Source organism: Rhizobium sp. 862_C5_N1_2, from assembly GCF_051811205.1.
Classification (GTDB): Bacteria; Pseudomonadota; Alphaproteobacteria; order Rhizobiales; family Rhizobiaceae; genus Rhizobium; species Rhizobium leguminosarum.
In genome coordinates this window covers 4,478,652-4,593,657 of the sequence record NZ_JBPWPT010000001.1, presented here as the reverse complement: position 1 = coordinate 4,593,657, position 115,006 = coordinate 4,478,652, and the positions used below count along the sequence as shown (strand labels likewise).

General features: G+C 60.5%; 104 protein-coding genes and 1 pseudogene (2 of these 105 only partly in view). 57 read left to right on the top strand and 48 right to left on the bottom strand.

Features of this window, described 5'->3' with window-relative positions:
* The 3 genes and pseudogenes from hslU to hslV all read right to left on the bottom strand — a co-directional run.
* Nucleotides 1-563 carry the start of an ATP-dependent protease ATPase subunit HslU gene (gene hslU, locus ACD590_RS22580; protein WP_011649875.1) on the bottom strand. 745 nt of this gene lie to the left of the window's left edge, so 563 of the gene's 1,308 nt are visible here — the first part of the coding sequence; its start codon is at nt 561-563; its stop codon lies beyond the left edge, outside the window.
* Nucleotides 560-652 (bottom strand): annotated as a pseudogene (locus tag ACD590_RS22575) (GNAT family N-acetyltransferase); the annotation flags it as partial. The gene hslU and the pseudogene ACD590_RS22575, both read right to left, overlap by 4 nt.
* A gap of 30 nt (nt 653-682) precedes the next feature.
* A complete protein-coding gene (gene hslV / locus ACD590_RS22570) occupies nt 683-1,210 on the bottom strand; it encodes an ATP-dependent protease subunit HslV (RefSeq protein ID WP_018244195.1) in 528 nt (175 codons plus the stop codon).
* A gap of 290 nt (nt 1,211-1,500) precedes the next feature.
* Between hslV and hisB the strand changes: the two genes are divergently transcribed.
* From hisB to coaA, 9 genes are all read left to right on the top strand, one after another.
* Nucleotides 1,501-2,109: an imidazoleglycerol-phosphate dehydratase HisB gene (gene hisB, locus ACD590_RS22565; RefSeq protein WP_003544176.1), complete on the top strand. Its 609-nt coding sequence runs from the start codon at nt 1,501-1,503 to the stop codon at nt 2,107-2,109.
* A 22-nt stretch (nt 2,110-2,131) separates the two neighbouring features.
* Nucleotides 2,132-2,617 carry a DUF2628 domain-containing protein gene (locus ACD590_RS22560; RefSeq protein WP_018244194.1) on the top strand — a complete coding sequence of 162 codons (486 nt, stop codon included), beginning with the start codon at nt 2,132-2,134 and terminating at the stop codon, nt 2,615-2,617.
* 2 nt (nt 2,618-2,619) lie between these two features.
* Nucleotides 2,620-3,270 (top strand): imidazole glycerol phosphate synthase subunit HisH, encoded by a 651-nt coding sequence (hisH, locus tag ACD590_RS22555; protein WP_018244193.1) that lies wholly within the window; start codon nt 2,620-2,622, stop codon nt 3,268-3,270.
* Nucleotides 3,271-3,390: 120 nt separating this feature from the next.
* Nucleotides 3,391-3,573, top strand: a complete 183-nt coding sequence (locus ACD590_RS22550) for a hypothetical protein (RefSeq protein ID WP_018244192.1) — start codon at nt 3,391-3,393, stop codon at nt 3,571-3,573.
* Nucleotides 3,570-4,127 carry a hypothetical protein gene (locus ACD590_RS22545; RefSeq protein WP_018244191.1) on the top strand — a complete coding sequence of 186 codons (558 nt, stop codon included), beginning with the start codon at nt 3,570-3,572 and terminating at the stop codon, nt 4,125-4,127. The genes ACD590_RS22550 and ACD590_RS22545 overlap by 4 nt, the downstream gene beginning before the upstream one ends.
* 6 nt (nt 4,128-4,133) lie before the next feature.
* On the top strand, nt 4,134-4,880 hold the full coding sequence (gene hisA / locus ACD590_RS22540; protein WP_439003389.1) for a 1-(5-phosphoribosyl)-5-[(5-phosphoribosylamino)methylideneamino]imidazole-4-carboxamide isomerase: 747 nt from the start codon (nt 4,134-4,136) through the stop codon (nt 4,878-4,880).
* On the top strand, nt 4,880-5,668 hold the full coding sequence (hisF, locus tag ACD590_RS22535; protein WP_011649867.1) for an imidazole glycerol phosphate synthase subunit HisF: 789 nt from the start codon (nt 4,880-4,882) through the stop codon (nt 5,666-5,668). Before hisA ends, hisF begins: the two co-directional genes overlap by 1 nt.
* 17 nt (nt 5,669-5,685) lie before the next feature.
* The gene (locus ACD590_RS22530) at nt 5,686-6,009 is read left to right on the top strand and encodes a phosphoribosyl-ATP diphosphatase (RefSeq protein WP_017995608.1); all 324 of its coding nucleotides are present in this window, start codon (nt 5,686-5,688) and stop codon (nt 6,007-6,009) included.
* Nucleotides 6,006-7,001: a type I pantothenate kinase gene (gene coaA / locus ACD590_RS22525; RefSeq protein ID WP_018244189.1), complete on the top strand. Its 996-nt coding sequence runs from the start codon at nt 6,006-6,008 to the stop codon at nt 6,999-7,001. Before ACD590_RS22530 ends, coaA begins: the two co-directional genes overlap by 4 nt.
* Before the next feature lie 13 nt (nt 7,002-7,014).
* Here coaA and ACD590_RS22520 read toward each other — a convergent pair whose 3' ends face one another.
* The 3 genes from ACD590_RS22520 to ACD590_RS22510 form a co-directional block, all read right to left on the bottom strand.
* A complete protein-coding gene (locus tag ACD590_RS22520) occupies nt 7,015-7,626 on the bottom strand; it encodes an alpha-ketoglutarate-dependent dioxygenase AlkB (RefSeq protein ID WP_439003388.1) in 612 nt (203 codons plus the stop codon).
* A gap of 1 nt (nt 7,627) precedes the next feature.
* Nucleotides 7,628-8,065, bottom strand: coding sequence for an alternative ribosome rescue aminoacyl-tRNA hydrolase ArfB (arfB, locus tag ACD590_RS22515; protein ID WP_018244187.1), 438 nt, complete (start codon nt 8,063-8,065; stop codon nt 7,628-7,630).
* 207 nt (nt 8,066-8,272) lie between these two features.
* Nucleotides 8,273-9,883, bottom strand: coding sequence for a phosphoenolpyruvate carboxykinase (locus ACD590_RS22510; protein WP_439003387.1), 1,611 nt, complete (start codon nt 9,881-9,883; stop codon nt 8,273-8,275).
* A 340-nt stretch (nt 9,884-10,223) separates the two neighbouring features.
* Between ACD590_RS22510 and ACD590_RS22505 the strand changes: the two genes are divergently transcribed.
* From ACD590_RS22505 to trxA, 12 genes are all read left to right on the top strand, one after another.
* Nucleotides 10,224-10,958 carry a response regulator transcription factor gene (locus ACD590_RS22505; RefSeq protein ID WP_003544146.1) on the top strand — a complete coding sequence of 245 codons (735 nt, stop codon included), beginning with the start codon at nt 10,224-10,226 and terminating at the stop codon, nt 10,956-10,958.
* Between the two features lie 130 nt (nt 10,959-11,088).
* The gene (locus ACD590_RS22500; protein ID WP_018244185.1) at nt 11,089-12,879 is read left to right on the top strand and encodes a sensor histidine kinase; all 1,791 of its coding nucleotides are present in this window, start codon (nt 11,089-11,091) and stop codon (nt 12,877-12,879) included.
* A complete protein-coding gene (locus ACD590_RS22495; protein WP_439003386.1) occupies nt 12,876-13,328 on the top strand; it encodes an HPr kinase/phosphorylase in 453 nt (150 codons plus the stop codon). Before ACD590_RS22500 ends, ACD590_RS22495 begins: the two co-directional genes overlap by 4 nt.
* A gap of 150 nt (nt 13,329-13,478) precedes the next feature.
* Nucleotides 13,479-13,880 (top strand): PTS sugar transporter subunit IIA, encoded by a 402-nt coding sequence (locus tag ACD590_RS22490; RefSeq protein ID WP_003544139.1) that lies wholly within the window; start codon nt 13,479-13,481, stop codon nt 13,878-13,880.
* A gap of 9 nt (nt 13,881-13,889) precedes the next feature.
* The gene (locus ACD590_RS22485; protein WP_003544133.1) at nt 13,890-14,165 is read left to right on the top strand and encodes an HPr family phosphocarrier protein; all 276 of its coding nucleotides are present in this window, start codon (nt 13,890-13,892) and stop codon (nt 14,163-14,165) included.
* Between the two features lie 155 nt (nt 14,166-14,320).
* Complete coding sequence (gene ahcY, locus ACD590_RS22480; protein ID WP_011649859.1) at nt 14,321-15,721, top strand: adenosylhomocysteinase; 1,401 nt, start codon at nt 14,321-14,323, stop codon at nt 15,719-15,721.
* A gap of 203 nt (nt 15,722-15,924) precedes the next feature.
* On the top strand, nt 15,925-18,510 hold the full coding sequence (locus ACD590_RS22475; protein WP_439003385.1) for an ATP-binding protein: 2,586 nt from the start codon (nt 15,925-15,927) through the stop codon (nt 18,508-18,510).
* Nucleotides 18,507-20,024: a tRNA (adenosine(37)-N6)-threonylcarbamoyltransferase complex ATPase subunit type 1 TsaE gene (gene tsaE, locus ACD590_RS22470; protein WP_439003384.1), complete on the top strand. Its 1,518-nt coding sequence runs from the start codon at nt 18,507-18,509 to the stop codon at nt 20,022-20,024. The genes ACD590_RS22475 and tsaE overlap by 4 nt, the downstream gene beginning before the upstream one ends.
* A gap of 13 nt (nt 20,025-20,037) precedes the next feature.
* Nucleotides 20,038-20,769, top strand: a complete 732-nt coding sequence (locus tag ACD590_RS22465) for a nucleotidyltransferase family protein (RefSeq protein WP_018448424.1) — start codon at nt 20,038-20,040, stop codon at nt 20,767-20,769.
* 3 nt (nt 20,770-20,772) lie between these two features.
* Nucleotides 20,773-23,964 (top strand): double-strand break repair protein AddB, encoded by a 3,192-nt coding sequence (gene addB / locus ACD590_RS22460; RefSeq protein ID WP_439003383.1) that lies wholly within the window; start codon nt 20,773-20,775, stop codon nt 23,962-23,964.
* Entirely contained in the window at nt 23,957-27,508 is a 3,552-nt protein-coding gene (gene addA, locus ACD590_RS22455) for a double-strand break repair helicase AddA (RefSeq protein WP_439003382.1), read from the top strand. The genes addB and addA overlap by 8 nt, the downstream gene beginning before the upstream one ends.
* 75 nt (nt 27,509-27,583) lie before the next feature.
* Nucleotides 27,584-27,904 carry a thioredoxin gene (trxA, locus tag ACD590_RS22450; protein ID WP_008528748.1) on the top strand — a complete coding sequence of 107 codons (321 nt, stop codon included), beginning with the start codon at nt 27,584-27,586 and terminating at the stop codon, nt 27,902-27,904.
* Between the two features lie 72 nt (nt 27,905-27,976).
* Here trxA and ACD590_RS22445 read toward each other — a convergent pair whose 3' ends face one another.
* The 10 genes from ACD590_RS22445 to ACD590_RS22400 form a co-directional block, all read right to left on the bottom strand.
* Nucleotides 27,977-29,329: a bifunctional folylpolyglutamate synthase/dihydrofolate synthase gene (locus ACD590_RS22445; RefSeq protein ID WP_439003381.1), complete on the bottom strand. Its 1,353-nt coding sequence runs from the start codon at nt 29,327-29,329 to the stop codon at nt 27,977-27,979.
* A 27-nt stretch (nt 29,330-29,356) separates the two neighbouring features.
* Nucleotides 29,357-30,262, bottom strand: coding sequence for an acetyl-CoA carboxylase, carboxyltransferase subunit beta (accD, locus tag ACD590_RS22440; protein ID WP_439020956.1), 906 nt, complete (start codon nt 30,260-30,262; stop codon nt 29,357-29,359).
* A gap of 144 nt (nt 30,263-30,406) precedes the next feature.
* Nucleotides 30,407-31,246 carry a tryptophan synthase subunit alpha gene (trpA, locus tag ACD590_RS22435; RefSeq protein WP_439003379.1) on the bottom strand — a complete coding sequence of 280 codons (840 nt, stop codon included), beginning with the start codon at nt 31,244-31,246 and terminating at the stop codon, nt 30,407-30,409.
* Between the two features lie 3 nt (nt 31,247-31,249).
* Nucleotides 31,250-32,470, bottom strand: a complete 1,221-nt coding sequence (gene trpB / locus ACD590_RS22430) for a tryptophan synthase subunit beta (RefSeq protein ID WP_018244176.1) — start codon at nt 32,468-32,470, stop codon at nt 31,250-31,252.
* Between the two features lie 2 nt (nt 32,471-32,472).
* Entirely contained in the window at nt 32,473-33,141 is a 669-nt protein-coding gene (locus ACD590_RS22425; RefSeq protein WP_027689457.1) for a phosphoribosylanthranilate isomerase, read from the bottom strand.
* Between the two features lie 177 nt (nt 33,142-33,318).
* Nucleotides 33,319-34,077: a M48 family metallopeptidase gene (locus ACD590_RS22420; RefSeq protein WP_131605754.1), complete on the bottom strand. Its 759-nt coding sequence runs from the start codon at nt 34,075-34,077 to the stop codon at nt 33,319-33,321.
* A gap of 107 nt (nt 34,078-34,184) precedes the next feature.
* On the bottom strand, nt 34,185-34,619 hold the full coding sequence (locus tag ACD590_RS22415) for a DUF2852 domain-containing protein (RefSeq protein WP_017962639.1): 435 nt from the start codon (nt 34,617-34,619) through the stop codon (nt 34,185-34,187).
* A gap of 145 nt (nt 34,620-34,764) precedes the next feature.
* Nucleotides 34,765-36,042 carry a polyhydroxyalkanoate depolymerase gene (locus tag ACD590_RS22410; protein ID WP_018244173.1) on the bottom strand — a complete coding sequence of 426 codons (1,278 nt, stop codon included), beginning with the start codon at nt 36,040-36,042 and terminating at the stop codon, nt 34,765-34,767.
* 204 nt (nt 36,043-36,246) lie between these two features.
* Nucleotides 36,247-37,089, bottom strand: a complete 843-nt coding sequence (locus ACD590_RS22405; protein ID WP_018448418.1) for a fumarylacetoacetate hydrolase family protein — start codon at nt 37,087-37,089, stop codon at nt 36,247-36,249.
* A gap of 143 nt (nt 37,090-37,232) precedes the next feature.
* On the bottom strand, nt 37,233-38,192 hold the full coding sequence (locus tag ACD590_RS22400; protein WP_112905596.1) for a glutathione S-transferase family protein: 960 nt from the start codon (nt 38,190-38,192) through the stop codon (nt 37,233-37,235).
* Nucleotides 38,193-38,467: 275 nt separating this feature from the next.
* Between ACD590_RS22400 and ACD590_RS22395 the strand changes: the two genes are divergently transcribed.
* Both ACD590_RS22395 and ACD590_RS22390 read left to right on the top strand, forming a co-directional pair.
* Nucleotides 38,468-38,752, top strand: coding sequence for a DUF2218 domain-containing protein (locus ACD590_RS22395; RefSeq protein ID WP_018448416.1), 285 nt, complete (start codon nt 38,468-38,470; stop codon nt 38,750-38,752).
* Nucleotides 38,753-38,798: 46 nt separating this feature from the next.
* Nucleotides 38,799-39,398 (top strand): nitroreductase family protein, encoded by a 600-nt coding sequence (locus ACD590_RS22390; RefSeq protein ID WP_112905595.1) that lies wholly within the window; start codon nt 38,799-38,801, stop codon nt 39,396-39,398.
* A gap of 63 nt (nt 39,399-39,461) precedes the next feature.
* Here the strand turns inward: ACD590_RS22390 and gyrB are convergent, their stop codons facing one another.
* The 5 genes from gyrB to ACD590_RS22365 all read right to left on the bottom strand — a co-directional run bounded on the left by gyrB (nt 39,462) and on the right by ACD590_RS22365 (nt 44,788).
* A complete protein-coding gene (gyrB, locus tag ACD590_RS22385) occupies nt 39,462-41,897 on the bottom strand; it encodes a DNA topoisomerase (ATP-hydrolyzing) subunit B (protein WP_439003378.1) in 2,436 nt (811 codons plus the stop codon).
* Between the two features lie 135 nt (nt 41,898-42,032).
* On the bottom strand, nt 42,033-42,410 hold the full coding sequence (locus tag ACD590_RS22380; RefSeq protein WP_018244167.1) for a helix-turn-helix domain-containing protein: 378 nt from the start codon (nt 42,408-42,410) through the stop codon (nt 42,033-42,035).
* Nucleotides 42,407-42,973: a Smr/MutS family protein gene (locus tag ACD590_RS22375; protein WP_047622455.1), complete on the bottom strand. Its 567-nt coding sequence runs from the start codon at nt 42,971-42,973 to the stop codon at nt 42,407-42,409. The genes ACD590_RS22380 and ACD590_RS22375 overlap by 4 nt, the downstream gene beginning before the upstream one ends.
* A complete protein-coding gene (gene mltA, locus ACD590_RS22370) occupies nt 42,973-44,091 on the bottom strand; it encodes a murein transglycosylase A (protein WP_439003377.1) in 1,119 nt (372 codons plus the stop codon). Before mltA ends, ACD590_RS22375 begins: the two co-directional genes overlap by 1 nt.
* Nucleotides 44,084-44,788 carry a Tim44/TimA family putative adaptor protein gene (locus ACD590_RS22365; protein WP_018068923.1) on the bottom strand — a complete coding sequence of 235 codons (705 nt, stop codon included), beginning with the start codon at nt 44,786-44,788 and terminating at the stop codon, nt 44,084-44,086. The genes mltA and ACD590_RS22365 overlap by 8 nt, the downstream gene beginning before the upstream one ends.
* 131 nt (nt 44,789-44,919) lie before the next feature.
* On the opposite strand from ACD590_RS22365, the gene ACD590_RS22360 reads away from it, so the two are divergent.
* Together ACD590_RS22360 and secB are read left to right on the top strand one after the other, a co-directional pair.
* Nucleotides 44,920-45,426 carry an FxsA family protein gene (locus ACD590_RS22360; protein WP_439003566.1) on the top strand — a complete coding sequence of 169 codons (507 nt, stop codon included), beginning with the start codon at nt 44,920-44,922 and terminating at the stop codon, nt 45,424-45,426.
* A gap of 101 nt (nt 45,427-45,527) precedes the next feature.
* Nucleotides 45,528-46,010, top strand: coding sequence for a protein-export chaperone SecB (secB, locus tag ACD590_RS22355; RefSeq protein WP_017995590.1), 483 nt, complete (start codon nt 45,528-45,530; stop codon nt 46,008-46,010).
* Between the two features lie 67 nt (nt 46,011-46,077).
* Here the strand turns inward: secB and dnaQ are convergent, their stop codons facing one another.
* Genes dnaQ through ACD590_RS22330 form a run of 5 tightly spaced genes read right to left on the bottom strand, consistent with a single transcriptional unit; the run spans nt 46,078 to nt 49,708 of the window.
* Nucleotides 46,078-46,800 carry a DNA polymerase III subunit epsilon gene (dnaQ, locus tag ACD590_RS22350; protein ID WP_018244163.1) on the bottom strand — a complete coding sequence of 241 codons (723 nt, stop codon included), beginning with the start codon at nt 46,798-46,800 and terminating at the stop codon, nt 46,078-46,080.
* Nucleotides 46,793-47,404, bottom strand: coding sequence for a dephospho-CoA kinase (gene coaE / locus ACD590_RS22345; RefSeq protein WP_018448410.1), 612 nt, complete (start codon nt 47,402-47,404; stop codon nt 46,793-46,795). The genes dnaQ and coaE overlap by 8 nt, the downstream gene beginning before the upstream one ends.
* On the bottom strand, nt 47,404-48,261 hold the full coding sequence (locus ACD590_RS22340; protein WP_130653335.1) for a shikimate dehydrogenase: 858 nt from the start codon (nt 48,259-48,261) through the stop codon (nt 47,404-47,406). Before ACD590_RS22340 ends, coaE begins: the two co-directional genes overlap by 1 nt.
* Nucleotides 48,254-48,853, bottom strand: coding sequence for a Maf-like protein (locus tag ACD590_RS22335; RefSeq protein WP_131605747.1), 600 nt, complete (start codon nt 48,851-48,853; stop codon nt 48,254-48,256). Before ACD590_RS22335 ends, ACD590_RS22340 begins: the two co-directional genes overlap by 8 nt.
* Nucleotides 48,854-48,886: 33 nt before the next feature.
* A complete protein-coding gene (locus ACD590_RS22330) occupies nt 48,887-49,708 on the bottom strand; it encodes a pyruvate, water dikinase regulatory protein (RefSeq protein WP_011649834.1) in 822 nt (273 codons plus the stop codon).
* Between the two features lie 401 nt (nt 49,709-50,109).
* Here ACD590_RS22330 and hemE point away from each other — a divergent pair, with 401 nt between their 5' ends.
* From hemE to ACD590_RS22290, 8 genes are all read left to right on the top strand, one after another.
* Nucleotides 50,110-51,156: a uroporphyrinogen decarboxylase gene (gene hemE / locus ACD590_RS22325; RefSeq protein WP_183619391.1), complete on the top strand. Its 1,047-nt coding sequence runs from the start codon at nt 50,110-50,112 to the stop codon at nt 51,154-51,156.
* A gap of 2 nt (nt 51,157-51,158) precedes the next feature.
* Entirely contained in the window at nt 51,159-51,695 is a 537-nt protein-coding gene (hemJ, locus tag ACD590_RS22320) for a protoporphyrinogen oxidase HemJ (RefSeq protein ID WP_032980616.1), read from the top strand.
* A 198-nt stretch (nt 51,696-51,893) separates the two neighbouring features.
* Nucleotides 51,894-53,159: a transcription termination factor Rho gene (gene rho / locus ACD590_RS22315; RefSeq protein ID WP_011654069.1), complete on the top strand. Its 1,266-nt coding sequence runs from the start codon at nt 51,894-51,896 to the stop codon at nt 53,157-53,159.
* A 106-nt stretch (nt 53,160-53,265) separates the two neighbouring features.
* Entirely contained in the window at nt 53,266-54,585 is a 1,320-nt protein-coding gene (gene mnmE, locus ACD590_RS22310; RefSeq protein WP_183619393.1) for a tRNA uridine-5-carboxymethylaminomethyl(34) synthesis GTPase MnmE, read from the top strand.
* Between the two features lie 70 nt (nt 54,586-54,655).
* Entirely contained in the window at nt 54,656-56,533 is a 1,878-nt protein-coding gene (gene mnmG / locus ACD590_RS22305; RefSeq protein WP_183619396.1) for a tRNA uridine-5-carboxymethylaminomethyl(34) synthesis enzyme MnmG, read from the top strand.
* Between the two features lie 25 nt (nt 56,534-56,558).
* Nucleotides 56,559-57,176, top strand: a complete 618-nt coding sequence (gene rsmG / locus ACD590_RS22300) for a 16S rRNA (guanine(527)-N(7))-methyltransferase RsmG (protein WP_112905587.1) — start codon at nt 56,559-56,561, stop codon at nt 57,174-57,176.
* A 19-nt stretch (nt 57,177-57,195) separates the two neighbouring features.
* Nucleotides 57,196-57,990 carry a ParA family protein gene (locus ACD590_RS22295; RefSeq protein WP_018244154.1) on the top strand — a complete coding sequence of 265 codons (795 nt, stop codon included), beginning with the start codon at nt 57,196-57,198 and terminating at the stop codon, nt 57,988-57,990.
* Between the two features lie 32 nt (nt 57,991-58,022).
* A complete protein-coding gene (locus ACD590_RS22290) occupies nt 58,023-58,904 on the top strand; it encodes a ParB/RepB/Spo0J family partition protein (RefSeq protein WP_018244153.1) in 882 nt (293 codons plus the stop codon).
* A gap of 104 nt (nt 58,905-59,008) precedes the next feature.
* On the opposite strand, the gene holA is transcribed toward ACD590_RS22290, so the two are convergent.
* From holA to leuS, 3 genes are read right to left on the bottom strand one after another with little or no spacing between them, the layout of a single operon-like run.
* Nucleotides 59,009-60,049: a DNA polymerase III subunit delta gene (gene holA, locus ACD590_RS22285; RefSeq protein ID WP_222285700.1), complete on the bottom strand. Its 1,041-nt coding sequence runs from the start codon at nt 60,047-60,049 to the stop codon at nt 59,009-59,011.
* Nucleotides 60,050-60,059: 10 nt separating this feature from the next.
* Nucleotides 60,060-60,581 (bottom strand): LPS assembly lipoprotein LptE, encoded by a 522-nt coding sequence (gene lptE / locus ACD590_RS22280; protein ID WP_018244151.1) that lies wholly within the window; start codon nt 60,579-60,581, stop codon nt 60,060-60,062.
* Nucleotides 60,571-63,201 (bottom strand): leucine--tRNA ligase, encoded by a 2,631-nt coding sequence (gene leuS, locus ACD590_RS22275; RefSeq protein ID WP_130653329.1) that lies wholly within the window; start codon nt 63,199-63,201, stop codon nt 60,571-60,573. The genes lptE and leuS overlap by 11 nt, the downstream gene beginning before the upstream one ends.
* Before the next feature lie 201 nt (nt 63,202-63,402).
* Between leuS and ACD590_RS22270 the strand changes: the two genes are divergently transcribed.
* The 3 genes from ACD590_RS22270 to ACD590_RS22260 all read left to right on the top strand — a co-directional run bounded on the left by ACD590_RS22270 (nt 63,403) and on the right by ACD590_RS22260 (nt 67,146).
* The gene (locus ACD590_RS22270; RefSeq protein WP_018448397.1) at nt 63,403-64,062 is read left to right on the top strand and encodes a YggS family pyridoxal phosphate-dependent enzyme; all 660 of its coding nucleotides are present in this window, start codon (nt 63,403-63,405) and stop codon (nt 64,060-64,062) included.
* An 82-nt stretch (nt 64,063-64,144) separates the two neighbouring features.
* Complete coding sequence (locus ACD590_RS22265) at nt 64,145-66,055, top strand: propionyl-CoA synthetase (RefSeq protein WP_439003376.1); 1,911 nt, start codon at nt 64,145-64,147, stop codon at nt 66,053-66,055.
* A gap of 155 nt (nt 66,056-66,210) precedes the next feature.
* Nucleotides 66,211-67,146: a flagellin N-terminal helical domain-containing protein gene (locus ACD590_RS22260; RefSeq protein ID WP_018244147.1), complete on the top strand. Its 936-nt coding sequence runs from the start codon at nt 66,211-66,213 to the stop codon at nt 67,144-67,146.
* Between the two features lie 79 nt (nt 67,147-67,225).
* On the opposite strand, the gene ACD590_RS22255 is transcribed toward ACD590_RS22260, so the two are convergent.
* Complete coding sequence (locus ACD590_RS22255; RefSeq protein ID WP_007632151.1) at nt 67,226-67,930, bottom strand: DUF1013 domain-containing protein; 705 nt, start codon at nt 67,928-67,930, stop codon at nt 67,226-67,228.
* 232 nt (nt 67,931-68,162) lie between these two features.
* Here ACD590_RS22255 and acs point away from each other — a divergent pair, with 232 nt between their 5' ends.
* Nucleotides 68,163-70,118, top strand: coding sequence for an acetate--CoA ligase (gene acs, locus ACD590_RS22250; RefSeq protein ID WP_018244146.1), 1,956 nt, complete (start codon nt 68,163-68,165; stop codon nt 70,116-70,118).
* A gap of 96 nt (nt 70,119-70,214) precedes the next feature.
* Here acs and ACD590_RS22245 read toward each other — a convergent pair whose 3' ends face one another.
* The gene (locus ACD590_RS22245; protein WP_130718382.1) at nt 70,215-70,439 is read right to left on the bottom strand and encodes a DUF1674 domain-containing protein; all 225 of its coding nucleotides are present in this window, start codon (nt 70,437-70,439) and stop codon (nt 70,215-70,217) included.
* A 110-nt stretch (nt 70,440-70,549) separates the two neighbouring features.
* Here ACD590_RS22245 and htpX point away from each other — a divergent pair, with 110 nt between their 5' ends.
* The 4 genes from htpX to purH all read left to right on the top strand — a co-directional run bounded on the left by htpX (nt 70,550) and on the right by purH (nt 76,598).
* On the top strand, nt 70,550-71,512 hold the full coding sequence (htpX, locus tag ACD590_RS22240; protein ID WP_018244144.1) for a zinc metalloprotease HtpX: 963 nt from the start codon (nt 70,550-70,552) through the stop codon (nt 71,510-71,512).
* A complete protein-coding gene (locus tag ACD590_RS22235; protein ID WP_439003375.1) occupies nt 71,503-72,891 on the top strand; it encodes an RsmB/NOP family class I SAM-dependent RNA methyltransferase in 1,389 nt (462 codons plus the stop codon). The genes htpX and ACD590_RS22235 overlap by 10 nt, the downstream gene beginning before the upstream one ends.
* A 216-nt stretch (nt 72,892-73,107) precedes the next feature.
* On the top strand, nt 73,108-74,781 hold the full coding sequence (locus tag ACD590_RS22230) for a heparinase II/III family protein (RefSeq protein ID WP_018244142.1): 1,674 nt from the start codon (nt 73,108-73,110) through the stop codon (nt 74,779-74,781).
* A gap of 200 nt (nt 74,782-74,981) precedes the next feature.
* The gene (gene purH, locus ACD590_RS22225; protein WP_427149482.1) at nt 74,982-76,598 is read left to right on the top strand and encodes a bifunctional phosphoribosylaminoimidazolecarboxamide formyltransferase/IMP cyclohydrolase; all 1,617 of its coding nucleotides are present in this window, start codon (nt 74,982-74,984) and stop codon (nt 76,596-76,598) included.
* Between the two features lie 141 nt (nt 76,599-76,739).
* On the opposite strand, the gene ACD590_RS22220 is transcribed toward purH, so the two are convergent.
* Both ACD590_RS22220 and ACD590_RS22215 read right to left on the bottom strand, forming a co-directional pair.
* The gene (locus ACD590_RS22220) at nt 76,740-78,128 is read right to left on the bottom strand and encodes an MFS transporter (protein WP_439003374.1); all 1,389 of its coding nucleotides are present in this window, start codon (nt 78,126-78,128) and stop codon (nt 76,740-76,742) included.
* A 27-nt stretch (nt 78,129-78,155) separates the two neighbouring features.
* A complete protein-coding gene (locus ACD590_RS22215; protein WP_439003373.1) occupies nt 78,156-82,931 on the bottom strand; it encodes an NAD-glutamate dehydrogenase in 4,776 nt (1,591 codons plus the stop codon).
* A gap of 276 nt (nt 82,932-83,207) precedes the next feature.
* Here ACD590_RS22215 and pdxY point away from each other — a divergent pair, with 276 nt between their 5' ends.
* The 3 genes from pdxY (at nt 83,208) to ACD590_RS22200 (ending at nt 86,512) form a co-directional block, all read left to right on the top strand.
* A complete protein-coding gene (gene pdxY / locus ACD590_RS22210; protein ID WP_439003372.1) occupies nt 83,208-84,083 on the top strand; it encodes a pyridoxal kinase PdxY in 876 nt (291 codons plus the stop codon).
* A 71-nt stretch (nt 84,084-84,154) separates the two neighbouring features.
* On the top strand, nt 84,155-84,796 hold the full coding sequence (locus ACD590_RS22205; protein WP_247264227.1) for a carbonic anhydrase: 642 nt from the start codon (nt 84,155-84,157) through the stop codon (nt 84,794-84,796).
* A 96-nt stretch (nt 84,797-84,892) separates the two neighbouring features.
* Nucleotides 84,893-86,512: a GGDEF domain-containing protein gene (locus ACD590_RS22200; protein WP_247264228.1), complete on the top strand. Its 1,620-nt coding sequence runs from the start codon at nt 84,893-84,895 to the stop codon at nt 86,510-86,512.
* Between the two features lie 68 nt (nt 86,513-86,580).
* On the opposite strand, the gene ACD590_RS22195 is transcribed toward ACD590_RS22200, so the two are convergent.
* The 3 genes from ACD590_RS22195 to ACD590_RS22185 all read right to left on the bottom strand — a co-directional run bounded on the left by ACD590_RS22195 (nt 86,581) and on the right by ACD590_RS22185 (nt 89,035).
* On the bottom strand, nt 86,581-87,402 hold the full coding sequence (locus tag ACD590_RS22195; RefSeq protein ID WP_247264240.1) for a lytic murein transglycosylase: 822 nt from the start codon (nt 87,400-87,402) through the stop codon (nt 86,581-86,583).
* 274 nt (nt 87,403-87,676) lie between these two features.
* Complete coding sequence (locus tag ACD590_RS22190) at nt 87,677-88,711, bottom strand: aspartate-semialdehyde dehydrogenase (RefSeq protein ID WP_012759513.1); 1,035 nt, start codon at nt 88,709-88,711, stop codon at nt 87,677-87,679.
* A 111-nt stretch (nt 88,712-88,822) separates the two neighbouring features.
* On the bottom strand, nt 88,823-89,035 hold the full coding sequence (locus ACD590_RS22185) for a hypothetical protein (protein ID WP_018244134.1): 213 nt from the start codon (nt 89,033-89,035) through the stop codon (nt 88,823-88,825).
* An 87-nt stretch (nt 89,036-89,122) separates the two neighbouring features.
* Between ACD590_RS22185 and ACD590_RS22180 the strand changes: the two genes are divergently transcribed.
* The 5 genes from ACD590_RS22180 to ACD590_RS22160 all read left to right on the top strand — a co-directional run bounded on the left by ACD590_RS22180 (nt 89,123) and on the right by ACD590_RS22160 (nt 95,685).
* Nucleotides 89,123-90,877 (top strand): alkaline phosphatase, encoded by a 1,755-nt coding sequence (locus tag ACD590_RS22180; RefSeq protein ID WP_247264229.1) that lies wholly within the window; start codon nt 89,123-89,125, stop codon nt 90,875-90,877.
* A 211-nt stretch (nt 90,878-91,088) separates the two neighbouring features.
* The gene (locus ACD590_RS22175) at nt 91,089-91,556 is read left to right on the top strand and encodes a hypothetical protein (protein WP_131605737.1); all 468 of its coding nucleotides are present in this window, start codon (nt 91,089-91,091) and stop codon (nt 91,554-91,556) included.
* Nucleotides 91,557-91,562: 6 nt separating this feature from the next.
* Nucleotides 91,563-92,255, top strand: coding sequence for an ABC transporter ATP-binding protein (locus tag ACD590_RS22170; RefSeq protein ID WP_439003370.1), 693 nt, complete (start codon nt 91,563-91,565; stop codon nt 92,253-92,255).
* Nucleotides 92,252-93,559 carry an ABC transporter permease gene (locus ACD590_RS22165; RefSeq protein ID WP_283185778.1) on the top strand — a complete coding sequence of 436 codons (1,308 nt, stop codon included), beginning with the start codon at nt 92,252-92,254 and terminating at the stop codon, nt 93,557-93,559. The genes ACD590_RS22170 and ACD590_RS22165 overlap by 4 nt, the downstream gene beginning before the upstream one ends.
* A 239-nt stretch (nt 93,560-93,798) precedes the next feature.
* On the top strand, nt 93,799-95,685 hold the full coding sequence (locus tag ACD590_RS22160) for an MFS transporter (RefSeq protein ID WP_439003369.1): 1,887 nt from the start codon (nt 93,799-93,801) through the stop codon (nt 95,683-95,685).
* A 166-nt stretch (nt 95,686-95,851) separates the two neighbouring features.
* On the opposite strand, the gene lpxE is transcribed toward ACD590_RS22160, so the two are convergent.
* Nucleotides 95,852-96,586, bottom strand: a complete 735-nt coding sequence (lpxE, locus tag ACD590_RS22155; protein ID WP_439003368.1) for a lipid A 1-phosphatase LpxE — start codon at nt 96,584-96,586, stop codon at nt 95,852-95,854.
* A gap of 263 nt (nt 96,587-96,849) precedes the next feature.
* The gene (gene leuB / locus ACD590_RS22150) at nt 96,850-97,962 is read right to left on the bottom strand and encodes a 3-isopropylmalate dehydrogenase (protein WP_439003367.1); all 1,113 of its coding nucleotides are present in this window, start codon (nt 97,960-97,962) and stop codon (nt 96,850-96,852) included.
* Nucleotides 97,963-98,132: 170 nt separating this feature from the next.
* Between leuB and ACD590_RS22145 the strand changes: the two genes are divergently transcribed.
* A complete protein-coding gene (locus tag ACD590_RS22145) occupies nt 98,133-99,065 on the top strand; it encodes a pyridoxal-phosphate dependent enzyme (protein WP_439003366.1) in 933 nt (310 codons plus the stop codon).
* 61 nt (nt 99,066-99,126) lie between these two features.
* Here ACD590_RS22145 and leuD read toward each other — a convergent pair whose 3' ends face one another.
* From leuD to ACD590_RS22130, 3 genes are all read right to left on the bottom strand, one after another.
* Nucleotides 99,127-99,735, bottom strand: a complete 609-nt coding sequence (leuD, locus tag ACD590_RS22140; protein WP_003543984.1) for a 3-isopropylmalate dehydratase small subunit — start codon at nt 99,733-99,735, stop codon at nt 99,127-99,129.
* A gap of 134 nt (nt 99,736-99,869) precedes the next feature.
* On the bottom strand, nt 99,870-100,292 hold the full coding sequence (locus ACD590_RS22135; protein WP_018244125.1) for a VOC family protein: 423 nt from the start codon (nt 100,290-100,292) through the stop codon (nt 99,870-99,872).
* A gap of 113 nt (nt 100,293-100,405) precedes the next feature.
* On the bottom strand, nt 100,406-100,639 hold the full coding sequence (locus tag ACD590_RS22130) for a hypothetical protein (protein ID WP_018448376.1): 234 nt from the start codon (nt 100,637-100,639) through the stop codon (nt 100,406-100,408).
* Nucleotides 100,640-100,777: 138 nt separating this feature from the next.
* Here ACD590_RS22130 and ACD590_RS22125 point away from each other — a divergent pair, with 138 nt between their 5' ends.
* Both ACD590_RS22125 and ACD590_RS22120 read left to right on the top strand, forming a co-directional pair.
* Complete coding sequence (locus tag ACD590_RS22125; protein WP_130718347.1) at nt 100,778-101,698, top strand: HpcH/HpaI aldolase/citrate lyase family protein; 921 nt, start codon at nt 100,778-100,780, stop codon at nt 101,696-101,698.
* Nucleotides 101,698-101,904: a DUF1737 domain-containing protein gene (locus ACD590_RS22120; protein ID WP_018244122.1), complete on the top strand. Its 207-nt coding sequence runs from the start codon at nt 101,698-101,700 to the stop codon at nt 101,902-101,904. The genes ACD590_RS22125 and ACD590_RS22120 overlap by 1 nt, the downstream gene beginning before the upstream one ends.
* Nucleotides 101,905-102,008: 104 nt before the next feature.
* Here ACD590_RS22120 and ACD590_RS22115 read toward each other — a convergent pair whose 3' ends face one another.
* On the bottom strand, nt 102,009-102,446 hold the full coding sequence (locus tag ACD590_RS22115) for a metallopeptidase family protein (RefSeq protein ID WP_003589582.1): 438 nt from the start codon (nt 102,444-102,446) through the stop codon (nt 102,009-102,011).
* A gap of 161 nt (nt 102,447-102,607) precedes the next feature.
* On the opposite strand from ACD590_RS22115, the gene ACD590_RS22110 reads away from it, so the two are divergent.
* The 5 genes from ACD590_RS22110 (at nt 102,608) to bfr (ending at nt 109,440) form a co-directional block, all read left to right on the top strand.
* Nucleotides 102,608-103,552 carry an ImuA family protein gene (locus tag ACD590_RS22110; protein ID WP_018244121.1) on the top strand — a complete coding sequence of 315 codons (945 nt, stop codon included), beginning with the start codon at nt 102,608-102,610 and terminating at the stop codon, nt 103,550-103,552.
* Complete coding sequence (locus ACD590_RS22105) at nt 103,464-105,008, top strand: Y-family DNA polymerase (RefSeq protein WP_439003565.1); 1,545 nt, start codon at nt 103,464-103,466, stop codon at nt 105,006-105,008. The genes ACD590_RS22110 and ACD590_RS22105 overlap by 89 nt, the downstream gene beginning before the upstream one ends.
* Nucleotides 105,005-108,469, top strand: coding sequence for an error-prone DNA polymerase (locus ACD590_RS22100; RefSeq protein ID WP_439003365.1), 3,465 nt, complete (start codon nt 105,005-105,007; stop codon nt 108,467-108,469). The genes ACD590_RS22105 and ACD590_RS22100 overlap by 4 nt, the downstream gene beginning before the upstream one ends.
* Before the next feature lie 121 nt (nt 108,470-108,590).
* A complete protein-coding gene (locus ACD590_RS22095) occupies nt 108,591-108,989 on the top strand; it encodes a (2Fe-2S)-binding protein (protein ID WP_018244118.1) in 399 nt (132 codons plus the stop codon).
* A complete protein-coding gene (gene bfr, locus ACD590_RS22090; RefSeq protein WP_017966050.1) occupies nt 108,955-109,440 on the top strand; it encodes a bacterioferritin in 486 nt (161 codons plus the stop codon). The genes ACD590_RS22095 and bfr overlap by 35 nt, the downstream gene beginning before the upstream one ends.
* A gap of 86 nt (nt 109,441-109,526) precedes the next feature.
* Here bfr and ACD590_RS22085 read toward each other — a convergent pair whose 3' ends face one another.
* From ACD590_RS22085 to rsfS, 6 genes are all read right to left on the bottom strand, one after another.
* Nucleotides 109,527-110,060, bottom strand: a complete 534-nt coding sequence (locus tag ACD590_RS22085; RefSeq protein ID WP_439003364.1) for an RNA pyrophosphohydrolase — start codon at nt 110,058-110,060, stop codon at nt 109,527-109,529.
* 37 nt (nt 110,061-110,097) lie between these two features.
* Nucleotides 110,098-111,294 (bottom strand): divergent polysaccharide deacetylase family protein, encoded by a 1,197-nt coding sequence (locus tag ACD590_RS22080; protein WP_439003363.1) that lies wholly within the window; start codon nt 111,292-111,294, stop codon nt 110,098-110,100.
* A 77-nt stretch (nt 111,295-111,371) separates the two neighbouring features.
* A complete protein-coding gene (locus tag ACD590_RS22075) occupies nt 111,372-112,694 on the bottom strand; it encodes a S41 family peptidase (RefSeq protein ID WP_017995549.1) in 1,323 nt (440 codons plus the stop codon).
* A complete protein-coding gene (locus tag ACD590_RS22070; protein ID WP_439003362.1) occupies nt 112,684-114,084 on the bottom strand; it encodes a murein hydrolase activator EnvC family protein in 1,401 nt (466 codons plus the stop codon). The genes ACD590_RS22075 and ACD590_RS22070 overlap by 11 nt, the downstream gene beginning before the upstream one ends.
* A gap of 187 nt (nt 114,085-114,271) precedes the next feature.
* Entirely contained in the window at nt 114,272-114,754 is a 483-nt protein-coding gene (rlmH, locus tag ACD590_RS22065) for a 23S rRNA (pseudouridine(1915)-N(3))-methyltransferase RlmH (RefSeq protein ID WP_018244114.1), read from the bottom strand.
* Nucleotides 114,755-114,872: 118 nt separating this feature from the next.
* Nucleotides 114,873-115,006: the 3' portion of a ribosome silencing factor gene (gene rsfS / locus ACD590_RS22060; RefSeq protein ID WP_018244113.1), read on the bottom strand. It continues 316 nt past the right edge of the window; the window shows 134 of its 450 coding nt (coding positions 317-450); its start codon lies off the right edge, out of view — the gene reads right to left on this strand; it ends in the stop codon at nt 114,873-114,875.

The window sequence follows — 115,006 nt, the reverse complement described above, 5'->3', positions numbered from 1 at the left end:
ACGCCGATATTGGCGCCCGGCATGCCAGGAATTTCGAAGCCTCCCATGCCGGAACCGGCATCGGCCACCTCGATATCGATTTCCTTGTCGTCGAGTTCGCCATCCCTCAGCTTCTTGCGGAAGTTTTCGCGGGTAGCGGGCGATGCTGTCGTACCGACCAGCGCATCGAGAACACGCTCCTCGGCGCTCACATGCGCCTTGGCCTGCACCTCGGCCCGCTTCTTCTCGCGCACCAGACCGATGCCGACCTCGACCAGATCGCGGATGATCTGCTCAACATCGCGGCCGACATAGCCGACTTCGGTGAACTTGGTGGCTTCCACCTTGATGAAGGGTGCTCCGGCGAGTTTTGCCAGGCGGCGGGAGATCTCGGTCTTGCCGACACCGGTCGGGCCGATCATCAGGATGTTCTTCGGCATGACTTCATCGCGCAGGCTCGGGTCGAGCTGCTGGCGGCGCCAGCGGTTGCGCAGCGCAATCGCGACGGCGCGTTTGGCATCATGCTGGCCGATGATGTAGCGGTCGAGTTCGGAAACGATCTCGCGGGGGGAAAAAGTCGTCATTGGGTGTTATTCTCCTGGCGGTCCAGGGCCATTAGCAGCGCCCGGCCGTAATTCGTCGTTGTTTCGCCAAGTCCTCGAAGGCCTGTTCGTCTAGGCCAAGCGGCCGGAAGGCATGGGGTTCAGCCTTCAACATCCAAGGATTCCACCACGATATTGTGGTTCGTGTAGACGCAGATGTCGGCTGCGATATCGAGCGCGCGGCGAGCAATCTCTTCGGCCGATTTGTCAGTATCCATAAGCGCACGGGCGGCGGCCAAGGCAAAATTGCCGCCCGAACCGATCGCCGTCGTGCCATGCTCAGGTTCCAGGACGTCGCCGTTGCCGGTGATCGCCAGCGTGATCGACTTGTCGGCGACGAGCATCATGGCTTCGAGATTACGCAGGTATTTGTCGGTGCGCCAGTCCTTGGCGAGCTCGACGGCGGCACGCATCAATTGACCGGGATATTGCTCAAGCTTCTTTTCGAGCCTTTCGAGCAGGGTAAAGGCATCGGCAGTGGCGCCGGCGAAACCGGCGACGACTTCGCCCTTGCCGATACGGCGCACCTTGCGGGCATTGCCCTTCATGACGGTCTGGCCGAGGCTCACCTGGCCGTCGCCCGCCATCACTACCTTGCCGCCTTTTCGAACTGTAATGATTGTTGTCATAAAACACCTGTCCGCCCATGACGCGGGCCGTTACGCTAGAGCATGATGCCGAAAAGTGTGAAGCGGTTTTCGGACGACATCATGCTCTATTTCTTCAATTTAGATCCGGATTCAGATCTTAGGCCGAAGAGCCTGAGATCATCCGGATCTAAGCCGCACACCGGCCTTGTTGAGCCCTATGTAAGTGGGCCGAGGCAGATTGCAAATGGGCCGGCTTTTCTCTTGCCCGGCTTCTGGATATTTCCCGATGCGCCTGATAAGGAACGGCCTTATTCCCGATGGAGGGCCATATGGCCGAGACCGCAGCAAGCCGCACGGGCAGCGTTTCCCGCAAGACCAACGAAACCTCGATTTCCGTTTCCGTCAATCTCGACGGCACCGGCAAATCGACGATTTCGACGGGCGTTGGCTTCTTCGACCATATGCTCGACCAGCTTTCGCGACACTCCCTCATCGACATGGAGATCGATGCCAAGGGCGACCTGCATATCGACGACCACCATACGGTCGAAGATACGGGCATCGCCATCGGCCAGGCGATCTCCAAGGCGCTCGGCGACCGGCGCGGCATCACCCGCTACGCCTCGATCGATCTCGCCATGGACGAGACGATGACCAAGGCTGCTGTCGATCTTTCCGGTCGGCCGTTCCTCGTCTGGAATGTCGCCTTCAGCGCGCCGAAGATCGGCACTTTCGACACCGAACTCGTTCGCGAATTCTTCCATGCGCTCGCCCAGAATGCCGGCATCACCTTGCATATTCTCAACCATTATGGTGCCAACAACCACCATATTGCCGAGACATGCTTCAAGGCCGTTGCCCGCGCATTGCGCACGGCGACAGAGATCGATCCGAGACAGGCGGGCCGTGTTCCCTCGACCAAGGGCACGCTCGTCTGAGCCCTTAGAGGGAGCGGCGACAATGACATCCAGCTATATCTTCCTGACACCGCCCGGCAGCACGAGCGCCACGGCCGACGAAACACGAACCATCCGCGACGGCTTCACGCTGCTCGGCTTCCTGTTTCCATGGGCGTGGCTGTTGGCGCATCGGCTTTGGCTGCACGCCGCCGCCGCCTTTCTGCTGCAGGGGATTGGTGGTGCGCTGATGGACGAACCGGGCCTCGGGCCGGCGGGAGCGGCAATCCTCCTGGGCGTGAATATGCTGGTCGGTCTCGAGGGCCAGAATTTCCGTGTCCGCAAGCTTGCCGCCAAGGGCTGGAACGAAGACGCACTCATTGCGGCCGATACGATCGGCATTGCAGAGCAGGTCTATTTCTCGGACAGGGCTGTAATCGCGGATAGCGACGACGCCGCGGCACCGGACTGGCAGAACAGGGCCCGTCCGAACAGCCCGCGCGGCCACGGCACATCGCTTGGTCTCTTTGGTTTTGATGGAGGACGCTGACGATGCGCGTCGCGATTATCGACTATGGCTCCGGTAACCTGCGCTCGGCGACCAAGGCTTTCGAGCGTGCCGCCCGCGAGGCGGGCATCGATGCCCATATCGATCTTACCGACCGGGCGGAGGATGTTGCCGCGGCCGATCGTATCGTGCTTCCCGGTGTCGGCGCCTATGCCGATTGCCGGCGCGGCCTCGATGCCGTGCCTGGGATGGCCGAGGTGTTGATCGAGGCTGTCGAGAAGAAGGCGCGGCCGTTCTTCGGCATTTGCGTCGGCATGCAGCTCATGTCCTCGCGCGGCCTTGAGAAAACCGTGACGCACGGCTTTAACTGGATTCCCGGTGACGTCGTCGAGATGACGCCTGACGATCCCGCGCTGAAGATCCCGCAGATCGGCTGGAACACGCTCGACCTGAAGCGCGAACATCCGCTCTTCGAGGGAATTCCGACAGGGTCGCAGGGGCTACATGCTTATTTCGTGCATTCCTACCATCTTGCTGCCGAAAACGCCGAGGATGTCATTGCGACGGCCGACTATGGCGGACCGATGACCGCTTTCGTCGGGCGCGACAACATGGTCGGCGCACAGTTTCATCCGGAAAAGAGCCAGAAGCTCGGCCTGGCCCTGATCGGCAATTTCCTGCGCTGGAACCCATAGTTCACGCAATTCCGGACGCAAAATCGCTGTGCAGTTTTGCTGGAATTGCTCCAAGGGCTGGCTTTTAATACAGCCGCCTTATTTCCTCTGTATGGAAACGGCGGAACAGGAGCGCACTCGATGCCGGCTTCACGGAAATCAGGCAAGGTGTTCTACACGTTGCGGCCCTCCAGGGAAGGCTTGCCTGCCTTTTCTGATATAAAGCTTCCCGGCGGCACGATCATCCGCCGTGTCGACGAAGCCATCCACAGACAAGCGCTTTCCAATGCAGCCAAGGCGTTGAAAGAAAGGCTGGACCGATGATCCATGAATCGTTCCCCGCAAACGACAGTGCGAGCCGGCGGCAAAACGGGGTCAGCGCCAGCGACATCGCCGAGGCCGTGCTGGAATTCTATATCGAAGGTGAGGACGATCTGATCGGCCTGCTCGCCTACGCACTCTACGAGCGTCAAAAGCGCGATTTTGTTCTCAGCCATCGCAAGCGAAATGCAGGCCGTTCGCCCGATGAGGCCGAACTTGCCGCCGTCAACAGCAATTATCTCTCGACCGACCTGCGCAATACGCTGCGCGACCGCGCCTCGCAGATCCTTTCGAGTTATGCCGAAACCTATGTCGAGGCGATGGAGCCGCAGATCCGGCTCACTGCCGTCAACAACGATGCGCTGCGCCAGGTGCGAAACATCGAGAAATCGATCAAGAGGCGCCTGGGCTTCTGGCGTCAGGTCCGGGCCGGCTTTGCCGTCATCCTGCTGCTTCTTCTGCTTTTCGGCGCGGCTACCATTGCCGCTGTCTTTTTCCGCTCGGATATCGTAGATGCGTGGAATGCGCTGATGGTACCGACCACTCTACGGACGTAAGACGACATGATCCTTTTTCCCGCGATCGACCTGAAAGGCGGCCAATGCGTCCGCCTGAAGCTCGGCGACATGCACCAGGCGACGGTCTACAACACCGATCCGTCCGCCCAGGCGAGATCCTTCGAAGATCAGGGTTTCGAATGGCTGCATGTGGTCGATCTCGACGGCGCCTTCGCGGGACATTCGGCCAATGGCGATGCCGTCGAAGCGATCCTCAAGGCAACTGACAATCCGGTGCAGCTCGGCGGCGGCATTCGCACGCTCGATCATATCGAGGCCTGGCTGTCGCGCGGGCTGCGACGCGTCATTCTCGGCACCGTGGCGGTCAGAAATCCGGCGCTGGTCATCGAGGCCTGCCGGAAATTTCCTGGTCATGTCGCCGTTGGCATCGATGCCAAGGGCGGCAAGGTGGCCGTCGAGGGTTGGGCGGAGGCCTCCGAACTCGGTATCATCGAGCTCGCCAGAAAATTCGAGGGGGCCGGCGTCGCCGCGATCATCTACACCGATATCGACCGTGACGGCATCCTGGCCGGCATCAACTGGACCTCGACGCTGGAACTTGCCGACGCCGTTTCCATTCCCGTCATCGCCTCGGGCGGCCTTGCCTCTCTCGACGATGTCATGCGCATGCTGGAGCCCGATGCGCGAAAGCTGGAAGGGGCGATTTCCGGCCGTGCGCTTTATGATGGCCGTATCGACCCCAAGGAAGCGCTGGCGCTGATCAAGGCGGCCCGGACCAAGGAGACCGCGTAATGACCCTCAAGGCCCGTGTCATCCCCTGCCTCGACGTCAAGGACGGCCGCGTCGTCAAGGGCGTCAACTTCCTCAACCTCGTTGATGCCGGCGATCCCGTCGAAGCCGCGAAGGCCTATGATGCGGCCGGTGCCGACGAACTCTGTTTCCTCGACATCACCGCTTCCTCGGACAATCGCGAGACGATCTTCGATGTCGTGTCGCGCACGGCCGACCAATGCTTCATGCCGCTGACGGTCGGCGGCGGGGTGCGTACTATCGCCGATATCCGCAAGCTGCTGCTGTGCGGTGCCGACAAGGTCTCGATCAATTCGGCGGCCGTCAGCAATCCCGACTTTGTCACTGAGGCGGCCGACAAGTTCGGCGACCAGTGCATCGTCGTCTCGATCGACGCCAAGCGCCGGCGCACCCAGGCGGTCGGCGGCGACAATCTCAGCGCCTGGGAAATCTATACCCATGGCGGCCGCAACGCGACCGGCATCGATGCCGTCGAATTCGCCCAGAAGATGGTGGCGCGCGGCGCCGGCGAGCTGCTGGTCACCTCGATGGACCGCGACGGCACCAAGGTCGGCTACGATCTGGAACTGACGCGGGCGATCGCCGATGCAGTGCGTGTGCCTGTCATCGCCTCCGGCGGCGTCGGCGATCTCGACGATCTCGTCGCCGGGGTAAAGGAGGGCCATGCCAATGCCGTCCTCGCCGCGTCGATCTTCCACTTCGGCACCTATTCCGTCAGCGAGGCAAAGCACTATATGTCGAAGTGCGGCATTGACATGCGTCTCGACTGAACCTTGAAAGCGGACCTATGAGCGGATTTTCCCTTTCCGATCTCGAGAGCATCGTCGAAGAGCGATCGAAAGCCTCGCCGGAGCAATCCTGGACCGCCAAGCTCGTGGCCGCCGGCCAGCCGAAAGCGGCAAAGAAGCTCGGCGAAGAAGCGATCGAAGCCGTGATGGCGGCGGTGACGGGCGACCGCGACAATCTGACCTATGAGGCTGCCGATGTGCTCTATCACCTATTGGTCGTATTGAAGATTGCTGAAATACCGTTAGAGAATGTCATGGCCGAGCTCGAGCGCAGAACCGCGCAGTCCGGCCTCAAGGAAAAGGCCAGCCGGCAGAGTTCATGAGTATCGCGACTGAGATTATCGGGGTGCCGGAAACGTTGGATCATTTCCAGTCGGAATCCTATTCCCCCTACCACTTCTTCTCTTCCGAACAATGGGCGAAATTCCGCGCCGACACGCCGTTGACGCTGACGAGCGACGAGGTCAAACGGCTGCGTTCGATGGGCGATCCGATCGATCTCGACGAGGTCCGGCGCATCTATCTGTCGCTGTCACGGCTGCTGTCGGCGCATGTCGAATCCTCGCAGATGCTGTTCGAACAGCGCAACCGCTTCCTCAGCCTGTCCGATGTGACGAAGACGCCTTTCGTCATCGGCATCGCCGGCTCGGTCGCTGTGGGAAAATCGACCACCGCCCGCATCCTCAAGGAGCTTCTGGGGCGCTGGCCCTCCAGTCCGAAGGTCGATCTCGTCACCACCGACGGCTTCCTTCATCCGAACGCCGTGCTGCAGCGGGAAAAGCTGATGCAGCGCAAGGGCTTTCCGGAAAGCTACGACACGGCTGCGATCCTGCGCTTCCTCTCGGCCATCAAGGCCGGACAGCCGGATGTGAAGGCGCCCAGCTATTCGCACCTCGTCTACGACGTGCTGCCGGACGAATACAAGATCGTCGACCGACCCGACATCCTGATCTTTGAGGGCATCAACGTGCTGCAGTCGCGCGACCTGCCTGCCGGCGGCAGGATCGTGCCGATGGTCTCCGACTTCTTCGACTTCTCGATCTATATCGATGCCGCGGAAGACGAGATTCACAACTGGTATGTCACGCGCTTCATGCGGCTGCGCGAGACCGCCTTCCGCGATCCGAATTCCTATTTCCATCGATATGCCTCGATCAGCGACGCGGAAGCGCTCGAAATCGCCGAGGATCTCTGGGCAAACATCAACCTGAAAAACTTGCGCCAGAACATTCTGCCGACGCGTCCGCGCGCCGATCTCATCCTGAAAAAGGGCAAGGATCATCTGATCGAACAGGTCGCGCTGCGAAAACTATAGCGGCGTCCATATTTCAGGAATTGACGCGGCGCAGCGTCAGATTGATGCGGCCGCCATTCTTCAGCAGCGTCGAAGTCGCCGGATGGATACGGTCGACGCCGTGGAAACAAAGCCTCCCCTCGCCGCCCAGCACCACCAGATCACCGCTTGAAAGCTTGAAAGATAGCGTAGGATCATTGCGGCTGAGACCGCCGACACGAAAGAGGCAGCTGTTGCCGAGCGAGATCGAGACGACCGGGGCCTTGAGATCCTGTTCGTCCTTGTCCTGATGCAGGCCCATGCGGGCTTCGTCGGAGTAGAAATTGACGAGACAGGCTTCCGGCAGCTTGTCGTAACCCGAAACGTCATTCCAGATATCGAGCAATTGCTGCGGCATATCAGGCCAGGGCCTGCCGGTTGCCGGGTGCGTCGGTTGGTAGCGATAGCCGCGCTCTTTGTCCGTCACCCAACCGAGTGGCCCGCAATTGGTCATGCGCACCGACATCGGCTTACCGGTGCCGGGCATGACGGGCACGTAAAGCGGCGCTTCGGCGACGATGGTGCGGATCACCTCGACCAATGCCTCCTGACGCGCGCGGTCGAGATAGCCTGGGAGATGGCGGATGCCGTTCAAGAGTGCGATCATGTCATTCACTACCGCCGGGGCGGCCGCGCATTTTCTTGACTTCCGAGCGGCCGGATTTTTCTTTCAGGCGGCGTTCGACCGAACCCTTGGTCGGCTTGGTCTTCTTGCGTGGCGGCGGTGGCGGCTTGGCGGCCTCCAGGATCAGTTCCTTTAGCCGGTCGCGCGCATCCTCGCGGTTGCGATCCTGGCTGCGAAACCGGCTCGCCTCGATCATCAGCACGCCGTCCTTCGACAAGCGCCGGCCGGCCAGCTTGATCGCATTGGTTTTGACACGATCATTCAGGGACGGCGAATTCGGGATGTTGAAGAACAGCTGGACCGCGGTCGAGACCTTGTTGACATTCTGCCCGCCGGGGCCGCCCGCCAGAACGAACTGTTCCGTCAGCTCCCATCCCGCGATGGTGATCCTGTCATCGATATAGAGCGCGTCGCTGGCCATGCGGCGTTCTATCTCACATCAATGGCGAATTGAAAATATCGGCCATGATCAAGAAAAACCCGGCAATCCTGCGATGCCGGGTTTCACGTGAGTCAGAGACTGGGGCATTCCGTTCTTCTTGGAAGTACGGAATGCTCTAGCTTTTTGTTTTCACGCAATTCCGGACGCAAAACCGCTGCGCACTTTTGCTGGAATTGCTTGTTCGCCTTATTCGGCGGCAACCTTCACGCCGGGGGCGGCATCACGAACACCGCCGTCGACATGATTTTCAAACTTGGCGAAGTTCGCAATGAACATCGAGACCAGCTTTTCGGCCTGCGCGTCATAGGCTGCCCTGTCGGCCCAGGTCGAGCGCGGATCGAGAATGCTGCTGTCGACGCCGTCGACGGAGACGGGCACGGCGAAGCCGAAGTTCGTGTCAGCACGGAATTCGGCCTGTCCAAGTTCGCCGGTCAGGGCGGCGGCGAGAAGTGCGCGCGTCGCCTTGATCGGCATACGCTTGCCGGTGCCGTAGGCGCCGCCGGTCCAGCCGGTATTGACGAGCCAGCATTGGACACCATGACGGCTGATCAGCTCCTTGAGCAGATTGCCATATTCGGCCGGATGCCGCGGCATGAAGGGTGCGCCAAAGCAGGTGGAGAAGGTCGCTTCCGGTTCGACGACACCCTTTTCCGTGCCGGCCACCTTGGCGGTGTAGCCGGAGAGGAAGTGATACATCGCCTGGTCAGGCGTCAAGCGGGCGATCGGTGGCATGACGCCAAAGGCATCGGCGGTCAGCATGATGATCGTCTTCGGATGTCCGGCGCGGCCCGTTTCCGAAGCGTTCGGGATGAAGTCCATCGGATAGGCGCAACGGGTGTTTTCGGTCAGCGACCCGTCGTTGAAATCCGGCTCGCGGCTTTCGTTCAGCACGACGTTTTCCAGCACGGTGCCGAAGCGCTGCGTCGTCGCATAGATTTCCGGCTCGGCTTCAGCCGAGAGGCGGATCGTCTTGGCGTAGCAGCCGCCTTCGAAGTTGAAGATGCCGTTTTCGCTCCAGCCGTGTTCGTCATCGCCGATCAGCGTCCGTGCCGGATCGGCCGAAAGCGTCGTCTTGCCGGTGCCGGAAAGGCCGAAGAAGACCGCCGCGTCACCGTCCGGACCGACATTGGCCGAGCAGTGCATCGGCATCACGCCCTTGGCCGGCAGCAGGTAGTTGAGCACGGTGAAGACCGATTTCTTCATTTCGCCGGCATAGGACGTGCCGCCGATCAGGACGAGACCATTGGTGAGATCGCAGGCGATCACCGTTTCCGAACGGCAGCCGTGGCGAGCCGGATCGGCCTTGAAGCTCGGCAGATCGATGATCGTCAGCTTCGGGACGAAGCTGGACAGCGCCGCGGTGTCAGGGCGGATCAGCAGATTGCGGATGAACAGCGAATGCCAGGCGAACTCGGTCACGACGCGGGTCGGCAGGGCGTGGCCTTCCTCGGCGCCGCCGACGAGGTCCTGGACGAAAAGCTCCTTGCCCGCGGCATGCGCCAGCATATCGTCGCGCAACAAGGCGAAATGTTCCGGCGAGATCGGCTTGTTGTTGTCCCACCAGATTTCGCCATCGGTATTGATGTCGCGAACGACGAACTTGTCGCGCGGCGAACGGCCCGTGTGCTGGCCGGTGATAGCCCGCAACGCGCCCTGAGCGGTCAGTTCGGCTTCGCCCCGGCGGATCGCTTCTTCATAGAGCGCGGCGGCGGAAAAGTTGTAACGAACGCTGCCTGCGCCGCCCAATCCCACCGTTGCCAGCTCTATTGCCGGGTTATGAACTCCGAACATTTCCATGGCTAGTTCCCTTCGCTCAGGCTCGTTGCCGTTAAAACTGAGCACGAAAATACGGGCAGAAATTTTAAAACACAAGATGGAAAACTTGAGAAAATGCAGTGATATCAAATAATTAATCGATTTAAATTTATGGCCTCAATTTTAAATCGTTTGAAAAGTCTGCGTTTAACTATTTTGATATGCTACCTGAAATTGCTTTGCCAATTTTACGACAATCCTCCCCCTTTATCTTTGCCACAATTTGTTCCACCTTTATCCTCCATAAGCGCATCCGGTCATTGAGACCGCCTGGGGAGAGCAAAATCCGGGAGATTGCGCACTGATGACGGAGACCAACACCATGCCGACAATCGCGCTCGTTGATGACGACCGCAACATCCTCACCTCGGTGTCGATCGCGCTGGAGGCCGAAGGATACAAGGTCGAGACTTATACGGACGGTGCCTCGGCGCTCGACGGCCTTCTGGCACGACCGCCGCAGCTGGCGATCTTCGACATCAAGATGCCACGCATGGATGGCATGGAACTGCTGCGCCGCCTGCGGCAGAAGTCGGATATTCCCGTCATCTTCCTCACCTCCAAGGACGAGGAGATCGATGAACTCTTCGGCCTGAAGATGGGCGCCGACGATTTCATCACCAAGCCTTTTTCGCAGCGCCTGCTGGTGGAGCGCGTGCGCGCCGTCCTGCGCCGCGCATCAAGCCGTGAAGCCGCTGCCGCCGGCACCAGCCCTACCGGCGCGCCGAAGACCGGCGCGGTGCAGCAGGCCCGCTCGCTGGAGCGCGGGCAGCTGGTCATGGACCAGGAACGCCACACCTGCACCTGGAAGGGCGAGGCGGTGACGCTGACGGTGACCGAATTCCTGATCCTGCATTCGCTGGCGCAGCGCCCCGGCGTCGTCAAAAGCCGCGACGCGCTGATGGACGCGGCCTATGACGAACAGGTCTATGTCGACGACCGAACCATCGACAGCCACATCAAGCGGCTGCGCAAGAAATTCAAGATGGTCGACACCGACTTTGATATGATTGAAACACTTTACGGAGTGGGATACCGCTTCCGCGAAGCAGCCTGAGCCCAAGCGGCGCAGCAGCAGTCAAAATGTTACAGCGTCCTTTGCGCGTCTGAAAAGACGCGCGGCGCTGTAGGAAATATCAAGGGTGCGGGCCGGTTCATCCGGCCCCGCCCTTCGAAAGGGCCTGTCATTGGCACAGTTGGTGCAGGAAAGGGATCTGGACGATGCGGAGGGCGTAAGCACCCGTCGCGTCCGAGGCCGGCGTTGGTCGCATCCCTTCACCCTGATCCGCCGCATCTTCGGCAATGCGGTCTTTTCGAGCCTGACGCGGCGCATCCTGTTCTTCAATCTTGCCGCACTGCTGGTGCTCGTCGGCGGTATCCTCTACCTCAACCAGTTCCGCGAGGGGCTGATCGACGCCCGCGTCGAGAGCCTGCTGACGCAGGGCGAGATCATTGCCGGCGCCGTTTCGGCCTCCGCTTCGGTCGATACCAACTCGATCACCATCGATCCGCAGAAACTGCTCGAGCTGCAGGCCGGCCAGAGCATCACCCCGGTGCCGAATGACGAGGATCTCGAATTCCCGATCGATCCCGAGAAGGTCGCGCCCGTCCTGCGCCGGCTGATTTCTCCGACGCGCACGCGCGCCCGCATCTTCGATGCCGACGCCAATCTGCTGCTCGATTCGCGCCATCTCTATTCGCGCGGCCAGGTGCTGCGCTTCGACCTGCCGCCTGTCGAAGAGGAGAAACAGACCTGGAGCGAGTGGTTCGCCACCCTGTTCAACAAGGCGCTGCAGCCCGGCAATCTGCCGCTCTATAAGGAAGCGCCGGGCGGCGACGGCTCGATTTATCCCGAGGTGATGAATGCGCTCACCGGCGTGCGCGGCGCGGTCGTGCGCACCACCGAGAAAGGCGAGCTCATCGTTTCCGTCGCCGTGCCGATCCAGCGTTTCCGTGCCGTGCTCGGCGTTTTGCTGCTGTCGACGCAGGCGGGCGACATCGATAATATCGTCCATGCCGAGCGGCTTGCCATCATGCGCGTCTTCGGCGTCGCGACTCTCGTCAACGTGCTGCTTTCGCTGGTGCTTTCATCGACGATCGCCAATCCGCTGCGCCGTCTTTCGGCGGCCGCCATCCGCGTGCGCCGGGGGGCCAAGGCACGCGAGGAGATCCCCGACTTCTCCGCCCGCCAGGACGAAATCGGCAACCTTTCCATCGCGTTGCGCGAGATGACGACGGCGCTCTACGACCGCATCGATGCGATCGAGAGTTTCGCGGCCGATGTCAGCCACGAGCTCAAGAATCCGCTGACCTCACTGCGAAGCGCTGTGGAAACGCTGCCGCTTGCCCGATCCGACGATTCCAAGAAGCGGCTGATGGACGTCATCCAGCACGATGTCCGCCGCCTCGACCGGCTGATCAGCGATATCTCAGATGCCTCCCGTCTCGATGCCGAACTCGCACGCGTCGATGCCGGCTCCGTCGATATGGAAGTGCTGTTGCGTGACCTCATCGAGGTTTCGCGCCAGGTCAGGAGCAGCAAGAAGCAGGTGGAGATCGAATATGCGATCGAGCGCAAGCCGAACATCAAGACGCGCTTCGTCGTCAATGGCCACGATCTGCGCATCGGCCAGATCATCGCCAACCTGATCGAGAATGCCCGCTCTTTCGTGCCGGAAAAGGGCGGCAAGATTACCGTGCGGCTGGTGCGGACGCGTTCGCGCTGCGTCACCACTATCGAAGACAACGGCCCCGGCATCCAGGCGGAAAATATCGACCGTATCTTCGAGCGCTTCTATACGGACCGGCCGGAATCGGAAGGCTTCGGCCAGAATTCAGGTCTCGGCCTTTCGATCAGCCGGCAGATTGCCGAAGCGCATGGCGGTTCGCTGAGAGCTGAAAACATCACCGATGCCGAAGGCGGGCATGTGCTCGGCGCGCGCTTCATCCTCTCTTTGCCAGTCGGCACCGCGGCATGACCGAGGCAACTTTCAACATCCATGCGACCGCGATCGTGGTCGGCAAGACGGGACTGCTGTTCAGCGGGCCTTCCGGCTGGGGCAAATCGATGCTGGCCTTCACCTGCATGACGGAGGCGCGCCGCCTCGGCCTGTTCACGGCGCTGGTCGCCGACGACCAAGTTCTTCTCTCAGGAGAGGCCGGCGCGGTGATTGCCGCGTGCCCGCCGTCGATCACCGGGCTGATGGAGCTTCGTGGCACCGGTATCGTTCATCAGGAGCATATTCCCAGGGCGGCCATGCATTATGCCGTGCTTCCGGGCAGTGCTACCGGTGAAAACCGGCTGCCTCCCGAGGGCGAAATGGTGAGCCTTGCCGCCGGTTTGTCGCTTCCCGCATTGCGGTTGCTCGCGGGCGTTTCCTCACCCCTTGCGATCCTGATGGCAAAAGTGCCGGATATCGGGCGCTAGGGCCTTCCGGATTGGTCAATCTGCCTTATATAGTCGCATTTTTATCTTGCACTTCGGCTTTTCATAGCCAAGATGTGCCCCCACCGGTGGACGTAATTGCTGCATTGCGATATTGGGTCCACCGTTTGCGTCTATGGGAGCAGTAATATCATGATCGGACTTGTGCTTGTCACTCATGGCAAGCTGGCTGAAGAGTTTCGTCATGCTGTCGAGCACGTCGTCGGTCCTCAGAAATTTATCGAGACGGTCTGTATTGGCCCCGAAGACGACATGGACCAGAGACGGCAGGATATTCTGGAAGCCGTTTCCGGTGCCGATGATGGCCATGGCGTCGTCATCCTGACCGACATGTTCGGCGGCACGCCGTCCAATCTTGCCATATCAGTCATGAGCAGCGGCCATACCGAAGTCATTGCCGGCGTCAACCTGCCGATGTTGATCAAGCTTGCCGGCGTGCGCGGCGAGAACAACATGGAGAAGGCGCTGGTGGAGGCTTCCGAAGCCGGGCGGAAATATATCAATGTCGCAAGCCGTGTGCTCAGCGGAAAATAACGAGCCTTCATGACATCGCTCTCCCGGGAACTCCTCATTATCAACAAGCGCGGTCTTCACGCGCGCGCTTCCGCCAAATTCGTGCAGATGGTCGAGACCTTCGATGCCGCCATCACCGTTTCCAAGGACGGGATGACGGTCGGCGGCACCTCCATCATGGGGCTGATGATGCTTGCGGCAAGCCCCGGCTCGAGCGTCGTCGTCTCGGCGAGCGGCAGCCAGGCCGAGGAAGCCCTGGAGGCGCTGGACCAGCTGATCCAGAATAGGTTCGGCGAAGAAATGTGAGCGCCGGCAAGCTCATATAAACATATAAAGACTTCTTTATATCCTTATTGCCATCCCGGGCGAAGCCTGCTAAACGGCGGACATGCCGTGCGCTTGCACGCGGTCATCTTCGCGCCTGCGCCAATTTTGAGACGTTTTTCAGCCTGGAGGCCTCTATGAGCACTGAAAAAGATTATGTCGTCGCCGATATCGGGCTTGCGGATTTCGGCCGCAAGGAAATTACGATCGCCGAAACGGAAATGCCGGGGCTGATGTCCTGCCGCACCGAATTCGGCCAGACTAAGCCGCTGAAGGGCGCGCGCATCACCGGCTCGCTGCACATGACTATCCAGACGGCCGTGCTCATCGAAACGCTGGTCGCGCTCGGCGCCGAAGTCCGCTGGGCCTCGTGCAACATCTTCTCGACGCAGGATCATGCCGCTGCCGCGATCGCCGCTTCCGGCGTGCCTGTCTTCGCCATCAAGGGCGAGTCGCTTGAGGATTACTGGGTCTATACCGACAAGATCTTCCAGTGGGCCGATGGCGGCCTTTCCAACATGATCCTCGATGACGGCGGCGATGCCACCATGTACATCCTGCTTGGCGCCCGCGCAGAAGCCGGCGAGGACGTGCTGTCTCATCCGCATTCCGAAGAAGAGGAAATCCTCTTCGCACAGATCAAGAAACGCCTTGCCGCTTCCCCGGGTTGGTTCACCAAGCAGCGCGACGCGATCAAGGGCGTCACCGAGGAAACGACGACCGGCGTCAACCGTCTTTACCAGCTCAGCCAGAAGGGCCTGCTGCCCTTCCCGGCGATCAACGTCAACGACTCGGTTACCAAGTCGAAGTTCGACAACAAGTATGGCTGCAAGGAATCGCTGGTCGACGGCATCCGCCGCGGCACCGACGTCATGATGGCCGGCAAGGTTGCCGTCGTTTGCGGATATGGCGACGTCGGCAAGGGTTCTGCCGCTTCGCTCTCCGGTGCCGGCGCCCGCGTCAAGGTGACCGAAGCCGATCCGATCTGCGCATTGCAGGCTGCGATGGACGGTTATGAAGTCGTTCTGCTCGAGGACGTCGTTTCCTCGGCCGATATCTTCATCACCACCACCGGCAACAAGGACGTCATCCGCATCGATCATATGCGGGCGATGAAGGATATGGCCATCGTCGGCAATATCGGTCACTTCGACAACGAAATCGAAGTCGCTGCATTGCGCAATCTCAAGTGGACCAACGTCAAGCCACAGGTCGACCTGATCGAATTCCCCAAGGGCAACCGCATCATCCTTCTTTCCGAAGGCCGTCTGCTCAACCTCGGCAACGCCACCGGCCATCCGTCCTTCGTGATGTCGGCTTCGTTTACCAACCAGACGCTGGCGCAAATCGAGCTCTTCACCAAGCCCGACCAGTATTCCAACCAGGTCTATATCCTGCCGAAGCATCTCGATGAAAAGGTCGCACGCCTGCATCTCGACAAGCTCGGCGTGAAGCTGACTGAGCTTTCTGAGGAGCAGGCTGCCTATATCGGCGTCTCGCCGAAGGGGCCGTTCAAGTCCGACCACTACAGATATTGATCTGATCGTTAATATCCACAAGATGTAGAAGCCGCGGCATTGACAAATGTCGCGGCTTATTTTTTGGACGCTCCCTTCCCGCCGATTCCCTTCCGAAGTATTGTTTTAAGACTTGATTCGTGGCGCCGGACTCTGTCCGACCGCTCCGAAAATGGGATGTCTTGTCGTAATGCGGCACATTGAAGGACGGAGACATACCGAGGATGTCGGAAATGAAAAGCAGCCTGCCCGGTCAGGCGGATGACGGCGCTCGCGCCGATCGCCGCCCGCTTATGGCAGGCCAAGGATATAAATCTGCAACGGCACACGAGGCCGCAAAGCAAGAGCACGGACCATTGGCGCGCTTCCTGAAAAGCTGCGCTGCCGGCACGGCGCTTGCCGCGCTGGCGCGGCCGGCTCTGGCGCAGGCGGAGCAGCAGGCGGCGGCTTCGGCTCACCTCTTCACATCCTCGCAGGTGATCGGTGTTTCCGTCGTCATCGGTGTCATATCGGCAGCACTGCTGTCGACGCTGTGGCTCGTGCGCCAGCGCGGCAACCTGGAAAACGAGAGCCGGGAAATCCGCTCGGCGCTCTCCGATGCCCAGCAGCGTATTTCGCAATACCAGGCTCTGATCGCCGACAAGAACCGGCGGATCGTCATCTGGGACGGCAATGCGCGCCCCGAACTGCTCGGCCAACTTCCACCTGAGACCGGCGCGCCGCAGGACGGCGAATTCCTGGCCTTCGGGCTGTGGCTGAAGTCACGTTCGGCTTCCGAGCTGGAAAAGGCGATCGACCGGCTGCGCGACGAGGCGCAGAGCTTCGACATGGTGGTCGAAACCATCCGCGACGAAATCCTCGAGGCGCAGGGCCGGGTTTCCGGCGGGCGGGCCTTCGTCCGTTTCGTGGCGCTCAACAATCTGCGCGCCGAGCTCGCAGAGCTCAGGATCGAGCGCGACCGGCTGATGACCTCGATCTCGGCCTTCCAGACCATGCTCGACGCGATCGACATGCCGGCCTGGCAGCGTGACCCGGTGGGCCGCCTCACCTGGGTCAACCAGGCTTATGGCGAGGCGGTCGAGGCGCGATCGCCGCAGCAGGCGATCAATGAAGGCCGCGAGATGCTGACGACCGTGGCGCGCGAACGCATTCGCGCGACGACGACGCCGGAATCGCCCTTCCACGACAAGATTTCGACGGTCGTTCACGGCAACCGCACCTTCTTCGACGTCGTCGACGTCAGGGTTCCCGGTGGCTCGGCCGGCATCGCGATCGATGTGTCCGACATAGAGGCAGTGCGCGCCGAGCTGGAACGGACGCTGAAGAGCCATGCCGAAACGCTCGACCATCTCGCCACGCCGGTTGCCATCTTCGACGGCGACCGCCGGCTGCAATTCTACAACCAGGCCTTCGTCGCGCTCTGGGAGCTGGATATCGCCTTCCTCGAAGGCCGACCTGACAATAGCGAGCTGCTCGAGCGGCTGCGGGCGGCCAAGAAGCTGCCGGACCAGCTCAACTGGAAAAGCTGGAAGGAAGCCGCACTTTCCGTTTATCGCGCGCTCGACACGCAATCCGATCTCTGGCACCTGCCGAACGGACAGACGTTGCGCGTCTTTGCAACCGCCCATCCGCAGGGCGGCGCCACCTGGGTGTTCGAAAACCTGACCGAGCAGGTCGATCTCGAAACGCGCTACAACACGCTGGTCAAGGTGCAGGGCGAAACGATCGACCATCTTTCCGAAGGTGTGGCGGTGTTCGGCCCTGATGGACGCATCCGCCTTTCGAACCCGGCCTTCCGCGCGCTCTGGGGAATCACCGAAACCGAAGCCCAGCCCGGCACCCATATCCGTGCGCTGGGCGAGGCCTGCGCGCCGTCCTATGACCGGCCGGATGGCTGGAAGACCTTCGCGGAGCTGATCACCAGCTTCGACGACGAACGCCGCTCGGGTCAGGGAACGCTGGAACTCTTCTCCGGCCTCGTGCTCGACTACGCCGTCATTCCGCTGCCCAACGCGCAGACCATGCTGACCTTCGTCAACATGACGGACAGCGTGCGTGCCGAGCGCGCGCTGACCGAGAAGAACGAAGCACTGCGCAAGGCCGACGAGCTGAAGAACGACTTCGTCCAGCACGTTTCCTATGAACTGCGTTCGCCACTAACCAATATCATCGGTTTCACCGATCTCCTGCGCACGCCGGGTGTCGGGCCGCTGAACGAACGGCAGGCCGAATATATCGACCACATCTCGACCTCGTCCTCGGTTCTCTTGACGCTCGTCAACGATATCCTCGACCTTGCGACCGTCGACGCCGGCATCATGCGCCTCAACTATGCGGATATCGATCTCAACGACCTGCTCGACGACGTCTCGATGCAGATCGCCGATCGCCTGCACGAAAGCGGCGTGGCGCTTGAAATCACCGCACCCGCCTATCTCGGCTCGATCATTGCCGATCCGCAGCGGCTGAAGCAGATCCTTCTGAAACTTCTTTCCAATGCAGCGAATTTCTCGCCCGAAGGCACCTCGATCTCGCTGGAATGCCATCGCGAAGGCACGGATTTCGTCTTCTCCGTCAGCGATCGCGGCCCCGGCATCTCACCTGATATGATCGCGACCGTCTTCGACCGTTTTGCCACGGGGGCGAAAAGCGGCAAACGCGGCGGCGCCGGCCTCGGCCTCTCGATCGTCGACAGCTTCGTCAGTCTGCATCATGGCGATGTGACGATCGACAGCGAGCCGGGTAAGGGCACGACCGTCGTCTGCCGTATCCCCTCGGTCGATGTACCGCATTCCGCCGCCGCCGAATGACGACCAGCCATGCGATCTCGCTTTTCCTGAAAGACGAGGCGGCTACCATCCGCCTCGGCGAAGATCTGGCGCTGGCCCTGAAGGCCGGCGATTGCCTTGCCCTTTCCGGCGATCTCGGCGCGGGGAAATCCTCGCTCGCCCGGGCGATCCTGCGCGCCATGGCCGATGACGAAGAGCTCGAGGTCCCGAGCCCGACCTTCACGCTGGTCCAGTCCTACGATCTGCGCATCCCCATTTCGCATTTCGATCTCTACCGGCTCGGCGATCCCGCCGAACTGACCGAACTCGGCTTCGACGAGGCTCTGCAGAACGGCATCTGTCTCGTCGAATGGCCGGAGATGGCGGAGAGCGAACTGCCCGTTCAGCGCATCGCGCTGACGCTGGAACATGAGGGCAACGGCCGGCGGGCGACAATCAGAGCCGCGGGCGCGCAAATTACACGCATCCGCCGTGTCCTGGCGATCCGCGATTTCCTTGACGCTGCAGGTTACCCCGAAGCGAAACGCCGCTTCCTGACCGGCGATGCCTCGCTGCGCGCCTATGAGGCGATCTATCCGAAGGCCGAGAACCAGCGCATCATCCTGATGGACTGGCCGCCTCTTGCCGAAGGCCCGCCGGTTCTCGACGGTAAACCCTATCCCAAAGTCGCGCATCTTGCCGAAAACGCCTATCCGTTCGTGGCGATCGCCGATGCGCTGCGCAAGGACGGCTTTGCGGCGCCCGAAGTCTACAAGGTGGATTATAACAAGGGTATCCTGCTGATCGAAGATCTCGGCAGTGACGGCGTGCTGGACGCCCACGGACAGCCTATTATCGAACGCTATCGCGAAAGCGTTGCCTGCCTGGCCAGACTGCACGCTCTGAAATTTCCGCACGACATCCCAGTTGGAAAGAGGCATGTCCATCATATTCCTGATTTCGACCGTACGGCGATGAAGATGGAGGTGCGGCTGGTGCTCGACTGGCACCTGCCCTGGAAGCGCCAGGGCGCACCCGCAACCGAAGCCGAACGCGCGGATTATCTGGCGATCTGGGATACACTCATCGACGAACTCGCAACGGCCGAGAAGAACCTGCTGCTGCGCGACTTCCACTCGCCGAATATCATCTGGAGACCGCATGCGAACGGCGTCGAACGGATCGGCCTCATCGACTTCCAGGACGCCATGATCGGCCCCACGGCTTATGATCTCGCCTCGATCGTCCAGGATGCGCGCGTAACGATCGAGCTGGGCCTCTTCCGGCAACTGATGGATGATTATCTGGGGCTTCGCCGCGCACAGGGCGGTTTCGACGAAGCCGGCTTCATGAGGGCCTGGGCAATCATGTCGGCGCAGCGCAATTGCAAGCTTGCCGGTCTCTGGGTGCGCTTGTTGCAGCGCGACGGCAAGCCGGGCTATCTGAAACACATGCCGCGCACGCTTGCCTATCTGAACGTCGCGCTAGAGCATGAAACGCTTGCCCCCTTGCGCGATTGGTGCACAAGGGCTGGAATAGGCCAGAGCGAATCATAAGTTCCGGATCAGAATGACCATCAGACAAGCCATGGTACTGGCCGCGGGTCTCGGAACCCGCATGCGCCCGATCACCGATACGATCCCGAAGCCGCTGGTGAAGATCGACGGCAAGCCGATGATCGACTACGCGCTGGATTCACTGGTGGCGGCCGGTGTCGAACGCGCCGTCGTCAACGTCCACCACTTCGCCGATCAGATGCTCGACCATCTCAGGAACTACCGCGGCCTCGACATCATCATTTCCGACGAGCAGGACGCTCTGATGAATTCCGGCGGCGGGCTGGCGAAGGGCCTGACATTGCTTAACCGCAACAATGTCTTCGTCATGAATGCCGATCTCTTCTGGATCGGCGAGCAGCCGGGGCGACCGACCAACCTGCAACGCTTAGCCGGATTCTTCGATAGTGAACGCATGGACATGGCGCTGCTTTGTGTTGGGATCGAGGATACGACAGGTCACAACGGCAAGAATGACTTCAGCCTCGCAACCGATGGCCGGCTGACGCGTTATCGCGACGATCCGTCCAATCCCGTTGTCTATGCCGGAGCGATCGTCATGAACCCGTCGCTGCTCGACGATGCACCGAAGGATGCCTTCAACCTCAATATCTATTTCGACAAGGCGATCGCGCGCGGACGGCTTTTCGGCATGGTGCTCGAAGGCCATTGGCTGACTGTGGGAACGCCGGAGGCAATCGGCGAGGCGGAGGAAACGATCCGCAGGTTGCGGGCGTTTGCCTGAGCCATGGCAGAGCGGCACCAGCCACGCATCCTGACAATCCCGGCGGGCCTCCCCTTCCTGAAAATGCTGGCGACGACGCTTTGCGATGGCCGACTGACGCCGCTTTTCCGGCACGAGGCCGATGATCCGCTGTCGCTCGCCAAGGTGACGATCTACCTGCCGACCCGGCGCGCCGTGCGTGTGCTGCGCTCGGAATTCGTCGACCTGCTCGGCGGCCGCTCAGCCATCCTGCCGGTCATCCGTCCACTCGGCGAAACCGACGACGATAGCGGCTATTTCGACGAGGTGCTGCCGGCAACGATCGATCTCGCCCAGCCGCTGTCGAATACCGCCCGTCTGCTGGAGCTGGCGCGCCTGATCCTTGCCTGGCGAAACAAGCTGCCGGAGATCGTCCGCCACATCCATTCGGACTCGCCGCTCGTTGCGCCGGCAAGTCCGGCGGATGCGATCTGGCTTGCCCGCAACCTTGCGGAGCTGATCGATTCCATCGAGACCGAGGATCTCGACTGGTCCGAATTGTCGAAACTCGACACCGGCGACTATGCCGCCTGGTGGCAGCTGACGGCGGAATTTCTGCAGATCGCCAGCGCTTTCTGGCCGGAGCGGCTGTCCGAACTCGGCAAATCCTCGCCGGCGCGGCACAGAAACGCCATTCTCCGGGCCGAAGCAAGCAGGCTTTCGACGACGAAACCCGCCGGACCGATCATCATTGCCGGTTCGACGGGTTCCGTTCCCGCCACCGCCGACCTCATCGCCGCCGTCGCCAATCTGCCTGAAGGCGTGATCGTGCTTCCGGGTCTCGATCTCTCCATGCCTGAAAGGCACTGGCAGATGGTCGCGCCGGAACTGACGTCCGGCCAACATGCCAATCCGGCAAGCCGGAGCCATCCGCAGTATGGTCTGTCGTCGCTGCTCAAGCGGCTGAAGCTGACGCGGGCCGACGTCATGCTCCTCGATAGGCCGGAGGCCGATCTCGACCGGCGCGCCGAAATCCTCTCGCGCGCACTTGCGCCGGCGGAGGCGACCAGCGACTGGGGGGCGTGGAAAAACGACCTGCCGGCAGGTGCGCTATCTTCGGCCTTCTCTGATGTCTCGCTGATCGAAGCCGCCAATGAGCGCGAGGAAGCAACCGCAATTGCCATCGCACTCCGGCTCGCGTTGGAAAGACCTGGACAGGATGGCGAAAGCCGGGCAGCACTCATCACTCCGGACCGCAATCTCGCGCGGCGGGTGATGGCCGAGCTTTCCCGCTTCGGCATCCTCGCCGATGATTCGGCGGGCACGCCACTTTCGGCCATGCCGCAGGGCACCTTGCTGCAATTGTTGCTGGAGGCAGCGCTGCGGCCGGGCGATCCAGTGGCGATCATCTCGCTGCTCAAACATCCGCTTGCCCGCTTCGGTCTGGAACGCGACGCCTTGATTTCCGCTACCGAGGCGCTCGAGCTGCTGGCGCTGCGCGGCGGCGTGGCAGAGGTTGATATCAGCACGCTGGAACCACTGCTCACTCACCAACTTGCCGAACAGGCCCTGGATAGGCATGCGCCGCAATGGCGAAAAGCGCTTTCGCCTGAGGCCGCCGACGCCGCATACGGCCTCGCCCGGCGGGTCGCACAAGCGACCGAGCCTCTGGCTTCGGCGCTGATGCGGCACCGGCCGGAAGATCGCGGAAGAACAATGCGCTTCCCATTGTCCGAATGGGCGGAGCGCACCGGCCGTTCGCTTGAGGCGGTCGCGGTCGATCCGCAAGGCAATCTCGCCGATCTCTGGTCTGGTGAAGCAGGAGATGCACTCGCTGCCCTGCTCGGTGAAGTGATCGACACGGACGGCCAGATGGAGGCCGACGGGCCGCAATGGATCGACATCATGGCAGCCCTTGCGGCCGGTCATGCGGTGAAGCCGCGGGCGCTCAGCCATCCCAGGCTCTTTATCTTCGGCACGCTGGAAGCCCGACTGCAGAGCGTCGATACGTTGATCCTCGGCGGCCTGAACGAAGGCACCTGGCCGGGGCAGACCGCCAACAACCCCTTCATTCCACGAATGATGAAGACGGAGATCGGCCTCGAGCCGCCGGAGCGGCGCATCGGCCAGCTGGCGCATGATTTCGAGATGGCAAACGGCACGCGCCATCTGATCTATGCGCGCGCGCTGCGCCAGGGCTCGACGCCTACCGTCGCCTCGCGTTGGCTGCAGCGGCTGCTGGCGCTTGGCGGAGAGGCGTTCGAAGCGGAATTGAAGGGACGCGGCAACCGGTTTCTCCAATGGGCCGGTCTCATCGATCGGGGAGATGGTCAGGCGCCGGCGCTGCGACCTTCGCCGAAACCACCGCTGGCGTTGCAACCGAAATCCTATTCCTTTAGCGAAGTCGGCCGGCTGCGCCGTGATCCCTATGCCATCTATGCCCGCCGTGTGCTGCGGCTCGACCCCGTCGACCCGTTCAATCGCGATCCAGGGGCGGCCGAACGCGGAACGCTCTACCACAAGATCATCGACCGGTTCATTCGCGAGGCTCACATCGCCGGCACGCCGGATGCGGCAGCGGCGATGGAGGCCATCCTTTCCGAGCTTTTCGACATGGAGCAGCTGCCGCCGCATATCGATGCGGTATGGCGGCCGCGCTTTCGGGCGGTGGCCCGCGTCTTCCTCGAATGGGAGGCCGGACGGCGACATGGCATCCGGAAAACGCTGACGGAAGTGCGGGGCGGCATGGAGCTGGAGTCGATCAATATCCGGCTCACCGGCGTCGCAGACCGGATCGACGTCACCGGACCGAACGCCGCCGATATCATCGACTACAAGACCGGCTACAATCCCTCGCCCACGCAGGCACGCGTGCTTCTCGATCCGCAGCTTGCGCTCGAAGCGGCGGCCTTGAGCGCCGGCGCCTTCCGCGATGCCGGCAGCCTCGTGCCGCAGGACCTTCTCTATGTGCGTCTGCGTCCGGGAAGCCGCTTCCAGGTCGATATGGTCAACAACGAGAGCTCTGCCCGCAGCGACAAGGCGAAATCGGCGATGGATCTCGCGGCCGAATCGATCGATCAGCTGGTCAAATTCGTGGGGTTGCTGCAATCCAACGAAAGGGGATTTACCTCCCGGCTGATCCCGGCCCAGCAATTCGATTTCGGCGGCGACTACGATCATCTTGCCCGCGTCTCCGAATGGTCAACGGCCGAAACCGAAGAGGGCGGCGATGAGTGATGTGACCACCCTTCCCAACGACGACGATCCGGGCGCCTGGATCGGCTGGACGACGATCCAGCAGGCGATTGCCTCCGATCCGCTGCGTTCGGCATGGGTTTCGGCCAATGCCGGTTCCGGCAAGACGCATGTCCTGACACAGCGCGTCATCCGGCTGCTGCTTGCCGGTGCGCGGCCTTCCGCCATTTTATGCCTCACCTATACCAAGGCCGCGGCGTCCGAAATGTCGAACCGCGTCTTCGAACGGCTGGCGGAATGGGTGGTGCTTGACGATGAATACCTCGGCCGGCGGATAACGCAGATCGAGGGTACGGCTCCCGACGGACTGAAGCTCGCCGAAGCCCGGCGGCTGTTTGCCAAGGCGCTGGAGACACCCGGCGGACTGAAGATCCAGACGATCCATGCCTTTTGCGAGGCGCTGCTGCATCAGTTCCCGCTGGAGGCTAACGTTGCCGGACATTTCTCGGTTCTCGACGATCGCGCGGCGGTGGCGCTGCTTTCCGATGCACGCCGGGCGCTGCTGACGGCAACAGCGCCTGACGAAGACAGCGCCCTTGCCGAGGCATTCGCCTATGTGCTCAATCTCGGCGACGAATCCGGACTGGAGAACCTGCTCGGCGACATCGTCGCCAACCGCAACGCCATTCGTCGTTTCACGGTGACGGCTGAACAGCAGGGCGGTGTGGAGAAGGTCCTGCGCAAGAGGCTGGGTCTCGCCGCTGGCGACACGGAAAGCCGGATCGCAGCGCAATATTGGCCTTTGCCGGAGCTTTCGGGCGGCACGCTGGAGCTTTATCTCTCGCTTGCCGACCAGAAGGGCGGTGCGAAGGCGCAGGAGGTTGCCTACGGCCTCAGGCTCGCTGGGCGGGAGCGCGATGAGGCAAGGCGCGCTGAGTTTCTCGAGAAAATCTTTCTGACCGTGAAGGGCGAGCCCAAGGCGGACTCGCAATTCTTCGTCAAGGCCATGCTTGCCGAGGCACCGCAGCTGGCGAGCGCCATCGCCATTGCCCGCGCGCATGTCGCAGCAAGCCGCGACCGGCTGAAACTGATGCGGATGTACGGCGCCACGCATGCAGCACTCGTGCTCGCCGACAGACTGAATCACGACTATGAAGAGCTGAAGAAGCAGCGCAGCCAGCTCGATTTCGAGGACCTGATCACCCGCACCGCCGACCTCCTGACCAAAAGTGGCGTCGGTCCGTGGATCCACTACAAGCTCGATCGGGGTATCGATCATATCCTCGTCGACGAGGCGCAGGATACCAGCCCGATCCAGTGGAGCGTCATCCAGTCGCTCGCCGAAGATTTCTTCTCCGGCGAAAGCGCCCGGCCGATCGTGCGCACGCTCTTTGCCGTCGGCGACGAAAAGCAGTCGATCTATTCTTTCCAGGGGGCGCGGCCTGAGCGTTTTTCCGAGGAGGGCGACCGGACGCGGCGGCGCGTGTCCGACAGCGGGCAGAGCTTTTCCTCGGTGCGGCTGCCGCTCTCCTTCCGCTCGACTGCCGACGTGCTCGAGGCCGTCGACCACATTTTCAAGGCACCCGACAACGCCCGCGGCCTGAGCGCGCTCGGCGAACCGGTCGTGCATCGTTCCAGCCGCATCGGACATCCCGGCGCTGTCGACCTCTGGGAGATGGTCGCGCCGGAAGCGGTGGTGAAGGAGGAGGACTGGACGGCGCCCTTCGATGCGACGCCGGAAAGCGCGCCGGCCGCAATCCTCGCGCGGCGGATCGCCCATTCGATCGGCACGCTCGTCGGCCGCGAGGCGATCGTCGACAAAGGCAAGGAGCGCCTGATCGAGGCCGGCGACATCCTGGTGCTGGTGCGCAAGCGCGACGCCTTCGTCAATGCGTTGACGCGGGCGCTGAAACGCCGCGGCGATATTCCGGTCGCCGGTGCGGACAGGCTGGTGCTGACCAGCCATATCGCCGTGCAGGATCTGCTGGCGCTCGGTCGTTTCCTGCTTCTGCCGGAAGACGACCTGTCGCTCGCCGCCGTGCTCAAGAGCCCGCTTTTCGATCTCTCCGAAGACGACATCTTTGCGATCGCCGCATTGCGCCGTGACAATCAGAGCGTCTGGAGCCATCTCAAAAGCTTCGCCGCCGACGGCACCGAACGTTTCCGTGCTGCCGTCGAGAGGCTGGAACTGTTTCTCCGGCAATCCAGGAGCCTGTCGGTCCATGATTTCTATGCGCGCGTGCTGAGTAGCTATGGCGGGCGGCGGCAATTCCTTGGCCGTCTCGGTACCGAGGTCAGCGATATTCTCGACGAATTCCTGACCTTCACGCTCGACCACGAGAGCTCCGGCCTTCCCGGTCTGCAATCCTTCATCTCGACGCTGGAGCTCGAAGCACCCGTGATGAAACGCGAGCAGGATAAGGGGCGCAACGAGGTGCGGATCATGACGGTGCATGCCTCCAAGGGTCTTGAAGCACCGATCGTTTTCCTCGTCGACGGCGGTTCGAAGGCCTTCACCCATACCCATCTGTCGAAGCTTCGCCTGATCGAGACCGGCCCCGACGAGCCGTCGATGCCCGTCTGGGTTCCTGTCTCCGATCTCGCCAATTCGCTGACCCAGGACGATGCGGCGCGTATCCAGATGCTGGCGGAAGAAGAATATCGCCGGCTGCTCTATGTCGCCATGACGCGCGCCGCCGACCGGCTGGTCGTCTGCGGCTATCGTGGCGTGCGTGTGAACAACGACACCTGGCATATGATGATTTCGACGGCACTGCACGACGACCATCCGCATGTGGAGGCGACCACATTCTCCGGCCCCGATGGGGAATGGCCGGGCATCAAATGGCGCGTGCCGCGGGTAGAACGAAGCTTCGAGCGTACCGATCGCAACGAAGAGCGCGACAGCGAGGAGACCTTGCCGGACGGCCTGTTGCGGCCATTGCCGCCGCAGGCTGAGCTGCCTCGGCCGCTCAGCCCTTCCGGTGCCGGGACGATCGTCGATGAAGATGAAGGCAGTCTGCTGGTCATTTCGCCGCTGTTCGGCGAGAAGGAGCGCAGCGATCGTTCACTGGAGAAGGGCAGGCTGATCCATCGCATGCTGCAAGCGCTTCCCGAAATTCCACTTGACGAACGGCCTGACGCGGCAAGCCGCTATGCCGAACGGGCGGCGCGGTTCTGGCCGGAAGCCGAACGGCGCAAGCTTGTCGATTCGGTTCTGAAACTATTGGACGAGGAAGGTCTGCAGGCCGTCCTCGGTGCGCAGGCCCAGCCAGAGGTCTCGATCATGGGAACATTGACGCTGGAAGACAGGCGCTATGCCGTCTCCGGCCGTATCGACCGGCTTGCCGTCCTTGCCGATCGCGTCGTCATTCTCGACTACAAGACCAATCGGGTGCCGCCGACAACAGAAGAGACGATCCCCTTTGCGCACCGGGCACAGCTGGCGATCTATCGCGAGATCCTGGCGCCACTCTATCCTGAGAAGCGTATCGATTGCATGCTTGTCTATACCGAGAACGCCTCGCTCTTCACACTGAGCGAAAAGGCGCTCGGTTTGGCGCTTGCAGCGGTCAAGACAAAGTGAAATACCGGACATTGAAAATTCGGCACCGCACCATCACATGTGGTTCAACACCCAATTCGGTTAAAGGAGCAGCCCATGGCTACCGTGAAAGTCGATATCAATAACTTCCAGTCGGAAGTTCTGGAATCCGCAGAACCCGTCGTCGTCGATTTCTGGGCTGAATGGTGCGGCCCGTGCAAGATGATTGCTCCGAGCCTCGAAGAAATCGCCGTCGAGATGGAAGGCAAGGTCAAGGTGGCCAAGCTGAATATCGATGAGAACCCGGAACTCGCTGCACAGTTCGGTGTGCGCTCGATTCCGACGCTTGCAATCTTCAAGGGCGGCGAGGTTGCCGACATCTCGGTTGGCGCAAAGCCGAAGACGGCCCTTTCGAACTGGATTTCGAACGCTGCCTGATTGATATCGCTCAATTTGCATCACAATGATAAAAGCCCGGTTCGACCGGGCTTTTTTTTCATCTTACCGCCTTCATTTCGGGGGCGTGCCGTTGTCGGCGAGGACATCGCCGATGAGATAGAGAGAGCCGCCGACCAAAATGCGCGGCGGCAAAGCCTCTGGATCGAGAACGGCTTTTATTGCTTCCAGCGCATCGCCGACCGTCAACATCGGTTCGGCAACCAAACCGGCATCATAAGCGGCATTCGACAATATCACGGGGTCGATCATCGCTTCGCTGCCGCGGATCGGCACGCAGAAAACTTTCTCGACCAGGCCGGTAAAGGCCTTGAAATAGCCGACCGGATCCTTGGTGTTGATCATGCCGGTAATCAGGAAAAGCGGCCGAGACTGGCGTTCCTCGAAATTGGCCATGGCTTCGGCGATCACCTCGCCTGCACCGGGATTGTGTCCGCCATCGATCCAGATCTCGGCGCCGGCGGGCGCATGCGACAGCAGCCGGCCCTCGCTCAGACGCTGCAGCCGGCCCGGCCATTCGACCGAACTCATCGCCTTTTCCATCATCGTCTCGGTGACCGTGAAACCCGCCGCCTTGACGGCACGAATGGCGGCGGCGGCATTGGCATATTGATGCCGGCCGGGAAGGCGCGGCAGCGGCAGGTCGGCAAGACCGAATTCGTCCTGGTAGACGAGCCGGCCATATTCCTCATGCGCCATGAAATCCTGCCCGAAGACCGCGCTCGGGCAATGCAGCCGCTCGGCCGTCGACATCAGCACGTCGAGTGCTGCGTCATATTCCTGATGACCGATGACAACGGGAAATCCCGGCTTCATGATGCCGGCCTTTTCGGCTGCGATCAGCTCGACCCTGTCGCCGAGATAGGGCTGGTGATCCAGCGAAATCGGCATGATGACCGAGACGGCCGGATCGGAAATGACATTCGTGGCGTCGAACCGGCCGCCGAGACCGACTTCGATGATCGCGGCATCGGCCGGATGTTCGGAAAACAGGATGAAGGTGACCGCTGTCAGGATTTCGAAGACGGTAATGTGTTGTCCTGCATTGGCATCGGCCACGCGACGCACGGCCTCGGCAAAAACGGCGTCGTCCACAAGCTGCCCGCGTCCGCCCTTGACGCCAATGCGATAACGCTCGTGCCAATTGACGAGATGCGGCGAGGTGTGGACATGGGCGCTGTAGCCGCCGGCTTCGAGCAGGGCGCGGCAGAAGGCGGTGACAGACCCCTTGCCATTGGTGCCGGCGACATGGATCACCGGCGGCAGCTTCCTGTGCGGATTGCCGAGCACATCGAGAAGACGAGTGATGCGATCGAGAGACAGATCAAAGCCCTTGGGATGCAATCCCATAAGCTTGTCGATCTCCTGTGCTGCCTCACTCACCGCGGTTTGGCCTCTGGGTATCAATTCGGCACCCCGCCTGCTTGTCGGTTATCAGGCGCTCGCCGCCAGAGCAATCGCGCCGCCATTCATGTCGTTCGCCGCAGAAACCGGCTTCTTCGTCAGGATCTTCAAGAGGCACGCCAGCGTTTCCGGAATATCGTGACGTTTAACGACCATATCGACCATACCATGCTCCAGCAGATATTCGGAGGTCTGGAAACCTTCGGGCAGTTTTTCACGCAACGTCTGCTCGATCACGCGCTTGCCGGCAAAGCCGATTTCGGCGCCGGGTTCTGCCAGATGAATATCGCCAAGCATGGCATAGGAGGCCGTGACGCCACCGGTCGTCGGATTGGTCAGCACGACGATATAGGGCTGGCCGGATTCCTTGAGCATGTCGACGGCAACGGTCGTGCGCGGCAACTGCATCAGCGACAGGATGCCTTCCTGCATGCGCGCGCCGCCGGAAGCGGGGAACATCACCAGCGGGCACTTTTCAGACGTCGCACGCTCGAAAGCCTTAACGATCGCCTCGCCGGCGGCCATACCGAGCGAACCACCGATAAAGTTGAATTCATGTACGACGGCCACGAGTTTCAGTCCCTGCACCTTTCCGACACCGGCGAGGATCGTATCCTCCTGTTCGGTCTTCAGGCGGCTGTCGCGCAGGCGATCGCTATATTTCTTCGAATCGCGGAACTTCAGCGGATCTTGAGCGACCTTCGGCTGCGGCAGCGATTCGAACTCGCCATTGTCGAAGAGATCGGCCAGCCGCGCCCTGGCCGGCATCTTCATGTGATAACCAGACGCTGGAATGACCCATTTGTTGCCTTCGAGGTCCTTGTGGAAGACCATCTCGCCCGTTTCCGGGCACTTGATCCAGAGGTTCTCCGGCACTTCGCGACGGCCCAGCATGGAATTGATCCGCGGGCGAACGTAGTTGGTGATCCAGTTCAACTCGAATACTCCTGATTGACTAAAGCGCGTCGCGATCTTTCAGATTTGCCTGCCGCGCTTTTAGGTCTTGGGTTTCCCGCATGTCGTTGCCACAAAACCGCTGCACACCTTTGCGCGACATGCTTTAGCGCCAATGTGGGCAAACTATTCGGCAGCAACAAGGCGCGCCGAACGGGTTCCGGTGGAAAGGCCGCGCACCAGCGTGGCAACGGCCTGCACCGTGTCCGCCGTTGCCTTTCCGTCATTCGTCAAGCTGGTCGCGACCTGATTGACGATCGCGGTGCCGACGACGACGCCGTCGGCCGAACCGCCGATGACCTTTGCATGTTCCGCCGTCTTGACGCCAAAGCCGACGCAGACGGGCAGCTTGGTATGCTGCTTGATACGCGCGACCGCACCTGACACCAGCGACGGATCGGGCAGCGCCGAACCGGTGATGCCGTTCATCGAGACGTAGTAGACGAAGCCGGAGGTGTTCTTCAGTACCTTCGGCAGGCGCTTCTCATCGGTCGTCGGCGTCGCCAGGCGGATGAAATTGATGCCTTTGCGGATGGCCGGAATGCAGAGTTCGTCATCCATCTCGGGCGGCAGGTCGACGACGATCAGGCCGTCGATGCCGGCGGCGAGCGCGTCATCGAGGAATTTCTCGACGCCATAAATATAGATCGGGTTGTAGTAACCCATCATCACGATCGGCGTCGCATCGTTGGTTTTGCGGAAATCGGCCGCCAGCTGCAACGTCTTCTTCAGCGTCTGGCCGCCTTTCAGGGCGCGCTGGCCAGCCAGCTGGATCGCCGGGCCGTCGGCCATCGGATCGGAAAAAGGCATGCCGAGCTCGATGATGTCGGAGCCCGCCTCCGGCAGCGCCTTCATGATGCCGAGCGAGGTGTCATAATCAGGATCGCCGCCCATGAAATAGGTCACAAGCGCCGGACGGCCCTCGGCCTTCAGCTCGGCAAAGCGTTTGTCCATGCGTGCGGTCATGTCTTACAGTCCCATTCCCAGAATCTTGCCGACGGTAAAGATATCCTTGTCGCCGCGCCCGGAGAGGTTCATCAGGATGATCTCGTCCTTGTCCATCATCGGTGCGCGTTTGATCACCTCGGCAATGGCATGCGAGGGCTCGAGCGCCGGGATGATGCCTTCGAGGCGGGTCAGCGTCTGGAAAGCCTCGAGCGCTTCGTGATCCATGATCGGCACATAGTCGACGCGGCCGGTATCGTTCAGCCAGGAATGTTCGGGGCCGATGCCGGGATAATCGAGACCGGCCGAGATCGAATGGCCTTCCTTGATCTGACCGTCACCATCCTGCAGCAGATAGGTGCGGTTGCCGTGAAGCACGCCCGGCGAACCGGCGGTGATCGAGGCGCAATGCTCGTCGCCCTGCAGACCCTTGCCGCCGGCTTCGACGCCGACGATCTTCACAGAGGGATCATCCAGGAAAGGATGGAAAATGCCGATGGCGTTCGAGCCGCCGCCGACGGCAGCGATGACGAGATCCGGCAAGCGGCCTTCGGCTGCCAGCATCTGCTCTTTCGCTTCGATACCGATCACCGACTGGAAATCGCGGACCATCTCCGGATAGGGATGCGGACCGGCTGCCGTACCGATCAGGTAATAGGTATCCTCGACATTGGTGACCCAGTCGCGAAGCGCCTCGTTCATGGCGTCCTTCAGCGTGCCGCTGCCTGCCGTGACCGGTTTGACCTCCGCGCCGAGCAGCTTCATGCGGAAAACGTTCGGCGCCTGACGCTCGACGTCGGTGGCGCCCATATAGACGACGCAGGGAAGGCCAAAGCGGGCGGCAACGGTTGCGGAGGCGACGCCGTGCTGGCCGGCACCGGTTTCGGCGATGATGCGGGTCTTGCCCATGCGCTTGGCGAGCAGGATCTGGCCGATGCAGTTGTTGATCTTGTGCGAGCCGGTATGGTTCAGCTCCTCGCGCTTGAAATAGATCTTCGCGCCGCCGAGTTCGGCCGTCAGCCGCTCGGCGAAATAGAGCGGGCTCGGGCGGCCGATATAATGCGCGCCGAGATGCTTCAATTCGGCCTGGAATGCCGGATCGTTCTTTGCCCTGTTCCACTCGTCCTGCAGATCAAGGATCAGCGGCATCAATGTTTCGGCGACGAAACGACCGCCATAAATGCCGAAACGGCCATCTTCATCGGGGCCGGAACGGAAGGAATTCGGTTTAGGCGTCTCGTTCACTCTCAACTCCCTGAGGCCATCATCGGCGCATTCGCCTTTTCGACCGCGTCAAAAAATTCATCGATCTTCGCGACGCTCTTCACGCCAGGCGCAGTTTCGACTCCCGACGAGACGTCGATACCCGGTGCCTTGGTGATGAAAAGCGCTTCTGCGACATTGTCCTTGTTCAGCCCGCCGGAAAGCATGTAGTCGACGTTGCCGTCAAGCCAGCTGAGAAGGCTCCAATCGAAGGAAATACCGTTGCCGCCAGGCAGTTCCGAACCCTTCGGCGCTTTGGCGTCAAAGAGGAAACGGTCGGCGATGCCGATATAGGCCTCGACGCGCTTCAGGTCGTCTGCCGTGCGGACCGAAAAGGCCTTCATCACGGGCAGACCATAGACCGCCTTTATGGTCAGCACATGTTCGGGGCTCTCGTTGCCGTGAAGCTGTAGCATATCCGGCTTCAACAACGACACGATCTCGTCGAGTTCGTCATTGGTCGGATCGACGACGACGGCGACGATTTTCGCCTTGCCACGCGCAGGTTCGGCAAGCTTTGCCGCCAGGTCCGGCTCGATATAGCGCGGGCTCTTTTCGAAGAAGATAAAACCGATATGGGTCGCGCCGCGTTTCAGCGCGCGATCGACTGCGTCGGGCGTCTTCAAGCCACAGATCTTGATATCCGGTCTCATGGCAGCGAAGTGACACGAAATGCGGAAAGAGTCGAGCCAATTTGCGACGGACACTGAATTTAGCGCGGCTCTCGGCTAGAGCGCCGCGCGTCCAAACGACGCGCTAGGGACGCTCTATCACTTTAAATCTGCGCATAATCCTTTCCGAAAAATCGATTCCGATTTTCGGGTTGTGCGCTAGTCGAAATCGATGGCATGCAGCTGGCTTCCATGCCGTTTGAGCCAGGACTTCGCCTCCTCCATACCGGGGCAAAGCTTACGGCAGAGGGCCCAGAAGTGCGGACCGTGGTTCATTTCCTTGAGATGGGCGACCTCATGGGCGGCGAGATAATCGATCACCGAAGGTGGCGCCATTACGATACGCCAGGAAAAGCTCAGATTTCCTTCCGACGAGCACGAGCCCCACCGGCTGCGTGTATCCTTCATCGAGATCGAGCGGATCGGCGCCCGGATCGTTGCGGCATGCATCGTCGCCAGTCTTGCGAGATCGGAGCGCGCCTCCTTCTTGAGAAAGGCCGCAATGCGCCGTCCGACATGTTCCGGCATGCCGCTGACGCGCAGCACCGCCCTGCCATCTATGGACACCGCCTCGGTCAGCCCGCGCAAGCTGCCGCTATGCTGAATGCGATGGGAAACGCCGCGAACAAGGATTTCGGCGCCGTCACGCAGGCCGGCATCGGTCGAAAACTTCGCAAGCTTGGTGAGGAGCCAACCCTGGTGACGATCGAGGAAGGCATTAACCTCACGCGCCGCAAGGCCTTTCGGCACCGTCATCTTCAAGGCGCGGCCACCCGGTTCGATGCGCAGCGTGATGCGTGTCGCCCGGTCATGCTGCTTGATCGTCAGCGGCATGAGCCGGCCAGCGACGTCGAGCGTCCGCATTTCGGGCGGAGCCGGCTTTCGCGCCTTCGACCTTGTTTTCAGAAGCGAGAACATGCGTGTTTTCTATACGATTCGCCGGCAGATCTAAATGATCGTCGGAAGGGCGGACATGGAAAAACCGGCATCGCGAGATGCCGGTCATCAATTCATCGTTCAGGTGTTTACGGCGTCTGGTATTCAGCGACCGGGCCGTTATCATCGCGCTTGGCGTTCCTGCGGTCGCGCATGAAACGGTCGAACTCTTCCTGATCCTTGGCGCGGCGGAGCTCACGCAGATAGGAGTCGAATTCCTCGCGCATTTCGTCAAGCTTGCGGCGCTCTTCCTCCATCCGGTCGAGTTCGGCCTTGCGCCAGTCGTCAAAGGCGACGTTGCCGGTCGAGAAGTGCGGGCGGTGACGGCCATGCGGGCGGCGGCAGGAGGCAAAGAAGCCATCGGTCGCCTGGTTGACGTCACGCTTGAAGCCGCGCAGACGGTCGCCGAAGATGATGTAGGCAAGCATGGCAAGACCCAGAGGCCAGAAAACCATGAAGCCGAGAATCATCAGGGCAATGGTAGCCGGAGTCCAATCCGGTCGAAGCAATGCTGACTGGTTCATCGTGCGGGTATCCCTCGCTTTCCGCGCCCGGCAGAATACCGAACGCTGAAATCGATGTGGTTACCGCAATAACCGCCTTCAAGACGATTGCCCGCGAAATCGGACAAGGCCTTGAATCCGTTTTGCTAATTCAGCTATCCCTGATTCAGCCCGCCCGGCCGCCCTTGATGACACGCGGGACCGGAGGCTTAATGGCAGAACGCGAATGCTGGCGGACGAAATCGATGATGCGCGGCGCGATCTCGCGGCGGAAACGCGAACCATTGAAAACACCATAATGGCCGACATCCGGCTGAAGATAGTGCATGCGCATATCTTCGGGAATGTTCACGCAGATGGTCTGAGCCGCCTTTGTCTGGCCGACCCCGGAGATATCGTCATTCTCACCTTCGACGGTCAGAAGCGCCACATTGCGAATTGCCGCCGGATCAACGCGTTTGCCGCGATGCATCAGTTCGCCCTTCGGCAGTGAATGCTTGATGAAGACCTCCTCCACCGTCTGCAGATAGAATTCGGCGGTCAGATCCATAACGGCGAGATATTCGTCGTAGAAATCGCGATGTCTTTCCGGCTCGCCGTCGTTCTTCACGAGATGCATGAAGAATTCCTTGTGCGCGACGAGGTGGCGATCGAGATTCATCGACATGAAGCCCGAGAGCTGCAGGAATCCCGGATAGACCGGGCGCATGAAGCCCGGCTGCGGCCAGGGCACGTTCATGATGACATTGTCGGAGAACCACTGCAGCGATCGCTCCTGGGCGAGCTTATTGACTGCCGTCGGGTTGATGCGCGTGTCGATCGGGCCGCCCATCAGCGTCATCGACGCCGGCGAAAGCGGATCCCTGGCTTCTTCCATCACCGCAGCGGCTGCCAGCACCGGAACAGAAGGCTGACAGACGGCGATGACATGGGTGTCGTGACCGAGGAAATGCAGCATCTCGATGACATAGTCGACGTAATCGTCGAAATCGAACGTGCCTTCCGTCATCGGCACCATGCGGGCGTCGATCCAGTCGGTGATGTAGATATCCGCACTCGGCAGCAGCGCCTCGACCGTGCCGCGCAGCAGCGTGGCATAGTGGCCGGACATCGGCGCGACAATCAGGATGCGCGGATCATTGCCGCGCGCGGCGGGAACACTGCGCGCGAAATGCAGGAGATTGCAGAAGGGTCGCGACCAGACGACCTCTTCGCGGACGGACACCGTCCGGTCACCAATCGTCGTCTGCTTCAGTCCGAATTCCGGCTTCCCGTAGCGGCGTGTCGTGCGTTCGAACATTTCGAGGCTTGCCGCCATCGTCCGGCCGAATGGCGTATGGGAGAACGGGTTCAGCGGATTGGCATAGGCAAATCGCATGATATCGGCCGCTGCGCGAAACGGCGCCATGGCGGCATGGTTCAATTCATAAAGCTGATAAAACATGGAAGGCGCCACCTTTCTCTATCGAAAAGATGACGCTGATTGAGAGGCATCGAGTCTTTCCGTAATGCGGGCACGTAACGCAGACTAACAGGTTTCTGTTGCACAGCAACATGGACGAACCAAACCCACACAAGAAATGCCGGAGAATTGACCTCCGGCATCATAATCGAGCTGAAAACTTAAGTTTCTCAGCAAGAAGCGTCGTTAACGATCCGCTACGAAGGTCTGCTTCTGCGTGCCGAGACCTTCGATGCTGAGTTCGACCACGTCTCCCGCCTTGAGATAACGCGGCGGCTTGAGGCCCATGCCGACGCCCGGAGGCGTGCCGGTCGAGATCACGTCACCGGCATGCAGCGACATGAACTGGCTAAGATAGGAGACGAGGAACGCAACCCCGTAAACCATCGTCTTCGATGAGCCGTTCTGCATCTTCTGGCCGTTGACCGTCAGCCACATGCCGAGGTTCTGCGGTTCCGGAATTTCATCCTTGGTCACGAGCCAGGGGCCGATCGGGCCAAAGGTGTCGCAGGATTTGCCCTTGGTCCATTGACCGGAGCGCTCGGTCTGGAAAGCGCGCTCGGAAACGTCATTGGAGACGCAATAACCGGCGACATAATCCAGCGCTTCGGCTTCTGTCACATATTTGGCGGTTTTGCCGATGACGACGCCGAGCTCGACTTCCCAATCGGTCTTTTCCGAACCGCGGGGAATGATGACATTGTCGTTCGGTCCAACGATTGCGGATGTTGCTTTCATGAAGATGATCGGCTCGGGCGGCACGGTCGCACCGGTTTCGGCAGCATGATCCGAATAATTCAAGCCGATGCAGATGAACTTCCCAGTGCCCGCGACGCAGGCGCCAATGCGGCCGGGCGCGATTTCCGGAAGGCTCTTCGGATCGATGGCCGCTATCTTTGCAAGGCCTGCAGGTGTGATCGCTTCGCCGCCGATATCGGCGACATGACCGGAGAGATCGCGGATCTTGCCATCGGCATCGAGAAGTGCGGGTTTTTCACTGCCTGCTTCGCCAACACGCATCAGCTTCATGGAATTCCTCCTCATCGAAAACGGATTTGCAACCACCTATGAACGAATTATTCATCGGTGTCATTACGGCTTTGCCAGGAAGCGGTACGGCTTTTCCGCGATTTGGGTGATTTTCTGCCGAAAACCGCCCGTATCTTTCGGCATCAAGCTCTAAAAATTTCCGCCAGATCAGGGCCGACGGGAACGATCTTCGTCGGATTGAGGCTTTCGATCGAATAGTAGCCGCGCTTGATGTGATCGAGGTTCACCGTTTCGGCGATGCCCGGCCAATCCAGCATGCGGCGGCAGAAGGCGCGCAGCTTGGCATAGTCGGAAAGCCGGCGCAGATTGCATTTGAAGATGCCGTGATAGGCGACGTCGAAGCGCACCAACGTCACGAAAAGCCGGATATCGCTCTCGGTGGGATGATCGGCGAAGAGAAAAGACCGGCCCTCGAACTGCTGCTCGACCCAGTCGAGGCAGGAAAAGACATCGGCAAAGGCTTCTTCGTAGGCGACCTGCGTGGTGGCGAAACCGGCGCGGTAGACGCCGTTGTTGAGATCGGGATAGATGCGGTCGTTGAAAGCATCGATCTCGGTGCGCCTCTCCGCCGGGTAAAGATCGATCGGATTTTTTGCCAGGGCGCCAAAGCCGCCGTTCAGCATGCGCAGGATATCGGCGGATTCATTGTTGACGATGGTGTTTCTCTGCTTGTCCCAGAGAACCGGCACGGTGGCCCGGCCGGTGAAATCCGGCGCCGCCCTGGTATAGATTTCATGCATATAGGTTACGCCGTTGACGTGATCCTCCGTCGCGCCAGGATAATCACCGAAGCGCCAGCCCTGCTTGCCCAGCAGCGGTTCAGCGACCGAGACGGAGATGACATCTTCCAGGCCCTTGAGCTTGCGGCCGATCAGGGTGCGCGAGGCCCAGGGGCAGATATAGGCGACATAGAGATGGTAACGGCCGGCGCTGGCTTCGAAGCCAGCTTCGCCCGTCGGCCCGGCGCTGCCATCCGGGGTTACCCAATTGCGGAAACTCGAGGTCTGACGGACAAAGCCGCCCTTCTCGTCCTTTGCCTGAACGGGCTGCCAGTCTTCCGTCCACTTTCCGTTCACCAGCATGCACAACTCCCCGACCAATTGACTAAAACGGTTCATTATCCTGCTTCGACGCCGGCGTGAGGCCGCTTTTATGAAGACAGTCTGTACACCCAAACTGCGACGATGCTGCGCTTGCCAAGCCGGTGAAGCAGGAAATATGACTGCGCTAAAGCGTGTCGCAATCTTTCAGCTTCGCTCCTCGCGCTTTAGTTTTTTATTTCGCCGCATGTCGTTATCGCAAAACCGCTACACACTCTTGCGCGACATGCTTTAGTCAAGATGACGTGGAGTTCGAAATGCATCTCTCGAAGGCCATCGTGCGGACCGAACATGCAAGCCGCTACCTGCAGCAGCTCTGCAAACACTGGAGCCACAAGTTCAGCGTCGATTTTGATCCTCTGAAGGGGCGGGTGCCGTTCAGCGATACGGCCGAGGTGACGTTTGCGGCCGACGATGCGGCTCTGACCATGACGCTTTCCGTCGCCGATCCCTCGCAACAGGAAAGGATGCAGCACGTCATCGACGATCATCTGAAGCGCTTCGCCTTCCGCGAAGAACTCGACATCGTCTGGACGGACTAAGCCCAGCCCACGATCCAAATTTTCTGCCCCAAACCCTGGAACAAGCATGACGAAGAGCAATCACCGCGAATCCGAATATCCGGTCGATCCGATGTTTCTCGACCGCTGGTCGCCGCGCGCCTTCACCGGCGAAATCATTGAGGAAACGCAGCTGCTCGGTCTGCTCGACGCCGCCCATTGGGCGCCGTCCTCGGCCAACCACCAGCCCTGGCGCTTCATTTATGGCCTCAAGGGTTCGGAGCATTGGGAGAAATTTGTTGCCTTGCTCAACGATTCCAATCAGGACTGGGCCAGGAATGCATCGGCGCTGATCTTCGTCGTGTCGCGCGCCTTCACCGGGGCTGCCGGCTCAGCCGAGGAAAAGCCGAGCTACACCCATTCCTTCGATGCCGGTGCGGCATGGGGGCATCTGGCGATCCAGGCGCGCCTCTCCGGCTTTTACGCCCATGGCATGGGCGGCATCAAGCATGATGAGATCAGGCAGGCTTTCGCCGTTCCCGAGGGATACCGGGTCGAAGCAGGCGTCGCTGTCGGCCGCCTGGCGGACAAGAGCGTTCTTTCCGAACGCAATCAAGCGCGCGAATTCCCCAGCCAACGCAAGCCGCTCTCCGAAGTCGCCTTCAACGGCCGCTTCGTCGCGAATTGAGCTCTCAGGCAAACGAAAGCCCCGCGTCCAGGGACGGCGGGGCTTTTGCTTTCGACATATCAGTTAGATATCAAGGTTTGCAACGCTCAGCGCATTGTCCTGGATGAATTCGCGCCGGGGTTCGACTTCATCACCCATCAGGCGGGCGAAGAGGCCATCGGCGTCCGTGGCATCATTGACCCTGACCTGCAGAAGCGAGCGAACATTCGGATCGAGCGTCGTTTCCCAGAGCTGCTCGGCATTCATCTCGCCAAGGCCCTTGTAGCGCTGCATGGTGAGGCCCTTGCGGCCGCTTGCGAAGATCGCGTCGAGCAAGGCGCGCGGACCAGAGATTTCGACGTCGCCTTCGCGGCGATGCAGCGACGGCGGCGTCTGATAGATTTCCTTGAGTCGTGCCGTCAGCTGGTCGATGTGACGGGCATCCGAGGAACCGATCAGCGCCATGTCGAGCACGACGATTTCCCTGACGCCGCGGACCATGCGCTCCAGGCGCAGCCCGCCATCGGTTGTCACATCGCCCTGCCAGCCCCGCTCGGTTTCCTCGGCGATGATGTCGAGCCGCCCTGCCACTTCGTTTGCCAGCGCTAGCGCTCTAGCAGGGTCGCTGGCGAGCTCGGCGTTGAGTGCTCCGGCAATCGCCGCTTGTTCGACGGCGGAACGATTGTAGCGCGAATGGAGATTGTCGAGCAGGGCGCGCATGCGCAGGGCATCGAGGATGACCTCGCGCAGATCCTGGCCGGCGCGAACCTCGCCGCTACCAAGCCTCAGCGAAGCATCTTCCAGGCCCTGGCTGATGAGGTATTCTTCGAGCGCCTTCTCATCCTTCAGATACTGCACCGACTTGCCGCGCGAAACCTTATAGAGCGGCGGCTGGGCGATATAGAGATGACCGCGCTCGATCAGTTGCGGCATCTGCCGGAAGAAGAAGGTGAGCAGCAGGGTGCGAATATGGGCGCCGTCGACATCGGCGTCCGTCATGATGATGATCTTGTGGTAGCGCAGCTTTTCGACATTGAACTCGTCCTTGCCGATGCCGGTGCCGAGCGCGGTGATCAATGTGCCGATTTCCTGGCTCGACAGCATCTTGTCGAAACGGGCGCGTTCGACGTTCAGGATCTTGCCACGCAGCGGCAGGATCGCTTGGTTCTCGCGCGAGCGGCCTTGCTTGGCCGAGCCGCCGGCAGAATCGCCCTCGACGAGGAAGACTTCGGATTTTGTCGGATCACGCTCGGAGCAGTCGGCGAGCTTGCCCGGCAGCGAAGCGATATCGAGCGCGCCCTTGCGGCGGGTCAACTCGCGTGCCTTGCGGGCCGCTTCACGGGCGGCGGCTGCCTCGACGACCTTGCCGACGAGAATCTTGGCTTCGCTCGGATGTTCTTCGAACCAGGTGTTCAGCGCCTCGTTGACGAGACTTTCGACGACAGGACGGACTTCCGAGGAAACGAGCTTATCCTTGGTCTGCGAGGAGAATTTCGGATCGGGCACCTTGACCGACAGAACTGCCGTCAGGCCTTCGCGGCAGTCTTCGCCCTGCAGCGTCACCTTTTCCCTTTTGGTGATGCCGGAACTGTCGGCATAGGAAACGACCTGGCGCGTCAGCGCTGCGCGGAAGCCGGCCATATGCGTGCCGCCGTCGCGCTGGGGAATATTGTTGGTGAAGCACAGCACGTTCTCATGATAGCTGTCATTCCACCACATCGCGACTTCGACGGTGATGCCGTCCTTTTCGCCGCGGATGGCAACCGGCTTGTCGACCAGCGACTTCTTGGCGCGGTCTAGATAGGCGACGAAAGCCTCGAGGCCGCCGTCATAACGCAGTTCTTCCTGCCTGATATCGGAATGGCGCTTGTCGGTCAGCAGGATGCGAACGCCTGAATTCAGGAAGGCGAGCTCGCGAAGGCGATGCTCCAGCGTGCCATAGTCGAACTCCGTCATGGTGAAGGTGTCGGTGCTCGGCATGAAGCTCACTTCCGTGCCGGTCTCATTCGGCGCGTCGCCCGTAACCTTCAGCGGAGCATCGGCGACGCCATGGGTGAAGCTCATTTCATGGATCTTGTCCTGACGGCGAATCTTCAGCTTCAACCAGACGGACAGCGCGTTGACGACGGAGACGCCGACGCCGTGCAGGCCGCCGGAAACCTTGTAGGAATTCTGGTCGAACTTACCGCCGGCATGAAGCTGCGTCATGATGACCTCGGCAGCCGACACGCCTTCGCCGGTGTGAATGTCCGTGGGGATGCCGCGACCGTTGTCGGTGACGGTCACCGAGCCATCCGGATTGAGGGTGACGGTGACGATGTCGGCATGGCCGGCAAGCGCTTCGTCGATCGCGTTGTCGACGACTTCATAGACCATGTGATGAAGGCCGGAGCCGTCGTCGGTATCGCCGATATACATGCCGGGGCGTTTGCGCACCGCATCGAGGCCCTTCAGAACCTTGATGGAATCTGCGCCATATTCGGTGCTTACGCCGTTTTCCGTCGCGGATGTATCGCTCATTCTGTTGAGATTTTCCCTGTTGTCGTAAAGCTGCGGCGCGCCTTGCGAATCACCGGCTTTCTTCACTCTCGTATATAGGTTTTTTGAACCCACTTCCCAATGGCAAGCCCCTAAAACAAGGCATAAAACAGGGGATTATGACGCTTTTCCGTCGCCTTTGCCGCCATTTTCGAGAAGAGCCGATAGCCGGCCTATCTCTGCACTGTCAAGGTTGCGAATCTGCCGGGCCAGCCGGTTGGCAAATTCGGTATATTCGGGGGGCAGGCCGGAGGTGTCGATCACGACGCGCGGGTCGGACGAGCGGGCGAGCAGGAACAGTTCCTCGGCCTCATCCCAGATGATGTTGAAATAGCCGGCGATCCGCTGCAGCAGATCGAAGGTCGGCAAACCACGCTTTCCATGTTCGAGCGCTGAAAGATAGGCGGGAGAGACATTCAACGCTTCCGCCATCTCCTTCTGCGAGACGCCCTTGCGCGCCCGTAGCCTGCGAACCGCCTCTCCGAAGGGTGTCATGGCCTCTCCCCATGCCGCCGCGACAGGCGAATGTAGAGCGCGCCCTCACCGCCATGATGCTGTGCGGCCGGCTCATAGGAGGAGATCAGGTAGCGAAATTCGGGCTTCGAGAACCAGAGCGGCACGGCCCGCTTCAGCGCGCCCTCGCTACCCATCGAGCTGCCCTTGCCCGTGATCACGAGCACGTGGCGCATGCCGCGCTCGTGGGCGCGGATCAGGAAATCGAGAAGGATGGCATGAGCCTGGCTCTGCACCAACCCGTGCAGGTCGATCCGCGCTTCGAGCGCCAGCCGGCCCTTGGCGATCTTACGCTTGACCGGCTTTTCCAGCGGATGATGCACCCCGGCCGATGGCTTCGCCGTTGACGGCGCTGTCGGCTGCGGCGGCATGAGTGTGGCGGGCGTCTGCTTTTCCTGTTCCCGTTCAGCCGCCGCTTCGGCTTCGGCAAGAAAAGCATCGAGTTCGGTCAACGCCCCCGCCTTGCCGGGCATCGGCCGCGTGCTGCGGGCAACCTTGCCCCAGAGGATCCTCTCATCCGCGCTCAGCTTGCGATCCCTGGCCATCAGTCGAATCTTCCGGCGGCGGCATTGGGAATGAGGATGGCGAAATCGGCGTCATTGCGAACGGTGCCGGCACTTTCTCCGGCCGTATCCCCCGAGCCGGTGAAGATATCTCCCCGCGCCGGCCCGACGATCGCCGAGCCGGTATCGAGCGCCAGCATCAGCCGGCTGAACGGCCGGCCCTGGTCGAGATGGGTGAGGCTTTCGGCGTGAATGAAAAACGGAAAGCCGAAGGTATGGATCATCCGGTCGACCGCAAGCGAGCGCCCGGCGAGAAGCGGCACCTTGGCGGCCGCGATCGGACCTGCCTGCGGATCGGCAACCGGCGCTTCACGGAAAAAAATATATGAGCGGTTATGCCATAACACCTCGTCGACGCGCTCGGGATTGCGCGCCAGCCAGGTACGGATCGCCTGCATCGAAATCTCCGCCCGGTCGATCTCCCCGCGCTCGATCAGCAGCTTGCCGATCGCCGAGAAAGCATGGCCGGCCTTCGCCGCATAGGTGATGCGGCCGATACGACCATCCTTATAACGCAGGCGGGCAGCACCCTGCACATGCACGAAGAAGACATCGACCTTCGACTTTGCCCAGGCAATTTCGAGGCCGCGGCCTTCGAGAAAACCCTGATCGATGGCGCGGCGGTCCGGATAGGCCGCGACGCGGCCGTCATGCAGACGGCCAAAAGCATAGGCCTTGTCCAACTCGACGGGACGATTGGCGTCGTCGAGATCGATCAGATCGTCCGGGCGCCTGTAGAAAGGAAAACGGAAAATTTCGTCCGGCCGCTCCGACACGTCGATATCAGGTTCGTAGAAGGCGGTGACGAAGCCGGAATTGCCATCCTTGCGACGAATCAGAAAGGGCCGACAGTGCGTCTCGAAAAAGGCGCGCGCCGATGCCGGAGATGACGGCGTGAAATCTTCGGCGGCGGCGAGAAGCGGAAGCAGGTCTTCCGAGCTCAGGCCAAGCGATCCGGTGCGGTACGGTTTGATATCGGTGATCTGCCGCCGGCAGCTTCGCATGACTTCAAAAAGGCCGGAGGGATCATCATCCTTCCAGCCTTCCAGAGTGTCGAAGCTTATGGCCTGCAGGACGAAGTCCGATGCGTGGTCACTCATGTTCCGATTCGGTCGCCACGAGTTTCCAGTTCGGATCGCGCGAACGTGTGTCGCGGGCAAAGGTCCAGAGGTCGTTGACCTCGGCGACGTTTTCGGCGTCGCCTTCGATCAGCACATCCGCCTTGTCGTAGGTGGCCGATATCAGTTGGCTGACGATGCGCACGGTGATCTGCGCTTCGCTTCCCTTCGTCTCCGCATGGGTGATTTCGGCCTTGTCGATGCCGACGAAAGTGGACTTCACCTTCTCGCCCCGGGCTTCGCGCTCGCCGATCGCCGCATCGAACCCGTCATAGACTTCGCGAGACAGCAAGTTCTTCAGCGTTTTCCGGTCGCCATCGGCATAGGCCATGACGATCATCTCGTAAGCCATGCGGGCGCCGTTCAGAAACTCCTTCGGGCTGAAGGCGGGATCGGCCTTGTTCAGCGCGCGCAGCGATTCGTTGAGCGGCGTTCCGGGTGCCGCGAAAGCATCGATGGCGGCGAAGCGATCCTCGTCCTCCGTCGTCGCATCGCGCCGCGGCAGAGTCACGACCTTGCCGGCATCGGCGGCTTCAGCCGGAGCCGCATCCCGCGGCGTATAGAGATCGCGCGGCGGCTTCTCATTTCCTGTGCGGCGCCCGAGCACGGAGCGGAGCTGAAAGAAAATCAGCACAGCCGCCACCAGGAAAAATAATGTGATGAAGTCGTTCGAACTCATATCGTATCGCAGCCGCCGTTAACATCTCTGATTTGTACTCCCATATAGTCTGCCTATACAGATGATTCAAATGATGGCTGGCATCTTCGCCAGCGCCAAGAGGAGACCGGCGAGCCCGGGACATGACCGACATGCGTTTTTCGATCCTGCCAGCCTTCATTCTGCTGCTGCCGCTCGCCGAAATTGCCGGTTTCGTCGTCGTCGGCCGGGCTATCGGATTGTGGCTGACGCTCGCGCTCGTCATGCTGGGTTTCGTTATCGGCGTGGTCCTGCTGCGCCGGCAGGGCATTGGTATTTTGCGCCGCATGTCGAGTGAAGGACGAAACGGGGTGATGCCGGGCCGCGACCTGCTGCGGCCGGCCATGAATGTCATCGCCTCGCTGCTCCTGATCATTCCCGGCTTCCTCACGGATATCATTGCGATCCTTATTCTCATTCCGCCGGTGCGCGATCTCGTCTGGCGGGCGATCGCCAAACGCTTCGTCGTCGTCAATGCCAAGGGCGGTTTTTCCTCCGCTCCGCAACCCGGTTTCCGCGACCGCAAGCCGAATTCGAAGGTGGTCGATCTCGACGAAGAGGACTATCATAGAGAGCCGGATCGCAACTCGCCGTGGTCCGGCAAACATCTCGGCGATTGAGGCACTGCGGCTGATCAACCGCGCCAAGCGCCCAGGGTTGTAAGCCCTTCCCTGAAATGTTAGATGGCGGCACCATTCCCATGCCCCTCGAGGAAAAGCCAATGGCAGACGATAACAACAGCAACGGTGCGACCAACCCCACCCTTTCGATCCTTGCGCAATATACCAAGGATCTTTCCTTCGAAAATCCGGGTGCGCCGCGTTCGCTGCAGGCCCGCGACAAGGCACCGACGATCAACATCAATGTGAACGTCAACGCCAACCCGCTTTCCGATACGGATTTCGATGTCGTGCTGTCGCTGAATGCCGAGGCCAAGGACGGCGACAAGACGGTTTTCCATACCGAACTCACCTATGGCGGCGTCTTCCGCGTTGCCGGTTTCCCGCAAGAACACATGCTGCCGGTTCTCTTCATCGAGTGCCCGCGCATGCTCTTCCCCTTCGCCCGTCAGATCATCGCCGACGTCACCCGCAACGGTGGTTTCCCCCCGCTGATGATCGACCCGATCGACTTCACGCAAATGTTCGCTCAGCGCGTTGCCGAAGAACAGGCCCGCGCCAAGGTTCAGGCCGTTCCGAACTGATCGGATCTTTCTTGTCTGAAATGCGGATGCCCGGGCTGGTCCCGGGCATTTTCAATTGAGGACCGGTTTAATCGAGGTTGGCGTATTTCGCCCAGACGCTTTTTTCACCGAGCTTGCCGACGAGCGCCTCATGCGCCTGCTCCTCGATTTGGCTCAGGCGCGGCGTGAGCGGCCGGGGCCGCTCGAGCACTGCGGCAATCACCACATCGTCTTCCATCGCCATGTCACCGCGAGCTGCCTGGTTGGATTTGCCGGCCATTCCGAGTCCGAGGGCTGCCTGTCTGCCACCGATCATCTCGATATAGACTTCGGCGAGCAATTCGGAGTCGAGCAGCGCGCCGTGTTTGGTGCGGTGCGAATTATCGATGCCGTAGCGCCGGCAGAGCGCATCGAGCGAATTCGGTCCCATCGGGTGTTTGCGCCGCGCCATCGACAGGGTGTCGAGCACCCTTTCCGGCAGGATTGGCGGCAAACCGATTCGCGCGAATTCCGCGTTGATGAAGCCCATATCGAAGGTGGCGTTATGCGCAATCCACTTCGCATCGCCGAAGAAGGTAAGGATTTGTTCGGCAACCTCCCCGAAAGGCTTCTTGTCCTTCAGGAATTCATCGGTGATGCCGTGCACGGCGAGCGCATCCGGATGAACTTTCTGATCTCCAGGATTGATGAAGATATGGATCGTGTTGCCTGTGGGAAAATGATTGAAGAGCTCGATGCCGCCGATTTCGATAATGCGGTCGGCGCGGTTGTCGAGGCCGGTGGTTTCCGTATCGAAGATAATCTCACGCATTCCGGAAATCTCCTTTGGCAATCCGCGTTTTCAGGTCGGCGACGATCTCCAGCACCCGTTCCCTCGTCACCGCGACACTATGACTGGTGTCGATCAGATAATCGGCCCGCCGCCGTTTTTCCGCGTCCGGCGTCTGGCGGGACAGAATCATGTTGAATTTTTCCTCGCTCATGTCTGGGCGCGCAAGCACCCTCTGGCGCTGAATCTGTGGATCAGTGCTGACGACGACGACGATATCCACTCTTGCCTCGGCGCCGGTTTCGAAAAGCAATGGAATATCGAGCAATACCATGTCGGCGCCGGTGGCGCGCTGTCGCTTCAGAAATTCCCTCTCGCGTTTGCGAACCAGCGGATGAACGATCGCTTCCAGGCGTTTGAAGCCGTCAGGATGAAGAGCAAGCTGGCGGCCAAGTTCATGTCGGTCGACTGCTCCATCCTTCATCGTGCCGGGGAAGGCGGCATTCACCAGGGGTGCAGCCTCGCCGGCATAGAGATCGTGGACCACGGCATCCGAATCGTTCACCGGGATTCCGGCATCGGCGAAGAGCTTTGCCGCCGTCGATTTTCCCATTCCGATGGAGCCGGTGAGACCGATCTTCAGCATTAATGTGCTTCCATATCCGCGATGATGAGCGCGCGCAGCGCCGCGTCGACGATGGGACGCTGGCCGAACCATCTCTCGAATCCGGGCACGGCCTGATGCAGCAGCATGCCGAGACCATCGACGATCGGAAATCCTTGCTCTTCCGCCTGTGCCAGGATCGGCGTCTTCAAGGGCACATAGACAATATCGGTGACGACGGCATCGGCTGCCAGAGGCGAGAAATCGAGTTGCGGCGCCGTCTCGCCATCCATGCCAAGCGAGGTGGTATTGATGAAGAGGCCGGCGCCTTTCATCACTTCAGTAAGCGCCCCGGCCGGGTGGGCCTGAACACGCGGGCCAAAGCGATCCGCGAGTTCACGCGCGCGTTCGACGGTACGATTGACGACATGGATCTCCTTGAAACCGCGATCGCGGACCGCCTGGATGATCGCCCGGCTGGCGCCGCCGGCGCCAAAGACGACGGCCGTGCCATGCCGGTCCCAGCCCGGATGGCGTTCGTCGAGATTGGCGATGAAGCCGCGACCGTCGGTATTTGTCGCATGTAGCGCACCATCCTCCAGCCAGAGCGTGTTCGCGGCGCCGAGCTCGTGCGATAGCGCGTCCGGTTTGTCGGCGAGCCGGAACGCCAATTCCTTGTGGGGAATGGTGACGTTGCCTCCGGCAAAGCCGGAACTGCCGTCCTTCAGCGACTGAATGAAATCGGAAAATGCCTCGGGTGCCACTTCATGAGCGCGGTAGCTGCCTGGCAGGCCGAGCGTCTTCAGCCAATGTCCGTGGATCAACGGCGAGCGCGAATGCTTGATGGGAAAGCCCGTGACAAACGCTTTCGGCCCGAATGTTTCACGTGAATCACCCATCGATCGCTCCGAGTTCTCGCAATTTTTGTAACAACGGCAGCATCGGCAGGCCAAGAATGGTGAAATAGTCACCCTCGATCTTTTCGAAGAGCTGGATGCCCTGCCCCTCCAATTGATAGGCGCCGACGCTGGAAAGCGCCTTTTCGCCAACCCGCGCCAGATGTCTGGCGATGAACTCCGCCGTCAGCGGCCGCATCGTCAGTTCCGCATGGGCGAGATGTTCCCACAAGACCACGCCATCACTGACGATGGCGACAGCGCTGTTCAACCGATGGGTTACACCCGAAAGGGCTTGAAGATGACTGGCTGCGTCGGCCATGTCCTTCGGCTTATGGAAGACGCGGTCACCGAGCGACATCGTTTGATCCGAACCGATGACCAGGCTATCCGGAAAACGGCTACTCACTTCCTCGGCCTTGGCCCTGGCCAGAACGAGGGCCACGGCATCAGGCCTAACGCCGGCTCTTTCCAGCGGCGCTTCGACGGCTCGTTCATCGATCCTTGCGGCATGCGCCTCGAAGGCCAGACCTGCATTTTGCATCAGCATCCGGCGAAAGGGACTCGACGATGCAAGGATGAGTTTTGGCGTCATGGGTTCCTCGGAGTGCCGGCTTTTCGTCAGCGCTTAGCGCAGCTTCGGGCGCAGGGCAACGATTGCCGCGGCTGTTTCCTCGATTGAGCGGCGGGTGACGTCGATCAGCGGCCAGTTGTGACGGGCGCAAAGCGAGCGGGCATATTTCAGCTCCTCCGAAATCGCGGCACGATCGGTGTAGTGTTCGCGGTCGAAGCCCTGCGTCACCCCGAGCACACGATTTTCCCGCACCTGGGAAATGCGGTCGGTGGTGGCGATCAGGCAGACGATCAGCGGTTTGCTCGCGACGAAGAGGCTCTCCGGCAATGGCACGCCATAGACGATCGGAATGTTCGCCGTCTTGATGCCTCGGTTGGCGAGGTAGATGCTGGTCGGTGTTTTCGACGTACGGCTGATCCCGATGATCACGACATCGGCGTCGTTGTAGTCGTCGGGCATCTGACCGTCATCGTGATCCATGGTGAAATTCAGCGCTTCGATGCGCGCGAAGTAACCGGCATTCATCACATGCTGGGCGCCGACCCGACGACGCGACGGGGCCCCGAGATAGATCTGGAAGGCATTCATCACCGGCTCCAGCACATTCACGGAGGCGACGCCCATCTCGATGCAGCGCTCATCGATCAGGCTTGCAAGCTCCCGGTCGACAATGGTGTAGAGCACGATGCCGGGGGCGTCATCGATCGCCTGCAGAACTGGCAGCAGCTGCTTGCGATTGCGGATCAGTGGATAGACATGCTCGATCGGTTGCGCCGATCTGAATTGCGCTGACGCGGCGCGCCCGGCGGAGATCAGAGTCTCTCCCGTTGAGTCAGAAATCAGATGCAGATGAAAGAAGTTCGTTCTGTTCTCCACGCTATTTTCCGCTGCCTGTTGAAAAGACTGGATGAAACAGAGCTACGGCGGCGAGGCAGTCTCCGGCAAGGGAAAACATGCCTCTTTATCCACATTTCGGATTCTGCCGATCGGTTTTGATTGGCCCTGTGGACGACGGGGAAGGGCTAGGATTCTTGAAGGTTCGTCCACAGCCTATCCACAGCTATGAGAAATATTGCCGATCCGGAAGGATTTGGAATCATTTTCGGATTCGGCTTCTCCCCGAGATTTGGACGAGATCGACGAATCTTTCCGATGTTGTTTTGCAGCCGCGCGACAAATGGCATCGGCGGTGGATGGATTTTAATCCTTGATAGTCACCGACTCTAAGAAATAGAAACCTTTTAAAATATCTTTGTTTTTTTATAGGGAAGAAGCGCTTGAGCGATACGCGGCGAAAGATCATGAGGGTTTTGAGTGGCGAGAGCCTCTCCCCTCCTCCTCTCTGGCTGATGAGACAGGCAGGACGTTATCTCCCGGAATATCGGGAGACGCGGGCAAAGGCCGGGAGTTTTCTCGATCTCTGCTACACGCCTGACCACGCTGTCGAAGTGACATTGCAGCCGATCCGCCGCTATGGCTTCGATGCCGCCATTCTGTTTTCTGATATCCTGGTCATTCCCGATGCAATGAAACGGAATGTCCGGTTCACTGAGGGCCATGGTCCGGAGATGGATCCCATCGATGAAGCCGGTATTGGCAGATTGAATGGCGAAGAGGTTGTCGATTATCTCAGGCCGGTTCTGGAAACGGTGCGGCGGCTGCGGGAGGAGTTGCCAGTCGAGACGACGTTGCTCGGCTTCTGTGGCGCGCCATGGACGGTCGCGACCTACATGATCGCCGGTCACGGCACGCCGGATCAGGCCCCTGCCCGTCTTTTCGCCTACAGGCATCCCCGCGCCTTCGAGCATCTGCTGATGCTGCTTGCCGACGTATCGGCCGATTATCTCGTCGCTCAGATCGATGCCGGCGCCGATGCCGTGCAGATCTTCGATTCCTGGGCTGGCGTTCTCGGAGAGAAGGAATTCGAGGCGTTCGCGATCAGGCCGGTTGCGCGGATGATCGCTTCGGTCAAATCGCAACGGCCACATGCTCGCATTATCGCTTTTGCCAAGGGCGCCGGTTATCAGCTCAAGACCTATCGCCAGAAGACGGGCGCAGATGCAATCGGCCTCGACTGGTCGGTCCCGCTGGCCTTTGCAGCCGAACTTCAAAAGGATGGACCGGTTCAGGGCAACCTCGATCCGATGCGCGTTGTTGCCGGCGGCCGGGCGTTGGAAGACGGCATCGACGATATTCTGCAGCAGCTCGGCAATGGTCCGCTGATTTTCAATCTCGGTCATGGCATTACGCCGCAGGCCGACCCCGAGCATGTGCGTCTGCTGGTCGATCGCGTGCGAGGTGGGCGCGTACGAGGCGGGGCGTGACGATGGAAAAACAGACCGATCGGAGATCTGGCGCTTACGCCCGGCGTCGGGCTCATTTCGCGCTGGCTTTCTTCGCGCTGATGGCGATCGGGCTTTTTGCCTGGAACCCCGATAATCTCTACCTCTGGATCAAGGCGCTGCACATCATCGCGGTCATTTCCTGGATGGCCGGATTGTTCTATATGCCGCGGCTGTTCATCTATCACACCGATGCCGAGCCGGGCTCGGTGCAATCGGAAACCTTCAAGGTGATGGAGCGCCGGCTACTTCGAATCATCATGACCCCGGCGATGATGTTGACGTGGATTTTCGGCCTCTATCTCGCCTGGTCGGTTTATGGGTTTCAGGGCGGCTGGCTGCATGCCAAGATCGGTCTCGTCGTGTTGCTGACCGGTGTTCATATGTTCTTCAGCCGCGCCGTCAGAGCGTTCGAGCGGGATGAAAATCGCCGCTCGGCGCGCTATTGGCGGTTCATGAACGAGGCGCCGACGGTGCTGATGATCGTGATCGTCGTCCTCGTCGTGGTGAAGCCGTTCTGAGGAAAATCGTCCTCAGGGTTAAATTTGCTTCATTTTAAGCAGCCCTCTTGCGGCAGCGATTGCGAGTCGCTATTTTCCGCGCATCTCATCTACGTGGCATGTGTGTAGAGTTCAGTCGTCTGCGAGCCCTTTCGCGGTACCGAATACGACCCAACATCGCCTTTCCCCTTTGAAATTGAAAAGAGTATTGGTCACTTCATGGCTGAAATGAAGCTTCAGGAACTTAAGAGTAAATCCCCGACGGATCTGCTGGCATTTGCCGAATCGCTCGAGGTCGAGAATGCAAGCACGATGCGCAAGCAGGAGCTGATGTTTGCGATCCTCAAGATGCTTGCCAGCCAGGATGTCGAAATCATCGGTGAAGGCGTCGTCGAAGTGCTGCAGGACGGTTTCGGCTTCCTGCGTTCGGCCAATGCGAACTACCTGCCGGGCCCGGACGATATTTACATCTCTCCATCGCAGATCCGGCGTTTTTCGCTGAAAACCGGCGATACGGTCGAGGGCCCGATCCGTGGGCCGAAGGAAGGCGAGCGCTATTTTGCGCTGCTCAAGGTCAACACCATCAATTTTGACGATCCGGAAAAGATCCGTCACAAGGTTCATTTCGATAATCTGACGCCGCTCTATCCGAACGAGCGCTTCAAGATGGAACTTGATATTCCCACCACCAAGGATCTGTCGCCGCGCGTGATCGACCTGGTGGCGCCGCTCGGCAAGGGCCAGCGTGGATTGATCGTCGCGCCGCCGCGTACCGGTAAAACCGTGTTGCTGCAGAACATCGCGCATTCGATCACCGCCAACCATCCGGAGTGCTATCTCATCGTCCTGCTGATCGATGAACGCCCCGAAGAAGTGACCGACATGCAGCGTTCGGTTCGCGGCGAGGTTATCTCCTCGACCTTCGACGAACCAGCCGTGCGTCACGTGCAGGTGGCCGAGATGGTCATCGAGAAAGCCAAGCGTCTTGTCGAACACGGACGCGACGTTGTCATCCTGCTCGATTCGATCACGCGCCTGGGCCGTGCCTATAACACCGTCGTTCCCTCGTCAGGCAAGGTCCTGACCGGCGGTGTGGACGCCAACGCTCTGCAGCGGCCGAAGCGTTTCTTCGGCGCGGCGCGTAATATCGAAGAAGGCGGCTCTTTGACGATCATCGCGACCGCGCTGATCGATACTGGTAGCCGCATGGACGAAGTGATCTTCGAAGAATTCAAGGGCACGGGCAACTCAGAAATCGTCCTCGATCGCAAGGTCGCCGATAAGCGCATCTTCCCGGCTATGGACATTCTGAAGTCCGGCACGCGCAAGGAAGATCTTCTCGTTCCACGCCAGGATCTGCAGAAGATCTTTGTGCTCCGCCGCATCCTTGCTCCAATGGGCACGACCGATGCGATCGAATTCCTTATCGACAAGCTGAAGCAGACGAAGAACAATTCCGACTTCTTCGATTCGATGAATACGTAATCCTTAGCCGGATTCATTCTATAAGAGCTGGGGGCATCGTCATGATGTCGCCAGCTTTTCTATTTGAGAGGAATCACGTTCGATTCCAACCGACGGACCAGACGATATGGCCATGTTGAATGATACCATATATGCGCTTTCGAGCGGTGCTCCACCTTCGGGCGTGTCAGTCATTCGAATCAGCGGTCCCCTGACCAGAGATATTTTGGCGAGGCTCGTCGGATCAGTTCCGGCAGCCCGGCACGTATCTCACCGAACGATTCGGACTCGTAACAATCAGCCGATCGATAGCGGCCTGGTGCTGTTTTTTCCTGCCCCTCATTCGTTTACCGGTGAGGATGTTGCCGAGCTGCAGATCCATGGCAGCAAAGCCGTGTTGGCGGCGCTGTTTCACGCGCTTGGCGAAATTCCAGGTGTTCGGATGGCGGTCGAAGGTGAGTTCTCCCGCCGGGCTTTTGAGAACGGCAAACTTGATCTCGTCGAGGTGGAGGGGCTGGCCGATCTCATCGGCGCCGAGACTGAAATGCAGCGACGCCTTGCGGTCGAACATAGCGCAGGCGGGCTTTCCACAATTTACGATTCGTGGGCGGAACGATTAACACGCGCCCGGGCGCTGATTGAGGCCGAACTTGATTTCCCCGACGAGGATGACGTTCCGGGGTCAGTATCGGATATGGTCTGGGCCGATATGGAGAAGCTGCGCAGTGATATCGAGCATCACCTGGCCGCAGCTTCGGCCGGCGAAATTATCAGGGATGGCTTCAAGGTGGTCATCGCCGGGGCTCCGAACGCCGGGAAATCAAGTCTGTTGAACGCCTTGGCGCGTCGTGACGTCGCAATTGTGACGGAGATTGCCGGAACCACCCGCGACGTCCTGCAGGTTGATCTCGATATTGATGGCTATCTGATTAAGCTTTATGACACTGCGGGACTTCGGCAGGCGGATGACCGTGTCGAAATGGAGGGCGTGCGGCGGGCGCGTATTGCGCTTCGCGATGCCGATCTTGTTCTGCTGCTGGTTGACATGGTGAATCCTCTGATACCCGATGACTTGGAGCAGACCTCTCCACATGTTACTGTCGGGACAAAGAGGGATCTCATCGACATCGCCTCGGATCGGTATGATCTGGAGATTTCGACGGCGACGGGTGTCGGTTTGCCGGAACTACGACGGTTGATCGGCAATATCGTCGAGAAACGTTTCGCCGGTCTGTCCATGGCGATTCCCAGCCGGCAGCGGCATAAAGATTCGCTAACGAAATGTTTAGCAGCGCTCGAGGCGGCGTTATCGCAGACAGATGTGAATCTCGAACTGCGGACCGAGCAGCTGCGAATTGCCGCAGAGTATTTGGGCAGAATTACCGGAAGAGTGGATGTCGAACATCTGCTCGGGGTGATCTTCTCGGAGTTTTGTATCGGCAAATGATTCACGTGAAACCCTGGGCGTCAGCTTGACCTGGTTTCACGTGAAACGTCCGCCGGATGTGGAGTCTTGAATGACGGATAATGCCTTCGATGTGATTGTGATAGGTGGCGGCCATGCGGGCTCGGAGGCTGCCAGCGCAGCTGCGCGCCTCGGGGCGAAAACCGGCCTGATTACGCATAGACGAGACACGATCGGCGTCATGTCGTGTAATCCGGCGATCGGCGGGCTTGGCAAGGGCCATCTGGTTCGGGAAATCGACGCGATGGACGGTCTGATGGGACGCGTCGCCGATGCCGCGGGCATTCAGTTCAGGATGCTGAACAAGAAGAAAGGCGCCGCTGTCCGAGGACCGCGGACCCAGGCCGATCGAAAGCTTTATCGCTTGGCAATGCTGGCGGCGATCGAAGCGACGCCTGGCCTGGATATCATCGAAGGCGATGCGTTTGATCTAGAAGTTGTCGATGGTCGCGTCGCTGGCGTGATCATGAAGGATGGTCGGATCTTGAAAGCGCCAGCGGTGGTTTTGACCACTGGTACCTTTCTGCGCGGCCTTATTCATATCGGTTCGGAAAAGACACCGGCCGGGCGTGTCGGTGAACCACCGTCGATCGGCTTGTCTGCTACCCTCGGCCGCTTGGGATTGCAATTGGGACGTCTGAAGACCGGAACACCAGCGCGGTTGGATGGGAAGACGATCGACTGGCAATCCGTCGGTCGACAAGGGGCTGACGAGGAGCTTGTTCCTTTCTCCTTCATGACCGATGCGATTACCACCCCGCAGATCGAATGCGGCGTTACCAGAACGACCGAAGCGACCCATCGCATCATCGTCGACAATATTATGCGCTCGGCAATGTATTCTGGGCAGATCGAAGGCGTCGGGCCCCGTTATTGCCCGTCTATCGAAGACAAGCTGGTGAAATTTGGAGAGCGGGATGGACATCAGGTCTTTCTCGAGCCCGAGGGGCTGGACGATGACACAGTTTATCCCAACGGGATTTCCACCTCCTTGCCGGCGGAAGTACAGGCCGAATTCATTAAAACGATCCCGGGTCTGGAAGTGGCAAGAATACTGCAACCGGGCTATGCGATCGAATATGATCATGTCGATCCGAGAGAGTTGACGCCATCGTTGGAGGTCAAGCGGCTGAGAGGCCTGTTTCTCGCCGGCCAGATCAATGGCACCACCGGATATGAAGAGGCAGCCGCTCAGGGGCTCGCAGCCGGGTTGAATGCTGCTTTGCGAAGCAATGATTCGGATCCGTTTCATTTTAGTCGGACAAGCTCCTACATCGGCGTCATGATTGACGATCTCACGTCACGCGGCGTTACGGAGCCGTATCGTATGTTTACATCGCGTGCAGAGTATCGACTGACTTTGCGCGCTGACAATGCCGATATGCGTTTAACGCCCCTGGCCATGCGGCTTGGATGTGTAAGTGGCGAGCGGGCGCAGCGATTCACATCCTATCAGTCAGAAATTGAAAGTGGTCGGGCGCTGTTGCAGTCGCTGACGATTACACCGAATGAGGCGCGACGCGCCGGCCTAAATATCAATCTGGATGGGCAGCGCCGAACCGCCTATGATTTGCTATCTTATCCAAATTACGATTTTTCCGCGCTCCGGCATGTCTGGCCAGAGTCGCTCGGCGCAATGAGGCCGAAAGTTGCGGAAGCGTTGGAAATCGAGGCGGGCTATTCGGTTTATCTGGATCGGCAAGCGACGGCGATTGCTGATCAGCAGCGCGACGAAGACCGACAGATCCCACTTGCTTTCAATTATGACGCACTTTCCGGACTCTCCAACGAGCTTAAGGCAAAGCTCAATGCTGCTCGCCCTTTCAATATTGCCCAGGCTGCAATCGTTGAAGGAATGACGCCCGCGGCAATCGCATTGCTGCTTGTGCACTTGCGTCGCCTCCCCTCGCCTGAGCGTCATCGGGCCTGATTACGAGATTTGAGAGTCTTTCAGAATGGAATTAAACGGCTTGCGTGTTTCACGTGAAACACAGGAACGGCTTCGACACTTCGCTGCGCTGTTTCAGAAGTGGGCGAAAGCTATTAATCTGGTGGCGCCGTCGACCCTTGAAGACTTATGGGACCGGCACATCGCTGATAGCAGCCAGGTTTTTCAGATTCATCCGCAACCGATAAGCTGGGTCGACCTCGGAAGTGGCGGTGGCTTTCCCGGCGTCATTACGGCGATTTTTCTGGCCGAATTGCAGGACGGATGGGTACATCTGGTCGAAAGCAACCATAAAAAGGCGGCGTTTCTGCGGACAGCGTTGCGGGAGACCAATGCGCGCGGCAGCGTGCATATCCTTCGAATCGAAGATGCCTATCCGGAGATTGGCGAATGTGATGCGATTTCAGCGCGCGCCCTTGCCGATCTTGACGGGCTCCTCGGCTATTCAGCCCCCTGGATGCTTGGCAAGGAAAATTGTCGTGGCTTTTTTCACAAAGGCCGGGATTACTTGAGGGAAATCGACAAAGCACGTGGTCGGTGGGAATTCGATCTGTTAGAACATAAGAGCGCCGTCGAGCAGGAATCCGTTATCTTGGAAGTATCAAATCTCCGGCGCTTGGTTTAACAGATGGGATATTGCGGCAATGGCTGGCGAACGACATCGGATTATCACCATCGCAAATCAGAAGGGTGGCGTTGGTAAAACGACCACAGCAATCAATCTGGCAACGGCGCTCGCGGCTATTGGTGAGCGTGTGTTGATCGTTGATCTCGATCCGCAGGGCAATGCCAGCACCGGCCTCGGTATCGATCGTCGTGATCGCAAGCTTTCCTCCTATGATCTGATGGTTGGTGATCGTGGGATCCCCGACGTAACTCTCGAGACAGCGGTTCCCAATCTCTTTATCGTCCCGTCGACGATGGACCTGCTCGGCATCGAGATGGAGATCTCGCAGCAAAGCGATCGGGTCTTCAAACTGCGGAAAGCGTTGTCTTCGCCCGAAGCCATGGCGTTTTCTTATATTCTTCTGGACTGCCCGCCGTCGTTCAATCTGCTGACAATGAATGCCATGGCAGCAGCTCATTCGGTCTTGGTTCCGCTGCAATGTGAATTCTTTGCGCTGGAGGGGTTGAGTCAGTTGCTTGAGACCGTCAGCCAGGTTCGGCGGACGGTTAACCCGCGTCTGGATATTCAGGGGATCGTCCTGACGATGTTCGATGCGCGCAACAATCTGGCACAGCAGGTTGTCAATGACGTGCGCACGCATCTCGGCGACAAGGTTTACCACACGTTAATTCCGCGCAATGTCCGGGTTTCTGAAGCTCCGTCCTACGGCAAGCCGGCTATTCTCTATGACTTGAAGTGCGCGGGCAGTCAGGCCTATCTGCAGCTGGCCTCCGAAGTCATCCAGCGAGAGCGCCAAAGGCTGGCCGCGTAATATCATTTTCGGGGTGTAGGTGAGTGTAGATCATGAATGACGATGTATCGAAGAGGCGATTGGGCCGTGGCCTTGCGGCGCTGATTGGTGAAATGGATCAGCCTGTCCCGGTGGAAGCCGAGCGGATTATCAGTGCCGACAGGATGATCCCGATCGAGTTCGTTAGCCGTAATCCCCGCAATCCTCGTCGTTTCTTCGATGATGCTGAGCTGCATGATCTCGCAAGTTCCATTCGCCAACACGGTATCGTTCAGCCAATTGTTGTGCGGACCATGTCGCGGGATCGATATGAAATCATCGCCGGCGAGCGACGTTGGCGCGCAGCTCAGCTTGCCGGGCTGATCGAGATTCCTGTCATCGTCCGTGACGTGGATGATAAGACGGCGCTCGAAATCGCTATTGTCGAAAACGTGCAGCGCGCGGATCTCAATGCCCTCGAAGAGGCATTGGGCTATGAGCAGCTTATTGCTGAATATGGTTACACCCAGAACGACCTTGGGGAAATCATTGGCAAAAGCCGCAGCCACGTTGCCAACTCTTTGCGCTTGTTGAAGCTGCCGGATCCGGTTCGCGATCTGCTGGCCGCTGGCAGCCTATCGGCTGGACACGCGCGTGCGCTGGTTTCGACATCTGACCCGGCAAGTCTTGCCCGTACGATCGTTGCCAAGGGCATGTCAGTGCGTGACGCGGAAAAGCTGGCACAGAACAATATAAAGGCTCAGTCGGAACCACAGCAGGCGGCCTTACGACGGGATCAGAAGGATTCCGACACACTGGCGCTGGAGCGGACACTTTCCGATGCACTCGGTCTTGAGGTTGCGATCAATCACAAGGCGGGCGGTGGCCAGATCAAAATTTCCTATAAGTCACTGGAGCAGCTGGAGGAAATCTGCCGTTTGCTCGAGAGGCGCTAAAACGCTGTGCGTCCTTTCGGACGCGCAAAGGACGCACTCACCACTCTTTCAATCCTCGCATCGAGCAGGCCGAAAATCGGTTCCGATTCTCGGCCTGATGCTACTCAGGCGGATTTCCGGCCGGATTGAAGGGTGGTGGACAGAAGCGTTTGCATTGCGACGCTGTCCTCTAGCACCTGTCTCCGTCGGCTTTGCAGAATAGCGGCCTGCAGCCGATTGGATTCCCGCGCGATGCTTTCCGCGGTCCATTGGCGTAATGCCTGTTCGATGATCGGTTTGCGGCGAAAATGCAGATGCCGCCCCATCGTCTGCATGATCTGAGGCGGCTGCAGCCGTTTTTCATCCATCTCGGCGCGCATCGAATCCAGAAGCTGGAATTGCTTCAGGCATGCCTGCAGAACGAGAAAGATCGCGGTTTTCGAGCTGCTGATTTTTTGCATGGCGTGCAAAAAGGCGTTGAGATCGCCGCCGAGGATGGCATCGACGGCGTCGTCAACCGAGATGGCGCTGGCGTCGCCGATTATTTCGGTAACGTGATGTTCTTCCACTGTATCGAAGCCGCGGCAGTATAGAGCAAGCTTGCGAACCTCGTTTCGGGAAGCGATCCTGTCACCGCCGATCAAGGCTATGAGCGCCTGGCGCGCGGCCGGCGTAATGCCGAGCTTCTCTGCCCCGAGCTCAGTATCGATCAAGGCATTGAGAGCGCGGCTGTCATCGGCGTAGGACGGGATCGTCATGACAGATCGTGCGGCCTCCGCCATCTTGCGCAGCAACGAGCCCTTCTTCAGGTCGCCGGCCTCGATGATCAGATAGGCGGCTTCGAGTGGTTTTTCGGCCAGCAACGCCAGGGAATCGACGAGGTATTTCTCGTTGGCGGCGCCGCGGATCCAGATCAATTTCTCACCGCCGAACAGCCCGATCGACTGGACCTCGTCGACCAACCGTCCGGGATCCTTCTGCAGGTCGCCGATATCGAGTTTCGTCAGCGAGAAAGGATCATTGAGCGCGACACCAGTCTTACCGGCGAGCAAGCCTGCTCGTTCGGAAACGAGGCCGCGATCCGGCCCGTAGATGACGAAAATCCGATAGTTCCGCGCCGATTTCTGCAGGAAAGTCTCGAATTCGTGGGATTTTATCTCTGCCACATCTCCGCCCTCAGCGGCTGAGAGCAGCGGCGATATCGGCTCCTACGAATTCCGCCACCTGATCCGCCGCTCGGTTTTCGGCATCGCGGATTGCCCGCTGCTTGGCAAATTCCTGGTCAGGGAAATCCACCAGCGCCGTGGTCGCCCGGCTGCCGGCCTTGATGACGTGATTGTCGGTCGCCGCGCGCAGCGTGTAGGTGACGCTGACGGTCACACGACCGGCTCGCGACGTATCGGCGGATTCCGTAAGCAGCGTATCGGCAACGGTGGATGAGGCGTGCATTTCGACCTGATATTCCGGTTTTTCAGGCTCGCCGGCCCCACGCGACGCAAGGAAGATCAAGTGGTTACGAACCTGCTGCTCGATGCGGCTGCCTGCCGGGGAAAAGCCGACCGAGGAAAGCTTTTCAGTGACACCGGAATTCTCGGAGTAGAGCGGGCGAACCTGGCAGGCAGAGAGAAAAGCCGCGGAGGCAAGGATCATGGCGATGCCGGCATTGCGAGCCAGCTTGCAAGCGATATCAGACGACAATGTTTACAATCCTTTGGGGAACCACGATGATCTTCTTCGGTGCCTGTCCGTTCAACGCGTTCTTCACCGCATCCAGATCCAGCACGGCGTCGGTGACGGCATTCTGATCTGCATCGCGAGAAATTGTCAATTCAGCGCGCTTCTTGCCGTTGATCTGTACCGGCAGGACGACATCGTTTTCGATGACGAGTGTTTCGTCGTATTGCGGCCAGCTTGCCCGGGCAAGCAGTCCTGCATTGCCGAGCGCGGCCCAGCATTCCTCAGCCAGATGCGGCGTCATCGGAGAGACGAGCTGAATCAGGATCTCGGCGGCATCGCGTACGGCCGCGCGATAGGTGGCATCACCCTCGCCTGCTGCAACCCTCGTCATCGGTGCGGCCAGCGCGTTGACGAGTTCATAAATTCGGGCAACGGCTTTGTTGAACCAGAGCTTGTCATAGTCGTTCTGGACCGCCTTCAGCGTCTTGTGGGCAGCCTGGGAGATTGACAACGCGTCCCCATCGATTGCCGGCGCCGGTGCGACGGCGGAGAGCGCGTCCGCGGCTTCGGAAATCAGGCGCCACAGACGCTGGGTAAAGCGATGAGCGCCCTCGACGCCTGCCTCGGACCAGATAACATCACGCTCCGGCGGGGAGTCGGACAGAACGAAGAAACGAGCGGTATCGGCGCCGTAGGAGGCGATGATATCGTCGGGATCGACGACGTTCTTTTTCGATTTCGACATTTTCTCGATCGAGCCGATCGCGACTTCCTCGTTGTTCGTCAGCAAGAAAGCCCGGCGTTTGCCGTCGAGTTCGTCGATGCGGATATCGGCGGGTGCCACCCATTCGCGGCTGGCGCCTGCGCCGCGGCTATAGGTTTCGTGGACCACCATGCCCTGGGTGAAGAGACCCTTGAAAGGTTCGGTGGCGGCCACGTGACCGGTCTCGCGCATGGCGCGGGTGAAGAAGCGGGAATAGAGCAGGTGCAGGATCGCGTGCTCGATGCCGCCGATATACTGGTCGACCGGCAGCCAGCGGTTTGCCGCCTGCGGATCGGTCGGCTTTTCTTCCCAGGGTGCGGTGAAGCGGGTGAAATACCAACTCGAATCGACGAAGGTGTCCATCGTATCCGTCTCGCGGCGTGCATCCTTGCCACAGTTCGGGCAGGAGACATGGCGCCAGGTCGGATGACGGTCAAGCGGATTGCCCGGCTGGTCGAAGGTGACATCATCGGGCAGCTTGACCGGCAGATCCTCCTTCGGCACCGGCACGACACCGCAATCATCGCAATGGATGACCGGAATCGGGCAGCCCCAATAACGCTGGCGGGAAATGCCCCAGTCGCGCAGACGGAAATTGACCTTGCGCTCGCCCTGCGGCGCATTGCCGAGCGAAGCGGCCGACAGCCGGTCGGCGACGATATTGAAGGCTTCCTCGGTCGTCTTGCCGTCGAGGAAGCGGGAGTTGATCATCACGCCATCACCGTCATAGGCGGTGTCGACGACGGAAAAGTTTGCGGCATCGCCATCCCTCGGCATGACGACGGGCACCACCGGCAAGCCATATTTTCGAGCAAAATCAAGGTCGCGTTGGTCGCCCGAGGGGCAGCCGAAGATCGCGCCCGTGCCATAATCCATCAGGACGAAATTGGCGATATAGACCGGCAGTTCCCAGGAGGGATCGAGCGGGTGCCTGACGCGGATACCGGTATCCATGCCCTTCTTTTCGGCGGTCTCGAGTGCTGCGAGCGACGTGCCGGCGCGGCGGCACTCCTCGCAGAAAGCTTCGATAGCCGGGTTCTTCGCGGCGGCATCCTTTGCCAGCGGATGATCGGCGGCGATCGCCAGGAAGGAGGCGCCGAAGAGCGTGTCCGGTCGGGTGGTATAGACGGTGACTTCGCTCTCGCCGGCCGGTGCCGTTTCCGGCACGATCTCCCAGCGGATCGTCAGGCCTTCCGAACGGCCGATCCAGTTCTTCTGCATCAGGCGCACTTTTTCCGGCCACTGGTCAAGCGTATCCAGCGCGTCCAGCAGATCCTGGCTAAAGTCGGTGATCTTGAAGAACCATTGCGTCAGTTCGCGCTGCTCGACGAGCGCACCGGAACGCCAGCCGCGGCCATCGATCACCTGTTCGTTGGCCAGCACGGTGTTATCGACAGGATCCCAGTTGACCTTCGACTGTTTGCGATAGACCAGGCCCTTCTCCAGGAAATCCAGGAAGAGATGCTGCTGCTGCTGGTAATATTCGACGTCGCAGGTGGCGAATTCGCGGCTCCAGTCCAGTGAAAGCCCCATGGCCTTCAGCTGCGCCTTCATTGAGCCGATATTCTGGTAGGTCCAGGAGGCGGGGTGAACACCACGCTCCATGGCGGCATTCTCCGCCGGCATGCCGAAGGCGTCCCAGCCCATCGGATGCAGCACGTTGTAGCCGCGGGCGCGCTTGTAGCGGGCGACGACATCGCCCATGGCGTAATTGCGGACATGGCCCATATGGATGCGCCCCGATGGATAGGGGAACATTTCGAGGACGTAATATTTTTCGCGCGGATCGGCATTGTCGGTCTCGAAGACCTTGTCTTCATTCCATTTCTGCTGCCAGCGGGGCTCGGCATCGCGCGGATTATAACGTTCGGTGGCCATAGTATTCGTATTTCCGGAAAATCAGGGGAGGTTGGTCGAGACCTTCACCATGAAACCACCGTAGCGTCAAGTTTTGCAGGCGCTGCAAGCGTCCGATCTTGATCACGCGCAAGCGATTTCGCGAAGGCGGGTCTTGGCAAGCACAGGTTGGCTGGTTAGTTCATTGCCAATCCTTTCATGCTGGTATGTCGAGGCAGAACTATGGAACTTCAAGAGCGGTTGAACGATGTGCGATCACGGATTGCGGCCGGGGAACGCGCGGCAGGTCGTCCGGCGGGTTCCGTTCAGCTGGTCGCGGTGTCGAAGACTTTCGAGGCGGACGCGATCGGTCCGGCCATCGAAGCCGGACAGCGCGTCTTCGGCGAGAACCGGGTGCAGGAAAGCCAGGGCAAGTGGCCGGCGCTGAAAGCCGAGCGTCCGGATATCGAATTGCATCTGATCGGGCCGCTGCAATCGAACAAGGCGGCGGATGCGGTAGCGCTTTTCGACGTCATCGAGACGGTGGACCGGGAAAAGATCGCCCGCGCGCTTGCCGATGAGATGAAGCGGCAGGGCAAGACGACGCGGCTCTATGTCCAGGTCAATACCGGGCTCGAACCGCAGAAAGCGGGCATCGCTCCTGACGACACGCCGGCCTTCGTCGCCCTTTGCCGCGACGAGCTCGGCCTTTCCATCGAAGGTTTGATGTGCATTCCGCCGGCCGAGGAAAATCCCGGACCGCATTTCGCCCTGCTGGCAAAGCTCGCGCTCAAATGCGGCGTCGGAAAACTTTCCATGGGCATGTCGGGTGACTACGGGACGGCAATCGCCTTCGGCGCCACCAGCGTGCGTGTGGGATCCGCAATATTCGGCACGCGCTGAAACGCTGCTTTGGTCGGGCTTCCTGTTCCCCTTAATGCCGCCTAGATTGATATCGAGGTTTGCATGTCCTGGGGAGGAGCAGATGCGGAACGGCTATCATCAGACCTATGCGGCCTGGAAAGGTGATCCCGAAGCCTTCTGGCGCGAAGCGGCCAGTGACATCGACTGGTTCAAGCCGCCGGAGCGGATTTTTTCGCCCAATGAGGGCGTCTTTGGCCGCTGGTTCTCCGGCGCGGAAACCAATACCTGCCACAATTGCCTGGACCGGCATGTGGCTGCCGGCCGCGGCGGCGAGACAGCGGTCATCTTCGACAGCGCAATGAACGGCGAGAAGCGCCATTTCACCTATGATGAGGTGCTTCGGGAGGTGATGGCCATCGCAGCAGCGTTGCTCGAGCGCGGCATCGGCAAAGGTGATCGCGTCATCCTTTATATGCCGATGGTGCCGCAGGCGGTCTTTTCCATGCTCGCTTGCGCCCGCATCGGTGTGGTTCACTCCGTCGTTTTCGGCGGGTTTGCCGCCAGCGAACTTGCGGCGCGCATCGACGATTGCGGTGCGAAACTGGTAATCACCGCGAGCTGCGGGCTCGAGCCTGGTCGTATCGTCGCCTACAAGCCCCTGGTCGACCAGGCGATCGAGATCGCACGTTCGAAACCGGGGCGCTGTCTGGTGCTGCAGCGGCCGGAGCTTCGGGCAGATCTCATCAGTGGCCGCGATCAGGATTTCGAGGCAGCGGTGGCGCAGCACCGTGGCGCCGAGATCGCCTGTGTCTCCGTCAAGGCGACCGATCCGCTCTATATCCTCTATACATCGGGCACGACGGGCCAGCCGAAGGGCGTCGTGCGCGACAATGGCGGCCATATGGTCGCGCTCAACTGGTCGATGCTTAATATCTACGGCTTGAAGCCGGGCGAGGTTTTCTGGACGGCTTCGGATATCGGCTGGGTCGTCGGACATTCCTATATCGTCTATGCCCCGCTGCTGGCCGGCGTAACCACTTTGATCTTCGAGGGAAAACCGGTCGGCACTCCGGATGCCGGCACATTCTGGCGCATTGTTTCAGAGCATAAGGTCCGGGTGCTGTTCACGGCGCCGACGGCATTTCGCGCCATCCGGCGGGAGGACGGTGACGGCGAGTTGATGCACAAGTATCCGATGCCGGATCTGCGGGCGCTGTTTCTGGCCGGCGAGAGGGCGGATCCGGAGACGCTCAAATGGGCGGAGCGTATGCTTGGCATACCCGTCATCGATCATTGGTGGCAGACGGAGACCGGCTGGCCGATCGCCGCAAATCCGCTTGGTCTCGGCGCCCTTCCCATCAAGCACGGTTCGCCGGCACTGCCGATGCCCGGCTATGATATTGCGGTGCTCGATGATGCCGGTCATCCGATCGAGGCGGGAACGCTCGGCAATATCGTCGTCAAGCTGCCCTTGCCGCCCGGCTGCCTGCCGACCCTCTGGAACGCCGACGAACGTTTCCGATCGGCCTATCTCGATGAGTTTCCCGGTTACTATAAGACGGCCGATGCTGGCTACGTCGATGAGGACGGCTATCTCTTCATCATGTCGCGCACCGACGACATCATCAATTGCGCCGGTCATCGGCTCTCGACCGGGGCGATGGAGGAGGTCTGTGCGCGCCATCCCGATGTCGCCGAATGCGCTGTCATCGGCGTGATCGATGTGCTGAAGGGTCAGGCGCCCTGCGGTTTCCTGGTGCTGAAACGACATGTTTCCCGTGACGCAACGGCGATCGAATCAGAGGTGGTGGCGATGATTCGTGATTCGATCGGGCCTGTTGCTGCCTTCAAGACGGCTATCATCGTTAACCGGTTGCCGAAGACACGCTCCGGCAAAATCCTGCGCGGCACGATGCAGAAGATCGCCGACGGCATACCCTGGAAAATGCCTGCAACCATTGATGATCCAACGATTTTAGAGGAAATTGCCGAGGCGCTGCGTGGGCGTGGTTTCGGCTCCCTGCCGATGTGAATTAAACTTTCGGTAAGCCTAATTGAGGAATTGTTAACCATGTTGATGCAAGCATTTGTTAACGGCAATGGCTTGCATAGCAGGCTTTGCATGACGCGGTCGCCGTTACCGGCCTAGTCCGGATTGCCCCTTTCTCAACGATTGTGGAACGGATCATGACAAGCATCCTTACCAACAACGCTGCCATGGCAGCGCTGCAGACTTTGCGCGGCGTAAACGATAGCCTCAAGGACACCCAGGGTCGCGTTTCATCGGGTTATCGTGTCGAAAAGGCGGCTGACAATGCCGCTTACTGGTCGATTGCTACGACCATGCGTTCTGACAACAAAGCGCTTTCGGCCGTCTCCGACGCGCTCGGTCTCGGCGCAGCCAAGGTCGACACGGCCTATTCGGCTATGGACAGCGCGCTCGATGTCGTCAGCGACATCAAGGCCAAGATCGTCGCCGCCACGGAAAAGGGCGTCGACAAGACGAAGATCCAGCAAGAACTCGACCAGCTGCAGGAGCAGCTGCTCAGCATCGCACAATCGGCGTCCTTCTCCGGCGAAAACTGGGTTGCCGGCGCCTCCGGCACGAAGAGCGTCGTTTCGTCCTTCGTCCGCGACGGCAGCAATGCTGTCTCCGTGAAGATGACGGACTATGTGCTCGATTCAGGCTCGCTTGGAAACGTGCTTTTCGGCATGACGAGCACCGGTGCAATCGAGACATCAAGCGGCATCATCGGCACGGCCTTCAACGGAACCTATGGCGGCACCGTCATCGTCATGGCGTCAATATATGATCTCGACATCACCGGTTTCACCCAGGGTCAGCTTGACGCAGCCCTGACCGGTGTCGAACTGGTTCTCGGCGCTATGACCGCCGCGGGCTCGGCATTGGGCTCGATCTCGACCCGTATTCAGCTGCAGGAAACTTTCGTCAGCGGCCTTCACGATTCGATCGACTCCGGCGTCGGCCGCCTGGTCGATGCCGATATGGAAGAGGAATCAAGCAAGCTCTCGGCGTTGCAAACGCAGCAGCAGCTCGCCGTCCAGTCGCTCTCGATCGCCAACAGTTCGGCGCAGAACATTCTCACCCTGTTCCGCAGCTAATTCGAAACAGGCAATTCGCAATAAAAAACCCCGCCGGTCAGCTCATACCGGCGGGGTTTTTCATGAAATCGCTGATATCTCAGTACTGATCGTCGTCCTCGTCCTTCGGGGCCGAGCGCAGCGAGCTCAGCTTGCGGAAGACGGCATCGGCGTCGATTTCCTTTTCCTTTTCCTCCTCGCGCTCGTAGCTCGGGGTCAGGCGCTCGGTCTCCTGTGCCGATTGCAGCGTCGCGCCAAGCTCGGCGGCGGTCGGCAGCGGACGGCCCTTGGAGGCCTTTTCCACTTCCATGTCGAGATCGATCTGGCTGCAGAGGCCGAGCGTTACTGGATCCATCGGCGCCAGGTTGGCGGAGTTCCAGTGGGTGCGCTCGCGGATTTGCTCGATGGTCGACTTGGTCGTGCCGACCAGGCGGGAAATCTGCGCGTCCTTCAGCTCCGGATGGTTGCGAACGAGCCAGAGAATGGCGTTCGGGCGGTCCTGGCGCTTGGAAACCGGCGTATAACGCGGACCACGGCGCTTGGATTCCGGCACGCGCACCTTCGGTTCGGAAAGCTTCAGCTTGTGGTTCGGATTGGCCTCGGCGCGGGCAATCTCGTCGCGGGAAAGCTGTCCTGTCGAGATCGGGTCGAGGCCCTTGATGCCCTGCGCCGCTTCGCCGTCGGCGATCGCCTTGACTTCGAGCGGATGCAGTTTGCAGAACTGCGCGATCTGATCGAAAGACAGTGCCGTATTGTCGACGAGCCAGATGGCGGTCGCCTTCGGCATGAGCAGTGTTTGAGCCATGGATATAGTCCTTCTATCGTCCGCGCCGGTCGCGGTCCGTGGATTGTCACCACAATGTCCGGGAAATATGCCGCTATATAACCGCACTGTCGCATAATTGCAATTCTTCCGAAATGAAATGACCTTTGTCTAATTGCCGTGGCGATGCGAACTGCTATGAATTGCCGTGATTTCAAGTCCGGGCCCTTCCTAGCTCACGCGGCCCGTCGCATGTCCCATGAGGAGGAGTTGCATGTCCGAGAAGATCTATCCGGTCACGAAGCCGGTGAAGGCGCGCGCCCTGATCGATAAGGAAAAGTACCTGAAATGGTACGAGGAAAGCGTCGAGAACCCGGACAAGTTCTGGGGCAAGCACGGCAAGCGGATCGACTGGTTCAAGCCTTATACCAAGGTCAAGAACACTTCCTTTACCGGCAAGGTTTCGATCAAGTGGTTCGAGGACGGTCAGACCAACGTCTCCTACAACTGCATTGACCGCCATCTGAAAACGAATGGCGACCAGGTGGCGATCATCTGGGAAGGCGACAACCCCTATATCGACAAGAAGGTCACCTATAACGAGCTCTACGAGCATGTCTGCCGGATGGCGAACGTGTTGAAGAAGCACGGCGTCAAGAAGGGTGATCGCGTTACCATCTACATGCCGATGATCCCGGAAGCGGCCTATGCGATGCTTGCCTGCGCCCGCATCGGGGCGGTGCATTCGGTCGTCTTCGGCGGCTTCTCGCCGGAGGCGCTGGCGGGGCGCATCGTCGACTGCGAATCCACCTTCGTCATCACCTGCGACGAAGGCGTGCGCGGCGGCAAGCCGGTGCCGCTGAAGGACAATACCGATACGGCGATCGATATCGCCGCTCGACAGCATGTCAGGGTCAGCAAGGTGCTGGTCGTTCGCCGCACCGGCGGCAAGACCGGCTGGGCGCCGGGCCGCGATCTCTGGCATCATCAGGAGATCGCCACGGTGAAGGCGGAATGCCCGCCGGTGAAGATGAAGGCGGAAGATCCGCTCTTCATTCTTTATACGTCAGGCTCGACCGGCAAGCCGAAGGGCGTGCTGCACACGACGGGCGGTTACCTCGTCTATGCGGCGATGACGCATGAATATGTCTTCGACTATCACGACGGTGACGTCTACTGGTGTACGGCCGATGTCGGCTGGGTTACCGGTCACTCCTATATCGTCTACGGGCCGCTTGCGAACTGCGCGACGACGCTGATGTTCGAGGGCGTGCCGAATTTCCCGGATCAGGGCCGTTTCTGGGAAGTCATCGACAAGCATAAGGTCAACATCTTCTACACTGCGCCGACGGCAATCCGCTCGCTGATGGGTGCCGGTGACGAATTCGTCACTCGCTCCTCGCGTTCTTCGCTGCGCCTGCTCGGCACGGTCGGCGAGCCGATCAATCCCGAGGCCTGGGAGTGGTATTACAATGTCGTCGGCGACAAGCGCTGCCCTGTCATCGATACGTGGTGGCAGACGGAAACCGGCGGCCATATGATCACGCCGCTGCCTGGTGCCACCGATCTGAAACCCGGTTCGGCGACGACCCCGTTCTTCGGCATCAAGCCGCAGCTTGTTGACAATGAGGGCAAGGTGCTGGAAGGCCCGGCCGACGGCAATCTCTGCATCACCGACAGCTGGCCAGGTCAGATGCGCACGGTCTATGGCGATCACGAGCGCTTCATTCAGACCTATTTCTCCACCTACAAGGGCAAGTATTTCACCGGCGACGGCTGCCGGCGCGATGCGGACGGGTATTATTGGATCACTGGCCGCGTCGACGACGTGCTGAACGTCTCCGGCCACCGGCTCGGTACGGCAGAGGTGGAATCCGCGCTTGTCTCTCACAACCTGGTTTCGGAAGCCGCAGTCGTCGGTTATCCGCATCCGATCAAGGGCCAGGGCATTTATTGCTACGTGACGCTGATGTCCGGTCACGAGGGATCGGATACGCTTCGCCAGGAACTGGTGAAACATGTTCGTGCTGAAATCGGCCCGATCGCTGCGCCTGACAAGATCCAGTTTGCGCCCGGCCTGCCGAAGACCCGCTCCGGCAAGATCATGCGCCGCATCCTGCGCAAGATCGCCGAAGACGATTTCGGTGCTCTCGGCGACACCTCGACGCTTGCCGATCCGGCCGTCGTCGACGATCTGATCGCCAACCGGCAAAACAAGGCCACCGCCTGACATATCGAGCCGCTCCGGCCCGTCCGGAGCGGCTCGCTCGTTAGTTAGCCGGATTCTCGGCTATTCCGATCGTAAGACGCCAATTGGAATATTGACTTAGAAATCAATCGCTCGGCCATTGATTTCGTAATCGCCGAAGCGCGCCGGCTCGGCTCCGCCGCGGCCGCCGATCTCCGCCGGCAGCTCCAGCGGCTTCTGGCTCTTTCGCCGCTCCTCGGCTTCGGCAAGGGCGCGTCTGGCAGCCGGGGACAGCATCTTACGCGGCGGCTCCGTTCCCTCGGCCATCGGCGTTTCGCTATTGTCGTTATCGGCGTCCTGCATGGCCGTCTCCTGCCGGAAATATTGAAAATGGCTGGTGAATAACCAAATCATAATGCGCCGGTGCCGGGATTAAAAGCTTGTGACGCCGAAATCGGAGATGGAGATCCGCAATGAACCTCGTTCGCACTGCCATGTTGCTTGCCTTCATGACGGCGCTTTTCATGTTTGTCGGCTTCCTGATCGGCGGTCGGGCCGGCATGATGATCGCATTCGTCATTGCCGCCGGCATGAATTTCTTCTCCTACTGGAATTCCGACCGGATGGTGCTTTCGGCCTATCGCGCGCAAGAGGTCGACGAGCGCAATGCGCCGGAATTCTTCCGGATCGTGCGCGATCTCGCCCGCAATGCCGGCCTGCCGATGCCGAAGGTCTATCTCTACGACAGCCCGCAGCCGAATGCCTTCGCCACCGGCCGCAATCCCGATAACTCAGCCGTCGCCGCCTCGACCGGCCTGCTCAGCGCCTTGTCTCCTGAGGAAGTCGCAGGCGTGATGGCGCATGAACTGGCGCACATTCAGAACCGCGATACGCTGACGATGACGATCACGGCAACGCTTGCCGGCGCGATCTCTATGCTCGGCAACTTCGCCTTCTTCTTCGGCGGCAACCGTGAGAACAACAACAATCCCCTCGGCTTCGTCGGCGTCATCGTCGCGATGATCGTGGCGCCGCTCGCTGCCATGCTGGTGCAGATGGCGATCAGCCGCACGCGCGAATATTCGGCAGACCGCCGCGGCGCCGAGATCTGCGGCAATCCGCTCTGGCTCGCTTCGGCGCTCGGCAAGATCGCGCGCGGCGCTGCTCACGTGCCGAACGAAGATGCCGAGCGCAACCCGGCGACGGCGCATATGTTCATCATCAATCCACTCTCCGGCGAGCGCATGGACAATCTGTTTTCCACCCATCCGAATACGGAAAACCGCATCGCTGCGCTGCACGACATGGCGCAAGGCGGCATGAATGTCTCGACGTCGCAGGCTCGTACTGCTAATCCGTCGCGCAAATCGCGCTCTGTTCCGGATACGGGTCTTGGTCGCGGTGGTTCGCAACCGCCAAAAGGTCCGTGGTCTTGAATTCAGACGGCACGAAGAAGCCATTCCGCAAGCATAAGCCCGCCACCGAGCGATCTGCGCCTGATAAGCCAGGCCTGCAGGCCCGGGCAGCGGCGGCAAAAATTCTTGCAGCCGTCGTCGACCGCAAGCTGCCGCTCGACGGCGCTCTCGATCATGAACACGGCAATCCGGCCTATAGGGCGCTCGGCGAAAGCGACCGGGCGCTCGTCCGCGCCATCCTGAACACGACGCTGCGCCATCTGCCGCGCATCGATGCCGCGATTGCCGCGTTGCTGGATTCGCCGCTGCCGGAGGGGGCAAGGGCGCTGCATCACGTGCTCGCCATCGGGGCGGCGCAGATCCTCTATCTCGATGTGCCGGATCATTCGGCTGTCGATCTTGCCGTCGAGCAGGCCAATCTGGATCCACGCAATCGCCGTTTCGCCAAGCTCGTCAATGCCATCCTCCGCCGGCTCGGCCGCGAGAAGGAGCAGGTGCTTGATGCGATCGGCAAGGTCGCGCCGTTGCCGGCCTGGTTCATCGCCAGGTTGGAAAAGGCCTATGGCCGGGACGCGGCGCTGGCGATTTCGGAATCCCAGCTCGAACCGGCCGCAATCGATCTGACCGTCAAGTCCGACCCGGAAGGCTGGGCGAAGCGGCTTACCGGCGTCGTCCTGCCCACGGGCGGCGTGCGGCTCGCCGCCTTCGACGGCGGCATTCCTTCGCTCGAAGGCTTCGATGAGGGCGCGTGGTGGGTGCAGGATGCGGCAGCAAGCATCCCGGCCAAGCTGTTCGGCGATCTCTCCGGCAAACGCACCGCCGATCTCTGTGCTGCGCCCGGCGGCAAGACGGCGCAGCTCATCCTGGCCGGCGGCGCAGTCACCGCACTCGACCAGTCGGAAAGCCGGCTGAGACGGCTGCGCTCGAATCTCGACCGGCTCGGCCTCAAGGCGGAGACGATTGCGGCAGACCTGACGACATTCGAGCCGGCGGAACGCTTCGATGCGATCCTGCTCGACGCTCCCTGCTCTTCCACCGGCACGACACGCCGGCACCCTGACGTGTTGTGGACCAAGGGGCCTGAGGATATCGCCCGGCTGGCGGCGCTGCAGGAGCGGTTGCTGCGTCATGCGCTGACATTGCTGCAGCCGGGCGGCACACTGGTTTTTTCGAATTGTTCGCTCGATCCTGTCGAGGGTGAGGAAGTCGTCGCCCGTGTTCTTTCCGATACGGATGCGGTCGAGCGCGTTCCGATCGGCGCCGGCGACTGGCCCGGCCTTGAGTCGGCGATTACGCCGCTCGGCGAATTCCGTACGCTTCCCACCATGCTGAAAATGCCTGATGGCATCGGCTCCGGCCTCGACGGCTTCTATGCGGCTGTGCTGCGGCGCGTGGCCTGATTGCAAGGCTTGAGCGCGCGCGGCGAGCCTGCATTATACGAGGTGCTTCATAGCCTCGGGTCACGCATGCCCTTTTGCAAAACCGTCCCCACGATTTCAGGCGAAACGCGTTAATTTGCGTATATTCGAACCTTGTCACGAATTAATTCATTGTGGACGATGAAATCGGCCGCTTTTCACCTATTCTTAACCACGAGGGTCAATAGACAATAGAATATGCAGTCCGGTCGGCGTTTTGCGAGCATGTATGTTCGGGAGGCTTGGCGGCGCGCCTTGCGCCGCGTCGCGTTGCTGCGCCTGAAGCTCTTTCGTCATTCGATCAAGGTGCCCGAGCGTCTGATCGTCGCGCCGACCGATCTCCGCAGCATCGATCCACATGTGGCCGACGAAATCCTCAACGGACGGTTTCTCCTGGCCGGGCGCATGCTGGAAACGAACGGAAAGTCGCCCTTCACCTTCACCCTGCCCTCGCGCCCCTTCGCGACGCGTCTTCACAGCTTCGGCTGGCTGCGGCATATGCGGGCGAACAAGACGGAGCGTAGTTCGGCTGCGGCCCGCGCGATCGTCGACAGCTGGCTTTCTATCCATGCCGGTCGCATGGAGGGGATTGCCTGGGAGATCGACGTCACCGCCCAACGCGTTATCGCCTGGCTGTCGCATTCGCCGGTGGTGCTGCAGAACGCCGACCGCGGCTTCTATCGCCGCTTCATGAAGTCGCTGGCGTTCCAGGTGAGGTTCCTGCACCGCATGGCGCCGTTCACCCTCGGCGGCTTGGAGCTGTTTCGGCTGCGTATCGCGCTCGCCATGGCCTCCGTCGCCATGCCGGCGCGCGCCTCCACGCTGAGAAGGGCGGCGCAGGCACTCGACCGCGAATTCGATAGCCAGATTCTATCAGATGGCGGCCATGTCTCGCGCAATCCGCGCGTCGGGCTGGAATTGCTGCTCGATCTGCTGCCGCTCAGGCAGACCTATGTCAATCTCGGCCATGACCTGCCGCAGAAGCTGATCTCCGGCATAGACCGGATGTATCCGGCATTGCGGTTCTTTCGCCATCAGGACGGGGACCTGGCGCTGTTCAACGGGGCGACCTCGACGCTCGCAAACGAGCTGATGTCGGTGCTGCGATATGACGAGACCGCCGGTCAGCCGTTCAAGGCTTTGCCGCAGTCGCGCTATCAGCGGCTTTCCGGGGGAAAGACGGTTATTATTGCCGATACCGGCACGCCGCCTTCGGGAGGCGCACTTCGGACCGTGCATGCCGGCAGCCTCTCCTTCGAGATGTCGTCCGGCCGTCATCGGTTCATCGTCAATTCCGGTTCGCCGAAATTTGCCGGGCATCGTTATGTCCAGATGGCGCGCACGACGGCGGCGCATTCCACCGTCATCCTCAACGACACGTCGTCCAGCCGTTTTTCGCCCTCACCCTTCCTTAGTCACGCGATCACCGAACCGGTGAGAACCATCACTGTCGAGCGCGCCGAAACCGAGGACGGACGCGACGGCATCAAGCTCAGCCATGACGGCTATCTCAGGGTGTTCGGGGTGCTGCACGAGCGTGAGCTGACACTCAATGCCGCAGGCTCGATCGTGACAGGCCGCGACCGGCTCGTTGTCCGCGAAGGATATGAGCATGACGAACCTCTGAAGGCTGTCGCCCGTTTTCATATCCATCCCTCGATCGTCCTGCATCAGAGTGACGGGGAGTCCGTGCTGCTGACGGCGCCGGACGGCGAAAGCTGGCTGTTTTCGGCGCCCGGCAATGAGGTGCTGATCGCTGAGGACATCTTCTTTGCCGACAGCTCCGGCATCTGCGGTTCGGACCAGATCGAAATCGACTTCGATCTTGCCGAAAAGACGGAAATCCGCTGGTTCCTATCTCGTAAAAGCTAGAGGCGGAGGATTTTAGGCCGAGTGGCCAAAGATTGGGATCACAGCAAGGAAGCAAGGTATGATGCCATCCAAAAATGGCTCGTGCTTTTCGTCATCTGCTCTGACGCCTGTTTGCGCGGCGGCAAACCTGTGCTAACGCGGCGCCAGCATGCGAACATCCCTTGCGGATGTCCTCCCGAAGCCCGAACGGAGAAGGTTTCATGGCCGTCATTTCCAAGAAGATCCCCGCCCCCGACAAGGTCGAAATCAAGACCGCGCTCATCTCCGTCTTCGACAAGACCGGGATCGTCGAACTCGCCCACGCCTTGTCTGCCAGAGGTGTGCGCCTGCTTTCGACCGGCGGCACCTATAAAGCGATCGCTGCGGCCGGTCTTGCCGTCACCGATGTCTCCGAAATCACCGGTTTTCCCGAGATCATGGACGGACGCGTCAAGACGTTGCACCCAATGGTGCATGGCGGCCTGCTGGCGATCCGTGACGACGGCGAACACCAGGATGCGATGAAAACACACGGCATCGAGGGCATCGACCTCGCCGTCATCAACCTCTATCCCTTCGAGGAGGTGCGCGCGGCCGGCGGCGACTATCCGACGACCGTCGAGAATATCGACATCGGCGGTCCGGCGATGATCCGCGCATCGGCCAAGAACCATGCCTATGTGACGACCTTGACCGATCCGGCCGATTATGCCGAGCTGCTGGAGCAGCTTTCCGCAGATGACGGCAAGACCGCCTATGCCTTCCGTCAGCGTATGGCCGCCAAGGCCTATGCCCGCACCGCCGCCTATGATGCAATGATCTCCAACTGGTTCGCTGAGGCGCTGTCGATCGACACGCCGCGTCACCGGGTGATCGGCGGCGCGCTGAAGGAAGAGATGCGCTACGGCGAAAACCCGCATCAGAAGGCTGCCTTCTATGTGACCGGCGAGAAGCGTCCGGGTGTTTCGACGGCCGCTCTTCTCCAGGGCAAGCAGCTCTCCTACAACAACATCAACGATACGGATGCCGCCTACGAACTCGTCGCCGAGTTCCTGCCTGAGAAGGCGCCGGCCTGCGCGATCATCAAGCACGCCAATCCCTGCGGCGTCGCCACCGGATCCAGCCTGGTCGAGGCCTATCAGCGGGCGCTCGCCTGCGATTCCGTTTCCGCCTTCGGCGGCATTATCGCGCTCAACCGGACGCTGGATGCCGAAACGGCTGAGGAGATCGTCAAGCTCTTCACCGAAGTGATCATCGCGCCCGATGTCACGGAGGAGGCAAAGGCGATCGTCGCCCGTAAGCCGAACCTGCGGCTATTGTCCGCTGGTGGCCTGCCCGATCCGCGTGCGGCGGGCCTGACGGCGAAGACCGTTTCCGGCGGCCTGCTCGTCCAGAGCCGCGACAACGGCATGGTCGAGGATCTGGAACTCAAGGTCGTCACCAAACGCGCGCCGACGGCAGGGGAACTTGATGACATGAAGTTTGCCTTCAAGGTCGGCAAACATGTAAAATCGAATGCCGTGGTCTATGCCAAGGACGGCCAGACCGCCGGTATCGGCGCCGGCCAGATGAGCCGCGTCGATTCCGCCCGCATCGCCGCGCTGAAGGCCGAAGAGGCAGCCAAGGCGCTTGGCCTTGCAGTGCCGATGACACACGGCTCGGCGGTCGCCTCCGAGGCCTTCCTGCCTTTTGCCGACGGTCTTCTGTCGATGATCGCCGCAGGGGCGACAGCGGTTATCCAGCCGGGCGGCTCGATGCGCGACCAGGAAGTCATCGATGCCGCCAACGAACACGGCGTCGCAATGGTCTTTACCGGCATGCGCCATTTCCGGCACTGAGTGATTGTGACTGCATAATTCCTTTAAATCGAAATCGATTTGAGGATGAAAATTATGCAGCAACTCAAAGTGCTACAGCGTCCTTTGCGCGTCTTAAAAGACGCGCGGCGCTGTAGCCGCCGGCCAGGGCAGAGCTGATTGCTATGCCCGATCGGCCGGATAGGGTGTGCGGAACAAGAGCACCAGTCCGCCGGCAAGAAACAGGATCAGCGTTGCCATCCCGAGCCGCGGTGATCCGCTCATATAGGTCATCAGCGAGAAGAGCAGCGTCGCCATGAAACTCGTGGCGCGGCCCGAAAGTGCATAGATGCCGAAGTAGCGGCCGGCTTCCTCCGGACTGACGCTGCGGGCGAGATAGGAGCGCGACGAGGCTTGCACCGGCCCGAAGGCGAGCCCGATCAGCAGACCGTAGAGGATATAGGCCTTTTCCGCCGCAGTACCGAAAAGGCCGCCGGAATCGGCCGTCGGCAGCGGCATCAGTCCGAACAGGGTGTAACCCGATCCTGTCGAGATGATGCCGATCGTGGCGAGAAGCAGCATGCTGAGGCTGATGACGACAGTCACCTTCGAACCGACGCTCCTATCGACGCGGCCGGCGATCAGGCAGCCGAAGATCGCGACAACATTCAGGATGATGCCGTAGATACCGATCTCGATCGTCGCCCAGCCGAACATGCCGGCCGCGAAGATACCACCAAGGATCAGCAGGCCGTTGACGCCGTCTTGATAGATCATGCGGGCAATGAGGAATGTCAGGATGCCGCGGCGTTCTCTGAGTTCGCCAAGCGTGTTTCTGAGTTCCCGCAAGCCGGAGCGGACGGCGGTGCCGAAGGGAAGACCCCTGCCGACGTCCGGCGTGAAGAAGAACATCGGCAGGATGAAGATCAGATACCAGACGGCTGAGATCGGCCCGGTGATACGTGCATCCTGGCCGGTCTCAGGATCAAGACCGAATAGCGGATCGAGACCGAGGATGGTCTTGCCGGTCTCGGGGCTCGCCGCCAAAAGCGTCACGACGGCGATGAGCACGATTATGCCGCCGAGGTAACCGAGCCCCCAGGCGGTGTTGGAGAGCTTGCCGACCTCGTGCTTTCCGACCAGACGCGGCATCATCGAATCATTGAAGACGATCGAGAACTCAGCCGAGATCGAGGCGAGGATCATGAAAATGACGGGATAGACAACAGGCGAACCGGGGGCTGCGAACCACAGGCAGAAGAGACTGGCTATCTTGATGATCGCGAAGAAGCCGATCCAGGGTTTGCGTGCGCCGGACTGGTCGGCGATCGAGCCGAGGACGGGTGAGAGCAGGGCGATGATCACCGAGGAGATCGTCGCCATATTGCTCCACGTCGTCTGCGCGGAAACCGGGTCATCGGTCAGGCGGGACACGAAATAGGGTCCGAAGATAAAGGTTGTGACCACGGTGAAGAAGGGTTGTGCTGCCCAATCGAAGAACATCCACCCCCAGATGCCCTTCTCCGTGGCCTTCGGCGGTTGCGTTCCTGTCCAGTCAATGCGATTCAACATCCGCTCCTTCTTTTGACGCGGACTGTCTCACCTCGCCCGGTCGCGCGCAAGATCGGTCAGGATACCTGCAGCAACGGTAATACGCGCGAGATTGGGATCGCCGCCGTCGCTGAGGCTTGAAAGCTCCTCGAGGATGCGGTTAATGCGGATGCGATCCTGCGCGTGCCAGGCTTGAACGGGAAGCTTTTCCTTGCCGTGATCGGAAAGGGCCGAGATGACGATGTCGCGCCTTGCGCTGGCGATCTGGTCGATGCTGCGGGCAAGCGCCAAATTCTCGTAATGGTCTGCGGTGAGGATCCGCCCGCCGGCCGCCAGCAGTCTGCCGATACGGAAGGTCTGCGACACCGCGAAATAGTTTTCGGCGGCGCGCACCAGGGGCTCGCCGGTGCGTTCGGCAATCTGCATGATCTCAGGCACCAGCGCGAAGCTCTGCAGGTTGGCGATCTCGGCCGCGAGTTTCTCGGGCACGCCCGCCTGGCTATATTCCGCTTGGCGCGGGGCGGCATCGCCGGCCGACTGTTCGGCGAAGGCAGGCTTCAGTTTCTTCAGAGCGGCCTGCAGCCGGCTAATCACTTCTGCCATATCCGCCTTGGTCATGCCGGTCTTCAAGAGCAGCCGCGTCAGAACGGTAAAGCTATGGCTGATCTCCTCGTAGATCCGGTTCTGCATATCGCCGGAAACCTTGCCGTCGAGAGCGTCGGTTTCGGCCCAGAGCCGGGTCAGGTCGAAACCGTCGCGGGCAACGATTGCGGCGCGCACCACTTCCGGTGCCGAAGCTGCCGTCGCGTCCATCATGGCGACGGTGAAGCTTGGTCCGCCACGGTTGATCGCTTCGTTGGCAAGCACGGTCGCGACGATTTCGCGCTTCAGGCGGTGACTGGTGATATCGCCGGCATTCGACTTCTGCATCTTCACAGGGAAATAATTCAAAAGCGTCGCGATGAAATAGGGATCGTCCGGCAGATCGCTTGCGGCCAGCGCGTCGAAGAGCACGATCTTGGCATAGGATACCAGCACGCCGATTTCCGGCCGCGTCAGCGGCTTGCCGGCTGTATAGCGTTCGGCAAGGGTCTGGTCGTCCGGCAGCGTCTCGACCTTGCGGTTCAGCTGGCCGGCGCCCTCGAGCACAGTCATGAAGCGGCCAAGCTGCAGACCGTTTGCCGTGCCCTTGCGTTCCGTCAGTGAGATCGCCAGGGACTGCAGGTAGTTGTTGCGCAGCACCAGGGTCGCCACTTCGCCGGTCATCGAAGAAAGAAGCTGGTCGCGTTTTGCGCGCGTCAGGCGCCCGTCATGCATGGCGGCTGCCAACGCGATCTTGATGTTGACCTCGACGTCCGAGGTGTTGACGCCGGCCGAGTTGTCGATGGCGTCGGAGTTGCAGCGCCCGCCCTTCAGGCCGTAGGCGATCCGGCCCTTTTGGGTGACCCCAAGGTTTGCGCCCTCGCCGATCACCTTGGCACGCACTTCCACCGCGGTGATGCGGATCGGGTCGTTGGCGCGGTCGCCGACTTCGGTGTCGGTTTCGGACGGCGCTTTCACATAGGTGCCGATGCCGCCGAACCAGAGCAGGTCGACGGGGCTCTTCAGGATCGCCATCATGATCTCGAAGGGGGTGGCTACGGCCTTGTCGATGCCGATCGCGGCAACCGCTTCCGGCGTCAGCGTGACCGATTTCGCGGCGCGGGAAATGATCATCGCACCCTTCGACAGCGCGCTCTTGTCGAAATCCTGCCAGCTTGAACGCGGCAGGTCGAAGAGCCGCTGGCGTTCGGCCAGCGTCTTTTGCATATCGGGGTCGGGGTCGATGATGATGTCGCGGTGATCGAAGGCTGATATGAGCCGGATTTTGGGAGAGAGCAGCATACCGTTGCCGAAGACGTCGCCCGACATGTCGCCGACGCCCGCGACGGTAAAGGGCGTCGTCTGGATATCGATGTCCATTTCTCGGAAATGGCGTTTCACGGTTTCCCAGGCGCCGCGGGCAGTGATGCCCATCTTTTTATGGTCGTAACCGGCCGAGCCGCCGGAGGCAAAGGCGTCGTCCAGCCAGAAGCCGGCTTCCTGTGCCAGTGCATTGGCGGTGTCGGAGAAGGTCGCAGTGCCCTTGTCGGCGGCGACGACGAAATAGGGGTCATCACCGTCGAGCCTGACCGTATCCTTCGGCGGCACGATATCGGCGCCCGATATATTATCGGTGATTGAAAGCAGCGTGCGGATGTAGGTCTTGTAAGCTTCACGGCCGGCATTGAAGATCTCGTCGCGGCTGCCGCCGACAGGAAGCTTCTTCGGATAAAAACCACCCTTGGCGCCGACCGGCACGATCACCGCGTTCTTGACCTGCTGGGCCTTGACGAGGCCGAGCACTTCGGTGCGGTAATCCTCGGCGCGATCCGACCAGCGAAGGCCGCCGCGCGCCACCTTGCCGAAACGCAGGTGAACGCCTTCGACCTCCACGCCATAGACGAACATCTCGCGGAAGGGTTTTGGCTGCGGCAATCCGTCCACCAGATGCGGATCGAGCTTGAAGGCCAGCATCGGCTTCGGCGAGCCGTCCGGGTTCTTCTGGAAATAATTGGTGCGCAGCGTCGCATCGACGATATTGACGTAGCGGCGCAGGATACGGTCGTCGTCAAGGCTTGGCACGTTTGCAAGCTCGGTCTCGATCGCCTGATGCAATTCGGCAAGCTTCTTCACGCGAGCCTTCTCCGAAAGCCTGGTGTCGAGGGTGTCATGGAAGAGACGGAAGATAGCAGCGGCGACACCGGGATATTTGTCGAGAGTCGTTGCGATATAATCCTGCGAATAGGCGATGCCGGCCTGCCGGAGATAACGCGCATAGGCGCGCAGAACGTTCGTCTCGCGCGCCGAGAGCCCGGCCGAAAGGATCAGCCGGTTGAAGCTGTCATTGTCGATCGTGCCGGCGAAGGCGGCGACGAAGGCTTCCTCGAGGGCGGCGCCGTAACGCTGCAGATCGATTTCGCCGCCGTTGCGGGTCTCGAGTTCCATGTCGTGCAACACGACGAGTTTGGTTTCTCCATCAGCGGCAGGCACCCCGATGTCGAAGGTGCGTTCGCTGACGACATTGAAGCCGAGATTCTCGAGGAGCGGCACTCGGCGCGACAGCGCCAGCTGGCCGCCGGCGTGAAAGATCTTCAAGGAAAGGGTGCGGCCCTGTGCCTCCTGGCGATGGTAGAACTGGATGCGAAGCGGCTCGCCGGCGGCGCAGGCGCCGATATCGGCGAGGTCGGCCACGGTTTCCTCCGGGGTGAAGGAATCCTGGAAGGCTTGGTCGACGGATATCTTCGGCGCCTTGGCCCCGGCCAGCGCCTCGAAACGGTCGTCCCAGCGGGCCGTGATCTCGCGGATCGCCTGCTCGAGCTTTGCCTGCGGGATGCGCGGCGTCTTGCCGCCCGAGCGGCCGATGATGAAATGCACGCGCGCCACGCCCCCTTCCGGGAAAGCCGGGTAATAGGCAGAGACACGGCCGTCATAGACAGTCTTCAGATAGGTGCCGATCCGTTCGCGTACGATCGAGTCATATTCCTCGCGCGGCACGTAGATGATCACCGAGACGAAGCGGTCGAAATGATCGATTCGTGGCAGGACGCGCACGCGTGGCCGATCGGCCAAGTCGTTGATCTGTTCGGCAAAACTTGCAAGCAGCGTCGTGTCGATCTGGAAAAGGTCGTCGCGCGGATAGGATTCCAGCGTGTTGTCGAGCATGCGGCCGGAATGGCTCATCGGGTCGAAGCCGAAATGTTCCTTCACTTTCTCGATCTTGGAACGCAGCAGCGGGATTTCGGAGGCGAGCGACGTATAGGCCGTCGAGGTGAAGAGGCCGACGATGCGCAGTTCGCCGGTGACGTTGCCGTCAGTGTCGAAGCGCTTGACGCCGACATAATCCATATAGGCCCGGCGATGGACAATCGATTTCACATTCGCCTTGGTGACGATCAGGAAGTCGGGGCCGTCGAGGAAGGCAAGGATCTCAGGCGTTGTCGTTACGGCGTCCTTGCCGGTGCGCAGCACCAATACATCGGGATTGGAGAGGATGCCGAGGCCAGCACCCTTGTCGCGCTCGACCTTGGCATTGCTCCCCTTGCCGGAATAGACATATTCCCGCATGCCGAGGAAAGTGAAATTCTCGTCGCGCAGCCAGGTCAGGAAAGCGACGGCTTCGTCGCGATCGGCCTTCTTCCGGCTGGCGCCATTGGCCGCAAGCTCTGCGATCACTCCGTCAATCTTGGAAAGCATCGGCTTCCAGTCGGAAACCGACAGGCGGACCTGTTCGAGCACTTTTTCGATGCGTTTGACGAGATCGGCGGCCTGGGCGGAATTGAGCGGCGCAATATGAAGCTGGATATGGCTGACGCGGTTGGCCGGATCGCTTGGGTGATCGGCGGAATAAAGCGCCGGCGCCTTGCCCTTCTCCATGATCAGGATGGGATGCACGGCCATGAACAGGTCGCGATAGGTGCTTGTCACTTCGCCCATGACCGATTCAAAAAGAAAAGGCATGTTCTGGTCGGTGACTGAAAGCACCGAGACCGCGATGCCGTCCGGCGTCACATCGGCAATGGTGTCGATGCCGACACGAGGCACCTTACCGTTCCAGGCGGCGAGCTCCTTTGCCGAATGCACGGCGGAGAGTGCCAGCATCTCAGGCGTGTAGAGTTCGAGATCGTCATTGCTTGCCCGGCCGAAGAGAATTTCCGGATCGAGATGCGCTTCACCCGTCGCCTTGGCGATCTTGCGCGCGCTTTCGATCTGCTTTTCCCGTTTCGGATTGTTTCTGGCAGCCATGGATCGCCTCCCTCAATGTCTGATTTTTCGCAAGCTAGCAGAAGATTCTTCGAAAAAATCTCTAAAAGAGCGGTCCGAAGGATTGTTTTGATGCTTTTTTGGCGCTGGAAATGAGAAATTGTAAGAGATTTTCCGCTTTCGTCGCCAAACGAAAGGGAAAGTCCCGTCTCCCGGTTTTTCGTCCCGGCGAACATTTCCACGCTCGCATGAAGAATGGTTGACAGCGTGGCGTCAAAAAGATCATCAAACGCGGTCATCATTCGGATCTTGGGTATCATGTCGGAAAATGCAGCGGGCGCAGTCATCGTCATTTCCAGCCATGTGGTGCGTGGCTCGGTCGGAAACCGGGCAGCCGTCTTTGCATTGGAGACGCTCGGTCATCCGGTCTGGGCCATGCCGACCATCGTGCTGCCCTGGCATCCCGGCCACGGCCGCTCGACGCGGCTAACTTTTGCGGAATCGGATTTCGACGCGGCGATCGACGATCTGATCCGCGCGCCCTGGATCGGCGAAGTCAAGGCGGTGCTTTCGGGCTATTTCGGCAATGCCGCCCAGGCGCGCTCCGTCGCTCGGCTGATCGGTGCGCTCCGGCAAAACAATCCCGAGCTGCTCTATGTCTGCGATCCCGTCATGGGCGATCTCGGCGGCCTTTACGTGCCGGAAGCAACTGCAGAGGCTATTCGCGATCATCTCATTCCGCTTGCCTCGCTCGCGACGCCGAACCGGTACGAGCTTGCATGGCTTTCGGGGGCGGCCCTCGAAGACAACAGTACGATCATGGAGGCGGCGCTCGCGCTCGGACCATCGCGCATGCTCGTCACTTCAGCCGTGCCGATGATGGCGGGCGGTACCGGCAATCTTTATCTTTCCGGTCGCCACGCGCTTCTTGCCGAGCACCGTGTCGTCGAAAACCCGCCCAATGGTCTCGGCGACCTGCTCGCCGCCGTCTTCCTGTCGCGCCTGCTTTCCGGGCTCGAGGACGAAAAGGCGCTGCAGCTTGCCACCGCCAGCGTCTTCGAGGTGCTTGCGCGGGCCGTCAAGCGCGGCAGCAACGAGTTGATGCTGGCAAGCGATGCTTCCAGCCTTTCAACGCCGATGGCCATGGTGCAGATGCGCCGGCTCGTGCACCCGGCGCAGCGGCGGAAAAAGTGACGCATCTGCCAATATGTTCATTTTGCGGTGCAGCAGTTGATCTTGTCGTCCGCGCGCGCTAATCCAGAAGCATGCAGCGTTTTCCAAACCCTCTTCTGGACGGCTATCGCAACTTCATGAACGGGCGCTATTCCGACGCCCGCGACAGGTATCGGCAGCTTGCCGAAAACGGTCAAAGTCCCCATACGCTTGTCATTGCCTGTTCGGATTCTCGCGCGGCACCGGAGCTGATCTTCGATGCCGGCCCGGGCGAGCTCTTCGTCATCCGCAACGTCGCCAACATGGTGCCGCCCTACGAGCCGGATGGCCATTTTCATTCGACGTCGGCCGCACTCGAATTTGCCGTGCAGGTGCTGAAGGTCTCGGATATCGTCGTGATGGGTCACGGCCGCTGCGGTGGCATCCGCGCTGCGCTCGATCCGAATGCCGAGCCATTGTCGCCCGGCGACTTCATCGGCCGCTGGATGTCGCTGGTCAAACCTGCCGCCGAGCAGATCCAGAGCAACGACGTGATGACGGCCGCCGAGCGGCAGACGGCGCTGGAGCGTGTCTCCATCCGCAATTCAATCAACAATCTCAGAAGCTTCCCCGATATCAGGGCTCTCGAGGAAGCGGGAAACCTTCATCTCCACGGCGCCTGGTTCGACATTTCGACCGGCGAACTGTGGGTCATGGACGCCGAGACACGCGACTTCATTCGTCCCGAAATCTAGGGACATGCCGGTTTATCACTTTTTTAAGGATTGTTGTTAAGCTCGCCGTCAATTGGTCGGGTACGACCGAGGTTTTGATCACCGTGGCGATTGGCGATGAAGTTCGAAACCATCAAAAAGGTTATCCTGGCCGCTATCATGCTGCCCTTCGTCTTCATGCTCATCGAAGGCGTCGTCGTCATACGTTCTTCGGTCACACAATACAGGAACCTCGAAAAGGACCGGCAGTTCGCCGATGTGCTTGCCCGTGGCGGGTCCATCGCCGCCACCGAGATCCTGAGTGAAATTGGCGCCACCCGCCGCTACCTCGCACGTCCCAACAGCCGGACTGCCGCCGACATGCTGCAAAGCCGGGTGACGCTCGATCGGGAACGCCGCGCTTTTTATGCCAGCCTGCCCTCCCGCGATGCGCTCGACGAGGGGCTCGTCGGCGAATTATCGATTCTCAGCCTTGCCTACAGCCGCATCATCGCTGCGCGCAGCGCCGTCGATCAGGGGCGTTATACCGGCAGCGATCCCGGTTCCATCTACTGGTATGCGGCTCTCAAGCAGCTTGCTGTCGTCGATGCGCTCTCACCGCTGATCAGTGATCCGGTGCTGCTTGAGAAATCCAACCAGCTGATGGGCATCCTGCTGACCTATTACGGCGAAAGGCTTATTACCGGCGTTGGCACCCGCTACCTCGACCACGGCGTTTCCGCCAGATTGCCGGTAGAGCTCTTCGTGCAGGGCAAGGTCATGCTCGGCGAGGGCATGGATCACATGGTTTTCCATTCTTCCGCGCCGATCGTGCGCGACATCGTTGCCTATCTCGGCCGCAGCGGCCAGGTGAAGGCGAATGCGATCACCGATGCCATTCTCGCCGGATCGCGGCCGACACGGACCGTGCATGACGTCTGGGCCGCCGCGCAGAGCGAACGCATGACCTTCCTGCAGCAGAAGATGATCGAGGCCGCAAAAGATATTCACGAGACCGGCGAAAATCTTTCCATGCGCTCGCACATTCACCTGACGCGGATCCTGGCGCTGTGTGCCGGCCTGCTGATTCTCGCCACATTGGTGATGGTGCTGGCGGCAAAGGGGCTGCGGCTGATCGACCGGCTGACGCAGGATCGGGAGGCGCTGGTGGGCGAGTTGCGTAGCGCCGCCCAGACCGATCTTCTGACCGGTCTTTACAACAGGCGCGGCTTCGAGGTCGCTGCATCCGCGCTTCTGACACAGGCCGAGCATGGATCACGCTGGATTTCCGTTGTGCTCTTCGACCTCGATCATTTCAAAAAGATCAACGATATCAACGGGCATGACGCCGGCGATGCCGTGCTCCGGCAGGTCGCGGGCGTTGCACGTGAGAATTTTCGTTCCTTCGATCTGCTGGTGCGCCATGGCGGCGAGGAGTTCCTGGCGCTTCTGCCGGATTCGACGCCTGACGATGCCGCAATCGTTGGCGAGCGCGTGCGGCTGGCAATCGAGGCGGCGGAAATCCCGTTGCCGAGCGGCGATGTTCTCAAGGTGACGGCGAGTTTCGGGTGCGCCGGACGGCCAAATGAAGCCTCCAACCGGAACTTCGAGGATCTGGTCAAACGTGCCGATCTGGCGCTTTATGCCGCCAAGGCCTCCGGCCGCAACTGCGTCGTCTCGGGACCGACCCTGCCGGCCCCGGCCCAGGAGGAGCGACGCAAGGCGGCATCGGGCGGCGGCTTTGATTTCCGCAAATGAAAAACGCCGCATGTCGCAGCGGCGTTTTCGGGTATGGGTGTCGATGAAGGCTTATCTACCGAGAAGGCCTACCTGCCGTCGATCTCCTGGCCGATATAGGCGATCGCCTGCTGGTAGACGCTGGCGGCGTTCCAGCCCTGGATGGCGACGAAATTGGGCTCTCCAGGCTGGTAGCCGGCGCCGGCGCGCCAGCCATGGCCCTTGAGGAAATTCGCTGTCGAGGCCAGCGCGTCGGCGCGGGAACCGACCATGTCGACGCGGCCGTCGCCGTCGCCGTCGGCGCCGAAGCGCACGACATTGCGCGGCAGAAACTGCGTCTGGCCGATTTCACCATGGGCGGCACCCTTGGCCTGAGGGCTCAGATACCCCTCGGAGACGAGTTGGAGCGCGGCATAGAGCTGGTCGGTGAAATATTCAGAACGGCGGCAGTCATAGGCCAGGGTCGAAACAGCCGACAGCGTATGCTGGTTGCCCATATAGCTGCCAAAACCGGTCTCCATGCCCCAGATCGCAATCAGAGGGCCGGCCGGAACGCCGAAACGACGCTCTATCGAGGCAAAAAGCGCCTGGTTGGCGGCCTTCATGCTGCGGCCGCGGGAGATGACCGTGGCGCCGCCGCGTTTCTGCATGAAAGCGTCGAAGGAGAGCTTGAAGCTCTTCTGGCCGCGGTCGGCGGCGATCGTCGGCTTGTTGTAATTGACGTTGGCGAAGGCGCGGTCGAGGACCGAGCGGCTGACGCCGTTTGCCGCCGCTTCCTGCTTGAAATCGGCGACCCAGGCAGTGAAACCGCTGCTATTATTGCCGCATTGGGCGCTCTGGGCCGCTGCCGGCAGCGCGTGGAGAACGCCGGCTACCGTAAACGCCGCCAGAAGGAATGTTGTCATGCGCATGAGGAACCCCGCTCCGGTCTGCTGAAGCGCGCCGCGGCCGATCGGGACCATGCGACGCGCTTTAAATCTTCGTTCTGTTCATGTCGTTGCCCCAAAACCGCTACACGGTCTCGGGCGGCATAGCTTGGCTTGACGCCGGGCAGAATGCCAGCCGAAGGCGATTTTGTCACGATCACCTTTTAGTAAGCGCTTATGGATAGAGGGCGCCTACGGCTCGGCAAAAAGCCCTGCCTTCATCAGCAGGGCTTTAGCATATTATGGTTTACAAATGGTATCAGGCGGCCTGCTTGCGCGGCTTGACAAGGCCGCGATTGACGAGCAGCTCGGCGATCTGAATGGCGTTCAACGCAGCACCCTTGCGCAGGTTGTCGGAGACTACCCAGATATTGAGGCCGTTTTCGACCGTTGCATCCTCGCGGATGCGCGAGATGTAAGTCGCATCCTCGCCCGCCGATTCATATGGCGTGATGTAGCCGCCGTCCTCGCGCTTGTCGATGACGAGGCAGCCTGGTGCATCGCGCAGGATGTCGCGGGCCTGGTCGGCAGTGATCTCGTTTTCGAATTCGATGTTGACCGATTCCGAATGACCGATGAAAACCGGCACACGCACCGCCGTGCAGGTGACCTTGATCTTCGGGTCGAGCATCTTCTTCGTCTCGGCCAGCACCTTCCATTCTTCCTTGGTGTAGCCGTCCTCCATGAAGACGTCGATGTGCGGGATGACGTTAAAGGCGATACGCTTGGTGAACTTCTTGTTCTCGATCGGATCGGCCACGAAGACGGCGCGCGTCTGGTTGAATAGCTCGTCCATGCCGTCCTTGCCGGCGCCGGAGACCGACTGGTAGGTCGAGATGACGACACGCTTGATCTTGGCGAAGTCGTGCAACGGCTTCAGCGCCACCACCAGCTGGGCGGTCGAGCAATTCGGATTGGCGATGATGTTGCGCTTGGTGAACTGGCTGATGGCATCCGGGTTCACTTCCGGCACGATCAGCGGCACGTCGGCGTCGTAGCGCCAAGCCGAGGAATTGTCGATGACGATGCAGCCCTGCTGGCCGATCTTCGGCGAGAACTTCTTGGAGACCTCGCCGCCGGCCGACATCAGGCAGATGTCGGTATCGGAGAAATCGTAATTCTCCAGATTGGAGACCTTCAGCGTCCGGTCACCGTAGGAAACCTCGGTGCCCTGCGAACGCGAGGAGGCGAGTGCCACGACCTCATCGGCGGGGAAGCCTCGCTCGGAGAGGATGTTGAGCATCTCCCGGCCGACATTTCCGGTCGCTCCCGCAACTGCTACTTTGAAACCCATTTCTCAAGCTCTCTTTCTCTTCTCTCCTCTTGTCCGGTGAGGGGAAAGGCGCGATTAATCGCGTCTTCCTGTCCCCAGCCGAGCCGGGGAGAGAGCGGCAGGCCAGAGACGTCAGACGGTTTTCGTCGTCGTTTTGGCCTTGGTTTTGGCAGAAACCGGAACGGCAATGTCCACCCCGGCAACCCGTGCCCGGTCATTGCATTCGGCAATGGCGTGTTCGTCGCGAACCATGGAGATTCCTTTTCCGATGTTGCTCTTAGAAGGTTTTCCACAGGAGTCAAGGTTTTTGCGCTTAGAGCCCGCAGGCGAAAGCTGCCGCCGCAATACTGCGACGTTTTGTCATGCCGCTGTCATCCTCGGGAGGTATCCCGGCCCGGTTGTTAATGTCTGCAACGAAAACGGGGGTTTTCCATGCGTACGCTTCTTGCCGCCTTTGCGGCCACCACCATCCTTGCGGGCGCCGCTCAGGCGACGACGGTCTATCCGCTTGATCGCGCGACGATTCTTGCCGGTTCACCGTTTGATTTCAAGGTCGAGCTCAACAAGCAGGTCAAGCCTGAAGACGTAAAGATCACGGTCAATGGCCAGGACTACAAGACCGTGCTTGGGGGCGAGGCGCAGTTCGTCGAACTGGAAAAAGGCAAGGATGACAAGGCTCTCGGCTCCGCTATCCTGCTGCGCGGCCTGAAGATTTCCGCTCCGGGCGACTACAGGATCGAAGTCGCGGCCGGAGACGAAACGAAGTCCGTTACTTGGAACGTTTACGAAACAGCAGCCCAGCCGAAGGCCAAGAACATCATCTTCCTGCTGGGTGACGGGCTTTCCGTTGCGCATCGCACCGCCGCCCGCATCATGTCCAAGGGCATGACTGAAGGGAAGGCGAATGGCCGCCTGAATATGGACGATCTCGAGCGTATGGCTTTTATCGGCACGTCGGCGACGAATGCCGTCGATACGGATTCGGCCAACACCATGTCGGCCTACATGACGGGTCACAAGACAGCCGTCAACGCGATCGGCGTTTACGCGGACCGTACGCCGGCCTCGCTTGATGATCCGCGTGTTGAAACCTTCGCAGAAGCCGTTCGCCGCCTGACCAAGAAGTCGATCGGCATCGTTGCAACGGCCGAGGTTGAGGACGCCACGCCGGCGGCGGTTGTTTCCCATACCCGCAACCGCAACGACAAGGCCGACGTCGTCGGCATGCTGCTCGACGTCAAGCCGGAAGTCCTCCTTGGCGGAGGCTCGGCCTATTTCCTTGGCAAGGAAGTCGCCGGCTCCAAGCGTAAGGACAACCAGGACTACATCAAGCAGTTCCAGGATGCCGGCTACAAGCTTGCGACCGACAAGAACGAGCTCGCAGCCAATGCATCGGCTGAAGGCAATCTCCTCGGCCTCTTCCACACCGGCAATATGGACGTCACGCTTGATCGCGAGTTCCTGAAGAAAGGCACCGTCGACAAGTTCCCGAACCAGCCGGGTCTCGTCGCCATGACCAAGGTTGCGCTCGACCGCCTTTCCAAGAATCCTGATGGCTTCTTCCTGATGGTCGAAGGCTCCTCGATCGACAAGATGTCCCATCCGCTCGATTGGGATCGTGCCGTTATCGAAACCATCGAATTCGACCAGGCCATCGGCGTTGCCCGCGAATTCCAGAAGGCCCATCCGGACACGCTGATCGTCGTCACCGGCGACCACACGCATGGCGTATCCATCATCGGCACTGTCGATGATGAAAAGCCCGGCACGGAAATGCGCGAAAAGGTCGGGACCTATGCCGAGGCCGGCTTCCCGAACTACAAGGACGAAAACGGCGACGGCTATCCCGATAAGGTCGACGTCAGCCGCCGGCTGTTCCTGAGCGCCAATAACGGCCCCGATCACTACGAGACCTTCCGTCCGAAGCTCGATGGTCCGTTCGTTCCGGCTGTCCAGAACGAAAAGAAGGAATATGTCGCCAACGAGCAGTATAAGGATGTTCCCGGCGCGGTCTTCGTTCAGGGCAATATCCCGAAGAGCGGCGATAGTGGCGTCCACGCCGTCGACGACGTCGTCCTGCAATCGGCTGGTCCGGGCGCTGAAGGTTTCCACGGTTACATGGAACAGAGCGACGTCTATCGTGTGCTCGCCGACACCTTCGCTCTCGGCGCCAAGCAGACGAACTGATCTCTAGATGCGGATGATTTTAGGCCGGCTCGGCCTAAAATCTGAATTCGCATCTAAATCAAAGAAATAGCGCATGATGTCGTCCGAAAACCGCGCACACTTTTCGACATCATGCTCTGGCTCATCCGGCTAGGCCGCTTGCCGGCCCTGCCTCTTTCACCGATCATGGTCCCGGCCGTTAGCGGCCGGGATTTCATTCTTGGAGATCGCCATGGAAAAGCTCCCTTCGCTGCATCTCAGCCGCCGCGGCCTGATCGGCGCCATCGGTACGCTGGCCTTCGCCGCTATTGCTCGCCCGGGTTTTGCTGCGGATTCCTTGATCAGCTTTGATGAGCTTTACGGCAAGTTCGGCGTGCTCGGCCTCGAATTTTCAGACAAGGTGAAGCGCCTTGCCGGCAAAGACGTCAGCATGAAAGGTTTCATGGCGCCGCCATTGAAGGCTGAGGCCCGGTTCTTCGTGCTCACCGAGGTGCCGATGTCCCTCTGCCCCTTCTGCTCCTCGGATGCAGACTGGCCGGACAATATCGTCGTCGTCTATCTCTTGGAGAAACAGACCTTCGTGCAGCCGCGCCAGACGATCGAAGTGCGCGGCACGCTGGAATACGGTTCGTGGACGGATCCGGACACTGGCTTCGTCAGCCTGCTGCGGATCCGCCAGGCCGAATATTCCGCCGTCTGAACCCATATGCTCTCTCTCGATATCGAAAACCTGACCGTTGCCTTCCCGGGCCTGTCCTCGCCGGCACTGGCGATCGGCCGCCTGTCGATCGATGCAGGCAGCAGGGTCGCCATTACAGGGGCGTCCGGCTCCGGCAAGAGCACCTTCGTCAATATCGTTGCCGGACTGGAGCGCACACGGCAAGGCCGTATCCGCTGGAACGGCGAGGATATAGCGAGTTTTTCAGAAAGCCGGCGTGACCGGTTCCGTGCCGCCAATATCGGCCTGGTCATGCAGGAGTTCCATCTCTTCCCCGGCCTGTCGGCGCTGGAGAACGTACTCCTGCCGGCGCGGCTTGCCGGCGCTGCCACAGTCGATGTCATCGAGCGGGGGCATGCGCTTTTGGGCACGGTCGGTCTTTCCCGCCCCGGCCAGAAGATCGAGACCATGTCGCGCGGCGAGATGCAGCGTGTGGCGATCGGTCGGGCGCTGCTGCGCAAGCCCGGCGTCATCATCGCCGACGAGCCGACCGCAAGCCTCGATGCCGAAAGCGGCGAGGCGGTCGGCGATCTTCTCCTCGATCTTGCCATTGCCGAAGGCAGCACGCTGATTGTCGTTTCACACGACCAGCGCTTGGCGGGCCGCCTCGACCGGCGCATCACCTTCGGCTCCGGCCGGATCAGCGAAGATTCCGCAGCAGCGGCGGGAGAGGCTGCATGATCCGCTTCATCCTTTCCGATCTTCGTCGCCTCTGGGCGGGGTCGCTGGTGGTCGTGCTGCTGGTGGCGCTTGCGACCGCGCTCGGCGTTTGCGTCGTCCTGCAGGAGCGGGCGCTTCGTCTTGGCAGCGCGCGCGCCGCTGACAAGTTCGATCTTGTCATCGGCGCCGGCGGCAGCGAGACGCAGCTCGTGCTGTCCTCCGTCTTCCTGCAGCCCTCGCCCTTGCCGCTGATGCCGGGCGAAGTGCTGGGCAAGCTTGCCGCGGATCCGCGGGTCGATTGGGCAGCCCCGATCGGCTTCGGCGATTCCTTCTCCGGCTATCCGATCATCGGCACAACGACCACGCTGACGCAGAACCTGTCCGGCGGCTTAGCCGAAGGCAAGATTTTCGCGCGCGAGGGCGAGGCGGTGATCGGCGCTGCCGTCAAGCTGTCGCTCGGCGGCGAGATCAAGCCGATGCATGGGTCGCTGGAAGAGGGCGGCGAGACTCATACCGAGCTCGTCTATCACATCGCCGGCCGCTTGCGGCCGACCGGCACCGCCTGGGACCGAGCCATTCTCGTTCCCATCCAAGCCGTCTGGCACATTCATGGCATGGAGGCGGAGGAACATGAGGAGGACAGTGGGCACGAACATGAAGCGGCGTCCGGAACGGATAGCGTTGAACATGGCCATGAACATGAGAAGGCCGGCGCTGATCACGATGGGCATGGGCATCACGGGAAAGCCGATCCGGATGCCGCGCTTGATGAGACCTTGACTGCGGGCGCTCCCGGCCTTCCCGCCATTCTCGTCAAGCCGAAGACAATCGCCGATGCCTACAAGCTGCGGCAGGAATATCGCAGCGGCAATACCGTCGCTGTCTTTCCCGGCGAGGTGCTGACCAATCTCTACGCCACGCTCGGCGATGCCAAGCAGATCCTCGTCGCGGTCGCCTCAGGCGCGCAAGCTCTCGTCGCAGCCTCGCTGGTACTGGTCACGGTCATCCATATCGGTCAGCGCCGCCGTCAGATCGGCGCACTGAGGGCCTTCGGCGCCCCGCGCGGCGCGATTTTCGGCATCGTCTGGCTGGAATTCTTCTTCCTGGTGGCGGTTGGCATCGCACTCGGATTCGCGCTCGGTTATGTCGCGGCTCTCATCTTGTCCGGTATGTTCTCGCAAACGAGCGGGGTCGCCATGCCGGTCGTCTTCACTCGTGAAGACGTCGGGCTTGCAGCAGTGCTGCTTGCCTTTGCCGCAATTCTCGCTGCACTGCCGGCAGTGCTCGCTTATCGGCAATCGCCGGCGCAGGCGCTGAGAGCATAACGGATCCACGTCGCAAACCGCAGTGAAACCTGCTTTCAAACCTCCGGCAGCTCAATCGTCACGGACGGCCTGATGGGCGTGAGAACCGCGCCCACTCTTAGACTAAAGTCATAATCCCAAAGCATCTCTCTTTTTGATCTGTCGTTTCTGGCACACTCTCGTCAGGCGTGTCGCGGCCAGGGGTATGCTTTGAGGAGAGTAGGTCGCGCGCGTGATCATCACTCTGTGGAGGACAGACAATGGCAAATGTCGCAAGCATCGACGGCGCGAAGGCCGGTCCGATGACCGGCGAGGAGAAGAAGGTCATCTTCGCCTCTTCGCTCGGCACCGTTTTCGAATGGTACGATTTCTATCTCTATGGCTCGCTCGCCACCTATATCGGCGCGACCTATTTCACCCAATATCCCGAGGCAACGCGCAACATCTTCACGCTGCTCGCCTTTGCCGCCGGCTTTCTGGTGCGCCCCTTCGGCGCGCTGGTGTTCGGCCGTCTCGGCGATCTCGTCGGCCGTAAATACACCTTCCTGATGACGATCATGATCATGGGGCTGTCGACCTTCCTCGTCGGCGTCCTGCCGGGTGCCGCCACCATCGGCATCGCAGCCCCGATCATCCTGATCGGGCTGCGCCTGCTCCAGGGTCTGGCGCTGGGCGGTGAATATGGCGGTGCGGCAACTTACGTCGCCGAACATGCGCCGAACGGGCGCCGCGGCTACTTCACCTCATGGATCCAGACGACAGCGACACTCGGCCTGTTCCTGTCGCTGATCGTCATCGTCTTTGTTCAATATCTGATGGGTGCGGCCCAGTTCGCCGCCTGGGGCTGGCGCATTCCGTTCTTGGTCTCGGTTGTCCTGCTCGGCATTTCCGTCTGGATCCGCCTGAAGATGAACGAATCGCCGGCGTTCCAGCGCATGAAGGCGGAAGGCAAAGGCTCCAAGGCGCCGCTGACCGAGGCCTTCGGGACATGGAAAAATGCCAAGATCGCGATCATCGCGCTTCTCGGCGCTACCATGGGCCAGGCGGTCGTCTGGTACGGCGGCCAGTTCTATGCACTGTTCTTCCTGCAGAACGTGCTGAAGGTGGACTTGTTCTCGGCCAACGTCATGGTCGCCATCGCACTTCTCCTCGGCACGCCGTTCTTCGTCATCTTTGGCGGTCTCTCCGACAAGATCGGCCGCAAGCCGATCATCATGGCAGGCCTTCTCATTGCGGCGGTGACCTATAATCCGCTGTTCAAGGCGATGACCTGGACGGCGAACCCGGCGCTGGCCGAAGCGCAGGCTTCGATCCGGGCAACGGTGACGGCTGATCCGGCCGATTGCAGGTTCCAGTTCAACCCGACCGGTACCGCGAAGTTCACCAGTTCCTGCGACGTGGCAACGGCGTTCCTGACGAGGAATTCGGTGCCTTACGACGTCGTGCCCGGTACCGCCGGACAGCCGGCAACGGTGAAAGTCGGCAACGCGACGATCCCAAGCTTTGACGTCGTCGCTGCCGGCGACAAGGCCAAGGGCATGACCGCCGCCTTCGAAAAGGGCGTCAACATCGCGCTCCATGATGCCGGCTACCCGCTGAACCGCGGCGTCGTCAAGGTGCCGGATGCCAAGCTCGATGCCTTCATCGCAGCCAATCCGGAACTGTCGCTCAATGCCGATGCCGTGCGCGCCGGCGAGAAGGAAACCGTACCAGCGGCCAAGCTGGTCGAGACCAAGCTGCTGACGGCGGATGAGGCCAATGGCGTCACCGACATGGCGGTCTACAACATCGCCAATGGCGGCACTTTCGCCATGGTTGCCGATCCGGCCCGGGTTAACTGGATCGGCACGATCGCCGTGCTGTTCGTCCTCGTCCTCTATGTGACGATGGTCTACGGCCCGATCGCCGCTCTGCTGGTCGAGCTTTTCCCGACCCGCATCCGCTATACCGGCATGTCGCTGCCCTATCACATCGGCAACGGCTGGTTCGGCGGCCTGCTGCCGGCGACAGCCTTCGCGATGAGCGCTGCCGCGGGTGATATATATTACGGTCTCTGGTACCCGATCATCTTTGCGTCGATCACACTGGTGATCGGCCTGATCTTCCTGCCGGAAACGAAGAACAGGGATATCCACGCCATGGATTGAGCGGCGGATTGAGGCCAATCCGCGCTTGAGAAAAAGGCCCGGCGCTCACAAGGCGCCGGGCTTTTCCATATTACAGCGGCGCACGTCTTTTCGGACGCGCAAAGGACGCTGTAACATTTTGAATTGCTGCATAATTTTATCCTTAAATCGATTCCGATTTAGGGAATTATGCAGTGCGAAACAGGCGCTTCGAGAGTGGCCAGCCGTCCGGTGCCAGCTTGAAGAGCAGGCCGCAGCGGGCAAAGACGATCGCCGTCAGCAGTGAGAACCAGGCGCCGAAGGCAAGGCCGGCGATGACGTCGCTCGGATAATGGGCGCCGACCATGACACGCGTCATGCCGAGCCAGATGGCGCAGGCGATGAAGGCAACGCGATAGCGCGGAAACAGCAGGGCGAAGGCGGCGAAGAAGGCGCCGACCGTGGTGGAATGGCCGGACGGGAAACTTTCGAAAGCGGAATGGCCCGAAAAGGGCGTGAAGGAAAACATGCCGTAGTCATGGAAATGATCGGGACGCGCCCTGCCGATCGCCCGCTTCAGCAGATTGGCGAGAAGCCCAGAGAAGACAACCGTGATGAAGAGATAAGCGCCGATCCAGCTGACATAAAGCGCTTGCGCCTTGGAGCGCGCCGTCTTCACAAGCTTGTAGCCTGCCCGGCCCTGAAAGAACAGCAAGATGCTGGTGTAGATCAGCCAGGCGGAATCGCCGAAACCGGTCAGCATCTCGCCGAGGTGCTTCACCGGCGCGGGAGCTTCGCTGGCGCCGATCGGCGCGTCGAAGAGCAGCATGGAGAGGATCACCGCATTGAACGTGATGAAGAGGCAGGCCTGCCAACGCAAAGGCGGCATGCCGGCGCTACTCCGGCGCCAGCGCCTGTTCAGGGAAGCCCAAAATGCCCGCATTCCGTCGTCCGTTCGAATTTGCCCCAAAGTGCCACGACGCGCTAAGGACGCTCTATTATTTTGAATTGGCGCATAATCCATTGGAAGATCGTTTCCAATGTCGAGGTTATGCGCTCGTTAAAATCCGGCGCAAAAATACACGAGATTGTGGCCGAGGATAGTCGGTTTGGGATAATTCGACCAAGCCGATGCGGCTCGCTGCCTTGAGAAAAAAGCCCTCCGCAAGAATCCTGCGAAGGGCCAGAACTGTTTCACGTGAAATATCAGGCGGAAAGCGTCTTGAACTCGGCGAGGATCGCATCGCCCATCTCGACGGTGCCGACCTGCCTTGCGCCATCGGCCATGATATCACCGGTGCGGATGCCCTTGTCGAGCACGTTGGCGATCGCCTTTTCCAGATCGTCGGCTTCCTTCACCAGATTGAAGGAGTAACGCAGGCACATGGCAAAGGAGGCGATCATGGCGATCGGATTGGCGATGCCCTTGCCGGCGATATCGGGGGCCGAGCCGTGTACCGGCTCGTAGAGCGCCTTGCGCTTGCCGGTCTTGCCGTCAGGCGCGCCGAGCGAGGCCGACGGCAGCATGCCGAGCGAGCCGGTCAGCATGGCGGCGACGTCGGAAAGCATGTCGCCGAAAAGATTGTCGGTGACGATGACGTCGAATTGCTTGGGCTGGCGCACCAGCTGCATGCCGCCGGCATCGGCCAGCATGTGTTCGAGGTGGACGTCGGAATATTTCGCCTTGTGCGTCTCGGTCACCACCTGGTTCCAAAGCACGCCCGACTTCATGACGTTGCGCTTTTCCATGGAGCAGACGCGGTTCTGCCGCGTGCGGGCCATTTCGAAGGCGACGCCGGCGATGCGCTCGATCTCGTAGGTATCGTAGACCTGCGTGTCGATGCCGCGCTTCTGGCCATTGCCGAGGTCGATGATCTCCTTCGGTTCGCCGAAATAGACGCCGCCCGTCAGCTCGCGGATGATGAGGATATCGAGGCCTTCAACCAGCTCCGGCTTCAGCGACGAGGCCGCAGCAAGGGCCGGATAGCAGATGGCGGGGCGCAGGTTCGCGAAGAGCTGCAGATCCTTGCGTAGGCGCAGCAGGCCAGCTTCCGGGCGCACTTCGTAAGGCACGCTATCCCATTTCGGACCGCCGACGGCGCCGAAGAGAACGGCATCGGCCGCAAGCGCCTTCTGCATGTCGGCTTCCGAGATCGCAGCGCCATGCGCATCATAGGCGCAACCGCCGACAAGGCCTTCGTCGGTGACGAAACCGGCATTCATCGCCTCGTTCATATAGGCGATGATCTTGCGGACCTCGCCCATGGCCTCGGGACCGATGCCGTCACCCGGCAACAGGAAAAGATTGCGCGCTGTCATGAAACCCTCCTGGGAAAAACTAGTTGCGGCTTCTTAGACCCCGGAAATGGGCATTTCAAGCGACGGAAGCGGTGAATCGGTACGCTTCGCTCTGAGCAGCGATGGTTGCTCCTGCGCCCGCAAACAGATTAGAACGGCAGCCCCGACCTTTATTTCCCTGGATGGTTCCCATGCCTTTCGCGCCTCTCCATCTCGACACGCCCTTGGTCCAGACGGCACCTGGCTACAGCGTTAGCGGCAAACCGCTCTGGCTGAAGCTCGATGCGCTGCAGCCTTCCGGCAGCTTCAAGCTGCGCGGCGTCGGACGGCTTTGCCAGCACGAGGTGAAAAATGGGGCGCGCGAGATCTTCTGTGCTTCCGGCGGCAATGCCGGCATTGCCGCGGCTTATGCCGGCCGGACGCTTGGTGTGCCGGTCACGATCGTCGTGCCGGAGACGACGGCGGCCGATGTGCGGCAGACGATTGCCGCAACGGGCGCGAATGTCCTCGTTCACGGTTCGGTTTTCGATGAGGCCAATGCCCATGCAGTCGACCTCGCCCGGAGCCGAAAGGCGACTTATGTTCACCCCTTCGACCATCCGCTTCTGTGGGATGGCCATGCCACGCTGATCGACGAGGTCGTGGCGAAAGGTGCAAAATTCGATTGCGTCGTCACCAGCGTCGGCGGCGGCGGGCTGCTTGCCGGCATTGTCGAGGGATTGAAGCGAAACGGGCTTTCCGATGTGCCTGTTATCGCCGTCGAAACGGAAGGGGCGGCCTCGCTGAATGCCAGCCTCAAGGCGAGTGAGCGTATCACCCTTCCCGCCATTACCTCGATTGCCAATTCGCTCGGGGCGCGGCAGGTGGTGCAGCATGTCTTCGACCTGCCGAAGCAGCATCCGATCGAAAGTGTTGTCGTCAGCGACGCCGATGCCGTTGCCGCCTGCCTGAAATTTGCCGATGCGCAGCGCATTCTGGTCGAGCCGGCTTGCGGTGCGGCCCTTGCCGTTGCCGATGTGCATGCCGGGCTGCTTCAGCGCTTCGACAATCCGCTTATCGAAGTCTGCGGCGGCATCGGCGTGTCGCTCGAAAAGCTTGAGGCCTGGAAAGAGAAATTTCTCTGATGTGCCGCAAAAGAAAAAGCCGGGCAAAAACCCGGCTTGATCGGTAACCGATTGGAGAGGCTCAGGCTGCCCAGGGGTGCGAAGCGGCGTTCTTCTTTTCGAAGCTGTCGATCGCCTTGCCCTTTTCCAAGGTCAGGCCGATATCGTCGAGACCGTTCAGCAGGCAGTGGCGCTTGAATTCGTCGAGATCGAACTTGATCAAGCCACCATCGGGGCCGGTGATCTCGAGATTCTCAAGATCGACGGTCAGGATGGCGTTGGAGCCGCGCGAGGCGTCGTCCATCAGCTTGTCGAGATCTTCCTGGCTGACCTTGATCGGCAGGATGCCGTTCTTGAAGCAGTTGTTGTAGAAAATGTCGGCGAAGCTGGTCGAGATCACGCAGCGGATGCCGAAATCCAGAAGCGCCCAGGGGGCGTGCTCGCGCGAGGAGCCGCAGCCGAAATTGTCGCCGGCAACGAGGATCTTGGCATCGCGATAGGCCGGCTTGTTCAGCACGAAATCCGGGTTTTCTGAGCCGTCCTCATTGTAGCGGGCTTCCGCGAAGAGGCCGGTGCCGAGGCCGGTGCGCTTGATCGTCTTCAGATAATCCTTCGGAATGATCATGTCGGTGTCGACGTTGACGACCGGCAGCGGTGCTGCAACGCCGGTGAGCTTCACGAATTTATCCATGATCCATGCTCCATTTCAGCAAATCTACTTTCTGAATTTGCATCTAGTCCAGTTTTTCGCCGAAATGAAGGAGAATCTTTCACAGACGGCGGCCACGCGACGTTTCGCGCGATCCGCCGATTGCGCCTGTCCCCTTATTTGGACGGTGCGTTCAGGCCCCAGAGGACGCCGAACGGATCGCGAAGCTGGCCGTAACGGTCGCCCCAGAACATCAGTTCGACCGGCATGACGACTTCGGCGCCGGCAGCAACCGCGCGATCCCACCAGAAATCGATATCGTCGATAACCAGTTGAATGGCGAAGCCTTCATGGCCTTTGAAAGGATGGCCGTATTCGGGATAGGCATCCGACAGCATGAGGGAGCTGCCGTTGATGTAGAGATGCACATGCATCGTTCGGCCGCTCTCGTCGACCGGCACGAGATATGCCTCTTCGGCGCCGAAAGCCTTCTTGTAGAATTCCGCAGCTTTCACCGCGCCGTCGACCGTCAGATAGGGCAGCAGGCCATTCTTGACCGGTGGCATCTTCGTCGGGTTGCTCTCTGTCGTCGTATCCATGCTCGTCCTCCATACGTTTTTCACGAGCCGGCAGAATGCCTGGCTGTTTCAAGGACGCATGATGGAATCTGGAGCCGACAGTGTCGGTCAAAATTTTTTGGAAAATTCGGTGATCAGAGATCGATGATCGTACCGCGGCCGTCGTTCCACACGCGCATCTCCGGCTTACCATTGTTCGCCTTGGCGCGGACCGGAGCGGGCTTCATCTTCATCGAAAGCGCGCGTCCGACCATGAGCACGGTCAGGATGGCGCCGACGGCGAGCGTCACCGAAAAGGTGAGAAGCAGCATGGCCACGAAAACGGTGGCGCCGGCAAGCATGAGGAAGATGGAGCGAATGTTCTGCATGGTTAGAGACCTTTCTTCGGAAAGGAATGTGGTCCTTCTCTTTCCTCTCTGCAAGGCAAGCATGGCTTTTTGTTGTTCTGCTAGATGTTCTGGGGTGGGCTGCTTGCTTCGACTGTCAAAGCTTGGCACTAATTCGCCATGAGCCGAAACCCCGCGACCCGCTCCGCCCGCCTGCGCCGTTCGGTGCTGAGCGTGCCTGCCATCAATCCCCGCGCCCTCGAAAAAACCCATGCGGTCGATTGCGATGCGGTGATCTTTGATCTCGAGGATTCCGTGGCGCCGGAAAGGAAGGCGGAAGCGCGGGAAAATCTGAGGAATTTCTTTTCGGCTCGGCCGCTCGAAGGCAAGGAACGGATCATCCGTATCAATGACCTGTCGACCAATTTCGGCCTGGCGGACATGGAACTGGTAATCGCGCTCAATCCCGACGCCGTGCTGCTGCCGAAGGTCGACGAACCGCAGGATGTCATGGCGGTCGGCGACCTTCTCTCCGAGGCGGATGCACCGGAAGATCTGCGTATCTGGGCGATGATCGAGACGCCGCGTGGCATCCTGAATGCGGCTGTTATCGCCGAAGCCGGGCGCACGCCGGGCTCGCGGCTCGATTGCCTCGTCGTCGGGCTCAACGACCTGCGCAAGGAAACCGGCGTGCTGCCGCAGCCGGGGCGGAACTATCTCGTGCCGTGGCTGATGCAGGTCGTCCTTGCGGTCAGCGCCTACGGGCTCGATGCGATCGACAGCGTCTTCAACGATTTCAGGGACGAACAGGGTTTTGATGCCGAATGTCTGCAGGGCCGGGCGATGGGCTTTGCCGGCAAGATGCTGATCCATCCGGCGCAGATCGAGCCCGCCAACCATCATTTCGGCCCGGATCCGGCAGCGATTGCGGAAGCGGAGGCGATCATCGCGGCCTTTGCCGATCCCGCCTCCGACGGGCTGAACGTCATCAATGCAGGCGGGCGGATGGTCGAGCGGCTGCATCTTGTCCAGGCGGAAAGTCTGGTCCATAAAGCCCGCCTGATCGCAGCCCGCCAGGCTGCAGCACGAAAGACGATGTGATGAAACTCTACCGCTTCCTGACCGGTCCCGACGATGCTTCCTTCTGCCACAAGGTCACTGCCGCCCTCAACAAGGGCTGGTCGCTGGAGGGCTCGCCGACCTATGCCTTCAATGCCGCAACCGGCGCGATGCAGTGCGGTCAGGCCGTCGTCAAGCATGTCGAAGGCAAGGATTACCATCCTGAGATGAAGCTCTCCGAGCAGTGAGAGCTCAGCGCATAACCCCGAAATCGAAATCGATTTTCGGAAAGGATTATGCGTGATTGAAAGTGGTGGAGCGTCCTTAGCGCGTCCTTTGGACGCGCGGCGCTCTAGCGCTCGGCGGCTTCCTCGGCGCTTGCCTCGATCCGCTCCATGTCATCGTCGCTCAGCCCGAAATGGTGGCCGATCTCGTGGATCAGGACGTGGGTGATGATATCGCCGAGCGTCTCGTCGTTCTCAGCCCAGTAATCGAGGATGGGGCGGCGGTAGAGGCGGATGCGGTTCGGCATCTCGCCGGTTTCCAGCGTGAAACGTTCGGAAATGCCCCTGCCCTCGAAAAGGCCGAGCAGATCGAAAGGGGTTTCCAGCGCCATGTCCTCGAAAACGTCGTCATCGGGGAAATCTTCGATCTCGATCGTGAGGTTGGTCGTCAGCTGGCGGAATTCATCCGGCAGATGGCTATAGGCCTCCATGGCCAGCGACTCGAAGGTGCTGATCGTCGGCGCATGGCGGTCCCGCCAATCATCGCTCTGGTCTATGCGGGCCATGAATATTCCTTCCTTTGCGGGCCCATATAGAACCTTTATCGCCGATTTTCGAGTGCGGAATCAAAGGCAGGAATAAATTCATAGAAAATGGCCGTTGACTCTTCATTAGCTCTCTGGAATCTATAAGAACATAACAGGAACAAGACGGATCGGAGAACGCCATGGCGCAGCACGCCCTGGCGCGCGAGCGGCTTTTTGCGCTCCGCGAAACCATTGCCCGACTGGAGGGAAGGCCCGCGCCGGCGCTTGCCGCAGCGGAACAGGAAGCCCTGGCAGAAGGACGCAAGACCCGCCAGGAGCGCATTCTGCCGCCCCTGCCGTTTGGGGTGGAGTTTCTCGACGGGGCGCTGGAAGGCGGCCTGCCGCTCGATGCGATCACCGAATTCCGCTCGGCTCTGTCTCGTGATGCAGGTGCTGCAAGCGGGCTGGCGATGGCTGTTGCCGCGCGACTGCAAAAACAGGAAGCGGATGCCGGCCGCCTTCTGCCGTTGCTCTGGATCGGCGATGCCGTCGGCACGCTGGAGGCCGGTCGTCCCTATGCCCCCGGGCTTCGGGATTTCGGGCTGAGCCCGGAGCGGTTTCTCCATGCGGCGCCGCGCAAGCTGGACGAGGCGCTCTGGCTGGCGGAGGTGGCAGTGGAAAGCGCTGCCTTCTCGGCCGTCATCTTCGAAGTGCGAGGCAATCCCGCCCATTTCGGCCTGACCGAAAGCCGCAGGCTCAGTCTCAGGGCGCATGCTGCCCGCCGTCCGCTCTTTCTTGTCCGCCAGGCCGGGGCGGAGGAGGCAAGCAGTGCGGCCTTCCGTCTGCATGTCGAACCAGCCCCGTCCGGTCTGCGGCCGTTGCCGGATGGATCGAAACTTTCCGGCAGCATCGGCAATCCGATTTTCCGTCTCACGCTGGAGAAGAGCCGCAATCCGGCCCCGCTCTCCATTCTTCTGGAGTGGAACCCCCATGAACGCGAATTTCTCCCTATCGCCGAACCAAACCTCGTTCGTCCTCCAGGCGAACAGTCAGCGCATTCTGGCGCTCAGCTTCCCGCATCTGCCAACGGACCGCATCGCCCGCAAGCGATGGGGGCTCTCCTGGCGTTCGAAAGGGCGTCCTGAGACGCCGCCTATCGTCTGTTCCGGCAAGCTCAACAATGCCCTGCGGCTGACGGCACTGGACGAGTTGGCCGAGAGGCTGGGGTTGAGGAAGGAGCTGGGCGTTGCCGAAGCGCGCGCCATGTACCCCATGCTCGAGGTCGCGGAAGAGGATCCGGCGGCCGACCGCCGGTTGCTGGAGGCAATTGCCGACTGGTGCGACCGTTATACGCCGCTGGTGGCGTTCGACGGGAAGGACGGTCTGTTTCTCGACATTAGCGGTTGCGCCCATCTCTTCGGCGGTGAAAAGGCGCTTCTTCGGGATGTGCTGTCGCGGCTTTTTCATATGGGGTTCGATGCGCGGGGCGCGATCTCATCGTCGCCTGGCCTTTCCTGGGCCGCTTCCCGCTTCGGGCAAGGCGGCGTGATCGAGGACGAAGGGACGGAACATGTGCTGATGTCCTTGCCGGTCGCAGCCCTGCGGCTGGAGGGACAAACCGTCGATGCCCTGAACAAGCTCGGTCTGAAATATATCGGCGACGTCATCGATGCACCGCGGGCGCCGCTGACCCGCCGGTTCGGCCCGGAGCTGCTTCTGCGTCTCGACCAGGCGCTGGGACGTGAAGAGGAGCCGGTCTCGCCCCGGCGTCCTGTTGCCAGCCTTTCGGCCGAAAGCCGTCTGATCGAGCCCATCGGGACGGAAGAGCAGATCCTTACCGTCACCAGGCAGGTCGCCTTATCGCTGCAGCCGTCGCTGGAAGCGCGGGGGGCTGGCGGACGGGTGTTCGAACTGGTCCTGTTCCGCGTCGACGGCAGGGTCTTTCGCATCTCCGTCGGTGCTTCGCAGCCGCTTCGCGAACCAAAGTTCATTGCCGGGCTTTTTTCCGAGCGATTGCAGGCGGTCTATGACGATCTCGATGCCGGCTATGGTTTCGAGATCGTGCGGTTGAATGTGTTGCGGCACGATCCCTTCAACGAAGCGCAGGGTGATTTCGAAGGCGACCGGCAGGGAGAGATCTCGCTTTCGGCCTTCGTCGACCGGGTCTCGGCCCGACTTGGTGCGGATTGCCTGCAAAGCTTCCAGCTCCGCGAGAGCCATGTTCCGGAACGCGCCGTCATCACGGTTCCTGTGATGGAGAGCCTTCCCAGGCGGAAGGCCGTGCAGGACATCCAGCTTCCTTTCCGCGAAGAGCGCCCGCTGCGGCTCTTTGCAACGCCGGAGCCCGTCGAGACCATACTTGCCGAAGTGCCCGATGGTCCGCCGCAGATCTTTCGCTGGCGGCGCATGCAGCATCAGGTGGCAAGAAGCGAAGGGCCGGAACGGATTGCGATGGAGTGGTGGATCGATGGAAATGACGCCGAGGCGCGTGACTATTTTCGCATCGAGGATGAGACCGGACATCGCTTCTGGATCTATCGGCGGGGCTTTTATGGTCAGGCGCTTGATCCTCGCTGGTTCATGCATGGCGTGTTCGCATGACAACCGCGCGCGCATTCTTCGAGATTGGCACAAGGACGAACTTCTCGTTTCTTGAAGGCGCCTCTGGCCCCGAGGAGATGGTCGTGCAGGCTGCTCGTCTACGGCTCGGCGGTCTCGGCGTTGGGGACCGGAATTCGGTTGCCGGTGTGGTCAGGGCGCATGCGCAGGCGGAGCAGCTTGAGGAGAGATATAAAAACAGGGACGAGATTATAGCCCAAGCGGAGAAGGAAGGAAAAAAGGAGGAGATCCTCGATCCTATCCGGATTCAGCCGGGCGCTCGTCTCGTCTTTTCCGATGGAACGCCTGATATCCTCGCCTATCCCCGGAACCGGCGGGGCTGGGCGAACCTTTGCCGTCTTCTGAGCGCCGGCAACCTGAAAGAAGAAGCGGTCAAGGGAAGCTGCATTCTGACGGAAGCGGAACTCATGGAATGGGGGGATGAGATGATGCTTGCTCTCGTTCCCGATCGCACCCTTGTCGACCGTCAGGCGGGTCGGCCGACGCTGGAAGATTATCTGGAACGGTTCCGCAGACGGTTCCGCAAGGCATTTTTCATGGCGCTGTCGCCAGCCTATGATGGCCGCGACAGGCAGGTCTTTGCGGTGCTTGCCATGCTTGCCGCTCGAAACCGCGTGCCGCTGATTGCAACCAACCAGCCGCTTTACCATCATCCTGAACGGCGGCCGCTTTCGGATATCGTGATCGCGATTCGGGAGCATGTACAGATATCGCAAGCCGGATTCCTTCTGGCGCCGAATGCCGAGCGTTACCTCAAGGATTCACGTGAAATGACCCGGATCTTCCGGGACTATCCTGGTGCGATCGACAATACGCAGGCCTTTTTCGGCAAATTGACCTTTTCGCTGAAGGAACTGGAGCACAATTATCCGCCGGAAAACGATCCTGGTGAAACGCCGCAGGAGACTCTCGAAAGGCTCACGAGAGCGGGAGCGGCAAGACGCTATCCCAAGGGTATCCCGCCCAAGGTGGCGCCACAGATCGAGTATGAACTCGATCTCATTAAAAAAAAGAAATATGCCTCTTATTTCCTGACGGTTCACAGGATCATCCAGCACGCCCGCTATGAACTTAAGGTCTTGTGCCAGGGGCGCGGATCGGCGGCAAATTCGGTCATCTGTTATTGCCTTGAAATAACGGAAGTCGATCCTCAAAAAAGCACACTGCTCTTCGACCGCTTCATTTCGATGGATCGCGACGAACCGCCGGATATCGATGTCGATTTCGAGCATGACCGGCGCGAAGAGGTCATCCAGTTCATCTATAAAAGATACGGCATAGAACATGCTGGGTTGACGGCGGGGGTGACGACCTACCGTACGCGCTCGGCGGGCCGTGAGGTCTCCAAGGCCTTTGGGCTCTCGGAGGATGTCCAGTCGGCGATCAGCAGCCTCGTCTGGGGCTGGTCGGAGGATAATCTCTCGGAGCGGGACGCGAAGGCGGCGGGTCTCGACGTCAAGGATCCGGTGACCCGAAACGTTCTTCAGTATGCGTCCGAACTTCTCGGCTTCCCGCGCCACCTCACCCAGCATGTCGGCGGCTTCGTCATCACGCGCGATAGGCTCGACGAGGTGGTGCCGATCATGAAGACGGCGATGCCGGATCGGTACATGATCGAGTGGGACAAGGACGACCTCGATAACGTCAAGATCCTCAAGGTGGATGTGCTGGCGCTCGGCATGCTGACCTGTCTGCGGAAGGCCTTTTCGCTGCTCGAATTGCATTACGACGTGAAGAAGACGCTCGCAGACCTCGGCAACAAGGAGCATGGGAACGAAGGCGAGCCGGTTTACGAGATGATGGGCCGGGCCGATACGCTCGGCGTCTTCCAGATCGAAAGCCGGGCGCAGATGAGCATGCTGCCGCGTCTTAAGCCGAAGGTGTTCTACGATCTCGTCATCGAGGTGGCGATCGTGCGGCCAGGACCGATCCAGGGCGACATGGTGCATCCCTATCTGAAGCGCCGAGAGCAGCGGGCCAAAAACATTCCGATCAAATATCCGAGCAAGGAGCTGGAAACGGTTCTGGAAAGAACCCTCGGCGTGCCCTTGTTCCAGGAACAGGCCATGCAGATCGCCATTACCGCCGCCGGCTTCAAACCGGCGGAAGCCGACAAGCTTCGCAGAGCGATGGCGACATTCAAGAGAACGGGTACGATCGGTAACTTCGAAAAGCGGTTCATCGAAGGAATGGTCTCAAAGGACTATGATCCGGAGTTCGCGAAGCAATGCTTCAACCAAATCAAAGGTTTCGGGGAATACGGTTTCCCGGAAAGCCATGCCGCCTCCTTCGCGCTGCTCGTCTATGCTTCCTCATGGCTCAAGGCCTATTATCCCGACATCTTCTGCACGGCGATGCTGAATTCCCAGCCGATGGGATTTTATGCGCCGGCGCAGCTGGTGCGGGACGCACGCGAGCACGGGGTAAAGATCCTGCCGGTCGACATCAATGAATCAAACTGGGATTGCGGTCTGGAAGAGGCTGTCTTCGATCCGAATGCCGTCGATTTCCGGCATGACAAGATGCGCGAGATCATCAAGACCCGGCATGCGGTGCGGCTCGGCTTCCGGCAGATCAAGGGCCTTTCGACAGGCGATATGGAACGGCTCATCAGCAATCGAGGTGAAGGCTACAGTTCGGTGCGCGATCTCTGGCTGCGGTCCGGTCTGCAGAAATCCGTCATCGAGCGACTGGCGGATGCCGATGCGTTCCAGTCCCTCAAACTGTCACGACGCGACGCACTCTGGGCGGTGCGGGCACTGGATGTGAAGAGCGCGGCCGAGGAGCTGCCGCTCTTCGAGCAGGTCCGTCATGTCGACCTCCAGATCGAGCCTGTAGCGAAGCTGCCGGAAATGCTGCCGGGAGAGCAGGTTATCGAGGATTATCGTTATCTCTCACTGTCGCTGAAGGCGCACCCTGTCTCCTTCCTGCGTGAGGAATTGCGCAAGGCTGGCGTGACGCGCAATGTCGATCTGTTGAAGGTCGCGAACGGGCAGAGGGTGACGATTGCGGGCCTCGTGCTGGTGCGCCAGCGACCTGGTTCGGCCAGAGGTGTGATCTTCATGACGCTGGAGGACGAGACCGGGGTGGCCAATGCGATCGTCTGGAACAAGATATTCGACAAATACCGCTCAGTTGTGATGGGCGCCCGGCTGGTGAAAATCCGCGGCAGGCTGCAAAGCCAGAGCGGAGTGATCCATACCGTCGTCGAGCATATCGAGGATATGACGCCGGCGCTCGGTATCCTGCAACGTGAGGCCCGGCGTTTCGGCGTCTGCGAGCGGGCAGACGAGGTGCTGAGGCCGGGTGTCGATCAGCGGCAGAAAAAGCCTGCGAATGCGCAGGAGCGGGCGGAGCTGGAAAAACGGATGGTTGCCACAGGCCGCCATGCCGGCGCGGGGGAAACCGCTGAGGTGATGCCGCGCGGACGCAACTTCCATTGAAGTGCGTCGCAGCGATCAGGACCATGTAGCGCGCCTTCATTGCCTTACAGCGTCATCCCCCTGAAACCGCTGCGTAATCCCGAACGATATGCATGAGGCCTCATTCGCACACCGTTGTTCAATGCTGCGGGACTCGAATTTTTTCTTGACAGCCACCATCTTCTTTAGCAGAAAACACGATAGTCAGTGTCATGTTTGGAATGAAGACGTGCTTGTCTGCAGCTGCAATTATATAACCGATAAGGAAATCCGGGAGGTTATCACCAATCTTCTCGATGAAGATTGTTGGCAGCTTATCGTGCCTGCGAAGGTCTATCACGCCATGGAAAAACGCGGCCGCTGCTGCGGTTGCTTCCCCAATGTCGTCGACATCATTATCCAGACGACCGAGGAATATCACGCCCGTCGCCACTCGACGGAGACCGAAATATTTGATTTCATGTCCCGCTTGAAACAATTCCATGAGGAAAACAGGAGAGCGGACATTGAAAGGCGACAAAAAGGTCATCGAGCGGCTTAACGAGGCGTTGTTCCTCGAACTCGGCGCGGTCAACCAATATTGGGTTCACTATCGTCTTCTTGAGGACTGGGGCTACACCAAGCTCGCCAAGAAGGAGCGCGCCGAATCCATTGAAGAGATGCATCATGCCGACCGGCTTGTTGCACGCATCATCTTCCTCGAAGGCCATCCCAATCTGCAGACCCTCGCACCTCTACGCATCGGCCAGAACGTCAAGGAAGTTCTGGAAGCCGATCTTGCCGGCGAGTACGACGCCCGCACGGCCTACAAGAAGTCGCGCGATATCTGTCATGACGCCGGCGACTACGTTTCCATGAAACTTTTCGAGGAGCTGCTGGCGGACGAGGAAGGTCATATCGACTTCCTCGAAACACAGATCGACCTGCTCGAGAAAATCGGCGAGAGCAAATACGGCCAGCTCAACGCCGATTCCGCCAACGAAGCCGAATAAGATTCGAACGAGATGCCGGCCGCCGATGGCGGCCGGTGACCCTATTCCTGCCGCCGAGACAAACGGAGGCAGTCATCCTGCCGTGATCAATCTTCCGATTGAAGTGTTTCCAAGTGCTGGAACTCGGCCACCACCTGGTCATAGACGGCGCGCTTGAAGGGCACGATCAGCTCCGGCAGTTGCTGCATCGGCTTCCATTCCCAGGCATCGAATTCCGGCTCGTGGCCGCCAGGCGGCGGGTTGATGGCGATTTCGCTGTCGTCGCCGTCGAAGCGGAAGGCGAACCAGCGCTGAGTCTGGCCGCGGAATTTTCCTCTCAGCCCGATGCCGATCAGTGCCGGCGGCAGATCATAGTTGATCCAGTCTCTCGCTTCGGCAAGCAGGGTCACCGTCGTGATGCCGGTCTCCTCGTAAAGCTCGCGGTAGGCGGCGTCCAATGGATCCTCGCCCTTGTCGATGCCCCCCTGCGGCATCTGCCAGAGCTGCGGCGAGCCGTCATATTCGGAATTGCCGTCGGAGATGCGCCGCCCGGCCCAGACGAGGCCATCGCGGTTCAGGATCATCACGCCGACGCAGGGGCGGTAGGGCAGATCCTCGGCTTTCACGGTCGCCTGGCTCATCTTCTTCTCCGTTCTGGGATTCTTCTCAGGGATTCTCTCAAGGATTCCTGGGGTCGTTGGAAAGGGCGGCAACGCCGACAATCTCGATGCCGCGCATCGCAGCCTCCTCGCTCCATTTGGCGATGGCGTCAACGCTCTCATCAAAAGCCGAGGCGACGCCGATCGCCTGGCCGTTCTTGCGGGCAATGCGCTCGAGTTCGTCGAGCTTCTTCAGGACGGCATTGATATCAAGCTGGCCGTCGAGCTGCAGGTTGGCGAAGGCATAGGGCAGTTCGGTTCCCTTGGCGACCGCCGCCGTCTTCGACTGCGCTGATGTGCCATCGTCGAGAAACAGCAACCCGCGCTTGCCGATGTCGCGCATGACAGGCTCCATGGCGGCGGGATCAGACAGGAAACGGCCGCCGAGATAATTCATGACGCCGGTATAGTTGGTGATCTCGCCCATCGCCTTGTGCAGGTTCTCGATATTGCGGGCGGCCGACTTCGTGGTCAGCAGCGTTTCGGGGCCCGGATCGTTCGCCGGGTAATCAAAAGGTTCGAGCGGTACTTGCAGAAGGATCTCGTGACCGCCGCGGCGGGCCTCCTGCATCCAGCGCTGCAGGCTGTTGCCGCTTGCGGCGAAAGCGAAGGTGATCTCTTCCGGCAGTTCGGCGATGGCGCGCTGCGTTCCGGTCTGGCTGAGCCCGAGGCCGCTGACGACGATGGCGATGCGGACGCCGCGCGCGCCGGACGAGGGACGCGCATATTGATCCATCGGCCGCCGGCCATCGGGGCCGACGATCGGCAGCCTGCCAAAAGGCGTTTCTTCGAGCAGCGCATCATTGGGCTGGGCTGCCATGCGCGGATCCTGGCCGATCTGCATGGCGTCGACCAGCACCGGCCCGCTGCCGTCGCGCGGGCGGGGGCTGTATTTGGTGACAACCGAGCCGTCGCCGGTGACCATCTGCTCGACATTGGCGCCCGAGCGCGGGTCGGCGCGTGGCATGCCGTCGGCCGCTTGGCCCGTGGTGGCCGTCGGTGGCTGAGGCGTATTGGCAGGGGGTGTTGCGGCTTGTTCGGCCGCCGGCGGTTTGGTGCGTTCGAGCCCATCGCCGCGAAATGCCGTATAGAGGGAAAAGCCGCCTATGGCGAAAAGGCAAAGACTGGCGGCGATGCGGCCCAGGCGCAGAAAACCCGGACGCTTGCGGCCGGCTTTGCGGTTGCGGCCCAGGGGCGTATGCAGGTCCGTTCCCAATTTTTCGCCCGCTCCAAAACCGGGAAACAGCAGAAAGGGTCAAGGCCGGGCGAGGTGCCCGGCCTTGATGTGATCGACTACTTGGCGACGACGGCCTTGTCTGGGTTCGGCGGGAAGGCCGGATCGGTCTTCTTGCCGCGCAGAAGGTCGAGCGCGTAGTTCAGCTGAACGTCGTCCTTCGGGTCCGGCGGGACATAGGCGACGGAGCCCGAACCTTCGTCGGTCTCGCTCTGACCCTTGATGTGGCCGCGCAGGCTGGATTCGCCTTCGGTCACCATCTTGCCCTGCAGTTCCTGCGGCAGCGGCTCCTCGACCTTGATGTCGGGGGTGATGCCGGTACCCTGGATCGAGCGGCCCGACGGCGTGTAATAGAGCGCCGTGGTCAGGCGCAGCGCGCCGTTTTCGCCGAGCGGGATGATCGTCTGGACGGAACCCTTGCCGAAGGAGCGCGTGCCGAGAACGGTGGCACGGCGCAGATCCTGAAGAGCGCCGGCGACGATTTCCGATGCGGAAGCCGAGCCGCCGTTGATCAGCACGATCACCGGCTTGCCATCCGTCAGGTCGCCTGGGCCGGCATTGAAGCGGCGGGTTTCATCCGGATTGCGGCCGCGGGTCGAAACGACTTCGCCGCGCTGCAGCAGGGCATCGGAGACATTGATCGCCTGGTCGAGCAGACCGCCCGGATTGAGGCGCAGGTCGAGAACATAACCCTTCAGCTTGTCGGCCGGAACGGTGTCCTTGATCTTCTTGATCGCCTTTTCCATGTCAGGATAGGTCTTCTCGGTGAAGGAGATGATGCGGAGATAACCGACATCGTCCTCGACACGCGACTTGACTGCCTGGACGGCGACGACGTCGCGGACGATCGTCAGCTCGATCGGCTTGTCGGCACCCTTGCGGATCAGCGTCAGCTTGATCGGCGTGTTGACGGCGCCACGCATCTTCTCGACGGCGTCTTCCAGCTTCAGGCCACGCACGGATTGGCCGTCGATCTCGGAGATATAGTCGCCGGCGAGAACGCCTGCCTTGGCGGCGGGCGTATCGTCGATCGGGGTGATGACCTTGACGAGTTCATCTTCCATCGTGACTTCGATGCCGAGGCCGCCGAACTCACCCTTGGTCTGGGTGCGCATGTCCTCGGCGTCCTTCGCATTCATGTAGCTCGAATGCGGATCGAGCGAGGAAAGCATGCCGTTGATGGCGTTCTCGATCAGCTTGTCTTCCGCAGGCGGCGTCACATATTGCGCACGCACACGCTCGAAGACATCTCCGAAAACAGACAGTTCCTTGTAGGTCGAGGATCCGGCCGCTTCTGCCGGCACACCCGCCGAGTAAATGACGCTCATTGCGGTCGCACCCATCAATGCGCCGACCAGAACAAGAGAAGCCCTACGAATCATTGCGTGCCTTTCCAGTGTCTTTGGCGGTCCACCACGGCCGGGAATCGACCGGTTTACCGTCCTTTCGAAATTCAATGTAAAGCGTTGGCCGGTTCGTTTCCAGCGCCAATGCAGTTGCGCTTGCCACTCTTTTCGCGCCCATCACGGCAAGTGGCTCGCCGGAGAAAACGAATTTTCCCTGACGGGTATTGATCGTATCCATTCCCGAGAGAACCAGGTGGTACCCATCGCCCGCGTCGAGGATGATCATCTGGCCGTAACTGCGAAATGCGCCGGCGAAAACCACCAGGCCATCCGCAGGCGCCGTCACCACCGTCTCCGGATTGGTGGCGACCGTCATTCCCATGGCCTCGTGTCCGGTGCCGTCGGCATCGCCGAACTGGCGCAGGATATCGCCCGCTACGGGCACCTCCAATTTCGCCTTCAATTCTCCGAAAGGATATGCGGGCGCAATGCGGTTTTTATCGGGCACACCGCTGTCGGCGAGAGCCTTGGCCTGAGCGCGTTGCTCGTCCGTCATAAGCTTGCGGTTCTCCTCCGCCTGGCGGGCGGCAGCGGCAGCATCCCGCACCGAAGCGATCTCGGATTCCATCGAGGCGACGAGGCCTTCAAGGCTGGTCGCCTTGCCTGCCAGCTCCTCGGAACGTTTCCTTTCGGCCGCGAGTTCGGCGGCATTGCTGCGGCTGAGCTTGTCGTTTTCGGCAAGCAGCAGGTCCATGCGCCGCTCTTCCTCGATGCCATCAGTCATCGTCCCGGTCAGGGAGGCCTTCTCGGCGGCGCTTGCAGTCTGCAATGCGGCGAGGCTTGCGAGGTCTGCGGCAAGCTTGTCGGTCTCCTTGCGGATGCCAGGCACAACGGCGCCGAGCAGAATGGCGCTGCGCACGGAGGCGAGCGCGTCATCGGGGGTGACGAGCAAAGCGGGCGGCGGGTTGCGGCCCATGCGCTGGAGCGCTGCCAGCACCTCGGCCAGCAGGCCGCGGCGCTCGTGCAGGGAACGGCGGATGCCATCCTCCTTGACGCCGAGATCGGCAAGCTTCTTCTCGCTTTCGAGGATCTGCTTTTCGAGCGCCTTGCGGCGGGCGGCGGAATCAATCAGCGCCTGGCGGATGCTTTCGGTGCTCTTTTCGAGATCGGCGATGCTCTGCTGAAGCGCGCTCACCTTGTCGGTGGAGAGGCTGATCGTCTTCGACAGGGTTTCGAGTTCGGCACGGGTCTGATCACGCTTGGCGGCAAGTTCGGCGGCCGGATCGGGTGGCGCCGGCTCGGCTGCCGGCTGCGGTGCAGATTGTGCCACCTCGGGCACGGCATCCTGCGCCCGGACGACGAACGGATTTGCCGACACGACAATCACCGCCACACCGACGCCGGCCGCGATAGCCGGGAGGATCATGCGGTATCGCCTGGTGGATGCTCTCGTCATGCGTGTTGGGGCACTTTCTCAAATCGCGCGGAGACTAAGCTGATTTGATGCGCTTTGCCATAACGTTTGCAGGAGAACGGGTGGCCAAGCAAACACGGCTGCGTGACATTGCGACGCATTGGCCGACGCTTTGCCGACACATCGGGCCGATGCGGCATCAGACACGGTGATAGGGGTGACCAGACAGGATGGTGACGGCACGATAGAGCTGCTCGGCGATCAGCGTGCGCACGAGCTGGTGCGGCCAGGTCATCTTGCCCAGGCACAGCGTGGCGTCGGCACGGTCGTAAAGCGAAGGATCGAGGCCGTCGGCACCGCCGATCGCGATGGTGAGCTCTCGTTTGCCCTGGTCGCGATAGGAGCCGAGCAGGTTTGCGAAGGCTTCGCTATCAAGCGCCTTGCCGCGTTCATCGAGAAGAATGAGGATGCTGCCATCGGCAAGCGATTTCAAAAGCATCGCTGCCTCTTCGCGCTTGCGGGTCTCCGCATTGGAGGCACGGCTTTCGCCAACTTCGGCAACACGGGTGAATTCGAGGCCGACGGCAGGGCCGGCCTTGGCAAAACGGTCCAGGTAACGGGCCACAAGATCCTTTTCGGGGCCGGACTTCAGCCGTCCCACCGCAAAAAGACCTATTCGCATTCATCCGCTCCCGCTCATGCGGCACTTCGGGCGCACACTACGCCACCGGCCGGTTTGTGATGTTTTCCGGCCAGCCAATGCCACGTCTCAGGCGCCGGACAAGATGCCGGCACGCCTGTCAGTGCCGTGTTTCTTCATCCATATCCGGAGCCGCCCACATCTTTTCGATGTTGTAGAACTCGCGGATTTCGGGACGAAACACGTGCACGATAATATCACCAGTGTCGATCAGGACCCAATCGCCGCCTTCCT

Coding starts and splice junctions, on each gene's coding strand:
- mltA (WP_439003377.1), bottom strand. CDS start 44,091: ATGAGTGACCACGCATCGGACTTCGTCCTGCAGGCCATAAGCTTCGAC.
- ACD590_RS22230 (WP_018244142.1), top strand. CDS start 73,108: ATGCAGTCCGGTCGGCGTTTTGCGAGCATGTATGTTCGGGAGGCTTGG.
- ACD590_RS22175 (WP_131605737.1), top strand. CDS start 91,089: ATGGAAAAGCTCCCTTCGCTGCATCTCAGCCGCCGCGGCCTGATCGGC.
- ACD590_RS22115 (WP_003589582.1), bottom strand. CDS start 102,446: ATGGCCCGCATAGACCAGAGCGATGATTGGCGGGACCGCCATGCGCCG.
- ACD590_RS22070 (WP_439003362.1), bottom strand. CDS start 114,084: ATGATCCTCCCGGCTATCGCGGCCGGCGTCGGTGTGGCGGTGATTGTC.
- ACD590_RS22205 (WP_247264227.1), top strand. CDS start 84,155: ATGCAGCGTTTTCCAAACCCTCTTCTGGACGGCTATCGCAACTTCATG.
- ACD590_RS22390 (WP_112905595.1), top strand. CDS start 38,799: ATGACGAAGAGCAATCACCGCGAATCCGAATATCCGGTCGATCCGATG.
- ACD590_RS22380 (WP_018244167.1), bottom strand. CDS start 42,410: ATGACACCCTTCGGAGAGGCGGTTCGCAGGCTACGGGCGCGCAAGGGC.
- ACD590_RS22145 (WP_439003366.1), top strand. CDS start 98,133: ATGCCTTTCGCGCCTCTCCATCTCGACACGCCCTTGGTCCAGACGGCA.
- ACD590_RS22100 (WP_439003365.1), top strand. CDS start 105,005: ATGACAACCGCGCGCGCATTCTTCGAGATTGGCACAAGGACGAACTTC.
- dnaQ (WP_018244163.1), bottom strand. CDS start 46,800: ATGCGTGAGATTATCTTCGATACGGAAACCACCGGCCTCGACAACCGC.
- ACD590_RS22295 (WP_018244154.1), top strand. CDS start 57,196: ATGGCTGGCGAACGACATCGGATTATCACCATCGCAAATCAGAAGGGT.
- mnmG (WP_183619396.1), top strand. CDS start 54,656: ATGACGGATAATGCCTTCGATGTGATTGTGATAGGTGGCGGCCATGCG.
- hisA (WP_439003389.1), top strand. CDS start 4,134: ATGATCCTTTTTCCCGCGATCGACCTGAAAGGCGGCCAATGCGTCCGC.
- ACD590_RS22170 (WP_439003370.1), top strand. CDS start 91,563: ATGCTCTCTCTCGATATCGAAAACCTGACCGTTGCCTTCCCGGGCCTG.
- rsmG (WP_112905587.1), top strand. CDS start 56,559: ATGGAATTAAACGGCTTGCGTGTTTCACGTGAAACACAGGAACGGCTT.
- ACD590_RS22510 (WP_439003387.1), bottom strand. CDS start 9,883: ATGGAAATGTTCGGAGTTCATAACCCGGCAATAGAGCTGGCAACGGTG.
- ACD590_RS22490 (WP_003544139.1), top strand. CDS start 13,479: ATGATCGGACTTGTGCTTGTCACTCATGGCAAGCTGGCTGAAGAGTTT.
- ACD590_RS22270 (WP_018448397.1), top strand. CDS start 63,403: ATGGAACTTCAAGAGCGGTTGAACGATGTGCGATCACGGATTGCGGCC.
- acs (WP_018244146.1), top strand. CDS start 68,163: ATGTCCGAGAAGATCTATCCGGTCACGAAGCCGGTGAAGGCGCGCGCC.
- ACD590_RS22375 (WP_047622455.1), bottom strand. CDS start 42,973: ATGGCCAGGGATCGCAAGCTGAGCGCGGATGAGAGGATCCTCTGGGGC.
- purH (WP_427149482.1), top strand. CDS start 74,982: ATGGCCGTCATTTCCAAGAAGATCCCCGCCCCCGACAAGGTCGAAATC.
- ACD590_RS22075 (WP_017995549.1), bottom strand. CDS start 112,694: ATGATTCGTAGGGCTTCTCTTGTTCTGGTCGGCGCATTGATGGGTGCG.
- ACD590_RS22410 (WP_018244173.1), bottom strand. CDS start 36,042: ATGTTTTATCAGCTTTATGAATTGAACCATGCCGCCATGGCGCCGTTT.
- trpA (WP_439003379.1), bottom strand. CDS start 31,246: ATGACCGCACGCATGGACAAACGCTTTGCCGAGCTGAAGGCCGAGGGC.
- ACD590_RS22340 (WP_130653335.1), bottom strand. CDS start 48,261: ATGGGTGATTCACGTGAAACATTCGGGCCGAAAGCGTTTGTCACGGGC.
- ACD590_RS22165 (WP_283185778.1), top strand. CDS start 92,252: ATGATCCGCTTCATCCTTTCCGATCTTCGTCGCCTCTGGGCGGGGTCG.
- ACD590_RS22245 (WP_130718382.1), bottom strand. CDS start 70,439: ATGCAGGACGCCGATAACGACAATAGCGAAACGCCGATGGCCGAGGGA.
- leuS (WP_130653329.1), bottom strand. CDS start 63,201: ATGGCCACCGAACGTTATAATCCGCGCGATGCCGAGCCCCGCTGGCAG.
- lpxE (WP_439003368.1), bottom strand. CDS start 96,586: ATGCGGGCATTTTGGGCTTCCCTGAACAGGCGCTGGCGCCGGAGTAGC.
- rlmH (WP_018244114.1), bottom strand. CDS start 114,754: ATGCGAATAGGTCTTTTTGCGGTGGGACGGCTGAAGTCCGGCCCCGAA.
- hisF (WP_011649867.1), top strand. CDS start 4,880: ATGACCCTCAAGGCCCGTGTCATCCCCTGCCTCGACGTCAAGGACGGC.
- gyrB (WP_439003378.1), bottom strand. CDS start 41,897: ATGAGCGATACATCCGCGACGGAAAACGGCGTAAGCACCGAATATGGC.
- ahcY (WP_011649859.1), top strand. CDS start 14,321: ATGAGCACTGAAAAAGATTATGTCGTCGCCGATATCGGGCTTGCGGAT.
- addB (WP_439003383.1), top strand. CDS start 20,773: ATGGCAGAGCGGCACCAGCCACGCATCCTGACAATCCCGGCGGGCCTC.
- ACD590_RS22130 (WP_018448376.1), bottom strand. CDS start 100,639: ATGCAGAACATTCGCTCCATCTTCCTCATGCTTGCCGGCGCCACCGTT.
- arfB (WP_018244187.1), bottom strand. CDS start 8,065: ATGGCCAGCGACGCGCTCTATATCGATGACAGGATCACCATCGCGGGA.
- coaE (WP_018448410.1), bottom strand. CDS start 47,404: ATGCTGAAGATCGGTCTCACCGGCTCCATCGGAATGGGAAAATCGACG.
- ACD590_RS22420 (WP_131605754.1), bottom strand. CDS start 34,077: ATGTTCTCGCTTCTGAAAACAAGGTCGAAGGCGCGAAAGCCGGCTCCG.
- ACD590_RS22160 (WP_439003369.1), top strand. CDS start 93,799: ATGGCAAATGTCGCAAGCATCGACGGCGCGAAGGCCGGTCCGATGACC.
- ACD590_RS22545 (WP_018244191.1), top strand. CDS start 3,570: ATGATCCATGAATCGTTCCCCGCAAACGACAGTGCGAGCCGGCGGCAA.
- ACD590_RS22415 (WP_017962639.1), bottom strand. CDS start 34,619: ATGAACCAGTCAGCATTGCTTCGACCGGATTGGACTCCGGCTACCATT.
- ACD590_RS22290 (WP_018244153.1), top strand. CDS start 58,023: ATGAATGACGATGTATCGAAGAGGCGATTGGGCCGTGGCCTTGCGGCG.
- ACD590_RS22215 (WP_439003373.1), bottom strand. CDS start 82,931: ATGGCTGCCAGAAACAATCCGAAACGGGAAAAGCAGATCGAAAGCGCG.
- secB (WP_017995590.1), top strand. CDS start 45,528: ATGGCAGACGATAACAACAGCAACGGTGCGACCAACCCCACCCTTTCG.
- pdxY (WP_439003372.1), top strand. CDS start 83,208: ATGTCGGAAAATGCAGCGGGCGCAGTCATCGTCATTTCCAGCCATGTG.
- ACD590_RS22265 (WP_439003376.1), top strand. CDS start 64,145: ATGCGGAACGGCTATCATCAGACCTATGCGGCCTGGAAAGGTGATCCC.
- ACD590_RS22400 (WP_112905596.1), bottom strand. CDS start 38,192: ATGCTGGTGAACGGAAAGTGGACGGAAGACTGGCAGCCCGTTCAGGCA.
- ACD590_RS22505 (WP_003544146.1), top strand. CDS start 10,224: ATGCCGACAATCGCGCTCGTTGATGACGACCGCAACATCCTCACCTCG.
- ACD590_RS22260 (WP_018244147.1), top strand. CDS start 66,211: ATGACAAGCATCCTTACCAACAACGCTGCCATGGCAGCGCTGCAGACT.
- mnmE (WP_183619393.1), top strand. CDS start 53,266: ATGGCCATGTTGAATGATACCATATATGCGCTTTCGAGCGGTGCTCCA.
- ACD590_RS22495 (WP_439003386.1), top strand. CDS start 12,876: ATGACCGAGGCAACTTTCAACATCCATGCGACCGCGATCGTGGTCGGC.
- ACD590_RS22095 (WP_018244118.1), top strand. CDS start 108,591: ATGCTGCGGGACTCGAATTTTTTCTTGACAGCCACCATCTTCTTTAGC.
- ACD590_RS22395 (WP_018448416.1), top strand. CDS start 38,468: ATGCATCTCTCGAAGGCCATCGTGCGGACCGAACATGCAAGCCGCTAC.
- ACD590_RS22530 (WP_017995608.1), top strand. CDS start 5,686: ATGAGCGGATTTTCCCTTTCCGATCTCGAGAGCATCGTCGAAGAGCGA.
- ACD590_RS22520 (WP_439003388.1), bottom strand. CDS start 7,626: ATGATCGCACTCTTGAACGGCATCCGCCATCTCCCAGGCTATCTCGAC.
- hisH (WP_018244193.1), top strand. CDS start 2,620: ATGCGCGTCGCGATTATCGACTATGGCTCCGGTAACCTGCGCTCGGCG.
- leuD (WP_003543984.1), bottom strand. CDS start 99,735: ATGGATAAATTCGTGAAGCTCACCGGCGTTGCAGCACCGCTGCCGGTC.
- leuB (WP_439003367.1), bottom strand. CDS start 97,962: ATGACAGCGCGCAATCTTTTCCTGTTGCCGGGTGACGGCATCGGTCCC.
- hisB (WP_003544176.1), top strand. CDS start 1,501: ATGGCCGAGACCGCAGCAAGCCGCACGGGCAGCGTTTCCCGCAAGACC.
- trxA (WP_008528748.1), top strand. CDS start 27,584: ATGGCTACCGTGAAAGTCGATATCAATAACTTCCAGTCGGAAGTTCTG.
- ACD590_RS22180 (WP_247264229.1), top strand. CDS start 89,123: ATGCGTACGCTTCTTGCCGCCTTTGCGGCCACCACCATCCTTGCGGGC.
- hslV (WP_018244195.1), bottom strand. CDS start 1,210: ATGACAACAATCATTACAGTTCGAAAAGGCGGCAAGGTAGTGATGGCG.
- ACD590_RS22135 (WP_018244125.1), bottom strand. CDS start 100,292: ATGGATACGACGACAGAGAGCAACCCGACGAAGATGCCACCGGTCAAG.
- ACD590_RS22465 (WP_018448424.1), top strand. CDS start 20,038: ATGACCATCAGACAAGCCATGGTACTGGCCGCGGGTCTCGGAACCCGC.
- ACD590_RS22220 (WP_439003374.1), bottom strand. CDS start 78,128: ATGTTGAATCGCATTGACTGGACAGGAACGCAACCGCCGAAGGCCACG.
- ACD590_RS22200 (WP_247264228.1), top strand. CDS start 84,893: ATGAAGTTCGAAACCATCAAAAAGGTTATCCTGGCCGCTATCATGCTG.
- ACD590_RS22255 (WP_007632151.1), bottom strand. CDS start 67,930: ATGGCTCAAACACTGCTCATGCCGAAGGCGACCGCCATCTGGCTCGTC.
- ACD590_RS22560 (WP_018244194.1), top strand. CDS start 2,132: ATGACATCCAGCTATATCTTCCTGACACCGCCCGGCAGCACGAGCGCC.
- rho (WP_011654069.1), top strand. CDS start 51,894: ATGGCTGAAATGAAGCTTCAGGAACTTAAGAGTAAATCCCCGACGGAT.
- ACD590_RS22190 (WP_012759513.1), bottom strand. CDS start 88,711: ATGGGTTTCAAAGTAGCAGTTGCGGGAGCGACCGGAAATGTCGGCCGG.
- ACD590_RS22125 (WP_130718347.1), top strand. CDS start 100,778: ATGAGCCGAAACCCCGCGACCCGCTCCGCCCGCCTGCGCCGTTCGGTG.
- ACD590_RS22550 (WP_018244192.1), top strand. CDS start 3,391: ATGCCGGCTTCACGGAAATCAGGCAAGGTGTTCTACACGTTGCGGCCC.
- tsaE (WP_439003384.1), top strand. CDS start 18,507: ATGACGACCAGCCATGCGATCTCGCTTTTCCTGAAAGACGAGGCGGCT.
- ACD590_RS22085 (WP_439003364.1), bottom strand. CDS start 110,060: ATGAGCCAGGCGACCGTGAAAGCCGAGGATCTGCCCTACCGCCCCTGC.
- ACD590_RS22195 (WP_247264240.1), bottom strand. CDS start 87,402: ATGCGCATGACAACATTCCTTCTGGCGGCGTTTACGGTAGCCGGCGTT.
- ACD590_RS22110 (WP_018244121.1), top strand. CDS start 102,608: ATGGCGCAGCACGCCCTGGCGCGCGAGCGGCTTTTTGCGCTCCGCGAA.
- ACD590_RS22120 (WP_018244122.1), top strand. CDS start 101,698: ATGAAACTCTACCGCTTCCTGACCGGTCCCGACGATGCTTCCTTCTGC.
- coaA (WP_018244189.1), top strand. CDS start 6,006: ATGAGTATCGCGACTGAGATTATCGGGGTGCCGGAAACGTTGGATCAT.
- addA (WP_439003382.1), top strand. CDS start 23,957: ATGAGTGATGTGACCACCCTTCCCAACGACGACGATCCGGGCGCCTGG.
- ACD590_RS22425 (WP_027689457.1), bottom strand. CDS start 33,141: ATGAGACCGGATATCAAGATCTGTGGCTTGAAGACGCCCGACGCAGTC.
- ACD590_RS22365 (WP_018068923.1), bottom strand. CDS start 44,788: ATGAGTTCGAACGACTTCATCACATTATTTTTCCTGGTGGCGGCTGTG.
- ACD590_RS22360 (WP_439003566.1), top strand. CDS start 44,920: ATGCGTTTTTCGATCCTGCCAGCCTTCATTCTGCTGCTGCCGCTCGCC.
- ACD590_RS22475 (WP_439003385.1), top strand. CDS start 15,925: ATGTCGGAAATGAAAAGCAGCCTGCCCGGTCAGGCGGATGACGGCGCT.
- ACD590_RS22335 (WP_131605747.1), bottom strand. CDS start 48,853: ATGACGCCAAAACTCATCCTTGCATCGTCGAGTCCCTTTCGCCGGATG.
- htpX (WP_018244144.1), top strand. CDS start 70,550: ATGAACCTCGTTCGCACTGCCATGTTGCTTGCCTTCATGACGGCGCTT.
- ACD590_RS22405 (WP_018448418.1), bottom strand. CDS start 37,089: ATGAAGCTGATGCGTGTTGGCGAAGCAGGCAGTGAAAAACCCGCACTT.
- ACD590_RS22485 (WP_003544133.1), top strand. CDS start 13,890: ATGACATCGCTCTCCCGGGAACTCCTCATTATCAACAAGCGCGGTCTT.
- hemJ (WP_032980616.1), top strand. CDS start 51,159: ATGGAAAAACAGACCGATCGGAGATCTGGCGCTTACGCCCGGCGTCGG.